111 protein-coding genes and 1 pseudogene (1 of these 112 running past the window's edge) are annotated in these 115,343 nt (G+C 43.4%); 43 read left to right on the top strand and 69 right to left on the bottom strand.

Translation table 11 applies throughout. From position 1 onward, the window contains the following. From mutS to G5B06_RS05905, 16 genes and pseudogenes are all read left to right on the top strand, one after another. Nucleotides 1-1,484, top strand: the 3' portion of a protein-coding gene (mutS, locus tag G5B06_RS05980; RefSeq protein WP_173771543.1) for a DNA mismatch repair protein MutS. The gene continues 1,135 nt to the left of window position 1, outside the view; 1,484 of the gene's 2,619 nt are visible here — the last part of the coding sequence; its start codon lies off the left edge, out of view; the stop codon is at nucleotides 1,482-1,484. Nucleotides 1,485-1,488: 4 nt separating this feature from the next. Then, nucleotides 1,489-3,600, top strand: a complete 2,112-nt coding sequence (gene mutL, locus G5B06_RS05975) for a DNA mismatch repair endonuclease MutL (protein ID WP_173771541.1) — start codon at nucleotides 1,489-1,491, stop codon at nucleotides 3,598-3,600. Nucleotides 3,601-3,627: 27 nt separating this feature from the next. Continuing rightward, the gene (gene miaA / locus G5B06_RS05970; RefSeq protein ID WP_173771539.1) at nucleotides 3,628-4,581 is read left to right on the top strand and encodes a tRNA (adenosine(37)-N6)-dimethylallyltransferase MiaA; all 954 of its coding nucleotides are present in this window, start codon (nucleotides 3,628-3,630) and stop codon (nucleotides 4,579-4,581) included. Between the two features lie 21 nt (nucleotides 4,582-4,602). After that, nucleotides 4,603-5,877: an aminotransferase class I/II-fold pyridoxal phosphate-dependent enzyme gene (locus tag G5B06_RS05965; RefSeq protein WP_173771537.1), complete on the top strand. Its 1,275-nt coding sequence runs from the start codon at nucleotides 4,603-4,605 to the stop codon at nucleotides 5,875-5,877. Continuing rightward, entirely contained in the window at nucleotides 5,874-7,073 is a 1,200-nt protein-coding gene (locus G5B06_RS05960; RefSeq protein WP_173761634.1) for an NAD(P)/FAD-dependent oxidoreductase, read from the top strand. The genes G5B06_RS05965 and G5B06_RS05960 overlap by 4 nt, the downstream gene beginning before the upstream one ends. 2 nt (nucleotides 7,074-7,075) lie before the next feature. After that, complete coding sequence (locus tag G5B06_RS05955) at nucleotides 7,076-8,677, top strand: NAD(P)/FAD-dependent oxidoreductase (RefSeq protein ID WP_173761633.1); 1,602 nt, start codon at nucleotides 7,076-7,078, stop codon at nucleotides 8,675-8,677. A 105-nt stretch (nucleotides 8,678-8,782) separates the two neighbouring features. After that, the gene (gene radC, locus G5B06_RS05950) at nucleotides 8,783-9,493 is read left to right on the top strand and encodes a RadC family protein (protein ID WP_021978002.1); all 711 of its coding nucleotides are present in this window, start codon (nucleotides 8,783-8,785) and stop codon (nucleotides 9,491-9,493) included. 12 nt (nucleotides 9,494-9,505) lie between these two features. After that, entirely contained in the window at nucleotides 9,506-10,519 is a 1,014-nt protein-coding gene (locus G5B06_RS05945) for a rod shape-determining protein (RefSeq protein ID WP_021978003.1), read from the top strand. 13 nt (nucleotides 10,520-10,532) lie between these two features. Beyond that, entirely contained in the window at nucleotides 10,533-11,429 is an 897-nt protein-coding gene (gene mreC / locus G5B06_RS05940; RefSeq protein ID WP_173761632.1) for a rod shape-determining protein MreC, read from the top strand. Beyond that, complete coding sequence (gene mreD / locus G5B06_RS05935) at nucleotides 11,419-11,946, top strand: rod shape-determining protein MreD (protein ID WP_021978005.1); 528 nt, start codon at nucleotides 11,419-11,421, stop codon at nucleotides 11,944-11,946. Before mreC ends, mreD begins: the two co-directional genes overlap by 11 nt. Continuing rightward, nucleotides 11,931-14,828, top strand: coding sequence for a penicillin-binding transpeptidase domain-containing protein (locus G5B06_RS05930; protein WP_118063830.1), 2,898 nt, complete (start codon nucleotides 11,931-11,933; stop codon nucleotides 14,826-14,828). The genes mreD and G5B06_RS05930 overlap by 16 nt, the downstream gene beginning before the upstream one ends. A 58-nt stretch (nucleotides 14,829-14,886) precedes the next feature. Then, nucleotides 14,887-15,674: pseudogene (minD, locus tag G5B06_RS19600) on the top strand (septum site-determining protein MinD). Between the two features lie 46 nt (nucleotides 15,675-15,720). Beyond that, nucleotides 15,721-15,960: a cell division topological specificity factor MinE gene (minE, locus tag G5B06_RS19595; RefSeq protein WP_021978008.1), complete on the top strand. Its 240-nt coding sequence runs from the start codon at nucleotides 15,721-15,723 to the stop codon at nucleotides 15,958-15,960. A gap of 3 nt (nucleotides 15,961-15,963) precedes the next feature. Beyond that, a complete protein-coding gene (locus G5B06_RS05915; protein WP_173771535.1) occupies nucleotides 15,964-17,139 on the top strand; it encodes an FtsW/RodA/SpoVE family cell cycle protein in 1,176 nt (391 codons plus the stop codon). Continuing rightward, entirely contained in the window at nucleotides 17,136-18,305 is a 1,170-nt protein-coding gene (locus G5B06_RS05910) for a D-alanyl-D-alanine carboxypeptidase family protein (protein ID WP_118063832.1), read from the top strand. Before G5B06_RS05915 ends, G5B06_RS05910 begins: the two co-directional genes overlap by 4 nt. A gap of 34 nt (nucleotides 18,306-18,339) precedes the next feature. Continuing rightward, nucleotides 18,340-18,915 (top strand): AAA family ATPase, encoded by a 576-nt coding sequence (locus tag G5B06_RS05905; RefSeq protein WP_021978011.1) that lies wholly within the window; start codon nucleotides 18,340-18,342, stop codon nucleotides 18,913-18,915. A gap of 114 nt (nucleotides 18,916-19,029) precedes the next feature. Here the strand turns inward: G5B06_RS05905 and G5B06_RS05900 are convergent, their stop codons facing one another. Beyond that, a complete protein-coding gene (locus tag G5B06_RS05900) occupies nucleotides 19,030-19,536 on the bottom strand; it encodes a hypothetical protein (RefSeq protein ID WP_118070015.1) in 507 nt (168 codons plus the stop codon). Between the two features lie 190 nt (nucleotides 19,537-19,726). Between G5B06_RS05900 and G5B06_RS05895 the strand changes: the two genes are divergently transcribed. The 8 genes from G5B06_RS05895 (at nucleotide 19,727) to G5B06_RS05860 (ending at nucleotide 28,246) form a co-directional block, all read left to right on the top strand. Next, the gene (locus tag G5B06_RS05895; RefSeq protein ID WP_118070017.1) at nucleotides 19,727-20,296 is read left to right on the top strand and encodes a hypothetical protein; all 570 of its coding nucleotides are present in this window, start codon (nucleotides 19,727-19,729) and stop codon (nucleotides 20,294-20,296) included. Nucleotides 20,297-20,310: 14 nt separating this feature from the next. Next, nucleotides 20,311-21,552, top strand: coding sequence for a Y-family DNA polymerase (locus tag G5B06_RS05890; RefSeq protein WP_021978014.1), 1,242 nt, complete (start codon nucleotides 20,311-20,313; stop codon nucleotides 21,550-21,552). A 129-nt stretch (nucleotides 21,553-21,681) separates the two neighbouring features. Then, entirely contained in the window at nucleotides 21,682-22,101 is a 420-nt protein-coding gene (locus tag G5B06_RS05885; protein ID WP_021978015.1) for a hypothetical protein, read from the top strand. A gap of 308 nt (nucleotides 22,102-22,409) precedes the next feature. Continuing rightward, complete coding sequence (locus tag G5B06_RS05880; RefSeq protein WP_021978016.1) at nucleotides 22,410-23,780, top strand: MATE family efflux transporter; 1,371 nt, start codon at nucleotides 22,410-22,412, stop codon at nucleotides 23,778-23,780. Continuing rightward, nucleotides 23,770-24,594 carry a MerR family transcriptional regulator gene (locus G5B06_RS05875; RefSeq protein ID WP_021978017.1) on the top strand — a complete coding sequence of 275 codons (825 nt, stop codon included), beginning with the start codon at nucleotides 23,770-23,772 and terminating at the stop codon, nucleotides 24,592-24,594. The genes G5B06_RS05880 and G5B06_RS05875 overlap by 11 nt, the downstream gene beginning before the upstream one ends. A 112-nt stretch (nucleotides 24,595-24,706) precedes the next feature. Next, the gene (locus G5B06_RS05870) at nucleotides 24,707-25,939 is read left to right on the top strand and encodes an MYG1 family protein (RefSeq protein ID WP_173761629.1); all 1,233 of its coding nucleotides are present in this window, start codon (nucleotides 24,707-24,709) and stop codon (nucleotides 25,937-25,939) included. 114 nt (nucleotides 25,940-26,053) lie between these two features. Further along, on the top strand, nucleotides 26,054-26,284 hold the full coding sequence (locus G5B06_RS05865) for a hypothetical protein (RefSeq protein WP_021978019.1): 231 nt from the start codon (nucleotides 26,054-26,056) through the stop codon (nucleotides 26,282-26,284). 210 nt (nucleotides 26,285-26,494) lie between these two features. Beyond that, the gene (locus tag G5B06_RS05860; protein WP_173761628.1) at nucleotides 26,495-28,246 is read left to right on the top strand and encodes an alpha-amylase family glycosyl hydrolase; all 1,752 of its coding nucleotides are present in this window, start codon (nucleotides 26,495-26,497) and stop codon (nucleotides 28,244-28,246) included. Between the two features lie 244 nt (nucleotides 28,247-28,490). Here the strand turns inward: G5B06_RS05860 and G5B06_RS05855 are convergent, their stop codons facing one another. Further along, nucleotides 28,491-29,873 (bottom strand): citrate/2-methylcitrate synthase, encoded by a 1,383-nt coding sequence (locus tag G5B06_RS05855; protein WP_243278945.1) that lies wholly within the window; start codon nucleotides 29,871-29,873, stop codon nucleotides 28,491-28,493. A 300-nt stretch (nucleotides 29,874-30,173) separates the two neighbouring features. Here G5B06_RS05855 and G5B06_RS05850 point away from each other — a divergent pair, with 300 nt between their 5' ends. The 9 genes from G5B06_RS05850 (at nucleotide 30,174) to G5B06_RS05810 (ending at nucleotide 37,600) form a co-directional block, all read left to right on the top strand. Beyond that, nucleotides 30,174-31,502, top strand: a complete 1,329-nt coding sequence (locus G5B06_RS05850) for a uracil-xanthine permease family protein (protein ID WP_173761627.1) — start codon at nucleotides 30,174-30,176, stop codon at nucleotides 31,500-31,502. Between the two features lie 10 nt (nucleotides 31,503-31,512). Continuing rightward, nucleotides 31,513-32,184 carry a response regulator transcription factor gene (locus tag G5B06_RS05845; protein ID WP_148446930.1) on the top strand — a complete coding sequence of 224 codons (672 nt, stop codon included), beginning with the start codon at nucleotides 31,513-31,515 and terminating at the stop codon, nucleotides 32,182-32,184. Further along, nucleotides 32,181-33,191, top strand: coding sequence for a HAMP domain-containing sensor histidine kinase (locus G5B06_RS05840; protein WP_148446932.1), 1,011 nt, complete (start codon nucleotides 32,181-32,183; stop codon nucleotides 33,189-33,191). Before G5B06_RS05845 ends, G5B06_RS05840 begins: the two co-directional genes overlap by 4 nt. Before the next feature lie 199 nt (nucleotides 33,192-33,390). Then, nucleotides 33,391-34,032, top strand: coding sequence for a GNAT family N-acetyltransferase (locus G5B06_RS05835; protein WP_173741194.1), 642 nt, complete (start codon nucleotides 33,391-33,393; stop codon nucleotides 34,030-34,032). 23 nt (nucleotides 34,033-34,055) lie between these two features. Beyond that, entirely contained in the window at nucleotides 34,056-34,928 is an 873-nt protein-coding gene (locus tag G5B06_RS05830; protein WP_022427277.1) for a DegV family protein, read from the top strand. A 108-nt stretch (nucleotides 34,929-35,036) separates the two neighbouring features. Next, on the top strand, nucleotides 35,037-35,384 hold the full coding sequence (locus G5B06_RS05825) for a molecular chaperone Hsp90 (protein WP_173741193.1): 348 nt from the start codon (nucleotides 35,037-35,039) through the stop codon (nucleotides 35,382-35,384). A 4-nt stretch (nucleotides 35,385-35,388) separates the two neighbouring features. After that, the gene (cyaB, locus tag G5B06_RS05820; RefSeq protein WP_021652052.1) at nucleotides 35,389-35,961 is read left to right on the top strand and encodes a class IV adenylate cyclase; all 573 of its coding nucleotides are present in this window, start codon (nucleotides 35,389-35,391) and stop codon (nucleotides 35,959-35,961) included. 390 nt (nucleotides 35,962-36,351) lie between these two features. Beyond that, nucleotides 36,352-37,182 carry a rhamnulose-1-phosphate aldolase gene (gene rhaD, locus G5B06_RS05815; RefSeq protein WP_173741192.1) on the top strand — a complete coding sequence of 277 codons (831 nt, stop codon included), beginning with the start codon at nucleotides 36,352-36,354 and terminating at the stop codon, nucleotides 37,180-37,182. A gap of 160 nt (nucleotides 37,183-37,342) precedes the next feature. Next, the gene (locus tag G5B06_RS05810; RefSeq protein WP_015525151.1) at nucleotides 37,343-37,600 is read left to right on the top strand and encodes a hypothetical protein; all 258 of its coding nucleotides are present in this window, start codon (nucleotides 37,343-37,345) and stop codon (nucleotides 37,598-37,600) included. A 221-nt stretch (nucleotides 37,601-37,821) separates the two neighbouring features. Here G5B06_RS05810 and G5B06_RS05805 read toward each other — a convergent pair whose 3' ends face one another. The 11 genes from G5B06_RS05805 to G5B06_RS05755 all read right to left on the bottom strand — a co-directional run bounded on the left by G5B06_RS05805 (nucleotide 37,822) and on the right by G5B06_RS05755 (nucleotide 48,091). Beyond that, complete coding sequence (locus G5B06_RS05805) at nucleotides 37,822-38,883, bottom strand: tyrosine-type recombinase/integrase (RefSeq protein ID WP_022427274.1); 1,062 nt, start codon at nucleotides 38,881-38,883, stop codon at nucleotides 37,822-37,824. 223 nt (nucleotides 38,884-39,106) lie between these two features. Next, entirely contained in the window at nucleotides 39,107-39,556 is a 450-nt protein-coding gene (gene dtd / locus G5B06_RS05800; RefSeq protein WP_173761621.1) for a D-aminoacyl-tRNA deacylase, read from the bottom strand. Then, complete coding sequence (locus G5B06_RS05795) at nucleotides 39,553-40,980, bottom strand: AI-2E family transporter (RefSeq protein ID WP_173761620.1); 1,428 nt, start codon at nucleotides 40,978-40,980, stop codon at nucleotides 39,553-39,555. Before G5B06_RS05795 ends, dtd begins: the two co-directional genes overlap by 4 nt. Nucleotides 40,981-41,149: 169 nt before the next feature. Beyond that, nucleotides 41,150-41,791 carry an AAA family ATPase gene (locus tag G5B06_RS05790; protein WP_021978034.1) on the bottom strand — a complete coding sequence of 214 codons (642 nt, stop codon included), beginning with the start codon at nucleotides 41,789-41,791 and terminating at the stop codon, nucleotides 41,150-41,152. A 102-nt stretch (nucleotides 41,792-41,893) separates the two neighbouring features. Beyond that, nucleotides 41,894-42,808, bottom strand: a complete 915-nt coding sequence (locus tag G5B06_RS05785) for an RluA family pseudouridine synthase (RefSeq protein ID WP_173771533.1) — start codon at nucleotides 42,806-42,808, stop codon at nucleotides 41,894-41,896. Nucleotides 42,809-42,855: 47 nt separating this feature from the next. Further along, entirely contained in the window at nucleotides 42,856-43,392 is a 537-nt protein-coding gene (lspA, locus tag G5B06_RS05780) for a signal peptidase II (protein ID WP_021978036.1), read from the bottom strand. Continuing rightward, entirely contained in the window at nucleotides 43,389-44,480 is a 1,092-nt protein-coding gene (gene aroB / locus G5B06_RS05775) for a 3-dehydroquinate synthase (protein WP_118063860.1), read from the bottom strand. Before aroB ends, lspA begins: the two co-directional genes overlap by 4 nt. 19 nt (nucleotides 44,481-44,499) lie before the next feature. Then, nucleotides 44,500-45,252: a YlmH/Sll1252 family protein gene (locus G5B06_RS05770; protein WP_173761618.1), complete on the bottom strand. Its 753-nt coding sequence runs from the start codon at nucleotides 45,250-45,252 to the stop codon at nucleotides 44,500-44,502. Nucleotides 45,253-45,256: 4 nt separating this feature from the next. After that, complete coding sequence (locus tag G5B06_RS05765; protein WP_173771531.1) at nucleotides 45,257-45,910, bottom strand: cell division protein SepF; 654 nt, start codon at nucleotides 45,908-45,910, stop codon at nucleotides 45,257-45,259. A gap of 24 nt (nucleotides 45,911-45,934) precedes the next feature. Beyond that, nucleotides 45,935-46,627 carry a YggS family pyridoxal phosphate-dependent enzyme gene (locus tag G5B06_RS05760; RefSeq protein ID WP_173761616.1) on the bottom strand — a complete coding sequence of 231 codons (693 nt, stop codon included), beginning with the start codon at nucleotides 46,625-46,627 and terminating at the stop codon, nucleotides 45,935-45,937. 18 nt (nucleotides 46,628-46,645) lie between these two features. Continuing rightward, a complete protein-coding gene (locus G5B06_RS05755; protein ID WP_148446955.1) occupies nucleotides 46,646-48,091 on the bottom strand; it encodes an HlyD family efflux transporter periplasmic adaptor subunit in 1,446 nt (481 codons plus the stop codon). Between the two features lie 215 nt (nucleotides 48,092-48,306). Here G5B06_RS05755 and lexA point away from each other — a divergent pair, with 215 nt between their 5' ends. Next, entirely contained in the window at nucleotides 48,307-48,927 is a 621-nt protein-coding gene (gene lexA / locus G5B06_RS05750; protein WP_021978042.1) for a transcriptional repressor LexA, read from the top strand. 79 nt (nucleotides 48,928-49,006) lie between these two features. On the opposite strand, the gene rsfS is transcribed toward lexA, so the two are convergent. The 17 genes from rsfS to G5B06_RS05665 form a co-directional block, all read right to left on the bottom strand. After that, entirely contained in the window at nucleotides 49,007-49,375 is a 369-nt protein-coding gene (rsfS, locus tag G5B06_RS05745; RefSeq protein ID WP_021978043.1) for a ribosome silencing factor, read from the bottom strand. A gap of 6 nt (nucleotides 49,376-49,381) precedes the next feature. After that, complete coding sequence (gene yqeK / locus G5B06_RS05740) at nucleotides 49,382-49,996, bottom strand: bis(5'-nucleosyl)-tetraphosphatase (symmetrical) YqeK (protein ID WP_021978044.1); 615 nt, start codon at nucleotides 49,994-49,996, stop codon at nucleotides 49,382-49,384. After that, entirely contained in the window at nucleotides 49,983-50,624 is a 642-nt protein-coding gene (nadD, locus tag G5B06_RS05735) for a nicotinate-nucleotide adenylyltransferase (RefSeq protein WP_148446960.1), read from the bottom strand. The genes yqeK and nadD overlap by 14 nt, the downstream gene beginning before the upstream one ends. A 16-nt stretch (nucleotides 50,625-50,640) precedes the next feature. Beyond that, nucleotides 50,641-50,931: a ribosome assembly RNA-binding protein YhbY gene (gene yhbY, locus G5B06_RS05730; protein WP_021978046.1), complete on the bottom strand. Its 291-nt coding sequence runs from the start codon at nucleotides 50,929-50,931 to the stop codon at nucleotides 50,641-50,643. A 12-nt stretch (nucleotides 50,932-50,943) separates the two neighbouring features. Then, nucleotides 50,944-52,236 (bottom strand): GTPase ObgE, encoded by a 1,293-nt coding sequence (gene obgE, locus G5B06_RS05725; RefSeq protein ID WP_173761615.1) that lies wholly within the window; start codon nucleotides 52,234-52,236, stop codon nucleotides 50,944-50,946. Between the two features lie 64 nt (nucleotides 52,237-52,300). Beyond that, on the bottom strand, nucleotides 52,301-52,588 hold the full coding sequence (rpmA, locus tag G5B06_RS05720) for a 50S ribosomal protein L27 (protein WP_015525168.1): 288 nt from the start codon (nucleotides 52,586-52,588) through the stop codon (nucleotides 52,301-52,303). Between the two features lie 5 nt (nucleotides 52,589-52,593). Next, nucleotides 52,594-52,914 (bottom strand): ribosomal-processing cysteine protease Prp, encoded by a 321-nt coding sequence (locus G5B06_RS05715; protein ID WP_173761614.1) that lies wholly within the window; start codon nucleotides 52,912-52,914, stop codon nucleotides 52,594-52,596. 12 nt (nucleotides 52,915-52,926) lie between these two features. After that, nucleotides 52,927-53,232: a 50S ribosomal protein L21 gene (gene rplU, locus G5B06_RS05710; protein WP_015525170.1), complete on the bottom strand. Its 306-nt coding sequence runs from the start codon at nucleotides 53,230-53,232 to the stop codon at nucleotides 52,927-52,929. Nucleotides 53,233-53,373: 141 nt separating this feature from the next. Further along, nucleotides 53,374-54,597 carry a ribonuclease E/G gene (locus G5B06_RS05705; RefSeq protein ID WP_334297582.1) on the bottom strand — a complete coding sequence of 408 codons (1,224 nt, stop codon included), beginning with the start codon at nucleotides 54,595-54,597 and terminating at the stop codon, nucleotides 53,374-53,376. Continuing rightward, the gene (locus G5B06_RS05700) at nucleotides 54,581-55,297 is read right to left on the bottom strand and encodes a TIGR03936 family radical SAM-associated protein (RefSeq protein ID WP_334297581.1); all 717 of its coding nucleotides are present in this window, start codon (nucleotides 55,295-55,297) and stop codon (nucleotides 54,581-54,583) included. The genes G5B06_RS05705 and G5B06_RS05700 overlap by 17 nt, the downstream gene beginning before the upstream one ends. Beyond that, nucleotides 55,272-57,143, bottom strand: a complete 1,872-nt coding sequence (locus G5B06_RS05695) for a TIGR03960 family B12-binding radical SAM protein (protein WP_148446969.1) — start codon at nucleotides 57,141-57,143, stop codon at nucleotides 55,272-55,274. The genes G5B06_RS05700 and G5B06_RS05695 overlap by 26 nt, the downstream gene beginning before the upstream one ends. A 434-nt stretch (nucleotides 57,144-57,577) precedes the next feature. After that, a complete protein-coding gene (locus tag G5B06_RS05690; protein ID WP_173771527.1) occupies nucleotides 57,578-58,468 on the bottom strand; it encodes an alpha/beta hydrolase in 891 nt (296 codons plus the stop codon). 32 nt (nucleotides 58,469-58,500) lie between these two features. Then, a complete protein-coding gene (locus G5B06_RS05685; RefSeq protein WP_022427260.1) occupies nucleotides 58,501-58,962 on the bottom strand; it encodes an NUDIX hydrolase in 462 nt (153 codons plus the stop codon). A gap of 22 nt (nucleotides 58,963-58,984) precedes the next feature. Continuing rightward, complete coding sequence (locus tag G5B06_RS05680) at nucleotides 58,985-59,911, bottom strand: AEC family transporter (RefSeq protein ID WP_148446973.1); 927 nt, start codon at nucleotides 59,909-59,911, stop codon at nucleotides 58,985-58,987. Nucleotides 59,912-59,950: 39 nt separating this feature from the next. Continuing rightward, complete coding sequence (locus tag G5B06_RS05675; protein WP_173771525.1) at nucleotides 59,951-61,399, bottom strand: ATP-binding protein; 1,449 nt, start codon at nucleotides 61,397-61,399, stop codon at nucleotides 59,951-59,953. Between the two features lie 22 nt (nucleotides 61,400-61,421). After that, entirely contained in the window at nucleotides 61,422-62,123 is a 702-nt protein-coding gene (locus G5B06_RS05670; protein ID WP_173771523.1) for a DNA alkylation repair protein, read from the bottom strand. Next, nucleotides 62,120-63,436, bottom strand: a complete 1,317-nt coding sequence (locus tag G5B06_RS05665) for a Na+/H+ antiporter NhaC family protein (protein ID WP_244094531.1) — start codon at nucleotides 63,434-63,436, stop codon at nucleotides 62,120-62,122. Before G5B06_RS05665 ends, G5B06_RS05670 begins: the two co-directional genes overlap by 4 nt. A gap of 314 nt (nucleotides 63,437-63,750) precedes the next feature. Here G5B06_RS05665 and G5B06_RS05660 point away from each other — a divergent pair, with 314 nt between their 5' ends. Next, nucleotides 63,751-65,334: a glucose-6-phosphate isomerase gene (locus tag G5B06_RS05660; RefSeq protein WP_173771519.1), complete on the top strand. Its 1,584-nt coding sequence runs from the start codon at nucleotides 63,751-63,753 to the stop codon at nucleotides 65,332-65,334. Between the two features lie 88 nt (nucleotides 65,335-65,422). Then, nucleotides 65,423-66,253 carry a Cof-type HAD-IIB family hydrolase gene (locus tag G5B06_RS05655; protein ID WP_173771517.1) on the top strand — a complete coding sequence of 277 codons (831 nt, stop codon included), beginning with the start codon at nucleotides 65,423-65,425 and terminating at the stop codon, nucleotides 66,251-66,253. A gap of 86 nt (nucleotides 66,254-66,339) precedes the next feature. Here the strand turns inward: G5B06_RS05655 and G5B06_RS05650 are convergent, their stop codons facing one another. From G5B06_RS05650 to G5B06_RS05615, 8 genes are all read right to left on the bottom strand, one after another. Then, nucleotides 66,340-67,806: a DUF6935 domain-containing protein gene (locus tag G5B06_RS05650; protein ID WP_173771515.1), complete on the bottom strand. Its 1,467-nt coding sequence runs from the start codon at nucleotides 67,804-67,806 to the stop codon at nucleotides 66,340-66,342. A gap of 286 nt (nucleotides 67,807-68,092) precedes the next feature. Beyond that, on the bottom strand, nucleotides 68,093-69,349 hold the full coding sequence (locus G5B06_RS05645; RefSeq protein ID WP_173771513.1) for a competence/damage-inducible protein A: 1,257 nt from the start codon (nucleotides 69,347-69,349) through the stop codon (nucleotides 68,093-68,095). Nucleotides 69,350-69,380: 31 nt separating this feature from the next. Then, nucleotides 69,381-69,920, bottom strand: a complete 540-nt coding sequence (pgsA, locus tag G5B06_RS05640) for a CDP-diacylglycerol--glycerol-3-phosphate 3-phosphatidyltransferase (protein WP_148446980.1) — start codon at nucleotides 69,918-69,920, stop codon at nucleotides 69,381-69,383. Then, nucleotides 69,904-71,241, bottom strand: a complete 1,338-nt coding sequence (rimO, locus tag G5B06_RS05635; protein WP_148446981.1) for a 30S ribosomal protein S12 methylthiotransferase RimO — start codon at nucleotides 71,239-71,241, stop codon at nucleotides 69,904-69,906. Before rimO ends, pgsA begins: the two co-directional genes overlap by 17 nt. 4 nt (nucleotides 71,242-71,245) lie before the next feature. Then, nucleotides 71,246-71,596 (bottom strand): DNA-directed RNA polymerase subunit omega, encoded by a 351-nt coding sequence (rpoZ, locus tag G5B06_RS05630; RefSeq protein WP_148446982.1) that lies wholly within the window; start codon nucleotides 71,594-71,596, stop codon nucleotides 71,246-71,248. Nucleotides 71,597-71,649: 53 nt separating this feature from the next. Beyond that, nucleotides 71,650-72,270 (bottom strand): guanylate kinase, encoded by a 621-nt coding sequence (gene gmk / locus G5B06_RS05625; RefSeq protein ID WP_148446983.1) that lies wholly within the window; start codon nucleotides 72,268-72,270, stop codon nucleotides 71,650-71,652. Beyond that, entirely contained in the window at nucleotides 72,263-72,535 is a 273-nt protein-coding gene (locus G5B06_RS05620; protein WP_148446984.1) for an extracellular matrix/biofilm biosynthesis regulator RemA family protein, read from the bottom strand. The genes gmk and G5B06_RS05620 overlap by 8 nt, the downstream gene beginning before the upstream one ends. A gap of 44 nt (nucleotides 72,536-72,579) precedes the next feature. Beyond that, entirely contained in the window at nucleotides 72,580-73,458 is an 879-nt protein-coding gene (locus G5B06_RS05615) for a YicC/YloC family endoribonuclease (protein ID WP_148446985.1), read from the bottom strand. 150 nt (nucleotides 73,459-73,608) lie between these two features. Here G5B06_RS05615 and G5B06_RS05610 point away from each other — a divergent pair, with 150 nt between their 5' ends. Next, nucleotides 73,609-75,360: an Rqc2 family fibronectin-binding protein gene (locus G5B06_RS05610; protein WP_173771511.1), complete on the top strand. Its 1,752-nt coding sequence runs from the start codon at nucleotides 73,609-73,611 to the stop codon at nucleotides 75,358-75,360. Between the two features lie 184 nt (nucleotides 75,361-75,544). Here G5B06_RS05610 and G5B06_RS05605 read toward each other — a convergent pair whose 3' ends face one another. The 6 genes from G5B06_RS05605 to leuS all read right to left on the bottom strand — a co-directional run bounded on the left by G5B06_RS05605 (nucleotide 75,545) and on the right by leuS (nucleotide 83,537). Beyond that, the gene (locus G5B06_RS05605) at nucleotides 75,545-76,783 is read right to left on the bottom strand and encodes an AGE family epimerase/isomerase (RefSeq protein ID WP_173761601.1); all 1,239 of its coding nucleotides are present in this window, start codon (nucleotides 76,781-76,783) and stop codon (nucleotides 75,545-75,547) included. Between the two features lie 168 nt (nucleotides 76,784-76,951). Beyond that, complete coding sequence (locus tag G5B06_RS05600; protein WP_021978076.1) at nucleotides 76,952-77,155, bottom strand: hypothetical protein; 204 nt, start codon at nucleotides 77,153-77,155, stop codon at nucleotides 76,952-76,954. A 147-nt stretch (nucleotides 77,156-77,302) separates the two neighbouring features. Further along, complete coding sequence (locus G5B06_RS05595) at nucleotides 77,303-78,589, bottom strand: chloride channel protein (RefSeq protein ID WP_148446988.1); 1,287 nt, start codon at nucleotides 78,587-78,589, stop codon at nucleotides 77,303-77,305. A gap of 78 nt (nucleotides 78,590-78,667) precedes the next feature. Beyond that, a complete protein-coding gene (locus G5B06_RS05590) occupies nucleotides 78,668-79,324 on the bottom strand; it encodes a TVP38/TMEM64 family protein (RefSeq protein ID WP_173761600.1) in 657 nt (218 codons plus the stop codon). A gap of 91 nt (nucleotides 79,325-79,415) precedes the next feature. Further along, a complete protein-coding gene (locus tag G5B06_RS05585; protein WP_148446990.1) occupies nucleotides 79,416-80,777 on the bottom strand; it encodes a radical SAM protein in 1,362 nt (453 codons plus the stop codon). A gap of 342 nt (nucleotides 80,778-81,119) precedes the next feature. Then, on the bottom strand, nucleotides 81,120-83,537 hold the full coding sequence (leuS, locus tag G5B06_RS05580) for a leucine--tRNA ligase (protein WP_148446991.1): 2,418 nt from the start codon (nucleotides 83,535-83,537) through the stop codon (nucleotides 81,120-81,122). 253 nt (nucleotides 83,538-83,790) lie between these two features. Here leuS and G5B06_RS05575 point away from each other — a divergent pair, with 253 nt between their 5' ends. Continuing rightward, nucleotides 83,791-85,020: a dicarboxylate/amino acid:cation symporter gene (locus tag G5B06_RS05575; protein WP_173761599.1), complete on the top strand. Its 1,230-nt coding sequence runs from the start codon at nucleotides 83,791-83,793 to the stop codon at nucleotides 85,018-85,020. A gap of 231 nt (nucleotides 85,021-85,251) precedes the next feature. Here G5B06_RS05575 and G5B06_RS05570 read toward each other — a convergent pair whose 3' ends face one another. The 6 genes from G5B06_RS05570 to G5B06_RS05545 all read right to left on the bottom strand — a co-directional run bounded on the left by G5B06_RS05570 (nucleotide 85,252) and on the right by G5B06_RS05545 (nucleotide 93,476). Continuing rightward, nucleotides 85,252-87,243, bottom strand: a complete 1,992-nt coding sequence (locus G5B06_RS05570) for a TIM-barrel domain-containing protein (RefSeq protein ID WP_022426496.1) — start codon at nucleotides 87,241-87,243, stop codon at nucleotides 85,252-85,254. 14 nt (nucleotides 87,244-87,257) lie between these two features. After that, complete coding sequence (locus G5B06_RS05565) at nucleotides 87,258-88,934, bottom strand: glycoside hydrolase family 13 protein (protein ID WP_173761598.1); 1,677 nt, start codon at nucleotides 88,932-88,934, stop codon at nucleotides 87,258-87,260. Between the two features lie 217 nt (nucleotides 88,935-89,151). Continuing rightward, nucleotides 89,152-90,159: a LacI family DNA-binding transcriptional regulator gene (locus tag G5B06_RS05560; RefSeq protein WP_021652638.1), complete on the bottom strand. Its 1,008-nt coding sequence runs from the start codon at nucleotides 90,157-90,159 to the stop codon at nucleotides 89,152-89,154. Next, nucleotides 90,156-90,326, bottom strand: coding sequence for a chorismate--pyruvate lyase (locus G5B06_RS05555; protein WP_173761597.1), 171 nt, complete (start codon nucleotides 90,324-90,326; stop codon nucleotides 90,156-90,158). Before G5B06_RS05555 ends, G5B06_RS05560 begins: the two co-directional genes overlap by 4 nt. Before the next feature lie 186 nt (nucleotides 90,327-90,512). Next, nucleotides 90,513-92,603 carry an elongation factor G gene (locus G5B06_RS05550; RefSeq protein ID WP_173761596.1) on the bottom strand — a complete coding sequence of 697 codons (2,091 nt, stop codon included), beginning with the start codon at nucleotides 92,601-92,603 and terminating at the stop codon, nucleotides 90,513-90,515. A 150-nt stretch (nucleotides 92,604-92,753) separates the two neighbouring features. Continuing rightward, complete coding sequence (locus G5B06_RS05545) at nucleotides 92,754-93,476, bottom strand: phosphatase (RefSeq protein ID WP_173761595.1); 723 nt, start codon at nucleotides 93,474-93,476, stop codon at nucleotides 92,754-92,756. A 229-nt stretch (nucleotides 93,477-93,705) separates the two neighbouring features. On the opposite strand from G5B06_RS05545, the gene G5B06_RS05540 reads away from it, so the two are divergent. From G5B06_RS05540 to G5B06_RS05530, 3 genes are all read left to right on the top strand, one after another. Next, on the top strand, nucleotides 93,706-94,797 hold the full coding sequence (locus G5B06_RS05540) for a prephenate dehydrogenase (RefSeq protein ID WP_173761594.1): 1,092 nt from the start codon (nucleotides 93,706-93,708) through the stop codon (nucleotides 94,795-94,797). Nucleotides 94,798-94,818: 21 nt separating this feature from the next. After that, on the top strand, nucleotides 94,819-96,093 hold the full coding sequence (gene aroA / locus G5B06_RS05535; RefSeq protein ID WP_173771509.1) for a 3-phosphoshikimate 1-carboxyvinyltransferase: 1,275 nt from the start codon (nucleotides 94,819-94,821) through the stop codon (nucleotides 96,091-96,093). 257 nt (nucleotides 96,094-96,350) lie between these two features. Next, nucleotides 96,351-97,337: a 2-hydroxyacid dehydrogenase gene (locus tag G5B06_RS05530; RefSeq protein ID WP_173771507.1), complete on the top strand. Its 987-nt coding sequence runs from the start codon at nucleotides 96,351-96,353 to the stop codon at nucleotides 97,335-97,337. 87 nt (nucleotides 97,338-97,424) lie between these two features. Here the strand turns inward: G5B06_RS05530 and G5B06_RS05525 are convergent, their stop codons facing one another. Both G5B06_RS05525 and G5B06_RS05520 read right to left on the bottom strand, forming a co-directional pair. Next, nucleotides 97,425-97,949, bottom strand: coding sequence for a ribonuclease domain-containing protein (locus G5B06_RS05525; RefSeq protein ID WP_173771505.1), 525 nt, complete (start codon nucleotides 97,947-97,949; stop codon nucleotides 97,425-97,427). A 3-nt stretch (nucleotides 97,950-97,952) separates the two neighbouring features. Beyond that, on the bottom strand, nucleotides 97,953-98,798 hold the full coding sequence (locus G5B06_RS05520; RefSeq protein WP_173771503.1) for a deoxyribonuclease IV: 846 nt from the start codon (nucleotides 98,796-98,798) through the stop codon (nucleotides 97,953-97,955). Between the two features lie 171 nt (nucleotides 98,799-98,969). Here G5B06_RS05520 and G5B06_RS05515 point away from each other — a divergent pair, with 171 nt between their 5' ends. Then, entirely contained in the window at nucleotides 98,970-100,484 is a 1,515-nt protein-coding gene (locus G5B06_RS05515) for a CapA family protein (protein WP_173771501.1), read from the top strand. An 82-nt stretch (nucleotides 100,485-100,566) separates the two neighbouring features. Here G5B06_RS05515 and queA read toward each other — a convergent pair whose 3' ends face one another. From queA to G5B06_RS05475, 8 genes are all read right to left on the bottom strand, one after another. Beyond that, a complete protein-coding gene (queA, locus tag G5B06_RS05510) occupies nucleotides 100,567-101,592 on the bottom strand; it encodes a tRNA preQ1(34) S-adenosylmethionine ribosyltransferase-isomerase QueA (protein ID WP_021978093.1) in 1,026 nt (341 codons plus the stop codon). A gap of 2 nt (nucleotides 101,593-101,594) precedes the next feature. Continuing rightward, a complete protein-coding gene (gene trmD, locus G5B06_RS05505; RefSeq protein WP_021978094.1) occupies nucleotides 101,595-102,347 on the bottom strand; it encodes a tRNA (guanosine(37)-N1)-methyltransferase TrmD in 753 nt (250 codons plus the stop codon). Beyond that, complete coding sequence (gene rimM / locus G5B06_RS05500) at nucleotides 102,348-102,854, bottom strand: ribosome maturation factor RimM (RefSeq protein ID WP_021978095.1); 507 nt, start codon at nucleotides 102,852-102,854, stop codon at nucleotides 102,348-102,350. A gap of 60 nt (nucleotides 102,855-102,914) precedes the next feature. After that, entirely contained in the window at nucleotides 102,915-103,145 is a 231-nt protein-coding gene (locus tag G5B06_RS05495; RefSeq protein WP_015525219.1) for a KH domain-containing protein, read from the bottom strand. Nucleotides 103,146-103,201: 56 nt separating this feature from the next. Next, the gene (rpsP, locus tag G5B06_RS05490; RefSeq protein ID WP_015525220.1) at nucleotides 103,202-103,447 is read right to left on the bottom strand and encodes a 30S ribosomal protein S16; all 246 of its coding nucleotides are present in this window, start codon (nucleotides 103,445-103,447) and stop codon (nucleotides 103,202-103,204) included. A gap of 45 nt (nucleotides 103,448-103,492) precedes the next feature. After that, complete coding sequence (ffh, locus tag G5B06_RS05485; RefSeq protein WP_021978096.1) at nucleotides 103,493-104,845, bottom strand: signal recognition particle protein; 1,353 nt, start codon at nucleotides 104,843-104,845, stop codon at nucleotides 103,493-103,495. A 3-nt stretch (nucleotides 104,846-104,848) separates the two neighbouring features. Next, on the bottom strand, nucleotides 104,849-105,172 hold the full coding sequence (gene ylxM / locus G5B06_RS05480; RefSeq protein ID WP_021978097.1) for a YlxM family DNA-binding protein: 324 nt from the start codon (nucleotides 105,170-105,172) through the stop codon (nucleotides 104,849-104,851). 196 nt (nucleotides 105,173-105,368) lie between these two features. After that, a complete protein-coding gene (locus G5B06_RS05475; protein WP_021978098.1) occupies nucleotides 105,369-106,364 on the bottom strand; it encodes a uroporphyrinogen decarboxylase family protein in 996 nt (331 codons plus the stop codon). Nucleotides 106,365-106,564: 200 nt separating this feature from the next. On the opposite strand from G5B06_RS05475, the gene G5B06_RS05470 reads away from it, so the two are divergent. Beyond that, on the top strand, nucleotides 106,565-108,103 hold the full coding sequence (locus tag G5B06_RS05470; RefSeq protein ID WP_173771499.1) for a PucR family transcriptional regulator: 1,539 nt from the start codon (nucleotides 106,565-106,567) through the stop codon (nucleotides 108,101-108,103). Between the two features lie 78 nt (nucleotides 108,104-108,181). Here G5B06_RS05470 and mscL read toward each other — a convergent pair whose 3' ends face one another. The 9 genes from mscL to hxsD form a co-directional block, all read right to left on the bottom strand. Continuing rightward, nucleotides 108,182-108,598, bottom strand: coding sequence for a large conductance mechanosensitive channel protein MscL (mscL, locus tag G5B06_RS05465; RefSeq protein ID WP_173771497.1), 417 nt, complete (start codon nucleotides 108,596-108,598; stop codon nucleotides 108,182-108,184). A gap of 170 nt (nucleotides 108,599-108,768) precedes the next feature. Further along, nucleotides 108,769-109,593 (bottom strand): TrmH family RNA methyltransferase, encoded by an 825-nt coding sequence (locus tag G5B06_RS05460; protein WP_173771496.1) that lies wholly within the window; start codon nucleotides 109,591-109,593, stop codon nucleotides 108,769-108,771. Between the two features lie 40 nt (nucleotides 109,594-109,633). Beyond that, nucleotides 109,634-110,155, bottom strand: a complete 522-nt coding sequence (gene hxsA3, locus G5B06_RS05455) for a His-Xaa-Ser repeat protein HxsA3 (RefSeq protein ID WP_148447015.1) — start codon at nucleotides 110,153-110,155, stop codon at nucleotides 109,634-109,636. A 12-nt stretch (nucleotides 110,156-110,167) separates the two neighbouring features. Continuing rightward, nucleotides 110,168-111,085 carry a hypothetical protein gene (locus G5B06_RS05450; protein WP_173771495.1) on the bottom strand — a complete coding sequence of 306 codons (918 nt, stop codon included), beginning with the start codon at nucleotides 111,083-111,085 and terminating at the stop codon, nucleotides 110,168-110,170. After that, nucleotides 111,076-112,470, bottom strand: a complete 1,395-nt coding sequence (gene hxsB / locus G5B06_RS05445; RefSeq protein WP_173771494.1) for a His-Xaa-Ser system radical SAM maturase HxsB — start codon at nucleotides 112,468-112,470, stop codon at nucleotides 111,076-111,078. The genes G5B06_RS05450 and hxsB overlap by 10 nt, the downstream gene beginning before the upstream one ends. Next, a complete protein-coding gene (hxsC, locus tag G5B06_RS05440; RefSeq protein ID WP_173761584.1) occupies nucleotides 112,471-113,577 on the bottom strand; it encodes a His-Xaa-Ser system radical SAM maturase HxsC in 1,107 nt (368 codons plus the stop codon). It abuts the gene before it with no gap. Next, a complete protein-coding gene (locus tag G5B06_RS05435; protein ID WP_173761583.1) occupies nucleotides 113,574-114,596 on the bottom strand; it encodes a prepilin peptidase in 1,023 nt (340 codons plus the stop codon). The genes hxsC and G5B06_RS05435 overlap by 4 nt, the downstream gene beginning before the upstream one ends. Further along, nucleotides 114,583-114,807: an HxsD-like protein gene (locus tag G5B06_RS05430; protein ID WP_148447025.1), complete on the bottom strand. Its 225-nt coding sequence runs from the start codon at nucleotides 114,805-114,807 to the stop codon at nucleotides 114,583-114,585. Before G5B06_RS05430 ends, G5B06_RS05435 begins: the two co-directional genes overlap by 14 nt. Further along, complete coding sequence (hxsD, locus tag G5B06_RS05425) at nucleotides 114,800-115,195, bottom strand: His-Xaa-Ser system protein HxsD (protein WP_173761582.1); 396 nt, start codon at nucleotides 115,193-115,195, stop codon at nucleotides 114,800-114,802. Before hxsD ends, G5B06_RS05430 begins: the two co-directional genes overlap by 8 nt. Nucleotides 115,196-115,343: the final 148 nt, after the last annotated feature.

Raw genomic sequence — 115,343 nt, 5'->3', positions numbered from 1 at the left:
TTCTTTCCGATTTTAAGTCTCCACTGCTTACTAAAATCAATGAAGATATGGATCCACTGACAGATATTACTGCTCTAATCCGTAATTCCATCACCGATGATCCGCCCCTTGCCCAGAAAGACGGTGGTATTATCCGGGAAGGATATAACGAAGATGTAGACAAATTCCGCCGCTCCCGGACCGATGGAAAAAAATGGCTCTCTGAGTTGGAAGCAAGGGAGAGGGAACGTACCGGAATCAAAAGCCTGAAAATCAAGTACAATCGTGTATTTGGATATTCTCTGGAAGTTACCAATACTTTCAAAGATCTTGTGCCAGAAGATTATATCCGCAAACAGACCCTTACCAACGCAGAACGTTACATCACTCAGGAGCTGAAAGATCTGGAAGATCTGATCCTGGGAGCCGAAGATAAGCTTTATGCGCTGGAATTTGAGCTGTTTTCCAATATCCGTGATCAGGTTGGAGCGGAAGTTGTCCGTATCCAGCGTACTGCAAAAGCGGTGGCTGCACTGGATGTTTTTGCCTCCCTTGCACTGGTTGCACAGAGAAATAATTTTGTCCGCCCGAAGATCAATGAAACAGGCATCATTGATATCCGAAACGGCCGTCATCCGGTTGTGGAGCAAATGATCGAAAATGATATGTTCATTCCAAACGATACCTATCTTGACAACCACAAAAAACGGATCTCCATTATCACAGGACCGAACATGGCCGGAAAATCCACATACATGCGCCAGACAGCCCTGATCGTACTGATGGCACAGATAGGAAGCTTTGTTCCGGCAGACAGTGCAAACATCGGTGTGGTTGACCGGATTTTCACCCGTGTGGGCGCATCCGATGACCTTGCAAGCGGACAGAGTACCTTTATGGTGGAGATGACAGAAGTTGCCAACATTCTTCGCAATGCCACTTCCCGAAGCCTTCTGATCCTGGATGAGATCGGACGTGGAACCAGTACCTTTGACGGTCTCTCCATTGCCTGGGCAGTAATTGAACACATTAGCAACACCAAGCTCTGTGGTGCCAAGACCTTATTTGCAACTCACTATCATGAGCTTACCGAGCTGGAGGGAAAACTTTCCGGTGTCAACAACTACTGTATTGCTGTCAAAGAAAAAGGCGACGATATCGTATTTCTGCGTAAGATCGTAAAAGGCGGCGCTGATAAGAGTTATGGTATCCAGGTAGCCAAGCTTGCCGGTGTTCCGGATTCCGTGATCCAGCGTGCCAAGGAACTGGTGGAAGAGCTCAGTGACGCAGATATCACCGCAGCGGTAAAAGATCTGACTGCCCCGAAGAAAAAGCAGAAGATCACCTATGACCAGGTGGATATGGCACAGATGTCACTCTTTGACACGGTGCAGGATAATGATATCATTGAAGAGATCAAAGGCCTGGAGATTGGCAATCTGACTCCTATGGAAGCTTTGAATATTCTCTATAACCTGCAGAACAAAATAAAGAACCGGTGGTGATCCCTTGAGAAAAATTGCAGTTTTAGACCAAAATACCATTGATAAGATCGCGGCAGGAGAAGTTGTAGAACGGCCATCTTCTGTTGTAAAAGAACTTGTGGAAAACGCTATTGACGCAGGAGCTACCGCCATCACAGTAGAGATCACAGATGGCGGAAAAAAGCTGATCCGAATCACAGATAACGGTTCCGGAATGGAAGCAGAACAGGTTCCTCTTGCTTTTCTCCGACATGCTACAAGCAAGATTGAAAAAGTAGAAGACCTGACACACATCGCCTCCCTGGGCTTTCGTGGCGAGGCTCTTTCCAGTATTGCCGCCGTCTCCCAGGTGGAACTGATCACAAAAACACCTTCCGCCATCAGTGGTACCCGCTATGTGATCGAAGGAGGAAAAGAACAGTCTCTGGAGGAGATGGGCGCACCGGAAGGAACCACCTTCCTGATCCGGAATCTTTTTTACAACACACCTGCAAGAAGCAAATTTCTGAAATCCGACATGACAGAAGCCGGTTACATCAACACTTTGATGGAACAGCTGGCACTTTCACATCCGGAAATTTCCTTTAAATATATTCAGAACCGTCAGGTGAAACTGTCAAGTTCCGGAAACTACAGTGTAAAAGATGTGATCTACAGTGTTTACGGACGGGATATCGCCAAAGCGCTTCTGGAAGTTTCCTACGAAAATGATTTCATGAAGATCGAGGGATTTGTAGGAAAGCCGGAGATTTCCAGAGGAAACCGTACTTTTGAAAATTATTATATCAATGGCCGGTATGTAAAAAACAAGATTATTACCAAGGCTATTGAGGATGGATATAAAGGCTTTGTCATGCAGCATAAATTTCCGTTTGTTTCCCTCCGGATTGAAATGGATGGCAATGACCTGGATGTCAATGTGCATCCAGCAAAAAGAGAAGTGCGTTTTGCCAGAGAGACGGAAGTTTATACAGCCATTTATGAAACTGTCCGCAAGGCTGTAACCCACAGAGAACTGATTCCGCAGGTATCTGTTGGAAAAGACGAACCGACATCACACAACGAGCAGATGAAGCCAGGAAATGTTCCGGAGCCTTTTGAGGTAAAACGGCGGCAGGAGATGTACGGCCACCAGAACCGGACCGCAAATATATCTTCCCATATTACACCACCAGCTTCTGAAGTACATACATCCCCGGTTACATCTGTGCCTTACAGTAAGCCGGCAAATAGTACAGTCTCCTATGGCTCAGCAAAAACAGCTCACAGTTCTTCAGATTCTTCTACTGATAAATACAGGCATGTGGATTCCCTGCAGGAAAATCCCGTATATGGATCGCAGCCCTTTACAAAAGAAGAAGAGGAAATGTTTTCCGGAACGCTGAAAGACGGAAGAAAAGAGAATTCCGCTGCAGAAACAGCGGATTCTGAAGTGATCTCTGAAAAGCCTGCGGAATCGACTCCTCCTTCGGTAAGCAGTGAGCCGGTTACGCCACGTGAACAGGAACAGCCAAAACAGCTGGAACTGTTCGAAGAACGGCTTCTTGCTCCTGAATCCAGAAGCCGCCACAGGCTGATCGGACAGCTGTTTGACACCTACTGGCTGGTACAGTTCGAAGATAATTTTTATATCATCGACCAGCATGCAGCCCATGAAAAAGTATATTATGAGCGATTCGTAAAGCTGTTTCAGTCCCAGAACATCCAGTCCCAGTATGTAAGCCCGCCGCTGATCGTTTCACTTAGCCTTGAGGAAGAAAATCTTCTGAAAGCAAACGAAAAGTATTTCCGGGATTTCGGTTTTGAGATCGAGCCTTTTGGCGGAAGAGAGTACAGTATCAGTGCAGTGCCATCCAGTCTTCTGGGAATGACAGAGGAAGAGCTGTTCCTGGAAATGCTGGACCATCTTAACGCAGACGGCTCCAAAGATGCATTTGAACTGTTTACCGCAAGGCTTGCAACTATGGCCTGCAAAGCTGCTGTAAAAGGCAATCATTCCATGTCACCTCAGGAAGCAGACAAGCTGATCGATGAACTTTTGACACTGGAAAATCCATATAACTGTCCTCATGGAAGGCCAACCATCATTGCCATGAATAAGACAGAGATTGAAAAAAAATTCAAACGTATCGTATAAGATACCTATCATAAACGGAGGAAATCTATGAAAAAACCTCTTATCGTCCTTACCGGACCTACTGCCGTGGGGAAAACAAAACTTTCCATTGCCCTTGCAAAAGCAGTAAACGGAGAGATCATTTCTGCAGATTCCATGCAGGTTTACCGCCACATGGATATCGGTTCCGCCAAGATCACACCGGAAGAAATGGATGGAGTTCCCCATCACCTGGTGGATGTACTGGAGCCCACAGAAGATTTTAATATCGTTCTTTTTCAGCAGATGGCAAAAGAAGCTATGGATAAAATTTACACCAAAGGCCGGATCCCAATCCTGGTAGGTGGCACCGGATTTTATATTCAGTCCATAACCAGAGATATTGATTTTACCAGTTCCAACCAGGATGACCATTACCGACGGGAGCTGGAAGAACTGGCAAAACAGAAAGGCCCTTCCTTTCTCCATGATATGCTTGCCAAGGTTGATCCAAAATCAGCCGAAGATATCCATGAGAACAATGTCAAGCGTGTGATCCGTGCCCTGGAATTTTATAAACAGAACGGTACCCGGATCTCCGAACATAATGAAGAGCAGAAGGAGCATACCAGCCCCTATGCCCTGGCCTATTTTGTCCTGAACGCACCACGTCCCCTTCTCTACGAACGCATTGACACAAGAGTGGATGAAATGCTGAAAAACGGACTGGTGGAAGAAGTAAAAAAACTCCGCGAAATGGGCTGTCACAGAGGAATGGTTTCCATGCAGGGTCTGGGCTATAAAGAAATCCTGGACTGGATGGACGGAGAATACCCTTACGAGGAAGCCATCCGCATCCTGAAACGTGACACCAGACATTTTGCCAAACGCCAGCTTACCTGGTTCCGAAGAGAAGGCGAGGTAACCTGGGTAGATAAAGGTAACTTTGATTACGATGACAGCAGGATCCTTTCCTACATGCTTTCTGTATGCAGGGAAAAGGGAATCCTGCCTGCCAAATAAAATAAAAAAGGAAAAATGATCATGAAAGAATTATATGCACAGCTTGGAATTTCTTCCGCGGTTTACGATTTTGGTAAAACTGTAGAAGATTCCCTGAAAGAACGTTTTGAAAAATTTGATAAAACTGCAGAGTACAACCAGATGAAGGTTATCCATGCCATGCAGAAAAACCGTGTCAGTGAGGCATGTTTCGGAGCTTCCTCCGGTTATGGCTACAATGACCTTGGCCGTGAAACCCTGGAGCAGGTCTATGCGGATACGTTCCACACAGAAGCCTGCCTGGTCCGCCCGCAGATCACCTGCGGAACCCACGCACTTGCCATTGCATTATTTGGAAACTTACGCCCGGGCGATGAGCTTCTTTCCCCTGTGGGAAAACCATATGATACCCTGGAAGAAGTCATCGGAATCCGTCCGTCCAACGGTTCTCTTACAGAATATGGTGTAAAATACCGTCAGGTAAATCTTCTTGAGGATGGCACTTTTGATTACGAAAACATCAGAAAAGCAGTCAATGAAAAAACAAAACTGGTAACCATTCAGCGTTCCAAAGGCTATCAGACCCGTCCTTCTTTCTCTGTAAAACAGATCGGTGAGCTGATCGCTTTTGTAAAGAAAATCAAACCGGATGTGATCTGTATGGTAGATAACTGCTACGGAGAGTTCGTAGATACCATCGAGCCAAGTGATGTAGGTGCGGATATCATGGTGGGTTCCCTGATCAAAAATCCAGGCGGTGGCCTTGCCCCCATCGGCGGATATATCGCAGGAAGAAAAGACTGTGTGGAAAATGCTTCCTACCGTATGACCTGTCCGGGACTGGGCATGGAAGTCGGTGCAACTCTTGGTGTAAACCGTTCTCTGTACCAGGGATTTTTCCTTGCACCGATGGTTACCAAAGGAGCTTTAAAAGGCGCTGTTTTTGCGGCAAACATTTACGAAAAACTTGGTTTCCCGGTAGTACCGAACAGTACAGAACCACGTCAGGATATCATCCAGGCAGTCACCCTTGGAACACCGGAAGGTCTTGTAGCATTCTGCCAGGGTATCCAGGCTGCAGCACCGGTAGACAGTTTTGTGACACCGGAACCGTGGGATATGCCAGGGTATGACAGTCAGGTCATCATGGCTGCAGGTGCTTTCATCCAGGGTTCTTCCATCGAGCTTTCTGCCGATGGTCCTATGAAACCACCTTATGCTGTTTATTTCCAGGGTGGTCTTACCTGGGAGCATGCTAAACTTGGAATCCTGAAATCTCTTCAGTATATGGTTGATAAGGAACTTGTGAAATTATGAAAAAATCCGAAGGACAGGACTTAAAAAAGCAGGTCTTTGTCGTAGGAGCAGGTGCTTCCGGCCTTATGGCGGCTATTCAGGCTGCCATAAACGGAGCAGCGGTTACGGTTCTGGAACAGAATGACCGTCCCGGAAGAAAAATCTGTGCTACAGGAAATGGACGCTGTAATATGACAAATCTGAACCAGGATGAAAACGCTTACCGGGGATCCCATCCGGAATTTGTCAAAGATGCCCTGGCACAGTTTCCTGTGGAAAAGACTCTGGAATTTTTTCAGGAACTGGGAATCTGTACCACAGACCGCGACGGATGGATCTATCCCCGGAGCAGCCAGGCGCAGAGTGTGGTAGATGTTCTTACCATGAAAGCACGCAGCCTGAAAGTAAAACTGAAAACCAATCAGACTGTTACCGGCGTGTCTTTCACAAACGGACAGTGGAAGATCCATACTGACGGATGGACCTACAATGGTGATGCCGTGATTCTTGCAAACGGTTCCCGCGCCTCTTCCGTTGCAGGTTCCAGTGAAAGTGGATACAAAATCGCAGAAAGTCTCGGACATCATCTGATCGAACCTCTTCCAGCTCTGACAGCTTTGAAATGTAAGGGAAATTCTTTTTCCGGCTGGAGTGGTGTGCGGACAGAAGGTAAGATAACCCTTTATATAGATGGCATTCCGGCAGCCTCTCAGCAGGGAGAACTGCAGCTTACCGATTACGGTGTATCCGGGATCCCGGTATTTCAGATTTCCCGCTACGCCATCCGAGCGGTTCACGAAAACAAAAACGCAGAGCTTTCCATAAATTTTTTTCCGGAACTGAACCAGAAAGAACTGGAAGAATACCTGGAACAGAGAAAAACAGCCTGCCCTTATAAAACAGAAAAAGAACTTCTCATCGGACTTTTTCCGGAAAAACTGATCCGTGTCTTATGTGCACAGAAGGATCTGATCCATGGGATCAATGATTTTCGCCTTCCGGTAAAAGACAGCCTTTCTTTTGAACAGGCACAGGTTTGTTCCGGCGGCGTGGATACTTCTGAAGTTCAAAGTAAAACCATGGAATCCAGACTTCATAAAGGCCTTTATTTTGCCGGAGAACTCCTTGATATTGACGGCACCTGCGGTGGATACAACCTGCAGTGGGCATGGTCAAGTGGAGCTACCGCCGGTATCTGGGCAGCAAAGGAGGAATAACAATGATCCGGATCACACAGTTGAAGCTTCCCATCACCCATACAGAAGAGCAGCTTCACAGAAAAATAGCGAAAACACTTCACCTTGGAAATCAGCCGTTCACTTATGAGATCCGAAAACAATCTCTGGATGCCCGGCATAAAGAGGACAAAAAATTTGTCTATACTGTAGACATTAAAGTGGATAATGAATCCCGTGTTTTAAAAAAGGTTCACGATAAAAACATTATGTTAACCGCAGAGAAAAAGTATCATTTTCCGACACCTGGTTCTGAAACATTGTCCCATCGACCGGTAGTGATCGGAAGCGGACCGGCCGGATTATTCTGCGCCTGGTATCTGGCAAAAGCCGGATACTGTCCATTGGTACTGGAACGTGGAGAAGAAGCAGATAAACGCCAGGAAACTGTAGAAAATTTCTGGAAGAACGGCATCCTGGATCCGGATTCCAATGTGCAGTTCGGAGAAGGCGGTGCGGGAACTTTTTCCGACGGAAAGCTGAATACTCTGGTAAAAGATACCTACGGAAGAGGAAAAGAAGTCCTTTCCAGATTTGTAGAAGCAGGAGCTCCATCTGAAATCCTTTACCAGCAGAAACCCCACCTTGGTACGGATCAGCTTGTGGGAATCGTTCAGTTTATGCGCCATCAGATTGAAGAAATGGGCGGGGAATTCCGATTCCGTTCCACAGTGACTGATCTGGTGGTCCGTGACCAGAAACTTGCGGCTGTCATCGTCAATGAAAAAGAAGAAATACCGGCAGAAATCTGCGTTCTTGCTCCCGGCCACAGTGCCAGAGATACTTTTGCCATGCTGAACAAGCACAATCTTTCCATGGAGCCAAAATCTTTCGCAGTAGGAGTACGAGTGGAACATCCACAGACCATGATCAACCAGGATCTTTACGGAGAGCCGGAAAATGATTACCTGGGCGCAGCCAGCTACAAAGTTACCCATACACTGGAAAACGGACGTGGCGTTTATTCTTTTTGCATGTGTCCCGGTGGCTATGTGGTAAATGCTTCTTCTGAGGAAGGCATGCTGGCAGTAAATGGGATGAGTTACCAGGCACGTGACAGCCGTAATGCCAACAGTGCCATCATCGTTACAGTAAATCCTTCTGATTTTCCGGAGGAAGGCGTTCTTGGAGGAATCGCACTCCAACGAAAGCTGGAACGTGCTGCCTGGGAAGCCGGAAACGGAAAAGTTCCGGTACAGCTTTTCAAAGATTACTGTGCGCATAAGAAAAGTATCAAACTTGGAGATGTGAGCCCCTGTATCAAAGGAGCCTATACACTTACCGATGTCCGCAGCATTTTCCCGAAAGAGATCGGGGATTCCATTGAAGCCGGAATCCATGCTTTTGGAAAAAAACTTTCCGGTTTTGACCGGCCGGATGCATTGCTGGAAGGAGTAGAAAGCCGTACATCTTCTCCTGTCCGGATCGTGCGGGAACCAAAAAAACTCACTTCCAATATAGAAGGAATCTACCCCTGCGGAGAGGGCGCTGGTTACGCCGGTGGCATTACATCTGCAGCAATGGACGGAATTAAAGTGGCAGAAGCAGTAGCTTCCATTTATGCCCTGCCTGTAAATAAAATGTGAAAAAAGTGGAAATTTCCGGGATAGAGTGTACATTCCTGCTTTTTTATGCTAAAATAACTTCTGCAATTTTGCATACCCTTCTTCGAGAGCGAAAAGGGAAATCATATGAAAGATACTATAATGGAAATGCCAGATTATCAGCGCCCGTATGAAAAATGTCTTCGGGAGGGAGAACAGTCTTTAAGCGATCGTGAGCTTCTTGCTGTGATTCTGCGCTGTGGCGTACAGGGATTAAGTTCTCTGACACTGGCTGATAAAATCCTTAATTTATCGGAACAAACAGGTCATTCCGGACTTTTGGGTCTGTTTCATGCTTCTGTACCGGAGCTGATGAAGATCCATGGGATTGGCAAGGTAAAAGCCATACAGCTGAAATGCATCGGGGAGCTTTCCAAACGTATGGCAACTGCTGCAGCGAAGCCGGAACTGTCTTTTCAGCATCCTGTCACAATTGCAAAATATTATATGGAACAGCTTCGTCACGAAGAACAGGAATTATTGTACTGTATGATGCTGGACGGACATAATCATCTCACAGGAGAGCAGCTTTTAAGCCGTGGGACTGCCACCGCCACACTGATCACTCCAAGAGAAGTTTTTGTAGAAGCTGTAAAATATCATGCTGTAAATTTGATCCTTGTGCATAATCATCCAGGCGGTGATCCTTCCCCCAGTCAGGCCGATTTGGAAGTCACCAGACGGGTTTTCGAATCTGGTGAGCTTCTTGGAATCCATCTGTTGGATCATATTATCATTGGAGATCACAGGTACATCAGTTTCCGGGAAAAGGGGATTTTTGATGAGTATATTAAGTGAAGGGGCAGATTTATGCTTTTTAGAAATAATTACGGGGTAGACCTGGGGAGCAGCTCTGTAAAAGTCTATTCTTTTTTCAGAAATAAAACTTACATAGAAAAAAACATGGTTGCCTACCGGGGGCGTCGAATCCTTGCTATTGGAAATGAGGCCTATGAAATGTTTGAAAAATCACCTTCGGATATTTCTGTAGATTCTCCCATGGCTTTTGGAATGCTTGCGAATCTCGAATTACAGGAAATCGTACTTTACAGCATGTTGAAAAAGATCGATCATACATCCGGCCTTGGTGCGGATATGTTTTTTTCGGTTCCTCTTGATATGACGGCCATTGAAAAAAGAGCCTACTATCATCTGGTCAATGGACACTGGCTTAGAAAAAACCGGGTTTTCATGGTAGAATCTCCGATTGCAGATGCGGTAGCCATGAACATCAATCTTGAAAAAAATGAAGGCAGTATGGTTGTAAACATTGGTGCACAGAGTACAGAATTTTCAATCCTTACAGATGGCAAGATCATCATAAGCCGTAAGATCCCTCTTGGAGGCCGGCAGATGAATGAATCCATCTGCAGTGAGATTCGTAAACATTACAATCTGCAGATCGGAACACGTACGGCCAAACGCCTGAAAGTAGTCATGGGACGGCTTAACGACCAGAAAAAGGAAGCCCGGAAAGTTGTAGGAATCGACAGCGTTTCCGGACTTCCCAGAGAAGAAGTTGTTTCCGCCTATGTTGTTAATGAGGGAATCACCAATTGCGTAAATCAGATCGCGGCAGAAATGAAAACATTTCTGGAACGTACACCACCACAGATTGCCTATCATATTGCAAAAGAGGGAATTTACCTTACCGGTGGCAGTACTCGACTTCCATATATCGACAACTATCTGGCAAGTTATACAGGATTTGCCTTTAATCTTTCTGATCTGTACGAAACTTCTGCTGTACATGGACTGGAAAAGATCATTCACGACAGAGAACTGCGCAGATGGGCACAGCCTGTAAAGCAGAAAAAACTGTAAAGGGGCATATATAATGAAAAACATCCGAAAAAAAGTGCGTTTTCATTTTAATTTAAAAAGCAAACATCTTCTGGTAATCATGACACTTTTCTGTGGAAGCTGTATTGTTGCTACCGCAGCTTCCGGAACAACTTCAGCACCTCTGCAGAATGTGGCCGGATTTCTGGTTGTTCCCTTTGAAAAGGGCATTTCCGGTGTCAGTAATATGTTCGGAGATGTAAAAAACAGTCTTCGTGATAAGCAGGACGTACTTCAGGAAAACGAGGAACTTAAAAATCAGATCAACAGTCTTACCGAACAGAATAATATCCTGATCCAGGATCAGACAGAACTTACCAGGCTGAAAGAACTTTATAATCTTGATCAGGAATACACTGATTATCCAAAAGTTGCGGCAAGGATCATCTCCAAAGATCCAGGCAACTGGTACGATACATTTATGATCAATAAAGGTACTAATGATGGAATCCATGTTGACAACAACGTAATTGCAGGAAAAGGACTTGTCGGGATCGTCACGGAAGTTGGCCCATCATGGGCTGCCGTTCGTTCCATTATTGATGATAGCAGTAATGTCAGTGCCATGGCTGTCAGCACTTCTGATAATTGCGTTGTTACCGGAGATCTGGAGCTGATCGATGAGGGAAAACTGAGTTTTGAACAGCTCTATGACCAGGATAACAAAGTAACCGTGGGAGAACGTATTGTCACTTCAAATATCAGCGAAAAATACGTGGAAGGACTGTTTATCGGTTATGTCAGCGAAATCCAACAGGATCCCAATAACTTGACAAAAACAGGTACGATCGTTACACCCGTTGATTTCGGCCATCTGAAAGATGTGTTTGTCATTACCGTCAATAAACAGGACGCAATAGACAAAACGGAGGATGCGTCCAATGAAAAATAAAATAGTATTATTTATTACCATTATTGTCTGTTTTCTCCTGCAATGTACAATAATGGATTACATTTCCATTGGTTCCATTACGCCAAACCTGCCTTTGATCCTGTGTGTAGCCATGGGATTGATGCGCGGAAGAAAAGTCGGACTTTGGACAGGATTTTTTTCAGGACTTTTTATTGATCTTTTTTACGGATCACTGTTTGGTTTCTATGCGCTGATTTATATGTATGCAGGATATATCAGCGGCTACGCATTCCGCAGCTTTTATGATGATGATCTGAAAGTTCCGCTTTTTCTTGTAGCAGGAACAGATCTTCTTTATAATCTGTCTGTATACGGCCTTCAGTTTCTTCTCCGGGGCCGACTTGGATTTTTGACCTACATATACAGAATTATTATCCCCGAGATTGTTTATACGGTTTTTCTCACAATTATCGTATATCGGATATTTTACTGGATCAACTACCACTTAATGGATACTGTAAGGAAAGAAAGTGAGTCTATTTGGGAATTAAAATAAAAAAAATCATCAAAAAAATCCGTCTGAAACGTACTACTGTTCTTGTGATCGTATTTGTTTTTCTTTCATCTGTTCTTGTTCGGCAGCTTTTCAGCCTGCAGATCATACAGGGAGAAGACTATATCAGTAAATTTCAGACACGTACCACAAAAACACGTGTGATCAAAAGTACACGAGGAAATATCTATGACCGAAACGGCACTGTTGTAGCTTCCAATGTTCTTGCCTATTCTGTTACTTTTGAAGATAGTGGAACATATAACAGCACACGTGAAAAAAATCTGGCATTAAATGGTATCGCATACCAGGTATTGCAGATTCTCTCCAAAAACGGGGACAGTTTGGCCGACAATTTTCATATTATTGTTAATGATCACGGTGATTATGCTTTCGATGTGGAGGAAGGTTTTACTCTGAACCGTTTTCGTGCAGATGTTTATGGTGAAGCACAGATTGATAATCTGAGTGATGAGCAGAAAAACGCAACTGCAGCACAAATGATGGATTATCTTACAGGAAGCAATGGATTTTCCATTGTACTCTACGGAAAAGATGCCTATACTGACGAAGAGCTGGCAGCGCATTCTCTCCCCAAAGAGCTTACCAAACAGGAAATCCTTGAAATTGCGATCATGCGCTATCAGCTGAATACGAACAGTTTCAAAAAATATATGCCGGTAACGATTGCAACGAATGTCAGCGAAAAATCAGTTGCTGCCATAAAAGAAAATCAATCCGCACTTCAGGGAATTGATATTGTGGAAGATTCCACAAGGCAATATGTGGAAGATGAGAGTATGGCACCGATTCTTGGCTATACCGGTCAGGCTTCTTCTGAAGAACTGGAAACTCTTCGGAAAGATAATCCAGATTATTCCAATGATGCCATTGTCGGAAAAGCCGGGATTGAACAGTATATGGAACTTCAGCTTCAGGGAAAAGACGGTGAAGAAACCGTTACAGTTGATAATCTTGGAAAAGTTCTTGATATTGATAATTCCAAAACTGTTGAGCCAATAGCCGGAAACGATGTGTATCTCACCATTGATTCTGACTGGCAGAAGAGTATTTACCAGATTCTTGAGCAGCGTGTAGCCGGTATTGTTCTTTCCAAACTGACCCCTGATAAGAGTTTTGATTATGAAGCAGAGAAAGACGCAAGTAAAATCACAATTCCAATCTACTCTGTATATAATGCTCTTATTGCCAACAGCGTTATTGATATCAATAAATTCAGTAACGATGATGCATCCGATACAGAAAAAAATTTATATGCCAAATTTCAGCAAAAACAGCAACAGGTTTTTGATACAATAAGTAACAGGCTGACAGGAGATAATCCTCCGGCATATAAAGACGAAGACTCACAAATGCAGGAATATCTTACCTATATCTGTGATGATCTTTTAACAAACACATTAAACATACTGAAAAGTGATTCCATTGATACCTCTGATGAAACATATAAAGCATGGAAAAATGATGAGAGCATCAGTTTGAAAGATTATCTGAATTATGCTGCCAGTCAGAACTGGATTGATATTTCTCAGATTTCCACTTCTAATGAATATCTGGATTCTGAAGAAATCTATCAGGCACTGACAAATTATATTATCGACTATCTGAAGACAGATACCGGATTCTCCAAGCTTCTGTACAAATATATGCTTCAGGAAGACACCATCAGTGGTGAAGAACTTTGTGTTGTTCTGTATGAACAGGGAGTTCTTTCCAAAGAAGATGAGCTGTATCAGACAATGCTTTCCGGAGGTCTGGATGCATATACCTTTATGTATCGAAAGATTGCCAGTCTTGAGATCACTCCAGCTCAGCTTGCACTGGCACCATGTTCTGCTTCTGCTGTTATTACTGATACTACAAGTGGAGATGTTCTTGCCTGCGTTTCCTATCCTGGTTATGATAATAACAGACTGACCAATAATATGGATACTGATTATTATGCCAAATTATCAACTGATCTTTCTAGTCCGTTTTTTAATAAGGCAACACAGCAGAGAACGGCTCCAGGTTCTACATTGAAGATATTATCTACCGTTGCAGGCATGTCAGAAGGTGTTATCGATGACGGTACTTATATTGAATGTACAGGAAGTTTCGATCTTGTAACACCACCGATCAACTGCTGGAATAAACAGGGGCACGGAGCTCTGGATATCCGTGGAGCGATCGAGCAGTCCTGTAACGTATTTTTCAGTACGATCGGTTTTGAACTTGGAAAAGATTCCGAAGGAAACTTTTCTGAAGCAAGAAGTCTTGGTATGCTTCAGAAGTATGCATCCCTTATGGGACTCGACAAAAAAACTGGCATTGAAATTTCTGAAGCTTCTCCTCAGATTTCAGACAAAAACGCAGTTCCTTCCTATATGGGACAGGGTACGAATATGTTTACCACCAGCCAGCTTGCAAGATATGCTTCAACGATCGCTACATCCGGTACGATCTACAAGCTTTCTCTGCTGGACCGTGTAACAGATTCCAAGGGCAAACTGATCAAGGAATATCCTTCTGAAACAGAGGGACAGCTGGACATTTCCAGCAATATATGGGATGATATCCATGATGGTATGTACCGTGTAGTGCAGACTCATGATCAGTTTAACGGACTTGGTGTGGAAGTTGCCGGAAAAACCGGTACTGCCGAAATTGATTACTATCATCCAAATAATGCTCTTTTCGTGGGATATGCTCCGGTTTCCGAACCGAAATACGCAATATCCGTTCGAATCGCAAACGGATATGCATCCGGTAATGCCTGCCTTGCAGCTAATGATATTTTTAAATACATTTTCGGACTTGCAGATGAAAGCACCATTCTCACTGGTTATGCCGCAAGCGACACCAGTAATGTATCGAATGACTAAACAGACTTTATGAGGATACCAGAAGTGTGGAACATTTTAATGGGAGGAATCAGAAAATATGAGTGAGGTCATTGTCATTACATCCGGAAAAGGCGGCGTGGGTAAAACCACTACGGTAGCAAATATCGGGACCGGGCTGGCGGCCCTGGGAAAACGGGTTGCTGTTGTGGATACGGATATCGGACTTCGAAACCTGGATGTTGTTATGGGACTTGAAAACCGTATTGTTTATAACCTGGTAGATGTCATCAATGGAAGCTGTCGCCTGAAACAGGCTCTGATCCGTGACAGACGGCATCAGGATCTGTACCTTCTTCCTTCTGCACAGACAAAGGACAAGACTGCTGTATCACCGGAACAGATGATCAAGCTTACGGACGATCTCAGGGAGGAATTTGATTATGTTCTTCTGGATTGTCCTGCCGGAATTGAACAGGGATTTAAAATGCGGTAGCCGGTGCAGATCGTGCCCTTGTGGTAACAACTCCGGAGGTTTCCGCAATCCGTGATGCAGATCGTATCATAGGTTTGCTGGAATCCGGAGGGATTCGGGATATCCGGCTGATTATCAACAGGCTCAGGCCTGAAATGATCGCAAAAGGAGATATGATGTCAGTAGAAGATGTCCTGGAAATCCTTGCTGTAGATCTGATCGGTGCCATTCTTGATGATGAACAGATTGTAATTTCCACAAATCAGGGTGAACCACTGTCTGGGAAAAATTCACAGGCAGAGGAGGAATACCGCAATATCTGTCGACGACTTATTGGAGAAGATGTTCCCTATACTACCGTCCGGCGAAAAAGCAGTGTATTCCAACGGCTTGGCAGTATTTTTCGCAGATAAATAAGCACTGCCAGATTATCTTTTCATCACAGAGGGAGGAATAAATATGCGGTTTTTCTCCGAAAAAAAACGCTCCGCAGGTTATGCCCGTGACCGAATGAAACTTCTTCTTGTATCGGAACGCATAGACTGCTCTCCACAGATGATGAAACTTTTGCGGAATGACCTCATACATACCGTAAAAAAATACGTTGTAATTGATGAAACGAGGGTGACCATACAGATTTCACAGGAACCACCTGTTCTGCATGCTGTCATACCTGTACTTAAGAAAAGGGATGCATAATTTATGATTAAACAGTATAAGCTGCGGTTTTACAACTTTCGTCTAGTAGTTTTTCTCCTGGCGATCAGCTTTATTGGAATCCATCTTGTAGGAACAGCTGCCGATTATCTCCGCACCCGTCAGCTTCTGGGTGTAATTATTGGAGTGGTCTTTATGCTGACGCTTTCACTGATGGACTACTCCTGGTTGCTGAATTTTCAATGGATCATGTATGGTTTTAATATTGTAATGCTTCTGGCGGTTCGTTTCTTCGGCTCAAGTGCCAACGGCGCAGCAAGATGGGTGGATCTTGGTTTTATTCGCTTCCAGCCGACAGAGTTATCTAAAATCATCATTATCCTGTTTTTTGCAAAATTTTTCATGGATCACGAAGATGATCTGAATACATTGAAAACTCTGGCACAGTCAGCAGTTCTTCTGGTAATTCCGTTAATGCTGATCTATGTACAGCCGGATATGAAAAATACAATTACGGTAGTAATTCTGTTCTGTATTCTGATCTACATTGCAGGACTCAGTTACAAAATTATCGGAGGAGCGGCTTTGATTGCAATTCCTCTTGCAATTATTTTTCTGTCCATTGTTGTACAGCCAGATCAGAAACTGATTCAGGATTATCAGAGAAACCGTATTATGTCGTTCCTGTATCCGGAGAACGAAGAATATGCGGATGATATTGAACAGCAGAATAACTCTAAAACAGCAATTGCCTCCGGAGAACTTGTAGGGCGTGCTTTCAGCAATGATACAAGTGTTACTTCCGTAAATGATGGAAACTTTGTTTCTGAGAATCAGACAGACTTTATCTTTGCGGTGGCAGGAGAGCAGTATGGATTTATTGGCTGTACTCTGATCGTAGTGCTGCTGTTTCTGATCACTTTTGAATGTATCCGGATGAGCCTGCGGGCTAAGGATCTTGCCGGAAAGATTATATGCTGTGGAGTGGGAAGCATTGTTTCCATACAGAGTTTTATCAATATCTGTGTTGCTACCGGTCTTGCGCCTAATACCGGTACTCCATTGCCTTTTGTAAGTTATGGCCTTACCTCTCTGATCAGTCTGTTCATTGGTATGGGACTCGTTCTTAATGTAGGACTTCAGAGCAGTGCATATAATAAAGAATTACAAAAGAAAGAGCAGAAAAAGGATGCCTACTTTCGGAAAGAGGAATATTTATGACACATAAAGAACCTGTGAAAAAAACTGCACGTCCTGGAAGTACTCCCGGACATCGGTCTTCCAAAGCCGCAACTCGCACAGCTTCCGCTGGGAAAGACAGAGTTTCTGATCCATCTGCAAAAGCTGTTCCCTCCAGGCGCAAAACACAGTCAGTCAGAATGAAACGGATGCGCCGCAAAAAGATCCGCAATACCGTTCTTCTGCTTCTTCTGCTGGTCGTCCTGTGTGGAGCAGGGGGATTTGGAGTCTACATGTTAAAAGGCGGGAATTTTTCCACCCCGGTTAATTCTTTCAACGCCTTTTCCGAATTTGATAATACACTGGTCTCAAAAGAGGAACAGAGAGCAGAGGGCTTTGCTCAGAATCTCTGCGTTGTTACCAAGGATGTTCCTCTGGACTCGGTCAGTCTGGATGATAACCAGTCCGGTGTTCTTTTGAACCTCAGTGACAAAAAGGTCCTCTATGCAAAAGGTGCCTACAATAAGGTATATCCAGCCAGTATCACAAAGATCATGACCGCAATGCTGGCTCTGAAATACGGCAATATGGATGATACCGTAACGATCTCCCAGGAAAATGTTACGCTTGAATCCGGGTCACAGGTTGCAGGTTTTATGGAAGGCGACCAGGTCACCATGGACCAGCTGCTTCACTGCCTTCTGGTCTATTCCGCCAATGATGCAGCTTCTGCCATTGCAGAACATGTAGGCGGTTCCACAGATAAATTTGTGGAAATGATGAACAGTTTTGCCGCTGAGCTTGGATGCACAGGAACTCATTTTACCAATCCTCATGGCCTTCAGGACGAAAATCATTATACAACGCCTTATGATATCTATCTGATGTTAAAAGAGGCGCTGAATTATCCGGAATTTACAGACATCACGCAGATGTCGTCCTATACAGTTACCTACAAACATTCGGATGGCTCAGATGCAAGTACTACCTTAACCGCTACTGACCATTACCTTACCGGTGAGGCCACAACACCGAAGGATGTCACCATCCTCGGTGGAAAAACAGGAACAACGGATAAAGCAGGAAACTGTCTGGCTCTTTTAAGCCAGAATGCTTACGGAAAGCCTTTTATTTCCATTGTTATGGGTGCATCTTCCAAAGATGTTCTGTATCAGGAAATGACATCATTGCTTCAGAATATCAACTGACAGAAAATCATTACATCATAAGGAGGACAAGGCAATGATCATTACAATTGACAGACAATGTGGATGTGGCGGGCACCGTGTAGGTGTTCTGCTGGCAGAAAAACTGGGACTGGAGCTTTATGACAAAAAGAAGCTTCTGGAAGAATCAAAAAAAATCGGTAAATTCGAGGAAAACAGCGATTTCTTTGATGAAAAATCGGTAAACAGCCTGTTATATTCCATCGCAATGAATTATGGTGAAAGAAATCCAATGACGAATTCATTCAGCCTGGTACGGGAACTTACCAAAGGAAAATCTGTTGTTATGATCGGACGATGTGCCAATATCATATATCAGGATATGCCAGATGTCACCACTGTTTATCTCCATGCAGATATGGAACATCGGGTACATCGTATTATGGAGCGCGACCATGTTTCTGATAAAGAAGCACGAAAACAGATCCGGGAAACAGACAAAAAAAGAGAGCAGTTCCATAAATCCTGCACCAATACCTCCTGGAGTGATTCGAACCAGTATCAGCTGTCTATTGATACCGGTCTTGTGGGCATCGAACAATCTGCTCAGCTGATCATTGATTACATTAATCTGAAGAAAAAAAGTATCTGAACCAGACAATAAGATTCATCTGTCAGGCAGATAAAAAAACAGGTACGCTGTGAGTTGGTCAAACCTGCTCATGAAGCGTACCTGTTTTTTATTTATGCATGTGTTTTCTGAAGATCAGTAGACTTCTACGGTATCATCTCCGGTATCTCCGGAACTACTGTCATCCAGTTCCGAATCAGAATTGTCACCGGTATCCGTACCATCATCAACAACATCACCAGTATCATTATCGGATATATCACCAGTATCTCCTGTATCATCTCCCTGTGAAGTATCTGGATCAGAAGTGTCATTAACGTTCCCGTCATCAGGAGTATATCCCTGATCGTAATTTCCGTCGTCTCCGGTATCTGGATCACCGGTATCTGTGTTATCATCGGAATCATCCGATCCACTGTAATAACTGTCTTCCGTATAGATTGGAAAATCAGCACTGTCAGAATCTGCATCTACGGATCCCTGTGAAGTTGAGTCAGGAACGGGCTCCGCTGCGTTGTTATCCGGAATTGCCGTAAGATGAGAAATGTTTCCATCTTTGGGGACCACAATATAAATCCCAAGCATTACAATACATAATGCCATGGCAAGTCCGGCGATCTTCATTTCTTCCATATGTTTCATAGACGTCAGTCTCCCTGTCATTTTTTTGTATTATAGCACAGAACCAGTCGTATTTGTAAACCTGTTATTGTTTTTCATGAAATTTATTTTTGGGCAGTGTAGACACATTTTCCCTTCGTGTTTATAATAAACAATAAGATTGATTTCCATGTAGCCATCGAGTATTTTACACAGAAAGGCAGGATATTTCATGAGTAACTGTATCACCACTTATACGGGAAAACATTTTGATCCCACACAACCTGAAAAAGAACGGATCTGCATAGTTGATATCGCACATGCCCTTTCTCTTTTATGCCGCGGAAATGGCCATGTAAAGACCTTTTTTTCCGTAGGACAGCATTGTATCCTCTGTGCAAAGGAAGCCATGGCCCGTGGCTTGCCAAGACGTCTTGCACTGGCAGCTCTTCTTCATGATGCCAGTGAATGCTATATGTCTGATGTTCCCAGACCGTTTAAAAAAAGCCTTCCCGAATATCAGCGACAGGAAGAAAAGCTTCTTTGCATCATATATGAAAAATATCTGGGCACCGGACTTTCTGCCAAAGAGGAGCAACAGCTGAAAAACATTGATAATGATCTTCTCTGGTATGATCTGAAATTTCTTCTCAACGAAGAACCGCCGCAGCCCAAACCATCGGTCTGTGTTCCCATAGATTATACAGTCCGTCCTTTCCAGGAAGTGGAAGACGAATATCGGATGTTATTTAAGCAATTGCGGGCGGATATTCACAATTCAGATTTACTTGATCATGATTGAAAGAAGAAGTATGTATGGAACGATTGATTTTTCATGTTGATGTAAACAGTGCCTTCCTTTCCTGGGAAGCCACCCGAAGAGTAAAGCAGGGACTTCCGGATCTCCGTGAAATTCCTTCCTGCATTGGCGGAGATCCCAGAAAACGGACCGGCATCGTAGTTGCCAAATCCATCCCTGCAAAAAAATACGGGATCCAGACAGGAGAACCAATGGCTATGGCCTTTCGTAAATGCCCGGAACTGATATCCGTTCCGGCAGATTTTGAGCTTTATGATAAATATTCAAGGTCTTTCAAAAGTATCTGTGCATCCTATGCCCCTGTGATGGAATCCTTTTCCATTGATGAGGTATTTCTGGATATGACTGGCACCTCCTACATTTACCCGGATCCGATTGTAACTGCCCATGAGCTGAAAGATAAGATACGGACCGAACTGGGATTCACTGTAAATATCGGCATCTCTGTCAATAAACTGCTGGCAAAAATGGCCTCAGATTTTGAAAAGCCGGATAAAGTACACACCCTGTTCCCGGAAGAGATCCCTGTAAAAATGTGGCCACTTCCCGTAAGAGATCTTCTTTTCCTTGGAAAATCCTCTGAAAAGAAGCTTAAGGAGGCGGGTATACGAACCATCGGTGATCTTGCCCATGAGAAAAAGCCCAAGATCCAGGCACTTCTGGGTGAAAAAGCAGGACAGCAGTTATACCGGTACGCCCGCGGTCTGGATGACTCCCCGGTAAAAATGAAACCAGATGAAGCTAAGGGATTCAGTCTGGAAACAACCTTTAATGATGATCTGGTATCCATGGAGCAGGCGCTTCCAATCCTTCTGGAACAATGCGATGTCCTTGCTGCTCGTATGCGCCGCAAAAAGAAAAAATGTACCTGCATCTCTGTAACCTTTCGAACGCTGGATTTCCAGAACAGATCACACCAGATGAAACTGAAAAACGCCACAGACATCACCGACGAAATTTATTTCCACGCCCGAAAGCTTTTTGAAGAATCCTGGAGAGGACAGCCGCTGCGTCTTCTGGGGGTATCACTTACCGGACTTACCGACGACTCCTTTGAACAATTATCATTCTTTGAAGATACCAGGGAAAAAGAACGCCGCCAGAAACTGGATGCAGCCCTGGATTCTATCCGACTTAAATACGGAAATGACAAGGTTACCCGCGCCAGTATCATGAACAGTACCGCCCGGATCGGGAGAAAAGCAAAAGCGCAGATGGAAAATGAGAGAGAACAATAATGTTTGATGAAAATTTACCAGATTCTTTCAAAAACCCCTTGCAATTTTATTCACAATGCACTATAATTTGAAACATATCAATAGCAATTTTATTCAAAATTATTATATGTGTCTAAGGAGGAAAACAGGATGGTTGAACTGATCGTAGGAAAGAAAGGCAAAGGAAAAACAAAAGTACTGTTAGACAAAGTAAACGGGGCTGTGAAGGATGCCAGCGGCAGCATTGTTTACTTAGACAAAAGCACCAAGCACATGTATGAGCTGAACAACAAAGTCCGCCTCATTGATGTTTCCGGATTTCCGGTTAAGAATGCGGATGAATTCGTAGGATTTATCTGTGGTATCCTCTCTCAGGATCATGATCTGGAGCAGGTATATCTGGACAGCTTCCTTACAACAGCCAAACTTGAAGGAAAGGATGCAACCGGAACACTGGATCAGTTAAGTGCCATCGGTGAAACCTTCAAAGTTTCCTTTATTATCAGTATGTCTCTGGATAAAGAAGAAGTTCCGGCAGCATATCAGGATAAGATTATCTGCGCATTATAATAAAATTGAATATGAACGTCCTATTTTGTACATAAAACATAAAAGAACGTAAATTTTAAAGGGATCTGTCGCAGGGCAGATTCCTTTTTTAATCGAATAACTGCTTCACAGTTATTCGATTATGAGCAAGTAGCGAATGCGGATTGCGAATATCCTCTTGATTGCAAGCCGATTCCTCATATGGTAAATCACGCAAAAAAGCATTGACATTACAACCGTTATAAGGTTTAAATTATATCCGGGAGGTTATCTGACCGGGAATATTGCCATCCGGCTAATACATCCGACCGATCAGACAAAAGAGAATCATGGAAAAAAATCTTACAACCGGAAATATCTTTAAAACTATTGTGTACTTTGCCCTGCCATACCTGTTATCTTATTTTCTTCAGACACTTTACGGAATGGCAGATCTTTTTATCATCGGACAGTTTGACCATGTTGATGCCATCACTGCTGTATCAAACGGAAGCCAGGTCATGCATATGTTAACAGTCATTATTGTAGGACTGGCCATGGGCGCAACCGTTACCATCAGCCGGGCTGTCGGCGCAGACAGGAAGCTGGACGCAGCCAGAGCTATCGGAAACACGGTCACATTATTCATGGCTGTTTCCATTCTTTTTACGCTCCTGCTTCTTCTCCTCGTCAGGCCCATTGTTGTACTGATCGGTATCCCGACAGAAGCGGTGACAGGTACCACACAATATCTTATCATCTGTTTTATCGGAATTCCCTTTATTACAGCTTATAACATAATCAGCTCCATATTCCGTGGCATTGGTGATTCCAAAACTCCCATGTATTTTGTGGCCATTGCCTGTGCTGCCAATATTGTACTGGATTACGTTTTCATTGGCTTTTTCCATATGGGACCATCCGGAGCAGCCCTTGGAACCACACTTGCCCAAACTCTCAGTGTGATCATTGCCCTGATATTCATTCGCCACAGAGAAACCGGAATCCATCTTACAGGAAAAGATTTCCGCCCGGATCCTCATGTGATGACGCAGATCCTGAAAATCGGAATCCCGGTAGCTGTACAGGATGGATATATCCAGGTTGCATTTATTGTGATCACGGTGATCGCCAATCACAGGGGATTAAATGACGCAGCTGCTGTTGGTATCGTGGAAAAAGTGATCAGCGCTGTCTTTCTGGTTCCGTCTTCCATGCTGGCTGCGGTCTCTGCTCTGGCTGCTCAGAATATCGGTGCCAGGAAGCATGACCGTGCGGCAAAAACGCTCCAGTACAGCATCCTGATCACAAGTGTTTACGGAATCATTATCTCATTGATCGTTCAGTTTACCGCTCCACATATCCTTCAGGCATTTACCGGAGATGACACGGTCGTACTTCTTGGCACTCAGTATATCCATTCCTATATCTGGGACTGCATTTTTGCAGGCATCCATTTCAGCTTTACCGGATATTTCTGTGCATATGGAAAATCCTATATTGGTTTTATCCACAATATCATTGCCATTATTCTGGTCCGTATCCCGGGATCTTATCTGGCTTCCAGATATTTTCCCCATACGCTGTTCCCTATGGGAATGGCAGCGCCGGCAGGTTCTCTGCTTTCGGTTCTGATCTGCCTGATCGCCTATTTCTGGTTGAAACACCATGCCGGTCCTGGTCCTGTATCCAGATGCAAAGGAGATTCCAATGGAAGATAAAAAATTATTTCTTATCGGAGAAGTAGCCAAAATGTTCCATATCAGTATGGGGACTCTCCGCCACTATGAGCAGGCTGGTCTTTTAACACCGGAATATACAGACCCGGACACTGGATACCGGTATTATGGCACCAGACAGTTTGAGCTTCTCAACACCATACGTTATCTCAGAGTCCTGGATTTTCCACTCGCCCAGATCAAAGCTTTTCTGGATAACCGTGATACCGATGTGATCGAAGAAAAGCTGGTCCATCAGAAAGAAGTGATCGCAAGGAAGCAAAAAGAGCTGGAGCTGATCTCCCGAAAGATCGACCATCGCCTGGAACAGCTCCGGGATGCCATGAATTCCAGGCTTGATGTGATCCAAACTGTCGAAATTCCCGAAAGCCGCGTTGTCTGGCTCCGGGATTCCCTGCATCCGAAAACATATCTGGATCTTGAGAATTCCATCCGAAAACTGGTAGAAAATCAGAAGGAATCTCTGGTTTTTATGGGAAAGATCGGAATCGGGATCTCCAAAGAACAGCTTTCCCAAAAATCTTTTCAGGATTACGACCGGATCTTTCTTCTTCTGGATCAGGAAGACCGATATGACGGAGAAACGGAAACTTTTCCCAGACAGACCTGCGTAACCATCCGTTTCTGCGGAAGCCACAGGGAAGCACCGGCTTATTATCAGAAACTCCTTGCATACATTGAAGAGAAAAAACTCTGTATCACCGGATTTTCCAGAGAAACCACGTTGATCGATTATGGAATTACAAACAATACCGATAAATTTGTTACGGAAATCCAGATCCCGGTAAATATCTGAAATTTATGCCTTCTCATGGAGTGCTTATTTAAGCTTCCAGTGAGGAGGCTTTGTTTATTCTTCATTTCTGTGGTATACTGAATGGCAGAATAAACACACAGGAGCGTTTCATATGAATCATTTACTGGAAAAAATTAAACAGAAAAATGCATCCGCATTTACCCACAGCGGAAAATTTCATGCAGACGATGTTTTTTCTGCCGCACTGCTTTTATATCTGAATCCTGAGATCACCATCGCACGTGGAAACATTGTTCCGGAAAATTATGAAGGTCTTGTTTTTGATATTGGAAGAGGGCAGTATGACCACCACCAGAAAGACAGCCGTATCCGTGACAACGGCGTTCCCTATGCGGCATTTGGTCTTCTCTGGGAAAAACTCGGGCCGGAAATCCTCGGTGAGGAGCTGGCACAGAAATTCGATGAATCCTTTGTCCAGCCATTGGATATCAATGACAATACCGGTGAAAAAAACGAACTTGCCACGCTCATCGGCAATTTTAATCCTGGATGGGATTCCAAAGGCAGCAATGACGAGGCATTTTTCCAGGCAGTCAGTGTCGCCGGCATGATCCTGGAAAATAAATTTGAGCGTTACCTTGGAAATGAGCGTGCGGACAGACGAGTGGAAGAAGTTCTTGCAGAACACACCGAAGCCCTGGCTTCCGGTGAAACTCCGGCAGAAAATACCAATATCCTGGTACTTCCGGAATTTATTCCCTGCCAGAAGCGCCTTTCCGAAACCAATATCGCTTTTGTGATCTTTCCATCCAACCGGGGCGGCTATTGTATCCAGCCACAGAAAAAAGAATATTCCATGAATTATAAATGCAGCTTTCCTTCTTCCTGGCTGGGCCTGGAAGGAGAGGAGCTGGCTTCGGTAACCGGCCTTGAAAGTGCGATCTTCTGCCACAAAGGCGGTTTTCTCATGACATGCGGAACCCTTGAGGATTCCATTCTCGCCTGCCGGAGCAGTCTTGCCGCGTTTCATGAAGAAGCTGTGATCGTGAGCCTTGGTGGAAATGAAGAGACAGACATGCTGCTTCAAAATCTTCCGGATCTTTCTTCTGCCAGGATCGTGCATCTGCCGGTTCCTCAGCTTCCGGAATTAACATTAAACGGGATCTATGGAGAGCTTTCCATGGAAAAAACAGAATGGAAAAGCCATATAAAAATCCAGATGAAGGAAATCCTCAGATATAAGCCGGAAGCAGTTTTTGCGGACAATGCCATGTTTTCTCTGTACCCACTCGTCCATGCACTGCGAAAAAAACATATCCCAATCCTTACCGTGGTAGAAAAAGATGGACAGAAACTTCTGGTACGGATTCCCTCCGGTTCTTAAAGTCCGCCAGGCGGATATTCGCAACTCGCAGGGGACTCTTTGATTCGGTTACATGTATAATATTATCTGCAGATATATTCATGCTGCATATTCATACAGAAAGAAGGCATATTTATGCGAGAAGAAAAATTTAAAATGGAAAGACAGGGGCTGATCCAGGTAGGAGATAAGGTAAAAATCTCCGAATTTCTCTCTGCCACAAACTACAGCTACATCATCGAACCTGCCGTAGCCATGTCCGGCTGCTACAGAAACGCAGACCGCATCAAATCCAAAGAGGGGATCATCAAAAGCATTGAACATACACCACGTGGCTTTATCGTTACCGCGGAGTTTGATGAATAAACATTCTGTTGATCGGATATCTGTCCCTTCCGGGAGACTTATCTGATCCGCTTAAGATCCGGCAGTTGACAATCTGCCGGATTTTCTGCTGAAAAACTGACTAATTTATTCTGGATTATATGATGATAATCTGGTATTATAAAGAAGATATTTGTGTAATTTCTCTAATTATCAGGAAATTGCAAATTTTTAGAACAGAGGTGTAATATTATGAGCTGGTACAACGAAGCAATCTTCTACCATATTTATCCACTTGGACTTACAGGCGCTCCGAAAGAAAACGATTACGGAACTCCTGTACATCGACTGAACACACTGCTGCCGTGGATCGACCACATCAAGGAAATCGGATGTACTGCCTTATATATAGGTCCGCTTTTTGAAAGTGTAGGACATGGCTATGAGACAACCGATTACAAAAAACTGGACTCCCGTCTTGGAACAAACGAAGATCTCACCAATTTTGTAAAGGCCTGCCACGAAAAGGGCATCCGTGTTATCTTCGACGGTGTATTCAATCATACAGGCCGCGATTTCTTTGCTTTTAAAGATATCCAGAAAAACCGCGAGCATTCCCCATATGTAAACTGGTACTGTAATGTAAATTTCGGCGGAAATACCGAATATAATGATGGTTTTTCTTATGAAAACTGGGGCGGATACAACCTTCTGGTAAAACTGAACCAGCGCAACCCGGAAGTACAGAACTATATCTGCGATGTAATCCGTTTCTGGGTTTCCGAGTTTGATATTGACGGAATCCGCCTGGATGCCGCCGATGTTCTGGATTTTGATTTCATGCGTATTCTCCGCCACACAGCCGATGAAGTTAAAAAAGATTTCTGGCTGATGGGAGAGGTAATCCACGGAGACTACAGCCGCTGGGTAAACGGTCAGACACTTCACAGTGTAACCAACTATGCCCTTCACAAAGCCCTTTACAGCGGTCATAATGACCACAACTATTTTGAAATTGCCCACACAGTAAAATATCTCCAGAATATGGGAGATCTGGATCTTTACAATTTTGTGGACAACCATGATGTGGAGAGGATCCATACCAAATTACAGAACAAGGCACATTTTGCCCCGGTACACGTACTTCTTTATACTTTACCTGGCGTTCCAAGCATCTATTATGGATCTGAATTCGGGATCGAAGGAAAAAAAGAGAAATTTTCCGATGCAAGCTTACGTCCGGCACTTGATCTTGAAGATTACAAAGAAGCCACAACAAAGAACCCCTGTACTGCTCTGATCGCAGCTCTCGGAAAAGTACGCCAGGGAACTCCTGCATTAAGCTACGGTTCCTACGCAGAACTGGCTCTTACAAACCGTCAGTTTGCTTTTGCAAGAGATCTGGAGGGTATGCGCGTGATCGTTACCGTAAATAACGATGACAGCGACGCAGAGATGAATCTTCCAACAGGAAGCGCACCGGAATACGTAGGTGCACTTACCGGACAGAAAGTTTCCGCACAGGGTGGACGTATCCGCGTTCGTGTTGCAGCAAACAGCGGTGAGATCTGGCTTCCTGCAGGAGATATGCCGGAATACAAGCCAGTACAGGTTGAAGTTCCGGAAACGGCTGCAGCAAAAGAAGAAAATACTGCATCTGAGACAGAAGAGAAGCCGGCGGACGAAAATGGCACTGTAGCAGAAACTGCTCAGGAAGCAGAGGCTTCAACAGCCGCAAATACAGATAAAGATTCTGACGATACAGCAAACCCATCAGATGTTTCGTCCACTCCGGAAACAGAACCTTCCAGCTCACAGGAAACAGCCGAAACTGTTACCCCGAATCCAAACAAAACACCGGAAGAGATGACCGTAGGCGAACTTCAGGCTGCCATCCTTGCAAAAATGGCAGGAAACGGCTCTGTAGATGACCAGATGAAAAAGACGGTATACGATAACATCTGGCATGATTCCCTGGTGAACTGGCTGAAGAGCTTTCGATAGGAAATAAATAATAAACGAACATTCCATAAAAAAAACAAGGCAATCCGGTCTTACGCGGAAAGCCTTGTTTTTTTGTAGAAATTTATAAAAATAATTTATAAAAACGATCCAAACATTTACTTTACATAAAATATATTATGTAAAGTTATGATCCTGCTTTTCTGTAAATCAAGAGAACAAAAAACAGCAGAGCTTTCCACCTTAAATAAGACAGAAATCTCCACTGCTTTTATCATTTTTTTATTTATCTCTCATCAAACGGTACAAAATCTGTATGATGTCCCACATATTTGTAAGCAGGACGAATGATCTTGTTGGCACTGATCAACTCTTCCAGACGATGTGCGCTCCAGCCCGGCATACGTGCAATGGCAAAGATCGGAGTGAAGAGTTCTTCCGGGATACCAAGCATGGTATAAACAAATCCACTGTAGAAGTCCACGTTTGCACAGACATTCTTAAACAGCTTTCTGTGTTCCATGATCAGCTTGCCGGCAATGCTCTCAACTTTATCGTAGAGCTTGAATTCCTCTGTCATACCTTTCTCCTCTGCGAGAGCCTGTGCAAAACGCTTCAGGATCACTTCTCGCGGATCGGAGAGTGTATAAACTGCATGTCCCATACCATAGATCAGACCTGCATGGTCAAATGCTTCTTTATTCAGGATCTTCTGGAGATATGCTGTGATCTCTTCTTCACTTTCCCAGTCTTTTACATTGGCTTTTAGATCTGTGAACATGTTCTGGACTTTCAGGTTGGCACCACCATGGCGCGGTCCTTTCAGTGATCCAATGGAAGCAGAAGTGGAAGAGTAGCTGTCTGTTCCGGAAGAAGTTACTACATGTGTGGTAAAGGTAGAGTTGTTACCACCACCATGCTCTGCATGAAGGACAAGTGCAATATCAAGAACCTTGGCCTCAAGCTCTGTATACTTGCCATCCGGACGAAGCATCAGAAGAATATTCTCGGCAAGAGAAAGTCCCTTCTGCGGATTACGGATAAAGAGCGTCTCGTCTTTACGGAAATGACGATATGCGTGATAGGAGTAAACCGCAATTTCAGGAAGCTTGGCGATCAGTTCCAGAGACTGGCGGAGTACATTTTCTACGGAAATATCTTCCGGGTTATCGTCATATGTATAGAGAGCAAGAACGCAGCGCTCCATGGCATTCATAATATTGGCATTGGTTCCTTTCATGACAACGTCACGGACAAAACGTCCTCCCAGATCTTCCATATCGGAAAGAAGTTCCAGAAATCTGGAAAGTTCTTCCTTACTTGGAAGTTTACCAAAGATCAGAAGATAAATTGTCTCCTCAAAGCCAAAACGTCTGTCCTTCAGGCCATTTACAATGTCCTGTACATTAATTCCCTGATAATACAGTTCACCGTCCGCCGGAATACGTCTGCCATTGACCAGCTTGTAGCCGGTAACATCAGAAATCTCGGTAAGGCCTGTGAGAACACCTTTACCTGCGGAATCACGAAGACCTCTTTTTACATCGTATTCCACGTAGAGATTGGGATCGATGTGATGATGCTTCATCAGCTCCTGCTCAAAGAATTTCATTCTGCCTTTCAGCTGTTCGGAGTCTTCCAGACTCATCATTTCATGCTTTTTTTCCATAATCTTTTCCTCATTTCCCCATTGTATATTAAAAAACACTGATACAGTTAAGATTGGTTACATCTTCGTAATCAGTGTTCGGGTATGGCATACATTTGTGTTTACCTGGTTAATAATTCTACAGTAAAAGTTCCGAAAATGCAAGAGGGTATTTCTTTTTTTCGTGCATAAATATTCATAAGTCGATATATTTCATCTATTATTACATTTATTCATCAAAATCCGTCTGGTTTCCGCAACAAACCTGTGTTATGATTGTTCCGTAACTTTTTCTTATAATAGAAGGGAGAATTTAAAAGAATGCAAAGCAGCATCAACAACATTTACAAGCTGGACGGAACCGTCCCCATTGCCAAGGCGATCCCGTTTGGGCTTCAGCACATCCTTGCCATGTTTGTCTCAAACCTGACACCGATCACACTGATCGCAACCTCAGCCCAGCCTGCTCTTACCCAGGCACAGATCGCAATTCTGCTCCAGAATGCCATGTTTGTGGCCGGAATCGCTACACTGATCCAGCTTTACCCCATATGGAAGATCGGTTCCAGACTTCCGGTTGTAATGGGAGTCAGTTTTACCTTTGTCACTGTTTTAAGTACCGTTGCGGCCAATTACGGTTATCCTGCCGTGATCGGTGCGGTTATGATCGGCGGTATCATGGAAGGAACCCTTGGCCTTCTTGCAAAATACTGGCGGAAGATCATCACACCGGTAGTGGCCGCTTCTGTAGTAACTTCTATCGGCTTTTCACTGTTTACCGTAGGAGCCAGATCTTTTGGCGGCGGATATAATGAAGATTTCGGCTCTGCACAAAACCTGCTTCTTGGTACTATTACACTTGCTGTGTGTCTGCTCTGGAATGTTCTCAGCAAAGGATATCTGAAACAGTTATCTGTACTTGCCGGTCTGGTAGTCGGATACATCATTGCCATTTTTATGGGAAAAGTCGACCTTGGTTCCATCTTATCCGGAGGACTTATTTCCCTTCCTCATCTGTTTCCTGTAAAACCGGAATTCCATGCGGGAGCCATTGTTTCCACCTGCATTATCTTCCTGGTATCCGCGGCGGAGACCATCGGCGATACTTCCGCACTTGTTTCTTCCGGACTGGACCGTGAGATCACCGGAAAAGAAATTTCAGGTTCTCTTGCCTGTGATGGTTATGCTTCCACGATCTCTTCCCTGTTCGGCTGTCCTCCGGTAACATCCTTCTCACAGAATGTAGGACTGGTTGCCATGACAAAGGTTGTAAACCGTTTCACCATTATGACAGGAGCTGTATGTATGATCCTGGCCGGACTGCTGCCACCTATCGGAAACTTTTTCGCTTCACTTCCGGATTCTGTTGTGGGAGGATGTACCATTATGATGTTCGGTTCCATTCTGACTTCCGGTGTACAGATGATCGCTTCCTGCGGTTTTTCCCAGCGGAACATTACCATTGTTTCTCTTTCCCTTGCTGTAGGAATTGGATTTACCACAGCAAGTGAGAGCGGAATCTGGGATATCTTCCCATCTATCATACAGTCTGTTTTTGCGGAAAATGTAGTTGCTGTTGTGTTTATCATATCCATTGTTTTAAGCTGTATTCTGCCTGAAAACATGGATATCGAAAAGATCAAGGAATAGGGATGTAAAAATGTTTAAAATTCTCATTGCGGAAGATGACCGGGAACTCCGCCAGCTTTTCCAACATGTCCTGCTGAAAAATGGTTATACAGTAAAAGGAGTTGCCGACGGGCAGGAAGCATTGGATGCCCTGGAAAAAGATTATTATGATCTGATCATCTCGGATATTATGATGCCAAACATGGATGGCTATGAACTGGTCCGTTCACTCAGAGATGCCGGGGATTCCATTCCTGTACTTATGGTCACTGCCAAAGATGCTTTTGATGATATGCGTATGGGATTTTTGTCCGGCACCGATGATTATATGGTAAAACCGGTTAACATCAACGAACTGGTTTTGCGGGTAGGTGCCCTTCTTCGCAGAGCGCAGATGATCAATGAGCGGAAACAACGGATCGGCGATACCATTCTGGAGTGCGACTCCCTGACAGTATCCACCTCCTCGGAAAGTATGGTCCTTCCTCAGAAAGAGTTCATGCTTTTGTATAAGATGGTATCCTTTCCGGGAAAAATCTTCACCAGACAGCAGCTTATGGATGATATCTGGGGATATGATTCCGCAAGCGATGCCCATACGGTAGATGTCCACATCGGAAGGCTTCGGGAACGCTTCCGGGATAATCCGGATTTTAAGATCGTAACAATCCGGGGAGTTGGATATAAGGTGGTAAAAGCATGAAAAAGAAGCCTTTCGAAAATTTAAGCATCCGCATACGTTTTATCCTTATGATCATGCTGGAACTTATCTGTGTATCTCTGATATCCTGGCTTGTTATGGATGTTCTGCATATTTCAGATGTTCCGTACATTGTATGGATCATCCTGGCCAGTGTGATCGCAGGGGGCGTTCTCAACAACTTCCTCAGTATCCGGTACTTCGGCCCTGTATTAAAGCTGGAAAAAGCCATGCAGCAAGTCGCAGAAGGCGACTTTTCCGTCCGGCTGAAAACCGGAAAACAGCTGAAAGAAATCCAGGATATTTATTCCAATTTTAACCTGATGGTCCAGGAACTGGAAGCAACGGAGATCCTGCAGACAGATTTCGTTTCCAATGTTTCCCATGAATTTAAAACGCCCATCAGTGCCATTGAGGGTTATGCAACTCTTCTGCAGGATAGCGACATGCCCATATCAAAAGAGCAGGAGCAGTACATCGACAAAATCCTTCTTAATACCAGAAGGCTTTCCCACCTGGCAGGAAATATCCTGCTTCTGTCCAAAATTGAACACCAGGCAATCCAGACCCGGCAGAACTGGTACCGCCTGGATGAACAGATCCGGCAGTCCATTGTTATGATGGAACCGAAATGGTCAGAAAAAGAAATTGAATTTGATGTGGACATGATGGATGTGGAGTATCTTGGAAACGAAAATCTCATCTGTCATGTATGGGACAATCTGCTTTCCAATGCTATCAAATTCAGTCCCTGTGGTGGTACGATCTATATCCGGATGATGCCGGAAGGAGAAAAGATCCGTTTTTCCATAGAAAACGAAGGCCCCCAGATCAGTGAATACTCCATGAAACATATTTTTGACAAATTTTACCAGGGCGACAGTTCCCATAAACAGGAGGGAAACGGTCTTGGACTTGCCCTTGTAAAACAGATCCTGAACCTGTGTATGGGAACCGTTTCCGTGGAAAATATTCCCGGAAGCGGCTGTCGTTTTACTGTTATACTGTAAAACAAATATTTTACACATATCCATAAAACCCAAAAACAGCGGATACCTTATTTTTCATGAGGTTCTTCCGTTGTTTTTTATTTTATATAAACTTTTTCATAAACTTCAACAATTGTTGAGAAACAGTTGATGTTAAGTTGCAGATCATCTTTTAAAGTATAGGATAGTTATTTATGAAAAAATACAGGAGATATGGACTATGTTATTAAAAAAAGCACCTGCCTACCGGAAAGCAGAAAAGGAAGATTTTTCAATGATCCGGGAATTTATCCGAAGAAATTATAAAGACCGCTGGGAGTTTGAGGAAACACATACCGAAAAACGTCTGACCAGACTTTTCTTTTACACCTATATGATATACAGAGATAGCGTTACCGTGGCAACCTACCGTGATCAGGTAGTTGGGGTGCTCATTACCGGTAAAGAATCTCATGGCCATTTTGCCCCGGTTTTCCGTTTGAAAGAAGGCTATCATTTCCTGCGCCTGAAGTTTACTAAGGAAGGCCGGAAGAATCTGGAGCATTTTAACAAACTTCAGGATATGAAAAAACAATTGACTGTTTCCCCGGAGAAACCGACTCCCGGAAATATCCTCTTTCTTTATGTAAGCAAAGATTACCGTAGAAACGGAATCGGTACCGGGCTTCTCAAACAGATTTCAACAGAGAAGGATACGGATTATTCCATATATATGGACCAGCTGGATCAAAGAACCTTTATGGAAAGTCATGGTTTCGTAAAGAAAAACGAGGTTTCCCAGATGCGGGAGCTGAACAAAAAACGCTTCCGGGAAAGTGTAGCTCTTTATAAAAAAGAACCGCGTTGCGAAACACATTCATAAATTACACAGGAGATAAATGGAAAATGAAAAAAATTGGAATCATGGCTGACAGCCACAGTGGCATTTTAAAACAAGAAGCAGAGGAACTGGATATTCATGTCCTTCCCATGCCTTTTTATCTGAATGGAGAACTGTTTCATGAAGACCTGGATTTTTCCAGAACAGGATTTTATGAGAAGCTGCGTGAAGGAGCAGATGTTTCAACTTCACAGCCTTCCCCACAGGAAGTTATGGAAATGTGGGACGAAATGCTTTTATCTTATGATCAGATCCTCTACATTCCGTTGAGCAGTAGTTTAAGCGGTTCCTGCATGACTGCTGCCGCCTTGTCTCAGGAACCAAAATACGAAAACAAAGTGTATGTGGTAGATAACGGGCGTGTTTCCACACCCCTTCACCGTTCCATTCTGGATGCGATAGACCTGGTGGAAGATGGATATACAGCACCGCAGATCAAGGATATTCTGGAAGCTTCCCGTGAAAAAACCGTGATCTATGTCGGATTAAGCACACTGGAATATCTGAAAAAGGGAGGCCGTATCAATACCACCACAGCACTGGCCGCAAATCTTCTCAATATCAAACCGGTTATGAAATTTGGAACCGGTAAACTGGATGTTTTCCAGAAATGCAGAGGCATGAAAAAATCAAGAAAAGCCATGATCGATGCTATGCACAGAGAATTGGAAACAACTTTCAAAAAAGAATATGATGCCGGAAAAGTATATCTTATGGCTGCCTCCAGCAGCACTGCGGAAGTTACCGCAGACTGGATCTCACAGATCCGGGAAAGCTTTCCGGGAATGGATGTGATGTGTGATGATCTTTCCCTTGGTCTTTCCTGCCATATTGGTCCGGACGGGCTGGGGATCGGATGCTCCTGTATGCCTTTATAAAAAATAGCCCAATATTTTCTGCAAATGATCCAGAGTTGTGGTATGATATTGTTATAAATACATAACAGATAGATTTTATCTGTCATTGATCAGAAGGGAGAAATTACCATGGCAAAAACAATCAAAGAATTAACACAGGATCTTCTTCAGGCACCCTCTGCATGCAAAGAAGTAAAAGAAGCGGCACAGAATTATCTGGATGCTGCAGGAACTGAGAAAGAAGCAGAAGCGGCAACTGCTTATGTAAAAGAGCTGGAAGCAGATATCATGCCCATTGACGGACTGATCTCTTTTGCAGGTTCTGACATGGGCGCACAGGTATTTGGCGCAGATGACGCAAAAAAGATCCTGGCTCATGCTGAGGAGATCAAAGCTTCCGGTGCAAAATACTGTGACTGCCCAGCATGTGCAGCCTGCGAAGCACTTCTGAACAAAAAAGCAGAAATTCTGAAGTAATCACATGGCCCAGTTTGAAATTGAGATCAAGCTTCCATTAAAGAATCTTAAGGAAACCCTGAAATTTCTGACAGATCAGGGATTTCAGGAGACAGCACAGATCCAGGAAGAAGATACCTATTTTAACAGTGTCTATCATGATGTAAAAAAACGTGATGAAGCACTGCGTATCCGAACAAGCACAGACTGCAGATCCGGTATTTCTAAGACTCAGATTAATTTTAAGGGGCCCAAACTGGATAAAATCTCCATGTCCCGAATGGAACTGGAAACAGAAGTATCCGATGCAGAAGTGCTTAAAAATATTCTCATCCATTTGGATTTTTCTCCGGTAGCGTCTGTCATGAAAACGCGAAAGTATATGAAATGTGGCAGATTTACCGCCTGTCTGGATCAGGTAGAGGGACTTGGAGACTTTCTGGAGCTTGAGGTGATCGCAGAGCAGGAAAGTGAGCGGAAAGAAATTTTATCCAAAATGGAAGATCTGCTTGCCATATTGGGATATCACATGTCGGACACTGTACAGACTTCTTATCTCAGTATGCTTCCGAAAAAATTAAATAAAAATCTTTTTTAAACCAGCAGGAATATTTTCGTGTGAGTATCTAAGGTACAGAATACGGAAATGTTCCTGTTTTTTCTTTTCTTACAATTCTTCGGCGTTCCAAGTTTATCTACCATACTATAAATCCCACATCACAAAGCAACATCAAACCACATTCAATGTACATGTCATTACTATTGACCACTCGTGCTTTTTGTTGCTTTATGTTTATTTTTATGTGGTTTATTGAATGTTTACAAGATTTTTTGCATTTTGCATGTGGATTTATTGATATTTTTTCAAAAAAGCCCTTTACAAATCCACACAATCGGGCATATAATAAAGTCACAAACAACAAGAAAGCATATTGAAGCAATCGCAAACCCAACAATAAACCACATTTAAACACGGAGGGAATATATTATGAAAATTCTTGAATCTAAATTCGTACAGGGCTTTATCAAAATGGCAGATGATGGATATCAGCAGGGATGGCATGAAAGAAACGGCGGAAACTTAAGCTATCGTCTGAAAGCAGAAGAAGTGGAAATGATTCGCCCACGACTGAACGCCCCCGGAAAATGGACCCCCATCGGTGTTGAGGTTCCGGGACTGGCAGGCGAATTTTTTCTGGTAACAGGAAGCGGAAAATACTTCCGTAATATCATCGTTGACCCGGAAGTATGTCTTGCGATCATTGAGCTTGACGAGACAGGAACCAATTACCGTATCCGCTGGGGTCTTGTAGAAGGCGGTCGTCCGACCAGTGAGCTTCCAACTCATCTGATGAACCATGAAGTAAAGAAAAAACTTACCAACGGAAGACATCGTGTTATTTATCATGCACATACCACCAATACCATTGCACTTACCTTTGTTCTTCCTCTGGATGACAAAGTATTCACCCGTGAACTCTGGGAATCTGCAACAGAGTGTCCGGTAGTATTTCCGGATGGTGTGGGAGTTATCGGATGGATGGTTCCAGGCGGAAGAGATATCGCTGTCAAAACTGCTGAACTGATGAAAAAATATGATGTGGTTATCTGGGCGCATCATGGTATGTTCTGCTCAGGCGAGGATTTTGACCTGACCTTCGGACTTCTTCATACCGTTGAAAAATCCGCAGAGATCCTGGTTAAGATCTTATCCATGGCTCCTCAGAAACTGCAGACTATCACACCGAATGACTTCCGCGCCCTTGCAAAGGATTTCAAAGTAACTCTGCCGGAAGAATTCCTCTACGAGAAAAAATAAATTCTTCGGCTACACAGTTTTATATTATATAACTGTACTCCTATCTGAAACTTTATCAGAAACAACCAAATATTTGCTGATTTTTGCTGATAAATCTGGTATGATAAAAACATATCTGGTTTATCAGCCAATTAATTTCAGAAAGGATATGGGATAAAGTATGGAAGAATTATATAAAGCGATCGAAGAGAAAATCAAAGCAAGCGGATACCCGCGAAAGATTTCCGGAGAGGACGTTTACGACGACATCTGCGATCAGATCGATGGGAAAGAGAATGGAAGCTATGTGCTGCTTTCCAAATTTGATGATGATGTGATCTTTGAATATCATATCTCAATTATGGACAGTGAATTTAATCTGGGTGTTCTTACCATGCGTACTCCGGAGGGTGTATTCGAGACAGATTTTGATAAATAAGTTAAGTACGGATTTTGATTTTGGGTCATGGATATAATACAGATGTCCATAATCACTGCTTAAGGTTTTTTGAACCCTACAGGGAATTTGAGATTTTCTTGATCTGATTAAATATATAGAGACAGTTGATTTACATAATTTATATTATGTGAACTAACTGTCTCTATATTTATATGCAATGCATGTCAAACGAATCAGTTGCTCCGCAGTCCCATTATTCATCAGTCCTCGCGAAGACGTACCGCCTTGGCCGCCTGACGCCGTCTGGCATCATCCAGAGCCGCATAATGCTTCTTAGTAGTATTGACATCCTTATGACCCAAAACATCCGCTACAAGGTAAATATCACCGGTTTCCTGGTACAGGGCAGTACCATAGGTGCTGCGAAGCTTATGCGGGGTGATCTTTTTTGTAGTTGTGATCTCCCTGGCATATTTTTTAACCAGATTCTCGATAGCCTGAACACCGATTCGGCGACGTTGGGTAGAATAGAAGAGAGCGTGCTCATGGCCTGCCAGAGGCGTAATATTCTCCCTGACTTCCAGATATTTCTTCAACGCTTTTTCTACTTCAGGACCAAAGTATACAACCATTTCATTTCCGCCTTTTCGGGTAACTTTGATTCCATTGTTTTTGAAGTCTACATCCTCAACATCCAGTCCGACACATTCCGATACTCGGATCCCGGTACCAAGAAGGAGAGTAACAATAGCAAGATCTCTGTCCTTCGTTTTTTCATGGTACATCCGTTTCTGCCCGGTCAGCGTATCTCCGCAATGCTCAATATAATCCAGCAGCATGGCAACCTCATCTGTATCCAGACGAATAATATTCTTATCATGGATCTTGGGCACATCGATCAGAACAGACGGGTTGGTGGTGATCATTTCATGTTTATAATAGTAAGCATAAAAACTTCTTAAAGCAGAAATTTTACGTTTGACGCCACGTTCACCATTTGTTTCCGTTTTGGAAGAGTCCGCGGATTTATAAACTTTGAGAAATTCTTCATATTCCTCAAGATCAACAGCCTTGACCTGATCCAGAACATCAACTGTGAAATCCGACATGGTTTTGTCTTTGAACATTGGATTTTGCTCCAGTAAAAACTGGAAAAATATACGAATGTCATATGCATAGGAAATTCTGGTCTTGGTTGTAGTCGTTGCATCAATAGCCCGGAAATAATCCCTGCAAAATGGCGGAAGCGTTTTTAAAACCTCACGGAGTTTTAAAGTATTGTCAATGTCATTTTGTTCGTGGTAAGTAATTTTGTTATCCATAAAAACTCCTTAATATATAAATTTTACATAATTTGCAGGAAATACCTGAAACACCTGTTAAAAGAAGTGGTTTTATACTTATCTATATCTATACGACAAACCCGAGTTTTTCAAATAGATGGGTAGTATAAACAGCTACTTCCTGCAAAATTGCCTGTTTTTGATAAATTTTCAAGTAAATAAAGTGCCTCCTTATGGAAGCACTTTTTATTATTATTTGTCGTTACCCTCTGAGGTTTTCATCAAAAATAACGGTAAACGGTCCGTCATTTTCCAGAGATACTTTCATATCTGCACCAAAAATTCCGTGTTCCACAACCGGAACATGTTTGCTGGCTTCTGAAATAATATATTCATATAATTTATTTGCTTCATCTGGCGCACCGGCTTCTATGAAACTTGGACGATTTCCCTTACGGCAGTTTGCATATAAAGTAAACTGTGAAACCAAAAGCAATTCCCCGTTTACATCTGCCAAGGATAAATTGGTCTTTCCATTTTCATCCTCAAAAATACGAAGTCCCAGAAGTTTTTTCAAATACCAGTCTGCATCTTCCCTGGTATCCCCACGTCCAACGCCGATCAGAACAAGAAATCCTTTTCCAATTTTTCCAACTGTTTCTCCATCTACTTTAACTTCTGCATGATTTACACGCTGAATTACAAATTTCATCGTTTATTCTTCCTCCGTCTGTTTTTCTGTTTCAGTCGAAAACCTATATATTTTGCCTGGACAAACTTGGCCAAAAATGCAAACATTCGTTTGATTTCGTTCCATGCTCCGGTCCACACTCTGTGTTTTTCTGCTTTTATTGCAACTGCCTGCATTTTTGCTTTTGTTGCAGATTCTTTTACCGGCATGGGCAACGCTTTTCCGGAAACGGGATCTACACAGTCAATATCTTTATAAAACTCAGCATCTGCAGACATCTCTTTTTCATCAAGGCTACGTCCGATCAGCTTCCATACAGCCGCATTCAGAACCGCAAAAACCGGAACGCCGACAATCATTCCCGGAACTCCGAATAAACCACCGCCAACCATAATTGCAACAATGACCATGAAACTGGACAATCCGGTAGATTCCCCCAAAATCTTAGGTCCAAGAATATTTCCATCAAACTGCTGAAGAACCAGAATAAAGATCAGGAAATACAGACTCTGAATCGGATCTACCAGCAAAATAAGAAGAATACACGGAATCGCTCCAAGATATGGTCCAAAAAACGGGATAACGTTTGTCACGCCAACGATCACACTGACCAGAATCGCATATGGCGTTCCAATGATGGATGTTCCCACATAACACAATACACCGATAATTGCAGAATCCAGGATCTTGCCACTGATAAATCCGCCAAAAGTCTTATGCGTAAAACGCATGGAATGAACAAGAAAAGTCGCCCATTTGGCCGGAAGAACCGCATAGGTAGCCATTTTGGCCTTTGCAACAAATCCCTCTTTATCTGCCAGGATATAAAGTGATACAATCGCTCCAATAAGGAAATTCTTCAAAAAAACAAGAAGATCCAGAAAACTCGCAGATATGTTTTTCATCATGGACTGCATCTGAGGAAGGATCGTATTTGTCAGATATTCCTGCAATCTGCTGGAATACTGGTTGATCTGGCTGATCATATCCGGATTCAGCTTCCAGCCCTTTTCCACAACGGAATTCAGCCAGTTCTCCACAACATTTACATAATGAGGAAAACTGTAGATGATATTCATGATACTTCGGATTAACTGCGGAAGGATCATCATGACAAGGGCATAAATGATCAGGAACATAAAAAACACAGAAAGAATTACACAGATCCAGCGTACTGCTTTCCTGCCCTTTTTCTGAAGGGTTTTGTGTCTTTTTTCAAAAATAGGAAAAATAATCTTCCGCTCCAGAAAATTAACAATGGGGGTTAACAGATATGCTATGGCGGCTCCATAAATGATCGGCGCCATAATGCTGAAAAATGTTTTAATTCCGGTAACCAGGGATTTCATATGGAAAATCCCGTAATAAAATAAAATACTGGCAGCAATGACCAGAAATGCAGTCACACCTAACTGCACGTAGCGATGATTCCAACGAATTTTCATAGTAATTTCCTCCACCATGTGATTATAACATAGCATCTCCGGTTTGTGTCTAAAAAAAGCATAAACATTCTCTCTCAAAACTCATAAGGATGAATTCTGTCTGTATTTTTTCGCTGATACCGAAAACACCCTGCCATAAAATGGCAGGGTGCCTATAAAAATCTGACGTTTATTTTTTCAGGCTGTCATAAATGTGAATGGCTTCAATAATGGCCTTCGCAGTTCCATCAATACCAAGCTTGCTGCTGTCCAGACAAAGATTATAGCTGTCGGCAGATCCCCATTTCTTATTGGTGTAATAATTATAGTAACTGGAACGGCTCTTGTCTGTTTTGTTGATCATGTCTTTGGCTTCTTTGGCGTTCTTATTGTATTTCTGGGAAATACGGTTGATACGCCAGTCAAGATTTGCATGGACAAATACGCTGAAACAATCCGGATTATCTGCAAGTGCATAATCTGCACATCTGCCTACCATTACACAGGGGCCTTCTGAAGCAAGCTTCTTGATCGCCTCAAACTGTGCAAGGAAAATCTTATGGTTCATAGGCATATCTGTAAACCCTGCGGATGAATATCCAAAAGAATACGTATCCATTACAAGAGAATAAAGAAAACTGTTTGTAGGTTTCTCATCATGATGCTCAAACAGTTCCTTACAGATTCCACTATCATTGGCTGCGTGCTCCAGCAGCTCTTTATCATAGCATTTAATTCCAAAATACTTAGCAACTTCCTGGCCGATCTGTCTTCCGGCACTACCATATTTACGACCAATTGTAATAATAGAACTTGTTGTATTGTTACTCATAACAGCCACATCCTTTCTGCTTCGATTCAGCAAATTCATAAATATGAACTTCGCTTCCTCTTTAATACAGCTATTATACACTATATTTCACAAGTTTTCCAGTTATTTTCGCAATTTTGACAGCAATTTAACAAAATATTCCGGAAGTGGAGCTGTAAATTCCATATATTCACAGGTACGTGGATGAACAAACCCAAGAATCATTGCATGAAGAGCCTGTCCCTCCAGATGATAGGGATTTTTTGAAGACCCATATACCGTATCTCCCAGAAGTGGATGTCCGATGCTGGCCATATGCACGCGGATCTGATGGGTACGCCCTGTTTCTAGCCGGCATTCCACATAGGTTGCCTGTCCAAAACGTTCCAGTACTTTGTAATGTGTTACCGCATCTTTCCCATTTTTGTAATTGATGGCCATTTTTTTACGATCTGTTGGATGACGTCCGATAGGACCTTCTATGGTTCCCTCGTCCTCTTTCAGATTTCCCTGTACAACTGCACGATAACGTCTCCGGATACTGTGGCATTTCAGCTGTTCTGCCAGATCCCGGTGGGCCGTATCGTTCTTGCACACCAGAAGCGCACCGGTAGTATCTTTATCAATTCTGTGGACAATTCCAGGTCTCATCACCCCGTTGATCCCGGAAAGGCTGTCACCACAATGGGCCATAACCGCATTTACCAGTGTTCCCTGATAATGCCCGGCAGCAGGATGTACCACCATTCCTTTGGGCTTATTAACGATCAGCAAATCTTCATCCTCATAAAGAATATCCAGCGGAATATCCTCCGGAACAATATCCGGTTCACTGGAATCCGGAATCTCCAGATGAATTCTGTCGTTTTCCCTGACCTTATAATTGGATTTGGCAGCCTTATCCCCAACTGTAATCTGTCCATCTTTCAGAAGTTTCTGAATGAACGACCTGGAAAGACCGCTGTCTTTTTCTGCAAGATAGCGGTCGATTCGTATACCTGATTCTTCTTTTTCTACTGTATAATCGTATATTTCCATTTTATATCTCCTGCAAAATCAGATGAATCCATCATCCCCTGACCAAATCACCGTTTAATATTCAGAAATGAAAAATCATCATCTCTGTATTTGGTACAAACAAACAGAATCAGAAAAATCCCACTTGCAACCACATAAATATCTGCCAGATTAAACACCGGAAAATCAATCAGGGAGAAATAGATAAAATCAATCACATATCCTCTGAAAAAACGATCAATAAAATTCCCCAGAGCACCGGCAGCAAGTACTGTGGCAATTGTAAGCAGCGGCAGATAAAAACGCTCTTTTGGAATACGGATCCATGCATAGAGAATCACTCCCAGAAACAGCACACTTACAATTGCAAAGAAAAGTACACTTCCCTGAAACATTCCAAAAGCAATTCCCCTGTTTTCCGGATAAAGATAATGAAGTTCAAGTACACCGGGAATCAGCGAAATCGACAGTTGCCCTTTCAGATACAGATATGACAGCCATTTCGCCACCTGATCTGCGGCTACAAGTAAGATCATCAGGAAAATATCCCCTGCCAGACATTTGCCAGGAGACATTTTCTGATGATGGTTAACACGGCTGATCATAAAGTTATCTCCTGAATACAGGATAACAGTTCTTCATCGGTAACTGTTTTGTCAATAAAACTTTTTCCGATGCCGTCCATCAGGATAAACTTAATATGACCCTGTTCCATTTTTTTATCTTTCTTTGTTGCCAAAAGAACTTCTTCCGGAATAAGGCCATCTACATGTACAGGAAGATCATAGTCCGCACATCCCTGACGAATTTCCTGATATTCTTCTTCTGTCAAAAGTCCTCGTTTCATGGAAAGATACGCCGCAGCTACCAGTCCGGCTCCCACACACTGCCCATGAAGCAAGGTGAAATTCTTGAGTTTTTCTACCGCATGACCTACGGTGTGTCCCAGGTTGAGAAGTGCACGCTCTCCCTGCTCCTTTGGATCACGCTCCACAACACCAGCTTTGATCTCACAGCATTTGCGTACCATTCTGGCAATCCGTTTCATGTCCAGTTTTTTAATCTCTTTCTGCTCACGGCATACAAAACGGAAAAATTCTTCATCACAGATCAGCCCTGTTTTCAGGATCTCACCCATTCCACACGCAAACTGTTCTGCCGGCAGAGAAGAAAGAGTACTCATATTCATATAAACAAGACGTGGCTGATGAAAAGCTCCAACCATATTTTTATACTGCTGGAAATCTACTCCTGTTTTTCCACCAACACTGCTGTCTACCTGAGCAAGTAACGTCGTTGGAACCTGAATAAAATCAATTCCCCGAAGATAAGTAGCCGCTCCAAATCCGGTAAGATCACCTACAACACCGCCACCCAGAGCAACAAGAAGACTTTTTCGATCAAGTCCGTTACTAATCAGTGCCTGATACAAGCTGGAAACGGTATCCAGATTTTTATTTTTTTCTCCGGCCTCAAAAGTAAACACGGAAATATCAGAGCTTACTTCACTTAAAGCTTTTTTTACAGGTGCTTCATACAATGGACCTACATTAGAATCTGTTACAATACAGATTTTTCTGTCCGCAAGTCCTTCTTCTCTCATAACCTGAGCCAGATTGGAAAAATCCTCTTCAAAACAGATTGGATATCTAAAATCCCCCTCACGCTTTACAAGTAATTTTGATTCAGCCATCGCGTTTTCCTCCTTGCTGTCAGATATAAAGCAGAATACGTACACCGAGACGTCCTTTTTTCGTCCGGCGGGATACTCCATCAAAAATAAAACGTCCTTTTTTTCGAACGGATATAATATCGCCTTCTTTAGGCTCATAGCCATTGGATGTAATCAGTTTTCCATTTACAAATACAAGACCTTCTTCAATACAATGTACAATACTGCTTCTTGACGTCCCAAAAGCCAGTGCGATCAATGAATCCAGACGTACAGAAGCACAGGTACCTGTAATTGGTGTCATTTTCGGCTGTGGAAATTCACCGGGGTCTTCTATCCTGGAAGCCACAACGGTGGTATGTCTTACACGGCACAGATTCTCCAGAAAAAAATCTGTCATTCTATGCAGGCAGAAGAAACTTGCCGTATGATCTTCTATGAGAATATCCCCCACAACACTTCTATCAACACCAAGATTTAATATGGCTCCAAGATAATCCCGATGTGTCAAATCTTCCGAAAATTTTACTGCCTTGGGTTCCAGACGGATACAGTCAATAGGATATTCCCCTGTAAAAGTAAGAGCATCAGAATGAAAGGCTACCATCTGACGCTCTGCATTTTCATATCCTCCAAAACTTTCCGCTGTTACGCCCAGCTTATGAAAATTCTGGCTGTTTAAAATATTTCGTTCATTTAAATTAAGAAAATCCGTAAATGTGGTAATATCTCGCTGATATGCCATATTCGCCAGTTCACGGATTCTCTTGATAAAAAGTTCTTCTTTATCCATGAAATCAGTACCCTACTCTTACAGATGGTACAGATCCTCCAAGGATATTCTGAAGATCACCGGTAATATCTACATTATATGGTCCAAGTACAAAAATGTAGCTGGATACCTGCTGAAGACTTCCTCCCAGGGAATAACATGCTCCTGAAGTAAAATCAATGATCCTCTGAGCAAGTTCCACATCAATTCCCTCAAGATTCAGAATTACAGTAGAATTGTCAACAAGTGTATCCGCAATCTCTCTGGCTTCTTCCATAGTAGTCGGTTTAATTACACAGACTTCCATATTTACAGTCTGTGCGGAACGCTTACTTGTACGCATTGGTGTGATTTTCGAAGACGGAGCTGGTCTGGAAACACGTTCCTGTCTTGCAGGTGCTTTTGTTGCAGCAGTCTTGGCTGTTACCTTTGGAGAAGCCACTTTAATTGGTTCTTCTTCCGGCTCATCATCCAGAAAATCCTCTTCGTCCTCTGTTTTCTTTTTGGAAAATTTCTCAAAAAACTTTTTCTTCGGTTTTTCTTCCATATCATCGTCATCATCAAGGAAGTCGTCGTCGTAATCATCTTCTTCCTCAAGGATGCTGTCATCTAATAATTCGTCATCGTCATAATCGTCGTTCAGTTTGATGGCATCTAAAAATTTATCTAAAACGCCCATTTTAAATCTCCAATCTTATTAGTCTTATATTGCGTAATTTCTTGCACCGAAAATACCGGTACCTACACGCACCATCGTAGCGCCCTCCTGCACGGCGACCATATAATCTCCGGTCATTCCCATACTCAGAACACTCATAGTAACATTATTAATGTTTTTAGCTGCAATGTCAACACTTAATTTCTTGAGTTCACGGAAAATTTCACGATTTTCCTCAGCATTTTCTACATAAGGAGCAATTGTCATAAGGCCTTTGACCTGTATATGGGAAAAACCTGCAATCTGTTCAATAAAGGGCAAAACTTCTTCCGGTTTTAAGCCAAATTTGCTCTCTTCCTGAGCTACATTTACTTCTATAAGAATCGGTACGACTACATTCTTTTTCTCTGCCTCTTTTTCTATGGTTTCAGCCAGTCGAAGAGAATCTACAGAATGGATCATCGCAACCTTATCCACAATATATTTTACTTTGTTACGCTGCAGATGTCCGATCATATGCCACTGAACATCCGCCGGCATCTGATCATATTTATCCACAATCTCCTGTACTTTATTTTCTCCGAAAACACGTGCACCTGCGGCATAAGCCTCCTGAAGCATTTCCACTGGTTTGGTTTTGCTGACAGCAATAAGTGTCACCTCTCCCGGATCTCTATTTACCTTCTTACAGGATTCTTCAATATTTTTTTGTACCTGTACTAAATTTTCCGCTACCATAGCCGAAAGCCTCCTTTATTAATAAAGTATATCTTGTTCACTTACTTTATCTGCATTTTTTACAATACGGTCATATCTGACAAGTCCATTATATGTTTCTTTGGAAACAACCGCGTATTCTTCATTTTCATCCAGAATTTCAATTCTGCGAAATACAGCATACCCTTGGTTGATGCAGTAAACGCCCTCCAGAACTTCTGTATCTCCGATTACAAACTTTTCTCCACTGTCCGGATCAATGATTGCATCGCCCTCATTGAATTTACTTTTATCAACGTAATAAATATAACTTACTTTCTGTGTTTTTTCATCCGTAACCTCATCACGTCCGTAAATACCCGTATTTATAAACGTTGTAGTACTGTTTCCTTTTTTGTTTCTGCCTGAAAGCATGAAGCCTGACTGCTGTGTATCTTTATCCGTTGTCATATATTTTGAGGGAATTGCATAAAATTCCTTCGTTACTATAGATGATAACGGAACTTTCAGTCCGGTCACATTATTGGTAACCAGCTCTATTTCAAGGAAACGATCTGATGCATATCGGATAAGGCCTTTATTGAAATCAATCCTTCCATATTTAGATCCGTCAATCTCCATAATGGAAAAATCTCCGGTCTGAGTCAGATCATCTTTTAAAAATTTAACACGTATAGATGTGCGGTCTTTCAGATTGGCAGCCTGTTTTTCACTTAGCGGAATCAACAGACTCCACCGTTCATCTGTAATAATTGTATAAACATCATCTCCGGCATTTACCTGGCCATCTGTTTTCAGATCTGTCTCCTGATAAGAATTCTGATCAAAATCTGCAGCTGTAACAGTGTCAACCGTTTTTGACTCGTATCCATCCGTAGAATACAAAATAATCCCATCGGTCTGTGCACGACGGATATTCGGATCACTGGAAACAGTTGTTGTAGTTGTTGTAACTTCCTCCCCATCTTCATTCACCGTACTGGTGGTAGACACACTGGAGTTATCAGAGGCATACTGAAGAATACTTCCGCTCAGTTGATATTTAAAACTGTATGTACTGTTAAATTTACTTGCATCAAAGCCTTTGGAAAAACTCTGCATATTACTGCGGATATCTGCCAGCTCATCCTTACTCAGAGAAGAACCACTGTCTGCGGCCTTGGAACTGTTTAAACTGTATACAGCTCCATTTGCATTGATTTTGGTTCCCTCTCTTGCATAATAGGTAACATACCCACCGGCATCTGCCTGTACTACATTTTCTGTCATAATAGACAGCCCGGTGTATGTTTCATTCATGGACAAGGGACCTGACGGAACCTGATAGGACTCCATATGAGAAGCCGTAAGATAAAGAATCACACTGAAAATCATATAAATAAGAATCGCTCCAAACATTACCGTTCCTATGTTCAGACCAAAAATTTTACGAAGTTTTGCTAGTATTCCAGGTGTGCTGCTGGAATGTGCTTTATTATCAGGCAAACGAATGCCTCCTTTACATCTTTCATTTCTTAAAATCCGTTTTATTGTAACATTTTCTTTTCCTGAATACAAGCTTTAAAACGTCCGAACATACTTTCCGAATATCCGTTTGCTATTTTTACAAAAGTATGTTATAATATTTAAAATATAATTTCGTGACGCTGTCATATTACGTCCGGCAGCAGATAAACTTTAACCCAGGGAGGTAAATACATATGACATATGGCAGAATCAGCAAAAAGCAGCAGGAAATACTGGATTATATGAAAAATGAAATTCTCAACAGAGGTTTTCCACCTTCTGTACGTGAGATCTGTGAAGCAGTAAATCTGAAGTCCACATCTTCTGTTCATTCTCACCTGGAAGCTCTCGAAAAAAACGGATATATTCGCAGAGACGCCACCAAACCCCGTGCAATTGAAATTATAGACGATAATTTCAATCTGGTGCGTCGTGAAGTTGTCAACGTCCCGCTTGTAGGTACCGTTGCAGCTGGACAGCCGATCCTGGCTGTTGAAAACATTGATGCCTACTTTCCAATCCCGGCAGAATATATGCCAAATGAACAGAGTTTTATGCTGACAGTAAAAGGTGACAGCATGATCAACGCCGGTATTTTTGATGGCGACCAGGTACTTGTAAAACAGCAGTCTACCGCCGAAAACGGAGATATGGTAGTTGCTCTGATTGATGATTCTGCCACAGTCAAAACATTCTATAAAGAAAATGGTTATTATCGTCTTCAGCCGGAAAATGACAATATGGAACCGATTATTATCACAGGAAACCTGAAAATCCTCGGCAAGGTATTTGGGGTGTTCCGTTTCTTTTCTTAAACTATGGTTTTCAGTTATGCGAAAACAGCAAAATGCGGTATCTGTTTAAAGGATACCGCATTTTTAGTGTTCAGCTTATTTATTCTTCACCCTCTGCCAGGAATTCCTGGGCATCAAGAATCTTTCCGTCTCTCCAGATTCTCTCCAGATCATAAAACAGTCTGTTCTCTTCGTCAAAGATATGGATGATCATATCGCCGTAATCCATAAGAACCCAGCTGGAGTTTCTGGTTCCCTCGATCTGTTTTGCCTCGTATCCGGCACGACCAAGCATCTCATCTGCATTGTCAACCATTGCCTGTACCTGATTCTGGTTGGAAGCACTTGCGATCACAAAATAATCTGCGATCACAGAAACCTCATGGATATCAATGATCTTGATATCTTTTGCTTTTTTATCATCCAGTGCCTTGCAGGCGATCCGGACCATCTCTTTTTCGATACTCATAGAATTTTAATCCTCCTGTCTGTTGGCTGCATCCTGCATTTTTCTGTCATGGAGGTCTTTATAATAAACATAAGCATCCCTGGTCGTACTGTCGATTTCCTTGGGATTTTCCTCCAGATATTCCAGTGTATCCTTCAAAATCTCATACATGCATTCGTCCAGATCTTCAAAAGCGATCTTTCGTACTTTCGGAAGATTCGGGGCTTTGTCACGCATTGGTTCAATATAATCTGAAATATATACGATCTTCTCAAGAAGACTCATTCCCGGTCTTCCAGTCGTATGATACGTGATCGCTGTCAGGATCTCTTCATCTTTAATGTCATATTTACTGCTGGCCACATAAGCCCCCAGCTTTGCGTGAAGAAGAAATGGATGATCCTTTTCAAAATCTGATACCGGAATATCATGCTGGCTGCACAGTTTCAGTTTCTTTTTATTAGGAATGCACTTTGCACTGTCATGAAGAAGACCAGCAGCCTGTGCATCCTCCAGATCATAACCATAAACCATGGCAAGTGCGGCACAGGTGTACATAACTCCCATCGTATGCTCAAATCTGGCTTCATCCAGATATTTGGAAAGTTTCTTTTTTATCTTGATAAAATCATATTTTCCCATCTGAATCATTTCCTTTATATATATCGTTTTTCTCAATATAGGAAATCACAGGCTGAGGAACATAGTAGCGGAGACTCTGTCCACTTTTATGCCAGGAACGGAGAAGCTCGCTGGAAACATCAATATTCATCGTATCCAATCGGATAAAATTCCCGCTGTACTTCTGTGCCAGAAGTTCCATCTGCTGATCAAGCTCCTTTAACGGGGTATGATCTCTGGTTGCTACTACCAGCACTGCTTCCTGACAGATGCGTCCCGGTTCCCTCCAGGTATCAAAATTATAAAGGGAATCCGCACCGATAATAAAATAATATTCTGTATCCGGATTCGCTGCATTCAACTGTTCCAACGTCCGGTAAGTATACGTATAGCCTTCCTCATGCATCTCGATCAGAGACAGCTCAAAATGAGGATTGTCCTTTATGGCAAGACGAACCATTTCCGCACGCTGTTCATCGGTAGCCCGGCCTTTCCGGTTTCGTTTATGCGGGGGATTTCCACAGGGCATAAACAAAACCTTATCAAGGCCCAGCTGTTCATAGGCTTTTTCTCCCAGAATCAGATGTCCCATATGAATGGGATCAAAAGTGCCGCCCATGATTCCTATTTTTTTTACTTTTTTGCTCAATTATGACCTCCCGAAATTACGGAAGAATGATCTTTTTCTTATCCTTTTTACCTTCTCTGTAGAGGACGATCTTTTTACCGATCACCTGTACTACCTGAGATCTTGTTCTCTCTGCAAGGACCTGTGCCATTTCACGTGGGTCTTCCAGACAGTTCTGAAGAACACTGATCTTGATCAGCTCTCTTGCTGCAAGAGCTTCCTCAACAGCAGCAGTATTTTCAGGAGTAAGACCTCCCTTGCCAAGCTGAAGGATCGGATCCATGGTCATGGCAAGGCCTTTTAAATATGCTCTCTGCTTACTTGTCATTTGTTATACCTCTTATTTATAATAATCGAAATCAAAGCCATACATACGAACCGTATCGCCTTCCTGGATACCGGCCTTTTCCAGTTCTTCCAGAATGCCGCCTTCTTTCAGGAATCTCTGGAAGAACGCAAATCCCTTCTCGGAATCCAGATTTGTATAACCAAGCATTTTTTCAATCTTAGGACCTTCCACAAGGAAGACTTCCGGATCTTCTTCGCTGCGTTCTACAGTAAACGGAAGATTCTCATTTACCAGAACATCCTCAGGGAAGAATTCCTGCTCAAACACGACCGGTTTCATAGGACTCTTGTCCAGAAGCTCTTTCACATGGAAAAGGAGCTCTCTGACACCCTGTCCGGTAACAGCTGAAATCGGATATACGGAAATGCCCTGCGGCTCAAATTCTTCTTTCAGTCGATCGATGGGGTTTTCTTCACCATCGTCAAAAATGCAGTCGATCTTGTTGGCTGCGATCACCTGCGGTCTTGCCGCAATTTCCGGATTGTAAGCTTCCAGCTCTTTATTGATCTTGTGGATATCCTCTACCGGATCACGACCTTCTACAGAAGCTGCATCTACAATGTGGATAATAACTCGTGTACGCTCAATATGACGGAGGAATTCATGTCCAAGTCCCACACCTTCGGATGCACCCTCGATCAGTCCCGGGATATCCGCGATAACAAAACCACCGTTATCCGTATCTACAACGCCAAGATTCGGGCTTAATGTTGTAAAATGATAATTGGCGATCTTCGGCTGTGCATTGGTCACACGGGAAAGGAACGTGGATTTACCAACATTCGGGAATCCTACAAGACCAACATCCGCGATCACTTTGAGCTCAAGGAGAACTTCAAGCTCCTGAGCCGGCTGTCCTGGCTGCGCGTATTTCGGTACCTGCATGGTAGCTGTTGCGTAGTGCTGATTTCCCTTTCCGCCACGGCCACCTTTTAACACGATCTGTCTGCGGTTCTCACCGGACATATCTGCAATGACTTTACCGGATTCCGCATCCATGATAACTGTTCCTTCCGGAACTTTCAGGACAACATCTTTGCCATCAGCGCCATGACAGCGTTTCTTACCGCCCTCCTGGCCATCCTCAGCTTTATATTTTCTTCTGTGTCTGTAGTCTCCGAGAGTATTCTGACCCTCATCGATCTCAAAAATCACATCACCGCCACGGCCACCATCGCCGCCGTCCGGGCCACCATTCGGTACATACAGCTCACGGCGGAAGCTTACATGTCCGTCGCCGCCTTTACCGGAGCGGATAATGATCCTTGCTCTATCTGCAAACATATTACACCTCTATTCCAAAAAAAGGCTCCAAACCGGATCGATTTGAAGCCTTTTACCTATTTCATTACTCTGCGTCTACAGGAACGATAGAAACCTGTTTCTTATCGCGACCTTTTCTTGTGAATCTTACGACTCCGTCTGTAAGTGCAAATAAAGTATAGTCTTTACCGCAGCCTACGTTTTCACCTGGGTGAATCTTGGTTCCGCGCTGTCTGTAAAGAATGTTTCCGGCTTTTACAAACTGTCCGTCTGCTCTTTTCGCACCTAATCTCTTAGACTCGGAATCACGACCGTTCTTTGTAGAACCAACTCCCTTTTTATGTGCGAATAACTGAAGGTTCATCTTCATCATTGTTGTTACACCTCCTTGACTTTTACTGTCAAATATCGATTGTTATAACTACCAGCAATTTCCGTCAGACCGAGAAGTAAGGAATCCATAAGGAGCATTCCCTGTTCAGAAAGATCATTTCTGAAATGAATGGAAACAAATCCATCCTTTTCATGCACATCAAAATTATCATCTGTGAATTTCTCAAGAGAATTCACCGTGTTAATAATCAGCGCAGACACAGCAGCACAGACAATATCCTGCCCGGCTTCCGCATAACCGGCATGTCCCTTCGAAATAAATTCTTCGTAAGATCCGTTTTTCTTTCTGACTTTAATTGTAATCATGATGACACCAGATTAACCGTTAATCTTTTCGATCTTAACTTTGGTGTACTGCTGTCTGTGTCCGTTTTTCTTGTGATATCCAGTTTTGCGTTTGTATTTGTAAACGATGACCTTGCGATTCTTACCGTTTTCAACTACAGAAGCGGTAACACTGGCATCTTTTACATCTTCGCCAACCTTTAATCCGTCATTGCTAACTGCGATTACGTTGTCAAATGTTACGGTTTCACCAGCTTCTACACCGAGCTTTTCAACTTTAATTACGTCACCCTCGGCAACCTTGTACTGTTTACCACCTGTTGCAATAATTGCGTACATCTGTGGCACCTCCTAATTATTTACTCGCCAAATTCGGTGGCTTCTGTCCTAAAACCGAAGCGCTTTAACCTCTTTGTGCGGCATACTCGATTATCATAACAGTGACATGCTGTTCTGTCAATAGTTTTTTTGACATTTTTATTATTTTTTTGCAAGTTCCCGGATATCTTCGATCACAGGACGTCTTACTTTCTTTCTGGTCATTTCCAAAATGTGTAATGGCGTGATATCAATGGCACGGCTCTTTATCGGATCTTTTCTGAGAAGCTTCTGTAAAACATGGAACAGTTCATCTCTGTGATCCGGGTTTTCCATATTGATAAAATCGATCAGAATAATGCCGGAAAGATTGCGAAGCCGTAACTGCCGGCTGATCTCTGCCGCCGCTTCCAGATTGATCTTGCGGAACGTTTCTTCCATTTTCTTCTTTCCGGTATATTTCCCACTGTTTACATCAATGGATACAAAAGCTTCGGTCTGCTGGATCACCAGAAATCCTCCACTGTTCAGCCATACTTTTTCTTTCTGGATCGTATCTAGTGCAGTTTCTACGCGATACAGTTTATAAAGCGGAAGCAGTTTATCCTGATAAAAACGAAGCTTTTCTTTGAGCTCCGGGCTGATCTCTTCCAGATATCCCTGAATCGTTTCCCTGATCTCGGGCACATCGGTGATGATCTCATCCAGGTCACGGCCATAAGCATCCCGTACAGCCGCCACATAAAATGGTTCTGTCTCCAGTACCAGACTGAAGCAGGTGCGGTTACGCCCCTGAACTACAGCTTTGTAGTAACGGCCTTTCAGCCATTCCAGTTCCTTCAGGATTTCTTCTTTGGAAGCGTCTGCGGCATTGGTACGGACGATGATCCCGAATTCTTTATCCGGGCGGTCTGCTTCTTCTTTCAGCCATCCGCTGAGGCGATGGCGGTCTTCCTGTGTCAGTTTGGAAGACAGTCCAAATTTTTTATCTCCTGTCGTAAGAACAAGATATCTTCCTGTAAAATTCAGATTGGATGTCAGTGCAGGAAGTTTTCCCTTCATAGCATCCCTGCTCACCTGGACCAGAAGTTCATCTCCCGGACGCAATGGCCCGTTCCCTTTTCTTCCTGCGGAAAAAACAGCTCTCTGCGCTTCCGCAAGAGGATAGTAACATCTCTTTCCAGGTCCGATCTGGACAAAAGCCGCCTGGATATTGGATGCGATATTCTCAACCTGTCCGGTATAGATATTTCCAAGAATGGATTTTTCCTGATCGGATTCCAGCCGGACCTCCATGATCCGTTCCTCTTCAATAAGAGCCGCAACTGTACAGGGTACATCATGGATCTCCATCCTTGTTATGATCAGTTTACTCAATTTCCTCACCTAATGATTCCAGCGTTACAAAACGCGGGCTTGCATTTTCTCCCTGGTCTGCATACATTTCCAGACGTTTTACTGTAAAGGCAAATTCCGGAAGTTCTTCTCCCAGCCATTTGAAGAATGTATTTGTTACCAGTTCCGGTTTCGTGTAATTGGAGCTTGCGGATGCCAGCATATAGAAGAAACCATTATTTCTTACTTTCATTTTATAGATATTCGGACGAAGATCGATTTCCTTTTCACTGCGCTTTGTCTGTTTGGTCACTTTGATCTCCGGCTGTGCCAGAAATTCTTCCACACGGTTTTTCCATTCAATAGAAGGCTCCTTGCCCGGCCGGAACTCCACAAAGTAATCTGCTGCTGCCACCAGCGCCATCGCTTTACCCGCTTTTCCATCCTCTACCTTACGGACACTTACGATATGCATTCCCTCTGCCATCTGTTCATCCAGACGGGCTGCAATCTCAGCCGTAGACATATCTTCTGCCATTTCCAGGTCAAAATAATCTCCCAGGCTTTCCATTCCAACACCAAGTGGAACTGCAAAAGACATGATCATATGGGGGCTGTACCCACCGGAAAAAGCTACCGGAAGTTCTGCACGACGAAGTGCTTTCTGGAAATAACGCATGGTATCCAGATGTCCCACAAACTTCATAGGGCCTTCTTTACTGAATTTAATTCTTACCTTCAAGGCAGACACCTCCTTTAAATTTCATAGCTCCACATGCGGAACATTTCTGACGGCAGTTTTCTGTCACAACGCCCTCTTTTGCACGCTGCCATTCACGCTCCAGGAATTTACGGCTGACACCAGTATCAATGAAATCCCATGGAAGGATCTCATCCAGGCTTCTTTCACGAAGTGTATAGAATGTCATATCCACACCACACTCAGCCATGGCTTCTTTCCAGATATCATAATCAAAATTTTCTGTCCAGGCGTCATAGAGAGCACCTTTTTCATAAGCTTTCAGGATCACGTCCGCACATCGTCTGTCACCACGTGCGAGAAATCCTTCCAGAGCTGTTACATCCGGTTCATGCCAGTTGTAACGGATACTTCTCTGATTCAGCTGGGCGCGGACTTCATTTTTAACCACCTTGGCTTTTTCCACAAAATCCTGCTCTGTATACATTGGTGCCCACTGAAATGGGGTGAACGGCTTCGGCACAAAGAAAGATGTGCTGACGTTGATCTGTACCTTGCCTTTACGCTGTTCTTTCGGAACTACCTCATAATAGGTCTCTGCGATCTTCTGTGCCAGATGAGCAATTCCCTTCATATCGTCTTCTGTTTCTGTTGGAAGGCCAAGCATAAAGTAAAGTTTTACCTGATTCCAGCCGCCTTTGAACGCCTCGCCAGCACCATGGAGGATCACTTCCTCTGTCAGTCCTTTGTTGATAACGTCACGGAGACGCTGAGAACCGGCCTCCGGTGCAAAAGTCAGGCTGCTTTTCTTTACATCCTGCACTTTACTCATAACATCCAGCGCAAAAGCATCGATCCTGAGAGACGGAAGAGAGATATTGATCGCTTTTCCATGGAACTCCTCGATCAGGAAATTCACCAGTTCTTTCAGCTGGGAATAATCACTGGAACTTAAAGAACTGAGGGAAATCTCTTCGTGTCCTGTATTTTTCAGCATGATACGTGCGGATTCTTTCAGAGTCTCCACATCACGTTCACGGGTAGGACGGTAGATCATTCCTGCCTGGCAGAAACGACATCCACGGATACATCCTCGCTGGATTTCCAGAGTTACACGATCCTGTGTAGCTTTAATATGTGGAACAACCGGTGCTTCCACTGCACGGTATTCCTTCTCCATGTCTATAATCAGCTGTTTCTGGACTTTTTCCGGAACGCCAGCCTCTGTTGGCGCAAAGGATGCGATCGTGCCGTCTTCTTTATAGGTAACTTCATAAAGAGATGGAACATAAATTCCAGGGATCTTAGCTGCTGCCAGAAGAAAATCTCTCCTGCTGCCGCCAGCTTTCTTATTGGCCTTATAAGCATCAAAAAGAGCATCATAAACCGTCTCGCCCTCTCCAATATAGAACAGGTCAAAAAACGGCGCCAGCGGCTCCGGATTATACGCACAGGCACCACCACCGATCACAATCGGGAAATCCTCACCACGGTCCGCACTTTTCAGCGGAATCCCGCTGAGATCCAGTACCTGGAGGATATTGGTATAACACATTTCATAACCAAGAGTAATACCAAGAAAATCAAAATCACGGATCGGCTCCTGGGACTCCAGTGCAAATAACGGGATATTCTGTTCCCTCATCACTTTATCCAGATCCGGCCACGGAGAAAAAAGGCGCTCGCACCATACGTCCTCACGCTGGTTAAACATGTTGTAGAGGATCATCATACCGAGGTTGGACATGCCGATTTCATAGACATCCGGGAAGCACATTGCAAAACGGATTTCTACCTCATTTTTATCTTTCATTACAGAGTTGACTTCGCCGCCAATATAGCGGGCAGCTTTATCAACTTTGAGCAAAATTTCATCACTTAATGCTAGTTTTCTCATTCTATCCCTTTCTAAAATTAGTAGTATTTCACAAAGAATTTAAAGATATAAAATTCAGTGAAACATCAAAAATGTTTATATTTGTAAGCCAATTCTTGTGTAAAAAGTTGCTATAAAATGGTGCCCAAAACCCCGTTTGGTCAAAAATGGACATTTTTTCAACTTGCCAACAATGGTTATCATTACCCGCAAACAGTTAATATCCTGCGGATTTTCGCGAACTTATCGTAAAGAAAAATGGCATTTTGTATATTAAAATACAATGCAATGCCAAATATCACTAATAGCACAAAATTGACACACCTTCTCCCTATTATAATCATCTATGGTTAGGATTTCAAGAAAATTGTGTTCTTAACTGTATATAGCGATTGCATCCTTGTGCAGGGAGAATAATCCGGATCCGGACTCCAGTAAGGTTTCCTGGCATTTCATCAGTATTTAAAAAGAAATTCCACCATCTGCGTATTTGCACGTTTACTTTCCTCCATTTCAGGAAAAGTTGTACTAAAAGCATGCGGAAGTTTTTTGTCCACCTCATAATCCTCAAGATGACAGATCACACCGGCTTTTTTTATCGCTTTTGCATACTGTCTGCTGTAATTTCGAAGAGTATCTCCATAAGCTGTGACCAGAAATGACGGTGGCAGGTTTCGGATAATTTCTTTGTTTTCCGGATTTATATATGGATAAAACGAACTCTTTTTCCAGTGTTTCCCGTAAATATAGGAGGGAAGAAAAATCCCTATACTGTCCGGTTTGGTTGTATAATACATTCCACTTGCCAGACCCAGCGCCCGAATTTTCAGATCATTTGGAACAACCTGAAAAGCCTTTGCCAATTCAGGACTTTTTAACATAGCGGCCAGATATACGCACAGGCTCGCCCCCGCACTGGTTCCTGTCATATAAATATGTTCTCCGTCACCATCATAGGTTTCAAAATATCTCTTTGCATTTCCCATTCCTGTCATCAGATCCTTAAGAATCTGCGGAAACAACGCTTCCGGTGCAAGCGGATATTCAAATGAGAACACCAAAAAACCTCTCTGACTCATTTCTGCACAGAACAAATGGCCCTCTTCTTTTTTCCCAAGGAGAAAACCGCCTCCGTGCAGGTTAAACATGACTGGAAGTTTTCCTTCATAATTTCGGGGACGGTAAATATCCATGAAATGACAGGGCTTTCCATCTCCCATATAGTCAATGTCACAAATGAGTTCCACATCTTCCGGAAACAGATATTCCGCTTCATGTTTTTTCAGAAAATTATCAAGAAGTTTTTCTTTTTTTGCGGTTTGCTGTGCAATCATTTTATTAAACATGATTTCCCCTCCAGCTATGAAACAATCTACTATTAATACAAATGAATTTTCTTCTCCACAAGTCTGTCACCTTCATACTGCAATTTTACAGAAAAAAAGCGTTTTTCTCCTGAAAGTAGCAAATCAAGAAATACCTGATCCCCCTCCCATGCCGGAAGATTCGGCACCATGGCTTTGTCAACCCAGCAAAGTTCTCCCTCATCACATTCAATCAGTTCTCCTGTATATTCATCGGCCGTGAACACACACATAAGTTCTGATTCGCATTCACTGTTTATAAATGTCACCAGGCCACGGAACTTATAGGAGGTAAGTGTCAGCCCTGTTTCCTCTTTCACCTCACGAACAAGGCATTCTTCCGGAGTTTCCTGACTTTCCACATGCCCGCCAACGCCGATCCATTTGCCCTCATTCATATCATCCTGTTTTTTTACTCTGTGAAGCATCAGGAATTTATCATCGTTTTCTATATAACATAATGTCGTTGTCGTCATTTGATCCCTTCTTTCAGTTCCATCATCCTGCCACTGCCAGTGTGATATAAACCAGGATTGAGACCACACAATACAGAGAATTTGTTGTGGATGCATAGGCACTGCTCTCTTTCTTTCTCAGAAAAGTCTGCATACTGAATGTAGCAGGCGAGGACATATATGTAATAACCGCCAGGTTCAGAAGCCTGGAACCTCCTGCCAAATATTTTACTGCCATGAGAACTCCCGCAATCATCACTGCCTGCAAAAGGACTCTCAGCAATATGGTTTTGAGGCAGGGTCTGATAAGTTCCGGCGCAAGTTCCATACTGTACCCAACTACAATAAGAATAATCGGCGTAATGGCCGTTGTCAGAATATTCTCCACACTGAGATAACAATTGCCAAAAGGACTGTCCAGAAGCCGGGTGATCATTCGTGTCAGTCCCGCAATAATTCCAAGAACCGTTCCTATAAAAGCAGGGGTTCGCAATGCACTGTAAAACAGGCTTTTTGCATTGATCTTTTCCCCGTTTTCCGTCTGTCCCAGCATTCCCATATACACACTGAATCCAAAAAGAAGTCCCGCAATATCCAGCACTGCAATCTGTGAAAGATTTTCGCTGCCACAAAGACTTGTATACAACGGGTAAGCCATCATTCCACCTTCATAGATACAGACCAGAAACGGAAGATATTTCTTATATGGCTCGTCCATAAATCTTTTCATCCAGAATCCTGCCCCAAATGAAATCAAGAGCATCACAAACATGATCAGAACCAGAATTCCGATCTTTCCACTGTACTCTGCTGTTGCCAGTGCATGAAAAATTGCCACAGGAAGCATAATATTTGTTACCAGTGTTTTCATGTTATTGACACCACTCTGATCTAAAAGTTTCCATTTTCTGCACAGGATTCCAAGAATGATCATCGCCAGTACAGGCAAAACAATCTCCAAAACTTCCATCTCTCTGTCTTCCTCTCCATTGTCTTTAATCTTTTGTTTTTATCTGTTTCTGTGCATCTGCAAAATCTCCATCATCACTTCATATACCGCCATATTCTCTCTCACCACCAGAGCCAGGTTCTCTTTCGCCTGATTCAAAAGATGAAAAAGTTTTCGTACACTGGAATATTTTTCCGCAGAGCACCTGGATCTTAAATATCCTTTTTCGTCGTAATAATACTGTTCATCCAGCAATACAACGATCTTCTCCACATCTCTCACTGCCTGGATACCAAGCTGTCCAGAACCCTCTGGCATCCGCTGCTGATATCCCTGTCTCACAAAATCATTCATAAGATTTTCCGATTCTCGGCCATTACCAGCATACACCACTGCAATATTCGGATACCATCTGGGACTTCTTTTTTCCGGCAGGTGCATCATGTTCTGGATAAAAGTGGAAAGCTCCGCATTGGTACGGATCCGGTTTGTCAGATGAAATTTCTGGAGCCCCGGCAGATTCTCCAGTCTTTCCACAATGCTACGGTCCAGCTCTTCCGGTGAAATCACATCTTCGGAGTCACTGGAAAAGATCACTGGCCTGTGCTCACTCCAAGTAAGCAGAACCGATAATTTTTCCAGAGACAGAAGATGTGCTTCGTCTACCAGAATGCTGCTGTAGCAGCCAAGATCTGTCGTCTCTTCCAGCTGAGTATCTTCCAGAAAATCTATCCGCCGCAGACGTTCATGGAGGATCTTCCATTCTTTTCCCGCCTCTCCACAGTGAATGATACAGACTTTCTGGCGCACGGACAGCTTCATCGCAATATCATAAAGCAACAATGTTTTTCCTGTTCCGGGAAGTCCGCTGAACCAGAAATATCCTTTCCTTTCTCCACGGATCCTCTTCAGGATCTGCCGTTCAATATCTCGCTGCTGGGAAGTAAGGAAATACTCTTTTTTGAGAAAGCGCTCCGGTTCTGTCAGTGGAGAGATCAGATACAGCTCTGCCTGAAACAGATCCTCGATATCTCCCTCATAGTCCGGAGTTTCTTTCTCCAATGCATTGCAAAGCTGTTCCCAGTCCCCCTCCACAATATGATCGTGATTGGTCAGTCTCACCAGACGGTCTTCACTGCTGATATAAGTATACGACAGGATCGGTTTCCCGAAAACGGACAGATAATACCGGTTCTGGATCAGCTGTCTCCGGATGGCCTCGTCCGATACGCTGCCGCTTTTCAGTTCAATATTCACAATCTGGTCATCTTTGATCTGAAGAAGGTCAAACTCCTTTCCAAGCTTCGGAATCTGAAACGAATAAAAAAAACGGAGTTTATATACTTCTTCCATATGTAGTTCCAGCTGTTTCACCAGCGCTTTCATACTTTCCAGTTCCCACTCTTTAATCCGGAGGAAAAAATCTCTGCCAGAAAGCTGACGCTCCAGTTTCTGGATACATTCCATATTCTGATTTCTTGTAAGTGCATAGATCGATATTGCTTTCATATTTTGCCCCTTACTTTACCGTTTATTTCTTTATCCGCAGTGTCCTTAAATATTCCTTCTGCTCCGATGTAATCCGGTAACTTTCAATGGCCTTCTGTATCGTCTTGTTATGAGTCCAGACATCCATCTGACGCTTTTCCAGGAAAGGAAGAACTTTCTCATACTGTTTTGCCAGAGCTGTGGCAAAATACCAGGCACGCATCATATTTACATAATATTCTTCCGACCGGATCGCTGCTACTTTTTCAGGATATTCTGTCTTAAATTCCTCATCCAGATAATGGCGCATCAGCATACTGATCCCAAACCGGATGGTATACGGCTGATCCGATTCTATCCAGCGAAAAACTTCCCGGATAAATACATCCCGGTGTTTTTTCATCATATGGAGTGCCAGCAGATCACAGGTTGCCCAGTTATCAATAAACGGAAGAAAGCGCTCCAGTTCTTCCAGACATTTATCATAGTCTCTGATCTGTTCGATCAGCAGTCCATGGAGATTATTTTCCTCGTAATACTGATGGGGAAGAACCTGGAGAAATATTTCGGATTCTTCTGTTTTTCCAAACTTTTTGGCAAATTTCCGCAACATCGGTGTCCGGATCCCGATAAACTTCGTTTTCTCCATTGTAGGCACCAGTTTTGCATGAAAATCCCGATACTCTGCATCCTGCATTTCAAAAAGTCTTTTCTGCACATCGTGGATTATTTCTTCCTGATTCATTTCTTATCTCCGCCTTTCACACCAAAGATTGCGATCAGAGAACTTACAAGGAGAAGCATGGGATAAAACAGCTTCGGCATGATTTGAAAAGCGGAAAGCTCGCATCCCAGCTCATTTGCCGCAGAAATAGCCACCAGCATCTGGGCTCCGTAGGGGATCACCCCCTGGAAGATGCAGGAAAATGTATCCAGAATGGACGCTGTTTTTCGGGATGTGATCTTATATTCCAGTGCCATCTCCTTTGCGATTGGGTTTGCCATAACAATGGCTACCGTATTATTGGCTGTTGCGATATCCATAGCCCCAACAAGAAGTCCCATGCCAAGAAGTCCGCATTTTTTTCCTTTAAAAACTCTCTGTATTCCGGAAAGAAGTGCTTCAAAACCGCCATACTCCCGGATCAGCGCACACATGGCTGCTACAAGGATAGCCACCATACAGGTCTCGAACATTCCGGAAACACCGGAGCCGATATTGGTCAGAAGCTCCACTGGTGTGATATGTCCTCCAAGAAGCATGATAAACGCTCCGGAGACAATTCCGATCAGAAGTACCACAAATACATTGATGCCGATGATCCCGCCGATCAGAACCAGAACATACGGAAAGATCTGTATAAGATGATAATCCTGTACCACTCTTCCCTGGATCTCTGTCTGAAAAGACAGGATAAGGATCAGGATCAGTGTAACAACAGCTGCTGGAAATGCGATCCAGAAATTTTCCCGGAATTTATCCTTCATCTGACAGCCCTGACCGTTGCAGGCCGCGATCGTGGTATCAGAAATAAAAGAAAGGTTGTCACCGAACATGGCTCCTCCCATCACCGACGCCACACAAAATGCCATATCAAAACCGGAGGCTTTGGAAACCGCTACCGCAATAGGGGTAAGAAGCGTGATAGTCCCAACGGAGGTTCCCATCGCCACAGAAACAAAGCAGGCAACTACAAACAGTACCGCAACGGAAAAACGTGCAGGTATCAGAGAAAGCATGCAGTAGGCCACACTTTCTGCACTGCTGCGCCCCACAACGCCCACAAAAGAGCCTGCTGTCAGAAAGATCAGAAGCATGGTGATGATATTTTTATCTCCTACTCCTTTTGCCATAAGCTCCAGCTTTCTGTCAAAGCTGATCATTCTGTTCTGAACACATGCCACCAGGATCGCAACCAGAAAAGCCACAACGATCGGTACATTATAAAATCCCATGGGGATCTCCATCACATACTCGAACAATATTCCCAGTCCCAGATACAGGACCAGAAAAACACCGATAGGCAGCAGTGCGATCACATTTCCTTTTTTCTTCATTTCCTCCATAAAACAATTCCCTTCATCACTTATTATATTCCCGGCTTTTTTCTCCGGGTGATCTGTTTTCTATCATATCATATTTCCCTATTCCTGTCCTGCTGCTGACGGAAACTTCTTCATATTTCCGGCACGATCCTGTTATCTCTAATATTTTTTACCTTATTTAACAAGATTTTCATTAATTAAATCATTCCTTCCGTTGAAATCCGGAGCTTTTTTCAGTATAATTGGCTGTAGACAATTGTGAAAAAGATATCCGAAGGATTTATGGTGATATCTCTGATCACAGTCATTAAAGGAGGAATATGATTATGGCAACATGGAAAAATCTGGACACTCTTGCTTCTTACAGCACACTTAACGGTCTGAAAGATCACGTGAACATTGCAGAGGCAATGTCCGGCGAGCAGGGTGCAGAACGTGTAAAGAAGTACAGCGTACCGATGGCAGCAGGTCTGGCTTACAATTACGCAGCTAAGGAAGTGGACGAGACCGTTCTTGACGCACTTTCCAAACTGGCTGATGAAGCAGAACTGATTGAGAAATTCCAGGAATTATACAACGGCGCAGTGATCAACACAGGTGAAAAACGTATGGTCCTTCATCATCTTGCACGTACACAGCTTGGTGATCCTGTTGTTGTTGACGGTGTAGACAAGCGAGAATTCTATGTAGCTCAGCAGAAGAAAGCTGCAGATTTTGCAAACAAAGTACATGCAGGAGAGATCACAAACGAAGCCGGTGAGAAATTTACTACTGTTGTACAGATCGGTATCGGCGGAAGTGACCTGGGACCGCGTGCATTATATATCGCACTTGAGAACTGGGCAAAGGCAAACAACACCTTCAAGATGGAAGCAAAATTCATCAGCAACGTTGACCCGGATGATGCAGCTGCTGTTCTTGCATCTGTAGATCTTGCTCACTCTCTTTTCATCGTTGTATCCAAATCCGGTACAACACTTGAAACTCTGACAAACGAGGCATTCGTAAAAGACGCCCTTACAAAAGCGGGCCTGAACCCGTCCAGACATATGCTTGCTGTAACCAGTGAGACCTCTCCTCTTGCAAAGAGTGATGAGTACCTTACCGCTATTTTCATGGACGACTATATCGGCGGACGTTACTCTTCAGTTTCCGGCGTAGGCGGAGCGATCCTTTCCCTTGCATTCGGACCGGAAGTATTCGCAGACATCCTTGACGGAGCTGCCGAGGAGGATAAACTTGCAACAAATAAGAACATTCTTGAAAACCCGGATATGCTGGATGCCCTGATCGGCATTTATGAGAGAAACGTACAGGGATATCCTTCTACAGCAGTTTTACCATACTCCCAGGCATTAAGCCGCTTCCCTGCTCATCTTCAGCAGTGTGATATGGAGTCTAACGGTAAATCCGTAAACCGCTTTGGTGAGCCGGTGGATTATGTGACCGGACCGGTGATCTTCGGTGAGCCAGGAACCAACGGACAGCATTCCTTCTACCAGCTTCTCCATCAGGGAACCAATGTTGTTCCGCTTCAGTTCATCGGCTTTAAGAAGAGCCAGCTTGGTGTTGATGTTGATATTGAGAACAGCACAAGCCAGCAGAAGCTTTGCGCAAACGTTGCAGCGCAGATCGTTGCTTTTGCATGCGGAAAAGAAGATGAGAACCTGAACAAAAACTTCAAGGGCGGACGTCCTTCCAGCATCATTGTTGGTGAGGAACTTACACCGAAGTCTCTGGGTGCTCTTCTTGCACACTTTGAGAACAAGATCATGTTCCAGGGCTTTGTCTGGAACCTGAACAGCTTTGACCAGGAAGGTGTACAGCTTGGTAAAGTTCTTGCAAAACGTGTTCTTGCTCATGACACAGACGGAGCACTGAAAGTTTATAGCGATCTTCTGAACATCTGATAAACAGATTTTTACCGTCCTGGAGAACTTTTTCTTTCAGGACGGTTTTTCTGTCTTTCTATCTATCACGGAAAGGAATTTCATAAACATGCAGCAGATAAAAATGATCGGCCTGGATCTGGACGGCACTCTTCTGAATACCAAAAAAGAGCTTACAGACCATACCCGTCGTGTCCTTGCGGAGGCTATTAATGCAGGTATCCTGGTTCTTATGGCAACCGGCCGCCCCTTTACAGGCATTCCCGAAGAGCTTCGTACTTTTCCGGGTATCCACTATGCCTTAACTTCCAATGGAGCCCGGGTTCTGGATACCGATCACAACAAAATCTTAATTGAACAGCTTCTTCCCATGGAAAGTGCCAAAAAAGCTCTCCGAATCTTTGAGAAATATGATACATTAAGTGAGATTTATTTTGACGGCCAGGGATATGCGGACGCTGCCAAACTTGACAATGTGGGAAAATATCATCACGATCCCAATATGTGGAATTATGTACGCACTACCCGTATCGCCGTTCCGGATATCTGGGATGTTATTGCAAAAGAAAACAGAAACATGGATAAAGTCCAGGCACTTTTTGCAAATATGGACGAGCGTGCCGCTGCCTGGAAGGAATTAAGTGAACTTAAAGAGCTGGAACTGGTAGGCTCTTTAAGCTACAATATTGAGATCAACGCCGCAGGTGTCAACAAAGGAACTGCTCTTGTCGCTCTTGGCAAAATGCTGGGGATCCCAAGAGAATCCATCATGGCATGCGGAGACGGCGACAACGATGTCCATCTTCTCCGGGAAGTTGGTTTTGGCGTAGCCATGGCTAATGCACAGCCCCAGGTGAAGGAAGCAGCCGATTATATTACTGCTTCCAATGACGAAGACGGCGTAGCATGCGCCATTGAAAAGTTTGCACTGCACCGATGAGATATTCTATTATGTATGTCAAAAAGGAACCGACAGTTTTTACGCTGTCGGTTCCTTTTTTAGAATGGGATTGAATAGCGGTACATTCACATTCGATCAATATTCATAGTTTCCTGCCGGCTGTTTGATCCTGGTAAGAAGATCCTGGTAAGAAGATCATGCCAGGACTGATCCCAGATATACCATTTTCCGGTTTTGGAGTGCTTATATGTACAGATCCATCTGGAACTGTCACTGCCTGCAAAATCAGTAAATGATCTGTAGATCGCAGGAGTGGTCTGGGTCGGTTCAAAATACGGGATATCTTCACTGATGGAATTTCCTTTACCCGGAAGTGTGTCCTGTCTTAACGTAATGGAAATCGGTTTAGACGGAGTATAATTGTTGGCCGGAGTTGCTCCATTCAGGTAAGAATTGCCAAGATATTTATATCCGTTATCCGCTTTCATACGATCCCTCAAAAAGTTTTTGTAATACTGGGTCATCTCTTTATTATTGAGATAAGAAATCATCTCCTCGCAGTCCGTCGGATTGGTCGGTGTCCAGGTACGATATGCAAGGATCAGAAAAGCCATGGTCTTATAGCGGCTGTCTGCCGTTGTGATATCATACTGTTTCAGCTCCTCCGCATTGGTCGGGATCGTGGTAAAGGTGTAAGTATAGGTATTTATCGTTACATCAATGACTTCCTTCTGTCCTTTATCATTGGTGATCTCTTTTTTTGCAGATTTAGTTCCTTTTGTAAGAACCGGCTCCACCTGTTTCTTTACTGTCTGTGTCACGTGGACAGTACAGCTGCCTCGCCAGGTACTCTTATCCCGGACCTGGATCTTTGTTGTTCCCACATTCACTGCCGTTACTTTGCCTTTACTGTCTACAGTTGCAACAGATGTATCATCACTGGTCCATACAAGAATCTCTTTATAATTCTTTACCTGAAGCTGTCTCACATCACCTTTATTCATATTTAAGGTGGTGGCACTTAAAGATGGTTTCGGCACCGGTGTAGGTGTCGGCTTCGGTTTCTGCGCTGCTTTTACTGTAACCTTACAGTTAAATTTCTTAGTATTTGCCTTCGCTGTGATCACTGCCGTTCCTTTTTTCACTGCGGTGATCTTTCCTTTGGAATCCACACGTGCGACCTTAGGATTAGAAGAAGAATATTTCACCTTCACAGTTGTTCCTGTCAGTTTAATGGCACTGGAATTCTTTTCTGTTAATGTCAGCGATGTCCTGCTGAGCTTTGGTGTCTCTACCTTTACAACACATTTGTATGTTTTTTTGCTTACCTTTGCATAGATCGTTGCGGAGCCTTTATTTTTTGCAACCACCTGGCCTTTGCTGTTTACGGTTGCAACGCTCTTTTTGGAAGATCTCCAGGCAACCTTCTGTCTGGTTCCGGTAACCTTAAGTGTTGTCTTCTCACCTTTTAAAAGAGTTACTTTTGTTCTGTTCAGTTTTGGTGCGGCGCTGACAGTCACACTTCCAAATGCCATCGTAAAAACAAGACTGATCAGCAGCATAAAACATAACAGATTTTTTTTCTTTTTCATTCTGATTTCCCCCTTTCCGGTAAAACGTATATTTACGTCATATATTGCTTTAATCACATTTTAGAGGAAATCCCTGACAAAAACACTAGCACTTATGATAGTATCATTATAAACATTTATATTCTTTCGTCGTCCATACCGGGCTTATTGTCAGGAAACCAAAATAAAACAGGACTGATTTTTGATACAGATACTTGAAATCAAAAGTTTCATCTGTTCAAAAATCAGTCCTATTTATAAAAAAATATTATGTTGATCTGTAACACCAGGCCGATAAAGGCATTCGCTATTTGCCCATAATGATACAGTCACGTAACATCGCCAGTGCATGCGCTGTAGTCTGCTCGCGGATCCGCATGCGGTTTCCTGTAAAGTGGAACTCTTTGGCAATAGCCTTGCCCTTATAGCAGCAGCCCATAAATACAGTACCAACCGGAGTTTCCTTTGTTCCGCCTCCCGGTCCTGCCAGACCCGTCACGGAAATACTGATGTCTGCTCCGGATGCTTTGCAGGCGCCCTTTGCCATTTCTCTGGCACATTTGGCGGAAACTGCCCCCTGCTCCTTCAGAGTGCTCTTCTTCACTCCCAGGCATTTATGTTTGGCCTTGTTACTGTAAGTCACGAAGCCGTAACCAAATACCTCAGATGCACCAGATACATTGACAATACGCTGAGCGATCATACCGCCGGTCAAAGACTCCGCCAGGGAAAGCTTTAGATCTTTTTCTTTCAGAAGATCGATCACTGCTTCCTCCAGGGTCTTACTCTCATCGGTTGCAAACACATTCTCACCAAAACGTTTCTTTAACTCTTTGACAACCGGTTTGATCAGCTTTCTGCAGGCTTTTTCATCCTCTGCACTTGCTGTCACACGAAGATGCACTTCACCGGTTTTGGCATAAGGTGCAATGGTAGGATTGGTCTGACTTTCGATCAGATCCTGGATCTCTTCTGCTACCTGGCTCTCACCGATCCCGCTGATCTTCACCATCTGGGATACAATGATCTCCGGCTGGTTTTTCTGCAGATACGGAACAATGTACTCCTCAAACATAGGCTTCATCTCATTTGGAGGCCCAGGAAGAAGGATGGCGGTTTTTCCTTTTTTCTCAAGGATCAGTCCCGGTGCGGTTCCGTTATGGTTATCCAGGACAATGGCTCCCTTTGGAACCATGGCCTGTTTATAGTTATTCTTTGTGATACGTCTCTGAGGATTGTTTTTTTCATATTCCTTCAGATACTTATCGATCAGTTTCTTTGAGTGGGAATCTTCCACTAACGGCATTCCCATCAGATCAGCAGTTACTTCCTTGGTGATATCATCCTCTGTCGGTCCAAGGCCTCCGGTCAGGATCACAACATCAGAACGGTCCAGTGCGGTACGGATCACGTCGCGCATACGGCCTTCGTTATCACCTACTACATCCTGATAGTAAACACTTAATCCAAGCAGAGCACATTTTTCAGAAAGATAGGCACTGTTGGTATTTACGATATTTCCAAGAAGGATCTCGGTTCCTACGGATATCAGTTCTGTAATCATGGAAAGAAACTCCTTTCGTATACTCCGATCCCTACTCCTGCATGGAAAGGACCTTTCTGTTCTGCATGATATAAGTCAGCAGGGAGATAATGGTCAGTGCAACGGACAGCCAGATAAATATCTGTGTCAGCACTGTAAAAATACCTCCAAAATCCAGCATCAGAAGTATGATCATGATCATCTGGGAAACGGTTTTGAATTTTCCCCAGTAGTTTGCGGCAATGACAATTCCGTTCTCCGCTGCGATCAGACGGAAACCGCTGATGATAAACTCGCGTCCGATGATGATGATCACAACCCATGCCGGAAGTTTGTCAAGCTCGATCATGCAGATCATAGCAGAACATACCAGAAGCTTGTCTGCCAGAGGGTCCATAAATTTTCCAAAATTGGTTATCAGGTTATATTTTCTGGCAAGGTGGCCGTCAAACCAGTCCGTTACACTGGCTGCGACAAAAATCGCAAGACAGATCCAGCGGTTGGCTTCTCCGCCCCATCCTGTCAGCAAGAAAACTACAAGAAACGGTACAAGTATCATTCTTGCAACTGTCAGTTTATTCGGTGTATTCATCGCTCAGCACTCCTATCAAATCATACTCAAGCGCACCTGTCACACGTACCTTCGCAAAATCACCAGTCATAAGCAGTTCGCCTGTCTGAACGAAAATGTATCCGTCAACTTTCGGTGCATCCCCGTAGGTACGTCCGATATAGGCACTTTCATCTGCAACTTTTCCCTCGATCATGACAAGAAGTTCCTGTCCGATACGATCCTGTCCTTTGTCGTAAGAGATCTCCTGCTGGAGTTCCATCAGTTCGTCTCTGCGTTCTTCTTTCACTTCTTCCGGAACCTGGTCTGCCATCTCTGCTGCCGGGGTATTCTCTTCCGGAGAGTAAGTGAAGACACCAAGACGATCAAATTCCATCTCATCTACGAACTCTTTCAGTTCTTCATGGTCTTCTTCTGTCTCTCCCGGGAATCCGGTGATCAATGTTGTACGCAACACGATATCCGGAATTTCCTTACGGAGTTTTCCGACGATATCGATCAGTTCCTGTTTGGAAGTACGGCGACCCATTCTCTTAAGAATGCGGTCCGATGCATGCTGGATCGGAATATCCAGGTAATGACAGATCTTCTTCTCATCACGGATAGTCTCGATCAGCTCATCGTAGATCTCCTCTGGATAGCAGTAAAGAACACGGATCCAGCGGATACCCTTGATCTCACAGAGCTTCTTTAAAAGAATGTGAAGAGATTTTTTGCCGTAAAGATCTTTGCCGTAAACGGTGGTCTCCTGTGCTACCAGGATCAGTTCCTTCACACCCTGCTCTGCCATATCCTCTGCCTGGGCAATGAGGCGCTCCATGGGAACGCTTCGGAACTTGCCACGGAGTTTCGGGATGATACAGTAGGTACAGTGCTTGTCACAGCCTTCTGCGATCTTCAGATAACCGAAATGTCCGCCAGTGGTAAGGACACGTTTGCTTCCTGTATCCGGAAGATAATCAATATCACGGAACTCTTCGAAATGATTTCCGGCTACTGCTTCTTCCAGCGCCTTTACGATGTCTCCGTAAGATGTAGTTCCAAGGACAGCATCTACCTCCGGAACCTCCTCGATGATCTCCTTCTGATACCGCTGTGCCATGCATCCGGTAACAACCAGAGCATGGCAACTTCCTGTTTTCTTATATTCTGCCATCTCAAGAATGGTTTCCACACTCTCTTCTTTGGCATCCTTGATAAAACAGCAGGTATTGATCACAATGGCATCTGCCTGTGTCTCATCGTCTACGATCTCATGACCTCTGGCTGTGAGAAGTCCCAGCATCTCCTCAGAGTCTGCCAGGTTTTTATCACAGCCAAGAGAGATGAATAATATCTTCATACAGTTACTCCGCTTCTGTCTGAGCTGTCTCTGCAGTCTCAGTGTTCTCTGCGGTCTCACCTTCTGCTGCCTCAAGAGCCTCTTTCTCTGCTTCCAGAGCTTCGATCTCTTCCTCTTCTTCCTGTCCCGGAAGGATCTTTACTTTGCCTTTATAAAGCTCGTCAATGGCAACAGAAAGCGGTTTCTTGCCTGCTGCACCTGGTACAAGGGGCTCTGCTCCTGCAATCAGCTGACGTGCACGTTTGCTTGCTGCAAGTACAAGAGAATAACGGCTGTTCAGCACGAGAGCCTCATCGTCGTCCTCGTTATTTGTGTTGATAGCCTCAATTAATTCTGAATAAGATGGATGTATCATATCTTTTCTCCCTTCTGTAACGGCAGGGCCGTATTTAACTTGTTAATTGGTATTTATAAAAAAGCTTCCGCTTCTTTCTGAATTCTGGATACAAAATCATGGTTTCTGGATGCGCGCATACGCTCACATCGGATGGTTTCATGAAGTGTATCAACACATTCCTCCAGATCATCGTTGATCAGGAGATAATCGTATTTATCCATTCCCTTGGATTCTTCAACGGCTCTTCTGAGACGTCCGTTGATCACATCCAGAGTTTCTGTTCCGCGGCCTACCAGACGGTTTTTAAGCTCTTCCATAGATGGCGGGCAGACAAATACAAGCAGAGTATCCGGGAATTTCTCACGGATCTTCATGGCTCCCTGGATCTCGATCTCAAGGATCACATCTTTTCCTGCTGCAAGCTGTTCCTCCACATATTTACGAGGAGTACCGTAATAATTCTCCACATACTGTGCGTATTCGATCAGTCCGTCTTCCCGGATCAGCTGTTCAAATTCTTCTTTTGTGCGGAAGAAATATGCCTCTCCGTCTTTCTCTCCTGGTCTTGGATTTCTGGTGGTAACAGAAACGGATAATGCATAATTGTCATATTTCTCCATCAGCCGTTTCATGACGGTGCCTTTTCCGGAACCGGAAAAGCCAGAAACAACAACTAAAATTCCCTTACTCATTTCCTTCCTCCCTCTCTTCCTCTCCGTAGGCTTCCGAAAATCTCTTGGCAATGGTTTCCGGCTGCAAAGCGGAAAGCACAAGATAATCATCGGAAGTAACGATCACTGCTTTTGTTTTTCTTCCCTGTGTGGCATCGATCAGGGTGCGGGTTCCCTTGACACTCTGTATCATGCGCTTCACAGGAGCGGCATCCGGACTTACCACAGCCACGATCTTGCGTGAATTGACAACATTTCCAAAGCCTACATTGATCAGTTTCGCCATTTCCGCTCTCCTTTTCTGTCTGTGTACAGTCTTTATCTGTCCGATTACTCGATATTCTGGATCTGCTCACGGATCTTCTCGATCTCTGTTTTCAGATCGATGGCCGCGTTGGATACGGTAAGATCATTGGATTTGGACAGGATGGTGTTCGCCTCGCGGTTCATCTCCTGTGACATGAAATCCATCTTACGTCCCACGCCTTCGTTCTCATCCAGGATCTTTCTCATTCCGTGGATGTGGCTCCGAAGACGTACCGTCTCCTCGTCATTGCAGATCTTATCTGAAAAAAGTATCACCTCTGCGGCGATCCTGGAATCATCGATCTGGTTATCCTCAAGAAGCTCATGCATCTTGGCTTCCAGCTTCTCTCTGTAAGCCTTTACAACTTCCGGCGAACGTTTCTCCACAATATCAACTTTCTCCTCCAGGCCGTTAAGCTTCTCCAGAAGATCCTGTTTCAGATTGGCGCCCTCACGCTCACGGGTTTCCACAAATTTCCGACATGCCTCATGAAGAGGTCCCTCCAGAAAGTTCCAGAGTTCTTCCTCATCCGGAGCCTGTTCCTCCATTGTAAACACATCCGGATATCTGGAAAGTGTGGAAACACGGATATCATTCTCAATCCCCAGTTCCTCACTCATCTGGTTTAAATAGCCCAGATATTCCTTTGCCAGCTCTGCGTTATATTTCAGAGCCATTCCGCCCATTGTATAGTCTTCATAGGTGATGAACACATCAACCTTGCCACGGCGGATATAGGTCTTCATCACATTTCGGATCTCTCCCTCAAAATAGCTGAGTCGCTTCGGCATTTTGATGTTCAGGTCCAGATATCTGTGATTGACGGATTTCAGCTCAACAGAAACCTTACGCTCCCTGGAAACTGCTTCTGCTCTGCCAAAGCCAGTCATACTTTTTATCATGTTATCCTCCAATACTGCCTCTTAAGTTTATCGGCTGCAGATAAATGCAGCCAATGATTGCATACGGATTTATTATAGTTCATTCCAAAACCCTAGTCAAACTCTTTTTTTACTGTTATAATAACTGATGTTGAAATGGAGGTAAAAATCATGGCATTTGACGGAATTACAGTCTCCGCCCTTGTGGCAGAGATCGATGATAATTTAAAAGGTGGACGTATCAACAAGATTGCCCAGCCGGAAAACGATGAACTTCTGATCACAGGAAAAGGCGCCAACGGACAGAAACGTCTTCTCTTAAGTGCAAGCGCATCTCTTCCTCTGATCTATTTTACAGATAAGAACCGTATCAGCCCTTTAACTGCACCCAACTTCTGTATGCTTCTTCGAAAGCATATCGGAAGCGCCCGAATCCTGGATGTAAAACAGCCGGGAATGGAGCGTGTGGTGGAATTTGAGCTGGAGCACCTCAATGAACTTGGCGACCCCTGCCGGAAGCGCCTGATCATGGAGCTGATGGGCAAACACAGCAACATCATCTTCTGCGATGAAAAAGGCATGATCCTGGACAGTATCAAACATGTCTCTTCCCATATGAGTTCTGTCCGTGAAGTCCTTCCAGGAAGAGAATATTTCATTCCAAATACCCGGGATAAAGAAAATCCGCTGACAGTTTCCGAGGAAGAATTTACCGGACATATCTGCAAAAAACCGGTAAACATTTCCAAAGCGCTTTATACTTCCCTCACCGGTATGAGCCCGGTAATGGCTGAGGAGATCTGCTACCGTGCATCTATTGACGGAAGTGATGCGGCACAGTCTCTGGATGAGACGGCCTGCACCCATCTTTACCACACCTTCCTCCGCCTGATGGAACAGATCCAGAACCGAGAGTTCACTCCGAATATTGTCTACCGCGGAGAAGAACCTGTGGAATACGGTGTCTTTCCTTATCAGCAGTTTGGCAGTGAATACCGCAGCGAAACTTTTGACAGTGTTTCTGCCATGCTGGAGACTTATTATGCTACCAAGAGTTTGCTGACAAGGATCCACCAGAAATCTTCCGATCTTCGTCGCGTAGTACAGACTGCTCTGGAACGTAACCGAAAAAAATATAACATCCAGAAAAAACAGCTGAACGATACTGCCAAGAAAGATAAATTCAAGGTTTACGGCGAACTGATCAACACCTACGGATACGGGCTTGAGGAGGGTTGCAAATCGTTTAAGGCTCTGAACTATTATACCAACGAGGAGATCACCATTCCACTTGATCCGACGCTGACTCCGGCACAGAATTCCAAAAAATATTTTGATAAATACGGAAAGCTGAAGCGTACCGAAGAAGCTGTCACAGAGCAGATCGCAGATACGGAAAGTGAGATCTCCCATCTGGAATCCATCTCCAATGCTCTGGATATTGCCAGATCTGAAAGTGACCTTTCCCAGATCAAGGAAGAGCTCACCGAGTACGGCTATATCAAACGTCACTACACCAACAAGAAAGGCCAGAAAGCCCAGCCGAAATCCAAGCCGCTCCACTACATATCCAGCGACGGTTTTGATATCTATGTGGGCAAAAACAATTTCCAGAATGATGAGCTGACTTTCAAGTTCGCAACTGGAAATGACTGGTGGTTCCATGCAAAAAAAATGGCCGGTTCACATGTGATCGTCCGCACCAAAGACGGGGAACTTCCGGATCGTACCTTTGAGGAGGCCGGACGTCTGGCTGCCTGGTATTCCAAAGGTCATTCTGCTCCTAAAGTAGAAATCGACTACATCCAGAAAAAACATGTAAAGAAGCCTGCAGGTGCAAAACCTGGTTTCGTTGTATATTATACCAACTATTCTCTGATGGCTTCTCCGGATATCTCGGATCTGAAAGAGGTTACAGAATAATAATTAATCAATAAAAAACCTTCCTGTGTTTTAGTATTTCTTCTGGCCAGGATACCTGCATCTATGTAAGTATCTGTCCTGAGAAATCTTTCTGTAAACACAGGAAGGTTTTTATTTTTGCAACAAACATTCGCATTCCACTTCGTTACATGCCCATAAGTGGAAATCACTTTATGATTTTTGTTCAGATTTCCAGTTTTTTCTTTACGGCAGGCGCAATGGATGTATCTGCCTTATGATACGGGATCAATGTGGACTGCAGCGCATGATACAGGTCGGATTTTCCCGGCCATACGGTTCCTTTCAGATGATTATGCTCGTCCAGCTGATGGAACCAGGAGCCATTCTCGTGATCCATGACCACTTCATCCAGATACTTCATGAATTCTGCATAGTCTTTCGCATATTTTTCCCTGCCGGTCACATGATAAAGAACCGCAGAAGTATTGATTGCCTCTGCAAGTGTCCAGTGCATACGGTCATGTACCACAGGTTTTCCCTGCCAGTCTGTTGTGTATACAATCCCCGGTGCACCATCTGCATCCCAGCCGTCTTTTATGGCTGTTGTATAAAGGTTCTCTGCTGCCTGGAGATAATTTTCCAGTTTTTCTTTCTCTTCCCCGCAGTTTGCAAGTGCCCATTGAGTGATCAGCCTTGCCCACTCAATTCCATGGCCCGGTGTTGCACCATATGGCTTGAACGGGTCATCCGGGCGGTCGCGGTTGCAGTCAAGATCTGCCACCCATTCCTTTGTGAAATGTTCCGGAATCCTCCAGGAGTTATCCTCTGCCCAACGGATCACATGGTCAATGATCCTGCCTGCGCGGATGTGATATTTTTTGTCCCCGGTGACATCTCCTGCTGCCAAAAAAGCTTCCACAGTATGCATGTTTGCATTTAATCCCCGGTAATCGTCCAGCACGGTAAATTCTGTATTCCAGGTATCGCAGGCCAGTCCTTCCTCTTCATTCCAGAAATGCTGATCATAAACATCCAGCGCCTCCTCAAGGAGTTCTTTTGCCCCAGGCCTTCCTGCTGTCAGTGCGGAAGAAGCTGCCAGGATCACAAATGCATGGGCATAACACTGTTTGTTCGGCACAATGCCACCCTCCGGTGTCACTCCTGCATACCAGCCACCGTTTTTGTCATCGTGAAGTTCTCCCTTAAGGCCTTTCAGCGCCGCATCCACAAGCTCTCCGCTTCCCTCGTGGCCAAGCATCAGTCCCAGGCTGTATACATGTACCATACGGCAGGTGATCCAGGTTTCCCGGTTTCTGTCCTTCCATGGTGTTCCGTCATCCCCCAGATAGTAGGAACCTCCATTTGGAGAAGGAAACCTGTGTCCAAAATTCAGAAGATCCTCACAGGACGCTTTCAGGAATTCCCGGTTTTCATTTGTGTTGATCTCATATTTGCTGTTCATTTTAACCACCCCATCTGCTTTTTTCCTTAGGATACCATTCTTTTTCGGGGACTTCAATTCTTTTGGATCTTTTTGACAGATTGACGAAAAAAGGAGAATGCCATATACGCATTCTCCTCATATTCAGACTTCTTAATTCCATTACCGTAACGGTCACAGATATCCTCATTAATCTTCAAAACAGGTGATCACATAGCGGTCACTTTCTATGATCACATCAGAAACATTATCTCTGTCCCAGATCGCATCGCTGATGATATCTTTCAGCTTATCATCCATAACGATATTAAAATTCTCCTCGATCACCTGAAACGGAACTCCCTCATTCTCCTGTGCATACTCCATGATAAAATCAAGAATCTTCTCTTCCATACCTCAAAATCTGCCTTTCTGTAAATACTAACGTTTAATATATTACATCAGATTTCCGCAGATGTCCAGATATTTTCCAGCCATGTCCATGCAGTATTCCATAAGATATTATGCCAGTATACACACCCCTTTACATTTCGTTCTATATCAGAATCTGGTATGTCGGTTCACATATTTTGCTTTATATTTGGAGTACACAATGGTCTGATCCTTGTAAAGGCCATAATATCCCGATGCTGCATAGCTGATAGATACTGCGATCAGATAGAAGGATACTCCCTTAAATCCAAACATTTCAAAAGCGATCAGGATCGAAGTGATCGGACAGTTGGTCACACCGCAGAAAACTGCTGCCATTCCGCAGGCTGCACAGATCGACGGAGAAATTCCCATAAGATTACCCATCACACAGCCAAAGGTAGCTCCAATGCAGAAAGAAGGTACGATCTCTCCCCCGCGGAATCCTGCGCGCATAGTCAGTGCTGTAAGCACCATTTTCCAGAAAAAGGCGAAAGTATCCGCCTGTCCGTTTTCCACCGCTTTTTCAATAAGCTCCGCACCAGCGCCCATATATTCATCTGTTCTCAGAATAAAGGTGACAACAATGACCAGGCAGGCGCCCACTGCAACCCTGACATATTTATTCTTAAACCATCTGCCATAAAGTCCTGCTGCACCATTCAGCGCAATACAGAACATAATGCTGACAACTGCACAGCCCAGAGCGATCACTCCCATTTTCAGTCCAGTTTCCACAGTCAGTGCCGGAATATCCGTCACATGAAAACTTTCCGGTGTGACTCCCATTCCGGCTGCAAATCCGGAAGCGATCAATGACGCGATCATACACGGCATCAGTGCTGCATAATACATCACGCCCACACTGACCACTTCCAGCGCAAAAACTGCCGCTGCCATCGGTGTTCCAAACAATGCGGAAAACGCCGCGCTCATGCCGCACATGACAATTACATGACGGTCCTCCTCGTCCAGATGGATCCATCTTCCAAGCTGGTTGGCAATACTTCCTCCAAGCTGGATCGCTGCTCCCTCACGTCCCGCAGAACCACCGGTAAGATGAGTCAGCGCCGTTGTGATAAAGATCAGAGGCGCAGAAAGGATCGGCACATCATCTCTGGAACGCACGGTAGAAAGAACCTGATTGGTCCCTCCATCCTCTTTTCCAAGCTTCTCATACAAAAATACAATGACAAGTCCGGATAATGGCAGCAAAAGAAAAATCCATTCATGCGCCTTCCGGTAACTGGTCACTGCCTTCAACGTAAAAGAAAACAGTGTGCTGGCAGCACCTACGATACATCCTGTAATGACAGCAAGAACCAGCCACTTGATCAGATTTGAAATATCCCGGCTGATTCTTGCACCGTAATAATATAAATGTTCCTTTAATCTTTTGTTATGATCGATCCCCATGTTCCTTCCCTTCTTTTCTTTACTGTCTGCATTATACTACATTTTTCCTCTCAGTAAAAGCAGGAAGAGAAAGCCCTGTTATTTTTTCTTCCAGGAAATATGCCTGTGTATCAGGATCGAGAACACACTGATCATCACAAGAAGCACTGCAGAGAGCCAGAATGCCGGAGACTTCGGATTTTTGATATTTGCTCCAAATATTGTAGCGAGAATAACTCCCGGCAGCGTTCCAAGCACGCCACCTGCCATATAGGTTCCAAATGGGATCTTTTCTGCTCCGAGAAACAGACTCACAGCATCTCCCGGTAAAAAGTTCAATGTCCGCATAAAAAATGAAATATACAGGGAATTTCCGTTCTGGTAATCTACTACTGTTTTCAGTTTCGGATATTTAGCTGTAAGACTTTCCACCATGGATGCACCTGAGAAGCGTCCCATCCAATATGGAAGTGCCAATGTGACTGCTCTTCCCAAAAAGTTCACCAGAAGTGCTGTTCCTGTAGCAAACAGATGCCCTACAGCAAGCTGCAGGATCGCAATTGGAAATATAAAAGAGACACTTTTCACTGCATAAAGCCCAAGCATAAGTAATGCAGCCTTAACAGGTTCCTCCGGTGTATATCTTAAGATCCTTTCCACAGACAGATCCTCTCTATAACGGATACAGAAAAGGAGAAGCAAAAGAAGGAGCACCGCCGGCAGATATTTTCTGATGTTATCAATCATTTTTTTCATGGTCTGATCACTCCGTTTTCAAAAAAAGAGCACCGGCACCTGTTTCCGGTACCGTGCTCTTTCATAAGTTCTGCTTTTTTAAGTTTCAGGATCAGCAGACTTTCTTCACTGCCTTTCTCTCCTGGTCTTCCTTCCACATTTCCTCTGCTACCGGTTTCCAGTTTTCAGCATACCGGTCACATTTCGCACAGAGATGCTCTGCACTCTCCGGTGACTGAAGATCTGTGGAATGTGCTCCGGATTTTTCTACCATTTCTCTCAGCTTCTGCGGGTTTTCAAGCATCGGACATGGGCGGTACATATTGTCATTAAACGGCTGTCCGTCATGATATGCCATCATCATCGGAGACTGCAGTGCTTCCAGAAGTGTTTTCTCGCGGATATTGGAATCAGAATAATGGATAAACACACATGGATCGATATCGCCGTTTGCATTGATATGCAGATAGCGACGGCCGCCTGCAATACATCCTCCCACAAACTCTGCATCATTCTGGAAATCCATGGCAAACAACGGCTTTGTTGCACGGTATTTACGGATACGCTCATAGGTTTCTCTTCTCTGTGCAGGAGTAGGAAGCAACTCCGGTGCTGCATCATTTCCAACCGGCATATAATGGAAATACCAGATAAAGTACGCTCCAAGATCGATCAGGCTGTCGTAAAATGCCTCTGATGTGATAGACTCGAAATTTGCACTCGTATAACATGCAGAGATACCAAATACAAGTTTCTTCTCTCTGAGAAGATTGATGGCCTTGATAACCTTCTGGTATACACCATTTCCTCTTCTGCCATCTGTTGCAGTCTCAAATCCTTCCAGTGAAATTGCAGGAACAAAGTTTCCTACCCGAAGCATATCATTTGCAAAATCCTCATCGATCAGTGTGGCATTTGTGAAGGAAAGGAAGATACAGTCATTATGTTTCTCGCAAAGACGGATCAGATCCTTTTTTCTTACAAGTGGCTCTCCGCCTGTGTAAATATACATATAAACGCCAAGCTCCTTACCCTGGCGGATGATGTCATCGATCTCATCGTAGGTGAGGTTCAGCTTGTTTCCATACTCTGCTGCCCAGCATCCTGTACAGTGCAGGTTACATGCACTTGTTGGGTCAAGAAGGATCGCCCACGGGATATTACAGCCATATTTCTCACGGCATTCATCCTGTTTCTTCCAGCCTGCAAGATTTGCATTGATAAAGAAGTTTGCAACCAGAGTTTTCATAACATGCGGATCAATATCAGTTACCAATCTATGAATAAACGGATAATACGGATGTTCCGGATTAGAAATGGCTTCGCGGATCATTGCTCTCTGTGTAGGGAACCCGCCACCTGAAAATTTATCGGCCCAGTCCATGATCTTGATAAAGTTTTTATCCGGATCTTTATAAACATAGTTGAATGCCTGCTCAAGTCCGAATTTCTTAAGTGTGTTCATTGCGCTCATACTATCTCTCCTTATTTCTCTCAATGTAAATATGCAATCCAGCTAAACGAACATCTTCATTCCGTCACACTGCATTTCGAGTACCAAAGCTTTCTTACTATCTTTGCCTGACTCATGGTGTTACTGTACGTTTTTTCCATTTGAATAACAATAGACAATATAATTGGTATGACCAAAAACTAGGCAAATCTGTTAAAATGCCTAAATATTATTGGCATTTATTCTAAATAACATTAGTTATTTTTGTGCATACTTACTTCACGATGTTTATCCATATAAAAAACACCCTGGCAAAGGCAGAAATATCTTCCGCCCTGCTTCGGGTGTTTTTGATTTATCTTATTACTTTACTACGATATTGATGATCTTCTTCGGTACGTAAATCTCTTTGATGATATTTCCGGAAATCTTATCTGCAACTGCCTTCTTTCCTTCGGCAATCGCATCTTCTTTGGAGATTTCTGCCGGAATACTGATAACAGCCTTGGTCTTGCCGTTGATCTGAACCGGAACCTCGATCTCATCATCCTTCATAAGCTCCTCATCGTGAGCCGGCCACTGTGCATGGAAAATGGAATCCTCATGACCAAGCTTCTCCCAGATCTCCTCTGCAATATGAGGAACAAACGGTGCAAGAAGAATGGTAACTGTCTCGATGGTTTCTTTGTCAACAGCGCCGTCGTTCTGCTTTGCGATAGCGATCAGCTTGTTTGTGTATTCCATAAATCCGGACACTACGGTATTCAGGCTGAAGGCCTCAAGTCTGCTGGTGATATCGTATACCATCTTATGACGGGTCTTCTCCATCTCTTTGGTAGCCGGGATATCTTTCTCAATGCTGTCAAGAGCCAGATTCCAGAAACGTTTCAGGAATCTGGATACACCATCGATTCCTCTGTCATCCCATTCTGCATCCAGTTCCGGCGGTCCTACGAACAGCTCATACATACGTAAGGAATCACATCCGTAATCATTTACAAGATCATCCGGTGAAATAACATTTCCTTTGGATTTACTCATCTTGATTCCGTTTTTACCTGTAATCATACCCTGGTTGAACAGCTTGACAAACGGCTCATCGAAATCAATAGCTCCGATATCATACAGGAACTTGGTGTAGAATCTGGAGTACAGAAGATGAAGAACCGCATGCTCTACACCACCGATGTACATATCTACCGGCAGATACTTGTCTGCTTTCTCTTTGGATACCAGTTCGTTGTTGTTCTTGTTATCTACATAACGGAGGAAATACCAGGAAGATCCTGCCCACTGAGGCATGGTATTTGTCTCACGTTTTGCAGGTGCACCACAGCATGGGCATGTGGTATTTACCCACTCGTCGATGGCAGCAAGCGGTGACTCTCCGGTTCCTGTCGGCTGGTAGCTTTCTACCTCCGGAAGTCTTAACGGAAGCTGATCCTCCGGTACCGGTACAGCACCGCATTTCGGGCAGTGTACGATCGGGATCGGCTCACCCCAGTAACGCTGGCGGGAGAATACCCAGTCTCTCAGTTTGTAGTTGACAGTCTTACGTCCGATACCCAGCTTCTCGATGATATGCGGTGCTTCCTTCTTCAGTACGGAAGATTCCATTCCATTCCACTCACCGGAGTTGATCATGGTTCCGGAAGCCTCTGTGTAAGCTTCTGTCATATTCTGAATTTCTTTACCATCTTTTGCGATAACCTGGATGATCGGAATATCGAATTTCTTTGCAAACTCAAAGTCACGGTCATCATGAGCAGGTACACACATGATAGCACCTGTACCATAATCAGCAAGTACATAGTCAGAAAGCCAGATTGGAAGCTTCTCGCCGTTCAGCGGATTGATCGCATAAGTACCTGTGAACACACCGGTCTTCTCTTTATCCTGAAGACGGTCTACATTGGATTTCATGGAAGCATCAAAGATATATTTCTCTACAGCCTCTCTTGTCTCGTCTGTTGCAAGAGATTTCGCAAGAGCATGCTCCGGTGCAAGTACCATGAATGTTGCTCCGTGAAGAGTATCCGGTCTTGTTGTATAGACGGTGATCTTCTCATCTCTTCCTTCAACCGGGAAATCTACCTCTGCACCGTAGGATTTACCGATCCAGTCTGTCTGCATCTTCTTAACTTTTTCCGGCCAGTCCAGTTTGTCCAGGTCATTTAAAAGTCTGTCTGCATATTTTGTGATGCGGAGCATCCACTGACGGAGGTTCTTTTTGGTAACCGGAGTACCACAACGCTCGCAGCATCCGTTTACAACCTCTTCATTTGCAAGACCTGTCTTACAGGAAGGGCACCAGTTGATCGGGAATTCCTTCTCATAAGCAAGACCCTCTTTGAACATTTTTACAAAGATCCACTGTGTCCATTTATAGAAATCCGGATCTGTTGTGTTAACCTCCATATCCCAGTCATAGATCGCTGCGATATCGTTGATCTGACGTTTGATATTTTTGATGTTTGCTGCAGTAGATACTGCCGGATGAACACCCATCTTGATGGCATAGTTCTCAGCCGGAAGACCAAAAGCATCCCATCCCATCGGGTGAATCAGGTAATAACCCTGAAGCATTTTATAGCGGCTCCATACATCAGAGATCACATAGCCTCTCCAGTGTCCTACATGAAGACCGTTTCCGGACGGATACGGGAACATATCCAGACAGTAGTATTTCGGTTTCTTGCCGTCGTTGACATTTACCGGCTTTTTCTCCCAGTTTGTGCGCCATTTCGCTTCGATGGCTCTATGGTTATAAGGTGCAGCCATTTTTTTATTCCTCCTGACAAATTACTCAGTATTAATACTTTAATGCTTTCACACACTGCTATTAATTTTAACTACTTATGATGTATTTGTCAAACAGAAATCCAAAAACAGCCTTTTTCCATCAAAATATACATGCACCTGCAATCCTGGCCTGGTTTAGTTGACGCTTCTTTTTTCACATGATATAATTTCCTGCATGTATTTTCCTATATTATACATACCATACATATTTATCTTAGGAGGGAACGCATAAATGAAATCTTTTTATTCCTGGTACCGGAAGCATATTACCGGTGCGATCTTTACAGGACTGATCCTGGGTATCCTCACAGGACTTTTCCTGGCCGGACGGTTTGAACCTGTCCTCACTGTGACCAGTCTGATCGGAAGTATCTACATGAACGCCCTGAACATGATGATCTTTCCCATGGTCTTCTGTTCCATTGTCATTGGAATCTGTTCCATCGGAAACGCGCGTACTACCGGCAAGATCACTGCAGCATCCATGATCTTCTTTCTCTGTACAACTGCTCTTGCCAGCCTGTGCGGACTGATCATCCCTCGCCTTATTCACCTCGGTGAAGGCGTAAAATTCGAAATGGCAACCTCAGATATCCAGGCTACAGAGATGAGCAGCATCCTGGACACACTGAAAAACCTGATCCCGTCCAACCCCATCGCTGCATTTGCCAACGGAAACATGCTTCAGGTTCTGGTGTTTGCCCTGATCATTGGTTTCACACTGATCGCAGTTGGTGAAAAAGGAACTCCGTTCCTGAATCTGATCGATTCCGTCAATGAGGTATGTCTGAAGATCATCACAACGATCATGTACTTCACTCCGATCGGTGTTTTCTGTACTATCGTACCAGTTGTGGAAGCCAACGGAACCGAGACTATTATTTCCCTTGCAACACAGCTTGTCATCCTGTATGCGGCATTCTTCGGTTTCGCTATTGTGGTGTATGGCCTGTCTGTAAAGATCATCGGAAAACAGAGCCCGTTTAAATTCCTGAAAGCGATCCTGCCTGCTGCCCTGAACGCCTTCGGAACCTGTTCAAGTTCCGCTACTATTCCACTCAGCAAACAGTGTATGGAAGAAGAAATGGGCGTTTCCAATCAGATTACCAGTATCGCCATTCCTCTCGGTGCTACGGTTAATATGGATGCCGTATCCATCCTGATGTCCTTTATGATCATGTTCTTTGCAAATGCCTGTGGAATCCATGTAAGCGTTTCCCTGATGATCATCATCCTTCTTGCAAATGTTCTGCTTTCTGTGGGGACTCCTGGTGTTCCTGGCGGAGCTATCGCATCCTTTGCGGCACTTGCAACCATGGCCGGACTTCCAGCCGGTGTTCTTGGTGTTTATATCAGCATCAATACACTCTGCGATATGGGTGCTACCTGCGTTAACGTTATCGGTGATATGGCATGCTGTGCGGTACTGAAAAATGTTATCAAAGTTGAGGAAGAAGCATAAAAACAAATCTGTCTGAAATGTTGTTTATGCGGAATGTAGAAATACTTTACATAAAATATTTTATGTAAACAAATAACAATAAAAGCCGTAAGATATATGTTTAAGAAACTTTCACATATACTTACGGCTTTTCTGTTTTATCATTTATCGGTTGTTCAACATCCCGTATTCTTTATACTGTTTAACATAAACGATACAATACCGAAATTTACATTTCACTTCTTGCTGTCCTTATTTTTTCAGAACACGATAATTTTCTTCTCTGTCGTAATCCTTATGGACCCCATCGTCCTCATATAAGGTATACTCTGCACCCTCATATCCAAGAAGCTGCATATTTTTCGTATCCAGAGCTGCCACACATTCCGCTGCTTCTGCAACCGGAATACATTTTCCCTTCCGGATAAACAACGGAATCTCATTCAGTGCCACCTCTACATAATGAACACCCTTTTCAAGGATCTCCTCTGCAATGGTTCCATCCGGAAGGAATTTCACAAACTTCATCTCCTCCGGAAGATATACATAACGGCCTCTTGCGTTCTGTTCATAAACCGGAGCGATCATGATCTCATTTCCAAGAAGCAGCTGGTCTTCCACATGTACAGCAATCTTATCCTCCGGATAAACAAAGCCCAACGGCCGGAAATACATATCATCGTTCAGAGCCGCCTTCATATATTCACTGTAAAGATATGGAATAAGACGATATCTTACACCGATCACATGACGGAAATCTTCCACATTTTCAAACTGGTAGCATTCCTGCTCTCTGGTACCGATCGCTGTATGATCACGCATCAGCGGTGTGAATACTCCAAGTGCCAGGAAACGAAGCAGCAGTTCTCTTGTTGTATCAGCGCCAAATCCACCCAGATCTGCTCCTGCATACAGGAAACCACACATATTCAGAGAGGGCATCATCTTCAGGTTCAAAAGGATATGAGCCCACCAGGATTTATTATCGCCGGTCCAGATCCCACCATAACGATGCATACCAATATAGGATGATCTGGAGAACATCAGAAAACGTTTTTCCGGATCGATCCGTTCAAAAGCCTCCCCTGCTGCTCTGGTCATATTGTAGCCAAACAGGTTATGGACTTTGTCATGGCGGATCTTTCTGCCATCCACATTATGGTAAAATCTCCGATAATCTTCCGGATTGTTTGCAACATTGCGAAGTGCACTCTGCATCTTCCAGATATGGATCTTTCCTTCCGTATCTTTTGCAAATTCTCCTGCAAGCTCTTTGACCTCTTTCATTCCCTCTGTGGAATAGAAGATCGCCGGCTCATTCATATCGTTCCAGAAACCGTCGATTCCCTTCTCGATCAGGAAACGGTATTTGTCACCGAACCATTTTCTGGCATCTTTGTTCAATACATCCGGAAAATGAGTATCCCCCGGCCATACAGCAGCTACAAAATCACTGCCGTCCTCTCTCTGGCAGAAGTAGCGGTTTTTGACACCCTCCTCATAAACATCGTATCCCGGCTCTACCTTGACGCCAGCATCGATGATCGGGATCAGACGGATATCCTGATCCTTCAGTTCCTTTACGAATTCCGGAAAATCCTGAAAATTCTCTTCACTTAATGTAAAGTCCTTATAAGACTGCATATAATCAATATCCATATAAATCATATCAATAGGAATATGATTTTCACGATATCCAGCTGCAACCTTCCGGAAATCCTCTTTTGTAGTATAGCCCCATCTGCTCTGGCCGAATCCAAAGGCAAATTTCGGTGGGATATAGCTTCTTCCGATCACATGACGGAACTGCTTTACAATATCATAGGGACTCTCCCCTTCGATCACATAAAGCTTCAGGTCTGCATTTTCGCAGGTTACCTTCATGGTATCCATTCTGGTATAGCCAATGTCAAAGGTGATCGCTGCCGGATAGTCAAAAAACATTCCAAAGGTTTCTTTTCCGGACACAATGATAAGATTATGTGCACCGTACAGGGAATGTTTATCCTCTGTATGCTCCGGATCATCGGTACAGTTACTGGTGTAAATGAATCCTCTCTTGTTGATACCGCGGTTGGACTCTCCCAATCCGTAGACGATATCCTCTTCATCCATGATATAAGTAAAAGAAAATCCATCTTCTGCACAGATTTCTCCATATCCTGGCTTTCCTTCTGCTGTCTCAATGTTTTCTGTCAGTGCCTCAGTCTCAAAGGGCTCTCCATATACATATTTTTTTATCATTTTTCCCTCTCCTGTTACAGATTTCTGTAAAGAACAAATGCCTCATAAGGTTTCAGGATCACTTTCTTTCCAAAATCCTTTCTTCCAAGATTTGTGATCAGACATTCTGCATTTTTCTGAAATTCTTCCGGAATTTCCATTTCTGCCACATGCTCACTGAAATTGCAGACTGTGAGAAGCTTCTCTCCCTCAAGGGTTCTGGTATATGCAAAAATCTGATCATGATCTCTGTAAAGTGCCTCAAAAACACCGTAAACGATCACCGGTTTTTCTTTTCTTAAACGGATCAGCTTCTGATAATAATGGAAAATAGAATTCGGATCTGAAAGCTGCTGCTTCGCATTGATCTCCTTATAATTAGAGTTTACCCTGATCCATGGCGTTCCCACCGTAAAGCCGGCCTGATGAGAATCCTCCCACTGCATTGGTGTTCTGGCATTGTCACGTCCTCTCAGCATCAGGCACTTCATCATATATTCCGGTGTATAAATACCTGCTTCTGTATATTCATGGAAATACTGAATACTCTCGATATCACGATAATCCTTAAGTTCTGTAAAATAAGCATTGGTCATTCCAAGCTCTTCTCCCTGATAAACATAAGGAGTTCCCTGCATCATATGAAGACAGGTTGCCAGCATCTTGGCTGAAGTTTCCCTGTATGCCGGATTATCATTTCCAAATCTGGAAACACTTCTTGGCTGGTCATGATTTCCAAGAAACAGACTGTTCCATGCTTTTCCCGCAAGCTCTTCCTGCCATTTGATCATAACCTTTTTAAATTCCTGGAAATCGTATTTCTCGGTAGTCCATTTACCATGTTCTGATCCCTGGCCCTCTACATGCTCAAACTGAAACACCATGTTCAGCTCATTTCTGTCCTCACCTGCATATTTCTGTGCCTCTTCGATAGTCACACCGGAGGTTTCTCCAACTGTCATCACATCGTATCGGGATAAAACCTCTCTGTTCATTTCCTGAAGAAACTCATGGATCCTCGGGCCATGGACGCAGTAAGGACCAAAATCACCGTATAATCCTCCATTCATTTCTCCATCCGGATATGACTGATCCTTGGAGATCATGCTGATCACGTCCATTCGGAAACCGTCGATTCCTTTTTCACACCAGAAATTCATCATATCGTAAACTTCCTGACGAACCTTTTCATTTTCCCAGTTCAGATCCGGCTGTTTTCTTGAAAACAGGTGAAGATAATACATCTCTGTCTGAGGATCATACTCCCATGCAGGTCCTCCGAACGCACTTCCCCAGTTATTCGGTTCTTTTCCATTCACCGGCTCTCTCCAGATATAGTAATCCCTGTAAGGATTATCTTTGGATTTCCTGCTTTCAATAAACCAGTTGTGTTCATCGGAAGTATGGTTTACGACCAGATCCATGAGGATCTTAATGCCCCGTTTATGCGCTTCTTCAAGAAGCTTTTCATAATCCTCCATGGTTCCATATTCATTATAGATCCTGCGGTAATCGGAAATATCATAGCCATTGTCATCCTGCGGGGATTCCAGCATGGGTGAGATCCAGAGAACATTTACTCCCAGCTCCTTCAGATAGTCCAGCTTTTCTATAATTCCGGGAATATCACCAATTCCGTCTCCGTTGCTGTCCTTAAAACTTCTCGGGTAGATCTGATATACCACGCTTTCTTTCCACCAGTTTTTTTTCATGGTAAATTGCCTCCTTTTTCTGTTGATTCTGAAATCAGCATATCCTATCCACCCTTTAAAATCAACAAGTTTCTCGTGAAACTTAAATTACTGCCAAACTTTTCTGTTTTTTTTATGCAGTTTTAACAATAAGTCACTACTGTCCGGTGAAAGAATTTCCACCGTATTTCGATGATGTGCCAGGAAAAGTCATCACAACATAAAAAAAGAGATCCTGCTACTCTTTTACAGAATCTCTCTTTACAAGCCAGACAGGGCTTTTTACATTTTTTTCGGCAGGTTCCTTTCCCTCTGCCATAAGAAGCAGCTTCCGCAAGGCCAGAACTGCTTTCTGATGAACATCCTGATGAATGGTGGTCAGCTTTGGCCTGACGATCTGCGCATAAAAATTATCATCAAAGCCGGTAATGGAAATCTGATCCGGAATCCGGATTCCCCTGTCTGTAAAAAAATTGATGGCCTCCACAGCTGTGTAATCCGAAGAAAATGCCAGAGCCTTTGTCTCCAGAAAATGAGGCAGCAGCTCTTCATATTTTTTCAGTCTGCGCCGGGGTTCCTGGGGAACCACCACATAGCGGGAGCGGCTGCAGAAGCCGCCATTTTTTTCCATAGCCTGTTTGAATCCAAGCCATCTGGCATAATCACTGTCCTGCTCTGTTTCCGCAACAAAAAGTGCCCGGTGGTATCCACAGGAATGCAGATATTCCCCGATCTGATATCCACCGGAATAATCATCCACTCCTACATTCTGAAAGCTATATCCACCCTTCGGATAGGCATCGATCAATACCATTTTTTTATTCAGCTTTCTGGAAAGCTGATGATACTGTTCTTCATTATACCCTATAATGATAAGACCCTCCACATTCCAACGGGATGCCATATCTACCACATTATCGATCCGTTCACCGCCAATGAGCATAATATAATAGCCTCTGTTTTCTGCTTCGACCTGCAGCGTTCCGGTGATCTCTCCCACAAAAGAATCCTGCAGAGACTGCATACCATGAATGAAGGAAAAACCAAGAACCACTCCAATGATCCTTGAGCCGTGTCCGGATAGCATCACAGATCCCATGTGGGGAACATAATTCTGCTCCTTCAGGATCGCCGTGATCCGGTCAATGGTGCTCTGTGAAACCCGTTTCGTATTTCCATTGATCACATTGGATACGGTTGTACGACTGACACCTGCCATATCCGCGATATCCTGCAGCCTTATCATTTCATTGAATACTGCATCAGCTCATAATGAAGCTCACAGCCCTCATAGATTTCTGCCGGAAGTAATGCTCTGGCAACCACTTTCAGTTCCTCCTCCGGCTGGTCTGTGCGCTGAAGGTGGGCGTAATCTCCATCGATCTGTTTTACGATATAATCACATACTAACATTAAATTTATCCTCTCTCTTTATTTTTTTCTGCAGCTGCAATCAAGCAGACAAAATCATCCGCATTCGCTACGTAGCTCTACACCGAATAACTGTGAAGCAGTTATTCGATTAAAAACAGGCTACAGCAAATGCTGCAGCCTGTCAACTCTTTATCCTACCCCCATAAGATAATTGTCTGTACCTTTTTATTCGTCAGCGCCGTCGACCTTACTTGCACGTGCTGCGATTTCTTTCTCCTGGATATCACTCGGAGCCTGCTCATAGCGTGCAAACTCATAGGAGAAATCTCCGCTTCCACCGGTCATGGAACGAAGTACTGTGGAATAACCATAAATCTCAAGCAGCGGAACATCTGCCTCAATGATGGTATTTCCTTCGTGATCCGGATTCATTCCAAGAACACGGCCACGTCTCTTGTTCAGATCACCCATAACATCACCGGTATATTTATCCGGAACGGTAACCTTCATGGAGATGATCGGCTCAAGAAGTACAGGAGAAGCCTCCATAAAGCCCTTCTTGAAGGCAAGGATCGTTGCCATCTTAAATGCCATCTCAGAAGAATCTACCGGATGATAAGATCCATCATAAAGGGTTGCTTTCACACCAACTACCGGATATGCAGCCAGAGGGCCTTTCAGGACGCATTCCTGAAGACCTTTTTCAACTGCAGGGAAGTAATTCTTCGGAACTGCACCACCTACAACTACCTGCTCAAATACATAAGGTGTCTCCAGATCGCCAGATGGCTCAAAGCGCATCTTAACGTGGCCATACTGTCCGTGTCCGCCGGACTGTTTCTTATGTTTGCCTTCTACATCTGAATTCTTACGGAGTGTTTCACGGAACGGAACCTTCGGTTTGGAAAGCTCCACATCCACTTTATAACGTTCCTTCAGCTTGCTGACAACGATATCAAGATGCTGATCACCCATACCGTAGATCAGGCTCTGGCGGTTAGCACTGTCATTGACAACCTTAAGAGTTCTGTCCTCTGTCATCATCTTGGCAAGGGACTGTGCGATCTTATCCTCATCGCCCTTCTTCACTGCCTTAAATCTCTTATATGTATATGGTGTGGAAAGTACAGCCTTCGGATAAAGGATCGGGTTTGCCTTGGTCGCAAGGCTGTCACCGGTCTGTACGCTTCCAAGTTTTGCAATGGCACCGATATCACCTGCAAAAAGTTCCGGAACTTCGATCGGTTTGGAACCTTCCAGAACATAGAGTTTATTTACGCGCTCTTCTGTTCCCTTCTCTACATTAAGAAGTGTATCATCGGATTTCAGCACACCGGAGCATACCTTGATCAGAGAATATTTACCAAGGAACGGATCTGCGATAGTCTTAAATACATAAGCGGATTTCGCCTTGGCAAAGTCATAATTCGCCTCAAAGATCTCGTTGGTCTTCTGTGCGATACCGTTGCAGGAACGTCCGCTGGGGCTCGGGAAATAACCGCAGATATCATCCAGAAGATTGGATACACCGCGAAGATTCACCGGTGAACCCATGCATACCGGAACAATGCTTCCATCCTGTACGTTGGTTGCAATAGCTGCAGAAACTTCTGCTACGGAGAAAGTATCTCCCTCAAAATAACGGTCCATAAACTCTTCACTTGTCTCTGCAACAGACTCCATCAGAGTTTCATGATATTTCTCAAGATATTCGGTCAGATAGTCCGGAACCGGGCATTCTTCTTTACCGGCCTTGTCAATGTATCTTCTTCCGGCCTGTTTCACAACATTGACATAACCTACAAACTTACCATCCTCACGGATTGGGAAATGAAGAGGAGCGATTCTCTTGCCGTACAGCTCTGTCAGCTCTTCCACGACCTCACGATAGCTGACATCATCCACGTCCATATCGGTAACAAAGATCATTCGCGGAAGTTTATATTTCTCGCAGAGATTCCATGCCTTCTGTGTTCCAACCTGAACACCGGCCTTACCGGAAACAACGATAATCGCTGCATCTGCTGCGCTGACTGCCTCTTCAACTTCTCCCACAAAATCGAAATATCCGGGAGTATCCAGTACATTTACCTTCATCTTATCCCATGGTACCGGAATCAAAGAAGTTGTGATGGAAAAATGTCTCTTTATTTCTTCCTTGTCATAATCGCTGACAGTATTGCCATCCTCAACACGTCCGAGTCTGTTTGTCATACCTGCCAGATAAGCCATTGCCTCAGCCAGTGTTGTTTTACCTGCGCCACCATGACCTAATAGGACTACATTTCTGATTCGGTCTGTTCTGAAAACGTCCATATGTAATACCTCCCTGTTTGTCTTACTTAATATGTTCACATTTTACTAAATTTCCATGCAAATTTCAAGTATTTTATTCAATTTTGACAACTTTTTTTCAGAAAGTTTTCAGCTATACCGTCAATTGATACAGAACAGGGTGCCCTCCTGTCAGAATTTCCGATTTACATACTTTTTCACAGCATCCACGGAACGGTTCAGTACCAGCTCTTCCGGAAAATCCAGCTTTGTGAGAAGATCTCTGGCAAGGTCAAATTCCCCGATCAGAAGGTCAAAATGGGCATCACTGTCCATAACCACAGGTACCCGATATTTTTTGCAGTATTCCAGCATGATGGTATCATTCTCTACTGCATTCTCACGGTTACAGTCAGGGTCCATGGAATGGTTGTTCAGCTCCAGGACTTTACCGTATTCTCTGGCGCCCTGTACAAGCGCCTCATAGTCAACCTCGTATCTTCCGTCATCCGGATGTCCGATGATATTGACACACGGATTCTTCATAGCATTAAGATAGGCCTCCGTATTCTCCTGTCTGCTGCCTGGTCTGATGCATGGAACATGAAGACTTGCAATGACCACGTCCAGCTTTTCCAGGGTATTCTGCGCCAGATCCACGGTTCCTGCCGCATCCAGGATGTTTACCTCCGAACCCAGAAGCAGCTGGATCCCGTACATCTCACGGGGCACCACTTTTATATTCTGAAAGTAGAATTTGTGGCAGGTTCCTGGCATCTTCGGTGCATGTTCTGTAATTCCCAAAAGCTCAAGGCCTTTATCGGAAGCCGCCTTCGCCATCTCGCGAAGGGTACAGTATGCATGCCCGCTGGCTACAGTATGTGTGTGCAGATCCATTACTGACTGATATTTCATAATAAATTCTCCTCTGTATCTTACGTTGTTTTTTCTTATTATACGTCCGAAATCCCTGATTTCTCAAGCCCTTTTCTATTACTGTTTATTGTTTGCTGCTGCTCATTGGCAATATTTCTGTTTCCTCTAACATTTGTTGACATTTTTCGTACTTTCTTTTACAATATAGTCGTGATTTACACTATTAAAGAATAAAAGTAAAAGTAACCGGAAAGGACTCTGAAGTACTATGAAAACCATAGGTTTTATCGGCCTTGGGCTGATCGGCGGCTCCATTGCCAGAACCATACGAAAATTTCACCCGGATTATCGCCTGCTCGCCTTTGACAAAGACAGAGACGCTCTGGCAGAGGCAGTCAGTTTAAATGTGATCGACGGGATCTGCGATATTGAAGATGAACGATTATACAACTGTGATTATCTTTTCCTCTGTGCCCCTGTAGAATTCAATGTGGAGTACATGGAAAAGATCAAGGATTCTCTTGGAGAAAACTGTATCCTCACAGATGTGGGCAGTGTAAAAAGCATCATCCACGAAAAAGTAACCGAACTTGGACTCGAAGGAAAATTTATCGGCGGCCACCCAATGGCAGGCTCCGAGCGCAGCGGTTTTTCCAATTCCAGTGATCATCTCCTGGAAAATGCTTACTATATTATTACTCCCGGAGGAGAAGTTGCTCTGGAAAGAATTTCCGATTTCACAGAGCTGGTTGCCTCTCTTGGTGCAATCCCCCTTGTTCTCACTGCGGAAGAACATGATTTTATCACAGCAGGAGTCAGCCACCTTCCTCATATCGTAGCCTCCGCTCTTGTGAACCTTGTAAACCTTCTGGACAACGATTCCCAGTATATGAAAATGATCGCGGCCGGTGGTTTCCGCGACATCACACGTATCGCCTCTTCCTCTCCGATTATGTGGGAGCAGATCTGTCTGGAAAATCAGAAAAACATTTCCACAGTTCTGGATGAATTTATCCGTATGCTGATCCAGATCCGCTGTTCCATTGATAACAAAGAGGCTGACAATATTTTTGACATGTTCGCAAGCTCCAAGGATTACCGCGACTCCATTGACATTGTGGATAACAGCCTGATCCCACGCTCCTATGTCCTTTATATCGATGTGGCAGATGAGGCCGGTGCCATCGCAACCATCGCAACCATCCTTGCAACCGAAAAAGTCAGCATCAAAAATATCGGCATCATCCACAACCGAGAATTTGAAGATGGCGTTCTGAAAATCGAATTTTATACAGATGCAGCCCTGGAGCAGGCAAAAGTGCTTCTTACCAAACGCAATTACAAAATCTGCGAACGCTGATATATAAACGAGGTATTTATTATGGAAATCAAAAAAGCAAAAAAATTATCCGGTTCTCTTGTCATCCCCGGAGATAAATCCATTTCCCACAGAGCCATTATGTTCGGCTCTCTTGCAGAAGGCACTACCAGGATCACAAACTTTCTGGAAGGTGCAGATTGTCTCTCCACCATTTCCTGCTTCCAGAAAATGGGCATTGACATTGAAAATACAAGCGGAGAGATCCTGGTCCACGGAAAAGGTCTCCATGGCCTTTGCGCTCCAACGGAGACTCTTGATGTAGGCAACAGCGGTACTAGCACCCGTCTCATTTCCGGAATCCTGGCAGGACAGGACTTTGTATCAGAGCTTACCGGCGATGCTTCCATCCAGAAACGCCCTATGAAACGGATCATGACTCCGCTTTCCCAAATGGGTGCCGATATCGTAAGTCTCAACGGAAACGGATGTGCACCGCTTAAGATCTCCGGAAAAAAGCTCCATGCCATCCACTACAATTCTCCGGTAGCATCTGCCCAGGTAAAATCCTGCGTACTTCTTGCCGGAATGTACTCTGACGGCATTACCCGTGTAACAGAGCCGGTTCTTTCCAGAAATCACACGGAGATCATGCTGAATTACTTTGGCGCCAATGTAACCGCAGAGGGAACAACAGCATCCATCAAACCGGACCCATCTCTTTACGGACGTGAGATCCTGGTTCCGGGAGATATCTCTTCTGCTGCCTACTTTATCGCAGCCGGCCTCCTTGTTCCCAACAGCGAGATCCTTCTGAAAAATGTGGGAATCAACCCGACCCGTGACGGTATCCTCCGTGTATGCAAAGCCATGGGCGCAGATATCACCCTTCTCAATGAAACCACAGAAGGCGAACCTACTGCAGATCTTCTGATCCGCTCCTCCACTCTTCACGGAACAACCGTAGAAGGTGCCATCATTCCTACCCTAATCGATGAACTTCCGATGATCGCGGTTATGGCAGCCTTTGCAGAAGGAACCACTGTTATCCGTGATGCCCAGGAGCTTCGTGTCAAAGAATCCGACCGTATCCAGGTTATGACAGAAAACCTCCAGGAAATGGGGGCAGATATCCAAGCAACGGAAGACGGCATGATCATCCACGGTGGAAAGCCTCTCCACGGTGCAGAGATCGATTCTCATCTGGATCACCGTATAGCCATGTCTTTCGCAGTGGCAGGACTTCTCTCGGAGGGAACTCTTTCCATCAAAAACGGAGAATGTGTCAATATCTCCTATCCGAAATTCTATTCCGATCTTTACAGTCTGGCAGAATAATTATCAGATATCCCGACAGAAAGCATTTTTATGCATAATTCATTGCATCTGTTCTATCAGATAGCAGTGCATGAAAATGCTCTCTGTTTTTTGTATTTTTTTATATTTCGTATATTTTTTATTTATTAGTGGTATCATAATTCCAAAATAAAATCATTTTTTTGATAAACTTTATCTATTTTCCCACTTTCCAAATTCCTACTATTATGGTAATATTTATCCGGAAAATAAAATATTTTCAGAGAGGAGCAACGATTATGAAAATTTTGTTTTATGACACTAAGAGCTACGATAGAGAATTTTTTGAGAAGCTGCTTCCGTCCTATCCAGGTATTGAGATTAAATTCATTGAAGCAAATATCCATGAAGAAACCGCAGCTCTTGCCCACGGCTACGACGCTATCTGTGCATTTGTAAATGCAGATCTTGGCGCACCGGTCATCGAAGAACTTCACCGACAAGGTGTAAAACTGATCCTAATGCGCTGTGCAGGATACAACAACGTTGATCTGGAAACTGCTGCCAGATGCGAAATCCAGGTGGCACGTGTTCCAGGTTATTCTCCGGAAGCAGTTGCCGAACACGCCATGGCACTTGCCCTTACCGCCAACCGCCACACCCATAAAGCATATATCAAATGCCGTGAAAACAACTTTGCACTGAACGGTCTCATGGGCGTAAACTTTTATCAGAAAACTGCCGGTATCATCGGTACCGGAAAAATCGGCCAGGCAATGGCAAAAATCTGCCGTGGCTTCGGTATGAAAGTAATCGCTTATGATCTTTTCCCAAATAAAAATCTTGACTTTCTGGAATATGTTTCGCTGAACGAACTTCTTGCCACCAGTGATCTGATCAGCCTCCACTGTCCGATGACTCCGGAAACTGAACATCTGATCAACTCCGAGACCATCGCAAAAATGAAAGATGGAGTGATCCTTGTAAACACCTCCAGAGGTGGACTGATCAAAACTGACGACCTGATCGCAGGTATCCGTGACCATAAATTCTTTGCCGTTGGTCTGGATGTTTACGAAGAAGAATCTGCTTATGTATATGAAGATATGTCCAGCAGCATTCTTCCTACTTCCACGATCCAGCGTCTTCTGTCCTTCCCGAATGTTACCATGACTTCCCATCAGGGATTTTTCACGGTAGAAGCACTGACCAATATTGCCGAGACAACTCTGGAAAACGCAAAAGCCTTTATGGATGGAGCTGAAATGAAAAATCTGGTTCACTGATATAGTTCCATTTTCACAAAAAAATCCGAGTACAGAATTAAGCAAAGCGAATATCCGCAAGCAATTCTGTACCCGGATTTTTATTTTTTAATAGATTTCTTCAAAAGATTTTCCGTCATCTTCTGTATAATACACACGTTTTCCATCCTGTGTAAATATTATCTTCTGTTTTTCTTCAGAATCCAGGCTGCACTGCTGATAGGTAATTCCATCTTCTACCGGAAGCATTTTATCTGCATTATCGTAACTTTTTGCAGAAAGGTTTGACGGCGCATGCCCATACTCATAAATATACTGGGCAACTTCATCTTTATCTGTGTATGTCCCTTTTTCATCCAGCTTACTCTGCGTTTCTTCGTTACTGTCTGTACTTTCCGCATCTGCTTTCTCTGTGGAATCTTCCTGCTGCTGTGACTGCTCCAGTTCCGCATCATCTTCCACTATCATTTCATCGTCACTGTTTTCGTCCATGTCCTCCAGTTCATCATCTGTTAATGGTTCCAGATCATCCTGAAATGCTGATTCGTCATATTTGGCTTTCTCCTTGCATCCTCCCAGCATCAAAACAGCAGCACCTGTCATTACCAAAAGAAAAATTCTGAATTTCTTCATGAATCAAGCTCCTTTCACTGTATACTGTTCTCTTAAAAGTGCAATCTCTCTTTTCCATCCCTCATCATCATTAGGCGTCTCCAAAATAAAGGGGATTCCTTTCAGTGCCGGATGGCACACCACATTAACCAGCGCATCCAGACCAATTTCTCCCTCGCCAATTTTTGCATGACGGTCTTTATGGCTTCCCAGGCCATTCATGCTGTCATTAAGATGAACGGCTTTTAATCTGGAAAGGCCGATCACCTGGTCAAATTCCGTCAGTACTCCATCCAGATCATGGACAATGTCATACCCGCCGTCCCAGACATGACATGTATCCAGGCAGACTCCCAGTTTGTGATTTTTTTCCACACGGTCAATGATCTCTCTTAGTTCCTGAAACGTTGCGCCCACCTCAGAGCCCTTGCCGGACATGGTTTCCAGAAGAACTGTGGTACTTTGTTGTTCGTTAAGAACATCGTTGAGAATTTCCGCAATTTTTGCAATTCCAGTTTCTGTTCCCTGTCCTACATGGCTACCCGGATGAAAGTTATAATAATTCCCCGGAGTATATTCCATGCGTTTCAGATCATCCGCCATAATCTCCCGGGCAAAATCTCTCAGATTTTCTTTCGCCGCACAGGCATTCATTGTATATGGTGCATGAGCTACAAGCTTACCGAAATGATTCTCTCCTGCAAGTTCCAGAAATTTCTGCACATCTGCCGGATCAATCTCTTTCGCCTTACCGCCTCTTGGATTTCTGGTAAAAAATGCAAATGTATTTCCTCCGTTTTTTACTATCTGACGTCCCATGGCTGCATAGCCTTTGGATGAACTTGTATGATTTCCGATATATAATACCATTTTTTTCTGATCTCCCTGTATTTTTTATTTACGGTAACTTAAAGCCACGATTGTGGAGTTTTGTATATTATAGCAAAAACTCTTTTTTCTGCAAAGTCCGGTATTCATTCTTTACATTGCTTCCAATTCTTCCTATAATAAATGTATCTTTACATATGAAGGAGAAAAAGTATGGCAAATGATAATCGAAAGCCGCCCCACAAACATGATCCGGAACTGGCACGAAAAGAAGCACTTAAGGCCAGACAGACACGCACACATCATTCCAGTCAGAAAGAAAGCGGCCATCGCCAAAACACTTCACGGGAAAACAACCGCCCGTCCACGCACAGTTCTGCCGCATCACGCAGAAAAACCATCAAGAAAAATTCCAGATATCAGCAAGTACGTCGTCAGAAAATGATGCTTGCAGGAGGTGGACTTCTGCTCTTACTTCTTGTAATTATTTTTTCTGCCCGCGCATGTATTTCTTCCAGAAAAGCAGCTGAAGCTGCTGCCCTCCAAAAAGCGCAGGAAGAAGCAGCGGCAAAAAAAGCCGAAGAAGCAGCGAAAGCAGCCCAGAAGGATCCTGTTTCACTGACCATCAGTGTTGTGGGTGACTGCACCCTTGGTACAGACGAAACCTTCGACTATGACACAAGTCTGAACGCCTACTACGACAGCAACGGAAAAGATTACTTTTTCCAGAATGTAAAAAGTATTTTTTCAGCTGATGATCTGACCATCGCCAATTTTGAGGGAACACTTACGGATTCGGATACCCGTGAAGATAAAACATTTGCATTTAAAGCACCTGCCGAATATGCCCAGATCCTCACCAGTGGTTCCATAGAAGCTGTAAATACTGCCAACAATCACAGCCATGATTACGGAGACCAGAGTTACACGGACACCCTGACTGCTCTGGATAATGAAGGGATCACCCATTTCGGATATGATGATACTGCAGTTATGGACATCAAAGGAGTTAAAGTCGGACTTGTTGGCATTTATGAACTGAATGACCATCTTGGCCGTGAACAACAGCTGAAAGATAATATCGCAAAAGTCAAAGCAGACGGAGCAGAACTTGTTATTGTAATCTTCCATTGGGGTAATGAGACTGAAACCGTTCCGGATACCAATCAGATGACTCTGGGCCGTCTGGCTATCGATGAGGGTGCTGATCTTGTATGCGGACATCATCCACATGTACTTCAGGGAATTGAAACTTACAAGGGCAAAAATATCGTTTACAGCCTCGGAAACTTCTGCTTTGGCGGAAACAGTTCACCAAGCGATATGGACACCATGATCTTCCAGCAGACCTTTACTATCACTTCCAACGGTGTACAGGCCGATAATGTAACAAACATCATTCCCTGCTCCATTTCTTCCGCAGACGGTTATAACAATTATCAACCAACTCCTGCTACCGGCGATGAAGCTACCAGAATCAAAGCCAAGATCGATGAACGCAGTGCAGCGATTCCATCCGCTGATTCTACAGCCAAATCATCCGGCGATACAGGCAGTTCTGATACTGTTTCTGCAGATGAGGCATCCGGAAACACTGACACTTCTGATGAATCTGATACAAGCTCGGATTTTTCCGATGAATCTGACAGTTCGGATTATGATGCTTCAGATGAAGAAGATTACAGTTCAGACGAAGAAGCAGATTTCTCAGATAACAGCGAAGAATAGGTAAAATAAAAACCCTGGCAGATACCGCATGATCCATGCGAAAATCTGTCAGGATTTTTTTATGAAAGATAATTGTGTTTTGTTATTCGATCATCATGGCATCCCCAAAACTGAAGAATCGGTATCTTTCCTTCACCGCTTCCTCATAGGCAGCCATAATATGTTCTTTTCCTGCAAGGGCAGAAACCAGCATCAGCAACGTGGACTCCGGAAGATGGAAATTGGTGATCAGTCCGTCAATCGCTTTAAATTTATAGCCTGGATAAATAAAGATCTCTGTCCAGCCACTTCCGGCTTTTACGATTCCGTCTTCTCCGGTTGCGGACTCCAGGGTACGGCAGCTGGTAGTTCCCACGGAAATCACTCTTCCACCGTTTTTCTTTGTATCATTGATCAGTTTTGCCTGATCTTCTTCCACAATGTAAAATTCCGAATGCATATGATGTTTCTCCACATCATCCACTTTTACCGGTCGGAACGTTCCAAGGCCTACATGTAAAGTTACATGGGCAATATTCACACCCATTTCTTTTACCTTCTCAAGAAGTTCCGGTGTGAAATGCAGTCCTGCAGTCGGTGCGGCAGCAGATCCTTCATTTTTGGCATACACGGTCTGATAACGGTTTTTGTCTTTCAGCTTGTGGGTAATATATGGCGGCAGCGGCATTTCTCCCAGCTGATCCAGAATTTCCTCAAAAATTCCCTCATAATGGAACTGGATCAGGCGGTTTCCCTCATCTACAATATCGATGATCTCACCTTTTAAAATGCCATCGCCAAAAGTAATTTTGGCACCCGGACGTGCCTTTTTGCCGGGCTTTACAAGACACTCCCAGATATCATTCTCACGGCGTTTCAGAAGCAGGATCTCGATCAGTGCTCCTGTCTCCTCCTTATGTCCGTAAAGACGTGCCGGAATAACTTTGGTGTCATTGATCACAAGGCAGTCTCCCTTATGCAGGTAATCCAGTATATCGGTAAAATGACGATGCTCGATACTTCCGTCTTTCAGGGACAGATGCATCAGTCTGGAAGAACTTCTGTCCTCCAGCGGGTCCTGAGCAATCAGTTCCTGCGGCAGGTCATAATAAAAATCTGATGTTTTCATAATTATTTTTCCACTTCCTCTTTCCATTGTTTGCGAAGCCTGCGGACCTCGTTCCACTCTTTGTTTGTAAGATCGGCCTTTGGCAGCAGATCCGGTCTCCATTTGGCAGTACGGATAATAGACTGCTCTCTTCTCCATTTATCCACATTTGCATGATGTCCGGAAAGCAGCACCTCCGGAACTTTTTTTCCATGCCATTCTTCCGGTCGGCTGTACTGGGGATATTCCAGAAGATTTCCGGAAAAAGATTCCGTCTCTCCGGATTCCTGATTATTCAGAACTCCTGGTACCATTCTGGAAATGGAATCCATCATAACCATAGCCGGAAGTTCCCCACCAGTAAGTACATAATCACCGATAGAAACATAATCCGTCACAATTTCTTCCAGAACACGCTCATCAATTCCCTCATAATGACCGCAGAGAAAAACCAGGTCTTCTTCCAGTGCGAACTCTTTCGCCATATTCTGGTTGAAAGTTTTTCCCTGAGGAGTAAGAAAGATCACACGTGGTTTTCTTCCGATGCGCTCTACAATGGATTCATAGGACAGATATACCGGTTCTGCCTGCATCAGCATTCCGGCACCGCCGCCATATGGATAATCATCTACCTTCTGGTGCTTGTTGAAGGCAAAATCCCGGATATTGATCGCTTCCAGTGATAACAGTCCCTTTGTAATCGCACGGCCTGTAATACTTGTGTTCATTCCGTTCTCGATCATTTCCGGAAACAGTGTAAGTACATGATAATTCATTTAAACAAGCCCTTTCATCAAATGCACAGTCATGGTATTTTTTTCCACGTCTACATCAAGAACACAGTCATGGATCGCCGGAAGCAGAACTTCCTCTCCATCCACACGATCTACGATATAAACATCATTGGCACCGGTCTCCATAACATCGCGGAGTACTCCGAATTTCTCCCCATTCTCCAGAAGTACATCCATTCCGATCAGATCTGCCACATAATATTCATCCTCGCCAAGCTCCTGTGCTTCCTCACGCGGAATCCAGAGATCACGGCCTTTATACATTTCAATATCATTGATATTATCAACGCCTTCAAACTTCAGGATCGCAAGATTCTTAAAGAATTTTACATTCTGAATATTCAGTCTGCGAAGTTCTTTTCCTGTATCCAGAAGCACATATTCAATATCAAGAAAACGCTCTGCATCATCCGTTGTTGGAAAAACCTTTACTTCACCACGGACACCATGCGTTGTTGTGATAACTCCTACTTTTAATAAATCTTCCATTTTTGCTCCCTTTCAGAGTAAAAACAGGAGCCATGGAATCCACAGCTCCTGTCTCATTTTTCATTGCAGAATATCTACAATCACTTTTTTGCTGCTTTTTGAAGAAGCCGCTTTCACAACAGTACGGATTGCCTTGGCAATTCTTCCCTGTCTTCCAATGACCTTACCCATATCGGCCGGTCCGACTTTCAGTTCAACAACAATCGCGTCGTCTTTCTCAGTCTCAGTAACGACTACCTCATCCGGATTTTCAACAAGAGATTTTGCAATTACTTCTACAAGTTGTTTCATTACATACCTCCTTGCTCTGCCCTTACGGGGCCCACAGATCTTAAATCTGTCAGGTATTATTTCTCGATTCCGGCAAGTTTAAGAAGCTTAGCAACTACTTCTGTAGGCTGAGCACCAGCTGCAAGCCATTTCTTAGCTGCCTCTTCGTCGATTTTGTATACGCTTGGGTCAAGGTTCGGATCATATGTTCCGATCTCTGCGATACATCTTCCGTCACGTTTGCAGCGGGAATCTGCTACTACGATTCTATAGAAAGGTGCTTTCTTCTGTCCCATTCTTCTTAATCTGATCTTAACTGCCATTTTTGTTTTCCTCCAATTATCTTTCTAAAAATTTATTGTTGTTTATTAAAAGGGAAGCTTAAAGCCGCCCCTTTTTCCCATATTCATCTTGCCGCCTGTTAAACCCGGCATCTGTTTCATCATCTTCTTGCTCTGCTCAAACTGCTTCACAAGACGGTTTACTTCTGTGACATCCACGCCTGCACCTCTGGCGATGCGGTTCTTACGGGATATGTTCAGAATGTTCGGATTGCTTCTCTCCTGAGGTGTCATGGAAAGGATGATGGACTTGGTGCGATCCATAGCTTTCTCATCGATCATGCCCTCGATATCTTTCATCTTGCCGCCCATTCCAGGAAGCATGTTCAGGATACTGGAAATACCACCCATTTTGTTCATCTGTTCCATGCTGGTAAGATAGTCATTAAAGTCGAAGTCCATTTTCTTCAGCTTCTTCTGCATCTCCTGGGCCTGTTCCTGATCCACAGATGCTTCCACCTTCTCGATCAGGCTCATCACATCGCCCATACCAAGGATTCTGGAAGCCATACGTTCCGGATAAAACTGTTCCAAGTCCGAAAGCTTCTCTCCCATACCAACATAGAAGATCGGTTTGCCGGTTACGGCTTTAATGGAAAGTGCAGCTCCACCTCGTGTATCACCGTCCATCTTGGTCAGGATCACACCGTCAATGCCGACTTTATCAGAAAAGTTCTGCGCTACATTTACCGCATCCTGTCCTGTCATGGCATCAACTACAAGCACTGTGGCATCCACATTCACATTCGCTTTGATATTCTCAAGCTCCTGCATCATATCCTCATCAATGTGAAGACGTCCTGCGGTATCGATCAGCACAACATTCTGCTGATTGGATTTCGCATGCTCGATAGCTGCTTTTGCAATGTCCACGGGATTCTGCTTGTCTCCCATGGAAAAGACCTCGACGCCCTGCTTCTCACCATTCACCTGCAGCTGTGTGATCGCTGCGGGACGGTAAACATCACAGGCCACAAGCAGTGGTCTCTTTCCTTTGGATTTCAGTTTGCCTGCCAGCTTGGCAACCGTTGTTGTCTTACCTGCACCCTGGAGGCCGACCATCATAAGAACGGTAAGATCCATTCCCGGTTTGATCGGAAGTTCTGTTGTCTCACTTCCCATCAGATTGACCAGCTCGTCATTTACGATCTTGATCACCATCTGTCCCGGATTCAGACCATTCATAACATCCTGTCCGATAGCCTTTTCCTGAACAGATTTCGTAAACTGCTTAACGACCTTAAAGTTAACATCCGCTTCCAGAAGTGCCATCTTAACTTCTTTCAGCGCAACCTTGACATCAGCCTCTGTAAGACGGCCTTTGCCTTTCAGCTTTTTAAATACATTCTGCAGTTTATCTGTTAAACTCTCAAATGCCATTGATCATAACTCCTCTAATATCACATTGGAAATCGCCGCAATATCTTCGGCGTGGTACTTGTCAGCCAGTTCATGGATCTTCATAACCTGACTGCGGATGTTCAGGAATTTCTCGACCAGATGGAGTTTCTCTTCGTATTCTTCCAACGTCCGATTGCACCGTCTGATCATATCATGTACACCCTGTCTGCTGATGCCAAGTTCCTCAGCAACTTCACTTAAGGAATAATCCTCAAATACCACACTGGTGTACACCTGCCGCTGCCTCTCTGTCAGAAGCTCTCCATAAAAATCAAATAAAAAAGTCTGCTCTACAAATTTCTCCATCTGTAATCACCTTGGCTATCATACACGATTCCGGCATGCCTGTCAAGGGTTTTTGCTTTACAAATTTATTTTTTCCAAAATTTCACAGAAAAAAGGTCGGGAAAGCGCTTTTCTGCTGAGTTTTGCAGGCTTTTCCGACCTTTATTTATTTTATTTTCTTCCTATTATATAGTTATATAGGCCAATCTGAATTCGATCAAAACATTTCTTTCGTCATTTTATCGATTTCCTGATCTACTGCCTCATAAACACCTGGGATGCAGGAAAAATTCAGGCCATGGGTGGTACATGGAATAAAATGAAGTTTACCACAGTCTCTGCAAAGCTGATCGGTTGCTTCTTCAATCATTTCCTGATTCCAGTCAAAACGATCTACTTTACCATTATCGATACCGCCCATAAATGTGATATCTTTTCCATATTCTTTGATCAGTTTTGGAAGATCATTGACTGACATACATCCCTGCCATACATCAATTCCCATCTCGATCATTGTTGGAACCAGTGTTGCACTGTAACTGTCATTGTGATGAATGATCAGTTCTACCCCGTGATCATGGTAATAGCCATAAATACGTTTGTAGGAATCCATAAAGAATTCACGGAACATGTCCACACTGATAAATGTAGATTTCTGTGTTCCCCAGTCATCATGATGGAATACAACATCCGGTTTCATATAGGTACAGATCTGCTCTGCCCATTTCAGTTCCCACTCTGTAATATATTCGATCAGTTCATGCATGGCTTCCGGTTCTTCGTAAAAATTCATCATAGTATTCTGAATTTCACAGAGATAATGGCACATCTCAAAAACTCCCGGTGCGATCAGTGTGGCAACCATTGTTTCATTCCTATCAATTCCGGCAATGGTCTCCTGGCATGCTTTCCAGTCTTCTGCTGTGTAATTGATATCCGGTGCTTTTACATATTTTTTCCATTCTGTGATATCCGGGCATACCAGATGTTCGGGATCATGAAGTGGAAACGCTCCTGGCGTTCCTGCCGGCCAGGAATTATAATATCCCCAGCCACATTTTACTGTTGGTGCACCAGGTCCTTCCGGCATCATCGGATACTGCTGCTGATAGGGAGTATTCAGAACAAAGGTCAGTCCCTCATACTGTTTTACAAAACGATCCGGATTTCCTCCACGGATTACTTCCATCATATTCTGTCTTTTTGTTAACATAAAAACACCTCCGCTACGTTATTATGCAGGAAAGCCTTTTTTCCGCACTTGTTTTGCTACACCCCAATATAAAAGGCTTATTTCTGCACTTGTTTTTTCTTTATGATTCTATTATACTGAAAATCAGAAGAATCACAATTCCACATAATATGGTGATTATTCCTATTTTTTCCTATAAAATATAGGAAGGAGGATTTTCTTTGAAACTCAGCGCAAAACTTATCTGCTATCATTTGCAGAAATCATTTCCTATGGATACCTCCAGGCTGGATACAGAGCCCACATTGCTATGTCCTGCCTGTTACGAAAAAAACACACCGCTTCAGGAAGGACGTGTTTATCTTATTACAGATCCTGATTTTCAACCGACTTTTCATCATCCCAAAAATATCCTGTTCCTGATGATCGGAAAAACTTACCGGAATTACGAATTAACTCAGCCAAACATGTGCGTCATTCCTGAAGATTTTCCTGCCAATACCATTTTTAACAAACTTCAGGAAATTTTTATCCTTTATGACCGGTGGAATCAGTCTCTGATGGATTCCCGTCTTCGGAACGCTTCTATTCAGGAACTTCTGGATCTTACCGCTTCCATTATTCCCAACCCAATGATGCTGATCGGTATGGATTTTACTATCATTGCCTCCAGAGGCTGGGATCTGGGCGATCTTTCCAATTCCGTTCTGGGTTCCAACGAAAATTCCTGGGCTGTTGTTGACAGTCTGAAACAGGATCCCCATTATGAGGAAGCTTTTTATAAAACCGGATACTTTTATTATCCCGGAAATGGCCTTACGGTTCCTTCTCTCTGCGTAAACATTTCCAATAATGATAAAGCTGTATACCGACTGATGTTTTCCGGAGGCGAAGTTCCTCTGGATGATACATTTGGTTTTATCCTGGAGTACCTTTCCCAGATGATATCTCATGCCCTTTCCACCGGTATCATGCACAACCGGGATAAAGCGTTTCCTTTGCACCAGATTTTTGTATCTATCCTGACTGATCCAGGAGCTGATTACGTAAAAGTCAGCCAGCAGCTGACAAATGTAGGATGGCTTTCTTCCCATATGTATCAATGCATCCTGATCCAGACCGGACTGATCGACCAGAAAAATCTGACCCTCAATGCCATCTGCAATTATCTGGAAAATACGATCCCGGCCAGTTGTGCTACCGAATACAAAGGCAATGCTGTGCTTTTTATCAATCTGGACCTATGTACCATGACTGTCCATGAAATTTCTGATAAGATCGAGGGTTTTATCAAAAGCAGCATGTTAAGTGCCGGATACAGCCGGAAGATGCTTGGACATTTTAATTTCCACCGGCAATACACACAAGCTTCTGTCTCTTTACAGGTTGGCAAACGCAAAAATCCTGCAGAAAGTATCCACTATTTTAACTCCATCGCTCTGCCCTATATCCTGGAACAGGCTACCAGAAAACTTCCAGCTTACATGATCTGCCACGAAAAGCTTCTGTCACTGAAATACAAAGATGAGGCAAAACAATCTCATCTCTATGACACACTGCGTTGTTTTCTGGAACACAACCAGAACATTGCCCATACTGCCAGCGCTTTATTTATCCACAGAACCACTCTTCTTTACCGTCTGGATAAGATCAAAGCATTTCTGGATTCGGATCTCACAGACAGAGATGAAATCCTTTATCTGCTGCTTTCTTTTCATCTGATGGATATGGAAGAAGAAAATCAGAACACAAACGCATAAAAAAAACGGGAAATCTCATGCATACCATAATATGCTTCCTGATTTCCCGTTTTTTCTATGTAAAGCGGATATTCTCTTTTATAATTCTTCCTTTTTTTCTTCGTTCAGAATTGAAGTACAGTGTGGGCATCTTGTAGCCTCGATGTCGATCTCACTTCTGCAGAACGGACATACCTTCGTAGTTGGTGCAGGCTCTTCCTCTTTTTTTGCTCCGATGGAAGTGATCTTGTTTACCGCCTTCAGAAGACAGAAAAGAATAAATGCCATGATCACAAAATTGATCACTGATGAGACAAAGGATGAAGCAAATCCGGATACATCCTTCAGTGTATACGTTGCTCCTCCTGTAAGCACATTCAGGATCGGATTGATAAAGTTGTCGGTCAGTGATGTTACGATACCTGAGAAAGCACCTCCAATGATCACACCAATAGCCATGTCCATGACATTTCCCCGCAATGCAAAGGCTTTGAATTCCTCCAGAAACTTTTTCATTTGTGATTCCTCCCTCTTTTTTCGGAAATCCTCTGATTCTTATCTGTTTTGGATTTTCCGCTGTTTTTCAGGAAAATTATAGCACTGGCATTTTTTAATTTCCATAGATATTCCAGACAAAATCTCACATCTTATAAAAGAATACGTTCTTCCTGTCCGGCACAGATTTTTTAATGTTTCCCCAATTGCCAGAATGCCACCGCACTGGCTGCAGCCACATTCAATGAATCTACTCCATGGGCCATGGGAATGCATACCGTATAGTCACAGTCCGCAATGGTCTCTGAGGCAAGTCCATCTCCTTCCGTCCCAAGAACAACCGCCAGTTTTTCTTCCGCCATCAGATGGGGATCGTCAATATCAAAAGAATCCTCCTTCAGTGCCATGGCTGCGGTCTTAAATCCCATTGCCTTCAGCAGCCGGATGCCTTCGGTCTTCCACTCTGTCTTTTCATCAAAAAACGTCCATGGGATCTGAAATACAGTTCCCATGCTGACACGGATCGCACGGCGGTACAGGGGATTGCTGCATCCTGGCGTTAACAGCACCGCATCCATTCCAAGAGCCGCCGCAGAACGAAAAATCGCGCCGATATTAGTAGGATTTACCACATTTTCCAGAACCGCGATCCTGCGGGCATTTTTGCAGATCTCATCAATCCCCGGAAGTGCCGACCGGTGCATGGCACAGAGCATTCCTCTTGTCAGCTTAAAACCGGTCAGCTGTGTCAGAACATCAAATTCTGCTGTATAAACCGGAATGTCTCCACATCGCCGGATCAGCTCCTTTGCTTCTCCCTCGATATGCTTATGTTCCACCAGAAAAGAAATCGGCCGGCACCCGGAATCCAATGCTCTCTCAATAACTTTCGGGCTCTCCGCAATAAAGATTCCCTTCTCCGGTTCTGCCCGGTTCAGAAGCTGAATCTCAGAAATCCTGGCATATACATCCAGCTCCGGTGCGTTAAAATCTGTGATTTCTATGATGTTTGACATTGTTGTTTTCTCTCCTGTTCCATGTATATCGTATGTATTTTCAGTTCTTTACCTCATCCGGAATACTGACTGCCGTATTTAATGTTCCTTCAACTGGTGCAATGTAATTGTTCTGAGGTGTTAATATTCCGGATACATCTGCCACACTGATTGATTCATCCGGTGTAATAACCGAAGTATTTGAATGCAGACCGGTAGATGCATCTGCATTATTATAATGGCTTTCACTGCTGTGAGATGCATGATTCGCATGGTTGCTGTGACTTCCATGAGTTGCCACGTTACTGTGAGTTCCATATGTCTCTCCCGAGACATGACTCGTATGGCTTTCATGACTGCTGTGGCTTCCATGTCCACCACCACTGCCCGAGCTGTGTGAACGATGTGAACTATGAGAACTATGAGAACGGTGTCCCGCAAACACTTCATCATACATTAATAAGCTCAGCACTAATACCAGCGAACCAACCATAACCATTTTGTTTCTTGTAATATTGCCCTCTTCCTCATATAAAAAATCTTCCAACGATCTTTCCAATTTTGGAAAAAAATCATTTTTCATTTTATTTTCCTCCTATTGTATACGGATACAAACACCATTCGCCCATTGCGTATCATATATTTTCCCATCATCTCGATAATATGTGCAATTTCCATCCGGTTTATTATTGGCAAAATCTCCTTCCAGAACCGGAGCCTCTCCAGCTGAAAAATAATACTTTCCACTGCCAGACATCACATCGCCATTCCACTCACCAACATAATGATCTCCAGATGTCCATGTATAAGTACCAGTGCCACTTTTCAGCCCTCCACTCAATGTTCCATCATAAATATCACCATTTGCATATACAATGTAACTCTTTCCTTCCAATTCACCATCTCTGATGCTACCATCATAATTATTTCCCTCCACCGTTATATGTACCTGTGAGGTCAGCTTTCCCTTTTTAATATATCTGGTAATGGTCTGCTTTCCATCTGTATATGTATAAGTTCCATTTTTCAAAGAATATTTTTTAAATTCCCCGGAAAGGACGCTGCCATCAGAAGTTCTGCATTCTCCTTTTCCGTTTATAGCGTCTTTTTTCCATTCTCCTGTATATGTAGTTCCATCCGTAACCCATAATGTCCCCTGCCCGGAACGCTTTTTGTTTTTATCAACATTCCCTTCATATACAGATCCGTCCTTATAAGTGATCTTTACTGTTTCAGAATCATCGAGTACAGTATATTTCACAACGTTACTGTTTTTCTCTGTATTTTGGGATTGTCTGGTTTTGCCTTTTACATTTAATGCTTTTTTTGATATATTTTTAACTTTAATTGCCTCAGCCGCATGCTGACTTTCCTGTACCTGGACTGAAACCTCTGTACTTTTTGGCTTTTCATGATACTGAACTCCACCATACGCTGTAGCTGCCAGCACTCCGGCTATAACAAGTGCAATACCCTTGATTTTTTTATTCTTTTTTCCTTTTTTCATATCCATGTTTCAAAAACCTCTAATGCTTTCTCATTGTTGTATATCAGACCAAATATGGTATCCAACATCCCTTTATATATTCTGCAACGATAAGAATTTGCCTGTCTGGAATATATATTTTTTTCCAACGCCAGATTTATGACCGGACAAACACCACAGTATGGATGATAAACACATTCGCAGCAATCCGGCAACGCCTCCAATACAGATGCCTGACATGTAACCTTACACACTCCGCAATTCATCAGTTCATCATATTCTAATGTATCGTAGACATTTCCAAGCCGAAAAGAATCACTTCCCATTTCTGCCAGCATTCTTCCTTCATCGCAGGTATATATATTTCCATCGTAATAATATGCAATCTGTCCCACCGCTGCTCCGCAGGGGCTGCGCAACTCCATATAATTTTCGGAAAAACCGCCCAATATTTTCCTGAGAAAGATTCTGGCATGTCCTTCTATTATGCGAACCCCTTTCTGATTCAGTCGGAGCATATATTCCAGTATTTCTCTGTAAAAACTTATAAATTCATTAACTGTATAGCCTATTTCATCCCAGTGTTCACTGGCATACCCCAAAGGGGTAAGCGGTCTTATAAAAACATATGGCAGTCTTTCTTCCAAATACGCATCGATAATTCCTTTTGGATTTTCCAAACTTTTCCTTGTTGTTGTCTGAATAGCCCCAACCGGAACTTTATATTGTTTTAATCTTCCAATATTATCATGAACTGCTGAAAACGATCCTCTTCCACTTTTATCTGAACGATTGCCATCATGAATCCATTGCGGACCATCCAGTGATGTGGAAATCTTCACAGCATGTGTTTTAAAAAATCTTATCATTTCGTCAGTAAGTAATAACGTATTCGTTACAAGAGAGTATTCAATTTCTTTATCATTGCAATTTTTCTGGCTGTATTCTATTATAAATCGAATTACATCAAAACAAAGCAGTGGTTCACCGCCCTGAAATTCAAAAGTAAGATGCTTCTCCGGAGACTGCAAAGCAATATCAACAGCTCTTTTTGCGGTCTCCACAGACATGCTCCCTTTATTATTCTGCTCTGAATCCTGTGCCTGACAATAAACACAATTTAAATTGCATGCATTTGTCAGTACAAAAATATGAAGACAAGTTGCTGAAAACAGATAAGATTTCATACCTCGATATTGTTCTTTCACTTTTTCTATAAAAACCTCATCATTTTCATCATATATAAAATAATTTTGTTTTAATCTGACAAATATACCCTCTTCCAGCTTATTATACTCTCTGTAAACCAAATGATGAAACTCTTCTTCCGATAAAAATATGTATTTACCCTCTTCATTTGTCAGCAAATACTTATCTTTATATTTTTTAAAATTGTAATAATTTGACTTCATCTACTGTTCTCCTATAGGATATACATCAGGATCCATTAAGTTCCGTGTAGACCAGAAAAAACCACCGCATATCTTTCTTACTGCACATTGTGTACATTCTTTTTTAAAACGTATCTTGTAATCTGTAATACTCTTCACTGCGATAGGTCTATACCCGGGCTCTACCGCACACAGCGGAAAATTATATAACTGAACATCAATTCCATTTAAAATGAGATAATCGATTGCTCTTTTTATTTTGATAAAAGCATCTTTATAATCTATCCACAAATCTTTTCTGTTTACAGCTGCATTTCCCATCATTTCCATTCCAATAAAATTGACGCAAAACACACCCTTATAGTTTTTTACAATATATTTTGCGGTATCAAGAGCAGTATTCACATTCCGCTTCGATACCACAACCCGAATTTCTATTTTTTGTCTATATTTCAACAAATTCCGAATTCCATGATCTGTCTGAATAAAACTTTTCGGAGCCTGTGTGATCTTGTCATGAATTTCAACATTTGCCGAATGAACCGGTATTGCAAATCTCAGTCCATAAGGTATATAGTTTAATATATTTTCGGTATAATTTATATCACTAAATATTCTGCCATTTGTAAGCAGCTGATATCCCGCATACTGAAATTTATTTTTCAGAGATTCAAGAATCTTAAATAAGTCTTCTCCTGCCAGTGTAGGTTCACCGCCTGTAATATTAATATATTCAATATTATCCGGAAGCGCCTCTATATAATTTAATATCCACTCCGTTTTTTCCCTGTTTTCTTTTTTTCGTACAGCAGCAGCCACTGGACACATGATGCAGTTGGAATTACACTGATTTGTTACAAAAATGTCTGCCTCTCTTTCACAACCTGAAAACACTTTTTCTATGTTTCCGTTTTCTCTGATATTTAAAATATCGTTATCTTCCAGCTGTTCTCCTTCATTCAGCCAAATTTTTATAGTATATGCTTTTTTATTTATCCATATATTATAAATATCTTTATCCAGCAAAGATACCATCGGGGTTATTTCTTGTGATATATCGTTCTCTCTCCCCACATACCTTGCCAATACCTCTGAAAATCCCCAGTTTATTACTTTTCCAATTATCATCCTATTGTCCTTACTGTCAGAAATACCACTGTTCCAAGAAAAATGAATATTGCAAATGGAATCTTTCTTACAATAATAATTGTTTCTTTACCATATTTGCTGTCTTTCCATCTGCGAATTGCTTCTGCCTGTTCTTCGGTAATTCTGCTCTTCATATCTTCACTTGTTTCTTCCGGCAATCCCTTTACTCTTGATCTGGTAAACTGCATGATCACCATATAGGATAAAACCATCCCTTTTTTAACCGCTTCTGTCGGTATTTCCTCATAATTATATTCATTCATAAAATGTCTGAGTAAATATATTATCAGCAGGATCAAAAGACTGATCAGCTGAAACCGGACTCCATGCTGAAATACAATCACATATAAATCAATAAGTGTAATAATCAGTATACATATCTTTGATCTAAGAAATTGAATTTTATTTATCAATATCACAGCAAATATATTACCTGTTGTAAACAAAATAATATTCTCATCATACAGTCTTTCGAAAAAAACTCTCCATACACTGCCAAGCGCTGTCAGATAAAGCATGCTGATCAGATATTGTACAACAAAACTTTTCACTTTTTGTCTGGTAAGCTTATTACCCTGGTAGCGTTTTTTTTGTCCGAACAGATATATGACTGATTCTGACAGAACATAAATATATGCCAGAAGAAAGATCATAACAAAAAGATAGATTCCCGGAACAAGTACCATGTTTCCTGTTTCATATAATCTTGCCGGAATCAACGCTGTCATACATATAAGTAACTTCGAATCACCTGCTGCCCAGAAATGAAATCCATATAACAAAACAGATAATATTATCATACCTGTAAGATTGACAAAATATAATTTCACAAATGTTTCTTCATATCGCAGATAATAAAAAATATTAACCAGTGTTCCGGCCGCCAATGCCAAAATTATACTTTTATTACTGACAATTCCATATCTGATATCCGTGACAGAAGTATAAATGCCCAACATAAAAATAATTCCAATCAAAGCGGATTCACAGATGATCATTTTTTCTCCCTTTGCTGTTTATATAATCAATAAGATAATTTTCAAATTCCAACTCTGTCTGTTCTGTATTATATCTGCAGTTTTTAAATCTGCATTTCCAATAATTATTGTCTTCTTCAACTTCAATCAATGCCAGATGAGAAAATACTTTCGTAACTAAAATAATATCTTCGTATTTATATAATTCTTTATTTAATTTTAAATCATTCATTTTTATCAAACCAGCTTTTTGAAATTTCTTTTGCATCAAAACTTTCTTCATCCTTTACATTTTCTTCATTCAGATGAACCATTGTGGATGATAAAGCTCTTGCTACAATCATTTCCCGAATATTTTTTGTCTGTCCCGCAATAATTTTTCTTGTTTCCTGCGCTATCAGTTCATTTTCAAATTTATTAAAAATATTTTCTTCTGACTCATCCAATTTTGAAGTTACAGAAACCATATAATTTTCATTATCACAATCAAGGTGAACATATACATCATCTGTAAATGCATATGCTGCTTTCATCAAAACATCTTTACTATACAATTCTTTTGAATATTTCCTCATACTATCCAATCCCTCTGCTATGATATAACATAACTTATCCGTCATGCTGTTTCTTCTGTCGTATAATTTTTGTACCGTCCTATTATATACGACAAAATCTGACTATTTTCTCCCTGATAATTACATGATTTAAACGCAAGTCAAGACCACCCGCTTAGCGGGTGGCTTGCTCTGTCCCTATAAGGGACTATTC

It is taken from the genome of Blautia luti (genome assembly GCF_013304735.1).
GTDB lineage: Bacteria > Bacillota > Clostridia > Lachnospirales > Lachnospiraceae > Blautia_A.
The sequence above is the reverse complement of the archived record's forward strand: the minus strand, read 5'-3'. Positions and strand labels throughout refer to the sequence as shown.

Bases quoted from the DNA above. Each gene is read 5' to 3' on its own strand.
- miaA (WP_173771539.1), top strand. From the start codon at position 3,628: ATGAAAAAACCTCTTATCGTCCTTACCGGACCTACTGCCGTGGGGAAA.
- G5B06_RS05965 (WP_173771537.1), top strand. From the start codon at position 4,603: ATGAAAGAATTATATGCACAGCTTGGAATTTCTTCCGCGGTTTACGAT.
- G5B06_RS05960 (WP_173761634.1), top strand. From the start codon at position 5,874: ATGAAAAAATCCGAAGGACAGGACTTAAAAAAGCAGGTCTTTGTCGTA.
- G5B06_RS05955 (WP_173761633.1), top strand. From the start codon at position 7,076: ATGATCCGGATCACACAGTTGAAGCTTCCCATCACCCATACAGAAGAG.
- radC (WP_021978002.1), top strand. From the start codon at position 8,783: ATGAAAGATACTATAATGGAAATGCCAGATTATCAGCGCCCGTATGAA.
- G5B06_RS05945 (WP_021978003.1), top strand. From the start codon at position 9,506: ATGCTTTTTAGAAATAATTACGGGGTAGACCTGGGGAGCAGCTCTGTA.
- mreC (WP_173761632.1), top strand. From the start codon at position 10,533: ATGAAAAACATCCGAAAAAAAGTGCGTTTTCATTTTAATTTAAAAAGC.
- mreD (WP_021978005.1), top strand. From the start codon at position 11,419: ATGAAAAATAAAATAGTATTATTTATTACCATTATTGTCTGTTTTCTC.
- minE (WP_021978008.1), top strand. From the start codon at position 15,721: ATGCGGTTTTTCTCCGAAAAAAAACGCTCCGCAGGTTATGCCCGTGAC.
- G5B06_RS05915 (WP_173771535.1), top strand. From the start codon at position 15,964: ATGATTAAACAGTATAAGCTGCGGTTTTACAACTTTCGTCTAGTAGTT.
- G5B06_RS05910 (WP_118063832.1), top strand. From the start codon at position 17,136: ATGACACATAAAGAACCTGTGAAAAAAACTGCACGTCCTGGAAGTACT.
- G5B06_RS05905 (WP_021978011.1), top strand. From the start codon at position 18,340: ATGATCATTACAATTGACAGACAATGTGGATGTGGCGGGCACCGTGTA.
- G5B06_RS05900 (WP_118070015.1), bottom strand. From the start codon at position 19,536: ATGAAACATATGGAAGAAATGAAGATCGCCGGACTTGCCATGGCATTA.
- G5B06_RS05895 (WP_118070017.1), top strand. From the start codon at position 19,727: ATGAGTAACTGTATCACCACTTATACGGGAAAACATTTTGATCCCACA.
- G5B06_RS05890 (WP_021978014.1), top strand. From the start codon at position 20,311: ATGGAACGATTGATTTTTCATGTTGATGTAAACAGTGCCTTCCTTTCC.
- G5B06_RS05885 (WP_021978015.1), top strand. From the start codon at position 21,682: ATGGTTGAACTGATCGTAGGAAAGAAAGGCAAAGGAAAAACAAAAGTA.
- G5B06_RS05880 (WP_021978016.1), top strand. From the start codon at position 22,410: ATGGAAAAAAATCTTACAACCGGAAATATCTTTAAAACTATTGTGTAC.
- G5B06_RS05875 (WP_021978017.1), top strand. From the start codon at position 23,770: ATGGAAGATAAAAAATTATTTCTTATCGGAGAAGTAGCCAAAATGTTC.
- G5B06_RS05870 (WP_173761629.1), top strand. From the start codon at position 24,707: ATGAATCATTTACTGGAAAAAATTAAACAGAAAAATGCATCCGCATTT.
- G5B06_RS05865 (WP_021978019.1), top strand. From the start codon at position 26,054: ATGCGAGAAGAAAAATTTAAAATGGAAAGACAGGGGCTGATCCAGGTA.
- G5B06_RS05860 (WP_173761628.1), top strand. From the start codon at position 26,495: ATGAGCTGGTACAACGAAGCAATCTTCTACCATATTTATCCACTTGGA.
- G5B06_RS05855 (WP_243278945.1), bottom strand. From the start codon at position 29,873: ATGGAAAAAAAGCATGAAATGATGAGTCTGGAAGACTCCGAACAGCTG.
- G5B06_RS05850 (WP_173761627.1), top strand. From the start codon at position 30,174: ATGCAAAGCAGCATCAACAACATTTACAAGCTGGACGGAACCGTCCCC.
- G5B06_RS05845 (WP_148446930.1), top strand. From the start codon at position 31,513: ATGTTTAAAATTCTCATTGCGGAAGATGACCGGGAACTCCGCCAGCTT.
- G5B06_RS05840 (WP_148446932.1), top strand. From the start codon at position 32,181: ATGAAAAAGAAGCCTTTCGAAAATTTAAGCATCCGCATACGTTTTATC.
- G5B06_RS05835 (WP_173741194.1), top strand. From the start codon at position 33,391: ATGTTATTAAAAAAAGCACCTGCCTACCGGAAAGCAGAAAAGGAAGAT.
- G5B06_RS05830 (WP_022427277.1), top strand. From the start codon at position 34,056: ATGAAAAAAATTGGAATCATGGCTGACAGCCACAGTGGCATTTTAAAA.
- G5B06_RS05825 (WP_173741193.1), top strand. From the start codon at position 35,037: ATGGCAAAAACAATCAAAGAATTAACACAGGATCTTCTTCAGGCACCC.
- cyaB (WP_021652052.1), top strand. From the start codon at position 35,389: ATGGCCCAGTTTGAAATTGAGATCAAGCTTCCATTAAAGAATCTTAAG.
- rhaD (WP_173741192.1), top strand. From the start codon at position 36,352: ATGAAAATTCTTGAATCTAAATTCGTACAGGGCTTTATCAAAATGGCA.
- G5B06_RS05810 (WP_015525151.1), top strand. From the start codon at position 37,343: ATGGAAGAATTATATAAAGCGATCGAAGAGAAAATCAAAGCAAGCGGA.
- G5B06_RS05805 (WP_022427274.1), bottom strand. From the start codon at position 38,883: ATGGATAACAAAATTACTTACCACGAACAAAATGACATTGACAATACT.
- dtd (WP_173761621.1), bottom strand. From the start codon at position 39,556: ATGAAATTTGTAATTCAGCGTGTAAATCATGCAGAAGTTAAAGTAGAT.
- G5B06_RS05795 (WP_173761620.1), bottom strand. From the start codon at position 40,980: ATGAAAATTCGTTGGAATCATCGCTACGTGCAGTTAGGTGTGACTGCA.
- G5B06_RS05790 (WP_021978034.1), bottom strand. From the start codon at position 41,791: ATGAGTAACAATACAACAAGTTCTATTATTACAATTGGTCGTAAATAT.
- G5B06_RS05785 (WP_173771533.1), bottom strand. From the start codon at position 42,808: ATGGAAATATACGATTATACAGTAGAAAAAGAAGAATCAGGTATACGA.
- lspA (WP_021978036.1), bottom strand. From the start codon at position 43,392: ATGATCAGCCGTGTTAACCATCATCAGAAAATGTCTCCTGGCAAATGT.
- aroB (WP_118063860.1), bottom strand. From the start codon at position 44,480: ATGGCTGAATCAAAATTACTTGTAAAGCGTGAGGGGGATTTTAGATAT.
- G5B06_RS05770 (WP_173761618.1), bottom strand. From the start codon at position 45,252: ATGGATAAAGAAGAACTTTTTATCAAGAGAATCCGTGAACTGGCGAAT.
- G5B06_RS05765 (WP_173771531.1), bottom strand. From the start codon at position 45,910: ATGGGCGTTTTAGATAAATTTTTAGATGCCATCAAACTGAACGACGAT.
- G5B06_RS05760 (WP_173761616.1), bottom strand. From the start codon at position 46,627: ATGGTAGCGGAAAATTTAGTACAGGTACAAAAAAATATTGAAGAATCC.
- lexA (WP_021978042.1), top strand. From the start codon at position 48,307: ATGACATATGGCAGAATCAGCAAAAAGCAGCAGGAAATACTGGATTAT.
- rsfS (WP_021978043.1), bottom strand. From the start codon at position 49,375: ATGAGTATCGAAAAAGAGATGGTCCGGATCGCCTGCAAGGCACTGGAT.
- yqeK (WP_021978044.1), bottom strand. From the start codon at position 49,996: ATGGGAAAATATGATTTTATCAAGATAAAAAAGAAACTTTCCAAATAT.
- yhbY (WP_021978046.1), bottom strand. From the start codon at position 50,931: ATGACAAGTAAGCAGAGAGCATATTTAAAAGGCCTTGCCATGACCATG.
- obgE (WP_173761615.1), bottom strand. From the start codon at position 52,236: ATGTTTGCAGATAGAGCAAGGATCATTATCCGCTCCGGTAAAGGCGGC.
- rpmA (WP_015525168.1), bottom strand. From the start codon at position 52,588: ATGATGAAGATGAACCTTCAGTTATTCGCACATAAAAAGGGAGTTGGT.
- G5B06_RS05715 (WP_173761614.1), bottom strand. From the start codon at position 52,914: ATGATTACAATTAAAGTCAGAAAGAAAAACGGATCTTACGAAGAATTT.
- rplU (WP_015525170.1), bottom strand. From the start codon at position 53,232: ATGTACGCAATTATTGCAACAGGTGGTAAACAGTACAAGGTTGCCGAG.
- G5B06_RS05695 (WP_148446969.1), bottom strand. From the start codon at position 57,143: ATGAGAAAACTAGCATTAAGTGATGAAATTTTGCTCAAAGTTGATAAA.
- G5B06_RS05690 (WP_173771527.1), bottom strand. From the start codon at position 58,468: ATGTTTAATAAAATGATTGCACAGCAAACCGCAAAAAAAGAAAAACTT.
- G5B06_RS05685 (WP_022427260.1), bottom strand. From the start codon at position 58,962: ATGACGACAACGACATTATGTTATATAGAAAACGATGATAAATTCCTG.
- G5B06_RS05680 (WP_148446973.1), bottom strand. From the start codon at position 59,911: ATGGAAGTTTTGGAGATTGTTTTGCCTGTACTGGCGATGATCATTCTT.
- G5B06_RS05675 (WP_173771525.1), bottom strand. From the start codon at position 61,399: ATGAAAGCAATATCGATCTATGCACTTACAAGAAATCAGAATATGGAA.
- G5B06_RS05670 (WP_173771523.1), bottom strand. From the start codon at position 62,123: ATGAATCAGGAAGAAATAATCCACGATGTGCAGAAAAGACTTTTTGAA.
- G5B06_RS05665 (WP_244094531.1), bottom strand. From the start codon at position 63,436: ATGAAGAAAAAAGGAAATGTGATCGCACTGCTGCCTATCGGTGTTTTT.
- G5B06_RS05660 (WP_173771519.1), top strand. From the start codon at position 63,751: ATGGCAACATGGAAAAATCTGGACACTCTTGCTTCTTACAGCACACTT.
- G5B06_RS05655 (WP_173771517.1), top strand. From the start codon at position 65,423: ATGCAGCAGATAAAAATGATCGGCCTGGATCTGGACGGCACTCTTCTG.
- G5B06_RS05650 (WP_173771515.1), bottom strand. From the start codon at position 67,806: ATGAAAAAGAAAAAAAATCTGTTATGTTTTATGCTGCTGATCAGTCTT.
- G5B06_RS05645 (WP_173771513.1), bottom strand. From the start codon at position 69,349: ATGATTACAGAACTGATATCCGTAGGAACCGAGATCCTTCTTGGAAAT.
- pgsA (WP_148446980.1), bottom strand. From the start codon at position 69,920: ATGAATACACCGAATAAACTGACAGTTGCAAGAATGATACTTGTACCG.
- rimO (WP_148446981.1), bottom strand. From the start codon at position 71,241: ATGAAGATATTATTCATCTCTCTTGGCTGTGATAAAAACCTGGCAGAC.
- rpoZ (WP_148446982.1), bottom strand. From the start codon at position 71,596: ATGATACATCCATCTTATTCAGAATTAATTGAGGCTATCAACACAAAT.
- gmk (WP_148446983.1), bottom strand. From the start codon at position 72,270: ATGAGTAAGGGAATTTTAGTTGTTGTTTCTGGCTTTTCCGGTTCCGGA.
- G5B06_RS05620 (WP_148446984.1), bottom strand. From the start codon at position 72,535: ATGGCGAAACTGATCAATGTAGGCTTTGGAAATGTTGTCAATTCACGC.
- G5B06_RS05615 (WP_148446985.1), bottom strand. From the start codon at position 73,458: ATGATAAAAAGTATGACTGGCTTTGGCAGAGCAGAAGCAGTTTCCAGG.
- G5B06_RS05610 (WP_173771511.1), top strand. From the start codon at position 73,609: ATGGCATTTGACGGAATTACAGTCTCCGCCCTTGTGGCAGAGATCGAT.
- G5B06_RS05605 (WP_173761601.1), bottom strand. From the start codon at position 76,783: ATGAACAGCAAATATGAGATCAACACAAATGAAAACCGGGAATTCCTG.
- G5B06_RS05600 (WP_021978076.1), bottom strand. From the start codon at position 77,155: ATGGAAGAGAAGATTCTTGATTTTATCATGGAGTATGCACAGGAGAAT.
- G5B06_RS05595 (WP_148446988.1), bottom strand. From the start codon at position 78,589: ATGGGGATCGATCATAACAAAAGATTAAAGGAACATTTATATTATTAC.
- G5B06_RS05590 (WP_173761600.1), bottom strand. From the start codon at position 79,324: ATGAAAAAAATGATTGATAACATCAGAAAATATCTGCCGGCGGTGCTC.
- G5B06_RS05585 (WP_148446990.1), bottom strand. From the start codon at position 80,777: ATGAGCGCAATGAACACACTTAAGAAATTCGGACTTGAGCAGGCATTC.
- leuS (WP_148446991.1), bottom strand. From the start codon at position 83,537: ATGGCTGCACCTTATAACCATAGAGCCATCGAAGCGAAATGGCGCACA.
- G5B06_RS05575 (WP_173761599.1), top strand. From the start codon at position 83,791: ATGAAATCTTTTTATTCCTGGTACCGGAAGCATATTACCGGTGCGATC.
- G5B06_RS05570 (WP_022426496.1), bottom strand. From the start codon at position 87,243: ATGATAAAAAAATATGTATATGGAGAGCCCTTTGAGACTGAGGCACTG.
- G5B06_RS05565 (WP_173761598.1), bottom strand. From the start codon at position 88,934: ATGAAAAAAAACTGGTGGAAAGAAAGCGTGGTATATCAGATCTACCCG.
- G5B06_RS05560 (WP_021652638.1), bottom strand. From the start codon at position 90,159: ATGATAAGGCTGCAGGATATCGCGGATATGGCAGGTGTCAGTCGTACA.
- G5B06_RS05555 (WP_173761597.1), bottom strand. From the start codon at position 90,326: ATGTTAGTATGTGATTATATCGTAAAACAGATCGATGGAGATTACGCC.
- G5B06_RS05550 (WP_173761596.1), bottom strand. From the start codon at position 92,603: ATGGACGTTTTCAGAACAGACCGAATCAGAAATGTAGTCCTATTAGGT.
- G5B06_RS05545 (WP_173761595.1), bottom strand. From the start codon at position 93,476: ATGAAATATCAGTCAGTAATGGATCTGCACACACATACTGTAGCCAGC.
- G5B06_RS05540 (WP_173761594.1), top strand. From the start codon at position 93,706: ATGAAAACCATAGGTTTTATCGGCCTTGGGCTGATCGGCGGCTCCATT.
- aroA (WP_173771509.1), top strand. From the start codon at position 94,819: ATGGAAATCAAAAAAGCAAAAAAATTATCCGGTTCTCTTGTCATCCCC.
- G5B06_RS05530 (WP_173771507.1), top strand. From the start codon at position 96,351: ATGAAAATTTTGTTTTATGACACTAAGAGCTACGATAGAGAATTTTTT.
- G5B06_RS05525 (WP_173771505.1), bottom strand. From the start codon at position 97,949: ATGAAGAAATTCAGAATTTTTCTTTTGGTAATGACAGGTGCTGCTGTT.
- G5B06_RS05520 (WP_173771503.1), bottom strand. From the start codon at position 98,798: ATGGTATTATATATCGGAAATCATACAAGTTCATCCAAAGGCTATGCA.
- G5B06_RS05515 (WP_173771501.1), top strand. From the start codon at position 98,970: ATGGCAAATGATAATCGAAAGCCGCCCCACAAACATGATCCGGAACTG.
- queA (WP_021978093.1), bottom strand. From the start codon at position 101,592: ATGAAAACATCAGATTTTTATTATGACCTGCCGCAGGAACTGATTGCT.
- trmD (WP_021978094.1), bottom strand. From the start codon at position 102,347: ATGAATTATCATGTACTTACACTGTTTCCGGAAATGATCGAGAACGGA.
- rimM (WP_021978095.1), bottom strand. From the start codon at position 102,854: ATGGAAGATTTATTAAAAGTAGGAGTTATCACAACAACGCATGGTGTC.
- G5B06_RS05495 (WP_015525219.1), bottom strand. From the start codon at position 103,145: ATGAAACAACTTGTAGAAGTAATTGCAAAATCTCTTGTTGAAAATCCG.
- rpsP (WP_015525220.1), bottom strand. From the start codon at position 103,447: ATGGCAGTTAAGATCAGATTAAGAAGAATGGGACAGAAGAAAGCACCT.
- ffh (WP_021978096.1), bottom strand. From the start codon at position 104,845: ATGGCATTTGAGAGTTTAACAGATAAACTGCAGAATGTATTTAAAAAG.
- ylxM (WP_021978097.1), bottom strand. From the start codon at position 105,172: ATGGAGAAATTTGTAGAGCAGACTTTTTTATTTGATTTTTATGGAGAG.
- G5B06_RS05475 (WP_021978098.1), bottom strand. From the start codon at position 106,364: ATGTTAACAAAAAGACAGAATATGATGGAAGTAATCCGTGGAGGAAAT.
- mscL (WP_173771497.1), bottom strand. From the start codon at position 108,598: ATGAAAAAGTTTCTGGAGGAATTCAAAGCCTTTGCATTGCGGGGAAAT.
- G5B06_RS05460 (WP_173771496.1), bottom strand. From the start codon at position 109,593: ATGTCAAACATCATAGAAATCACAGATTTTAACGCACCGGAGCTGGAT.
- hxsA3 (WP_148447015.1), bottom strand. From the start codon at position 110,155: ATGAAAAATGATTTTTTTCCAAAATTGGAAAGATCGTTGGAAGATTTT.
- G5B06_RS05450 (WP_173771495.1), bottom strand. From the start codon at position 111,085: ATGGATATGAAAAAAGGAAAAAAGAATAAAAAAATCAAGGGTATTGCA.
- hxsB (WP_173771494.1), bottom strand. From the start codon at position 112,470: ATGAAGTCAAATTATTACAATTTTAAAAAATATAAAGATAAGTATTTG.
- hxsC (WP_173761584.1), bottom strand. From the start codon at position 113,577: ATGATAATTGGAAAAGTAATAAACTGGGGATTTTCAGAGGTATTGGCA.
- G5B06_RS05435 (WP_173761583.1), bottom strand. From the start codon at position 114,596: ATGATCATCTGTGAATCCGCTTTGATTGGAATTATTTTTATGTTGGGC.
- G5B06_RS05430 (WP_148447025.1), bottom strand. From the start codon at position 114,807: ATGAATGATTTAAAATTAAATAAAGAATTATATAAATACGAAGATATT.
- hxsD (WP_173761582.1), bottom strand. From the start codon at position 115,195: ATGACGGATAAGTTATGTTATATCATAGCAGAGGGATTGGATAGTATG.